The following is an 84,818-nucleotide window of genomic DNA, read 5'->3' as shown; positions in this document are numbered from 1 at the left end:
GCATCTTAAGGTGTGGGAGAGTAGGGCATCGCCAAACCTAATAAACGACTAAAGATCATATTCTCTCTACGATGATCATTTACTACCCCTGTCGCGGGATGGAGCAGCCCGGTAGCTCGTCAGGCTCATAACCTGAAGGTCGTAGGTTCAAATCCTACTCCCGCAACCAACACTAATTCTTCAATATTATCAATAGCTTGAGATTCTGATCTCGGGCCTTCTTTGCGTTTTGCACCCAAAGCAAGCGTGAGAAGCCCAGACAAGGCGCCCTCAAGAACGATGTCAAGTTTGCCGGTCTCAGGTGACGGCTGAAGAACAATATGGTCAACAAGCCCCCGCAACGCTTCCTGCGCTTCTTGCATCTCTCCCGCTTTGTTCAAACCTGAAATCAACGATCGGACACGTGTCTGATACGTCGCTGCCATCTTGGGGTGAATGCAGATGGGATCAGGGGTAGGCGCCTGGGCAAGCTGCGCCTTCAGGGCCTCGTGCCGCTCTGAGAGCGCCTGCATCTTATCCTTCACCTGATCAGCTGGAATGCCTGCTGATGGCATCTACGAGTTTACCGTGGTCGCGGACGGTGGTTGCCAGTTCCTTCTCGAGAGCGCTGCGTCCTTGCTCCGCTTGGGCATTCAGACGGTTCCGCTCTTTGGCGTATTCCCTACAGAAGACTTCAAGCAAGTCTTGATCCATAAGGTTGTCCTGCAGGGCATTTAGAACGCGTTCTTCCAGATCGGTCTGAGAAATCGTGAGGCGGTTGGTGCAGAGCGCTTCGCCCTTGTTACGCGCAGTGGAGCAGCCGAATTGGGTCTGAGACACCTTAGAAAACCCACCTCCGCAGCAGCCGCACTTCAACAAACCTGAAAACAATGTACGTGGGCGGCGTCGGTCCCAGATATTGTCGCCTGTGTTCTTTGTTTTAAGCGCGCCTTGGCGGTCCTTTGCAGCGTCCCAGAGCGATTGCTCGATGATACGCAACTCTGGGACATCGGAGATGACCCAGTCCTCTGCGGGGTTGAGGCGGGATACCCGTTTGCCCGTGTCTGGATCTTTTGCGTAGTTGAGGCGGTTCCAAATCTGGCGACCGATGTAGAGTTCGTTGTTCAAGATGCCCGTGCCACGTTCTCGGTTGCCGTGCAGGGTGGATGCGCCCCATCCGCGGCCAGAAGGGCCAGGGATGCCTTCGTTGTTCAATGCTTCTGCGATCTTCTTTGGTGAAATGCCGTTCGAGTAGTCGGTGAAAATGCGATTGATTGTAACGGCTTCAGTTGGGATGATGGTACGATCACCTTTGATGTGGTCACCTGCTTCGGTGAACTTTACGATGTTTTTGTACCCGTAGGCTTTACCTCCAGCACATTTGCCTGCGAGCGCACGCCCCATCAAACCACGGCGGGTTTTGTCACCAAGGTCTTTGATGAACATGGCATTCATTGACCCCTTCATGCCAATATGAAGTTCAGACAATAAGCCTTCGGAGAGTGTCTCAATCATCACGCGCTGAAATTGGCACCGTTCATAGATCAAGGCGATATCTGCTTGGCTACGCAACAAACGATCCATGGCCTCTGAGATTACCAGATCAAAGCGGCCGGTTTGCGAGTCTCGCAGCATCTTCTGCATGCCGCTACGCATCAGACTGGCGCCTGAGATCGCTCGGTCAGAGTATTCCTCGACGATCTCAATGCCTTGCTTTGCGGCGAAGGCGCGACATGCGCGCAGTTGGTCGGCGATTGGATCAAGGTGCATGTCCCTTGCATCCTCGCTCAAGGCCAGTTCTAGAATTTTTAGAACGGATGATCTGTCCGGGTTTGTGAGCTCAGTCTTGAGATTGAACAGCCCTGGTCTGAGCACTGCTGGATCGACCATGTCTGGGTGTTCGACGTCAGCGCCTATGGGGCCAAATAGGGGTATTTGCTAAGAGAGGGTTTGTTGCTCATCGCAGCCACTGAGGAGTGGACGATGAGAAAGACAACGAAGAGCCCGGGCGAGAAGATCGTCAAAGACATCAAGCGGGCTACCCGTAAACATTATTCATCCGAAGAGAAGATCCGGATCGTGCTGGATGGGCTGAGTGGCGAAGAGAGCATTGCTGAACTGTGTCGCCGTGAAGGGATATCACAGGGTATCTATTACAAATGGTCAAAGGACTTCATGGAAGCCGGAAAGAAGCGGCTTGCTGGGCGATTATTTGGGAAAGTGGGTAAGTTTCTGTAATTGGAATGCCAAGTTACTCTATCTTTGCGTGTGTGTGATTCAATTTTCGCGATCCGTTCTTATTCTGTTCCAATTGATCGTTGTCACCTTGATAGCAAAGCGCGTTTGGCACTATTTTTGCGCGGATTTTTGCGCTGATGGGGTGAGTTGAGCGTGCTTGTTGTAACGATTATCGTGCAATTACTTTACTGTTGAAATAGAGTTCTACGGTCAAGTTTCAGTGGAGTCTCAATACTCATTTTGATACTTAACATTCTGAAAGTAATCACTATTTATAAAGCAATGATGTAATTTTGCCGCACTCGCTAGGCGATTACACGTATTTCCTTTCTGATTTCAAACAAAAATATTTCCCTCTATTTTCAACGAGCTCATGAGTGTCATATCAAATCGTAGATTTTTTGATTTGAGGTGGCTGAAATTAAATTGCCTCAATATTTTTCAGTGGTGAGCGTTATGTGCTTTTTTTCATTTCCTAATAAATTGAAATTGCTTAGCGCACTGGCTTTTTTCTTGTTTGGGTTGTGTGTTCCGGCACATGCCACGCCCTTTACAACAACGGTCCCCGGAACAAACCTTCAATTGCCGAGCGATTATCCAGAAGCGGGCGGGGTCGCATTTGTTTTAGTGGGTAACAACGGCAACCTGTATTACCAATTTTCTAATCCAAATGGTGCATTCCGTGGGTTTCAAAACAACGGTAACCCAAGGCGGTTCCGCGGAAACCCCTTTACCATAAATGACCCGCTTACTTTAGATTGTGGCTTTTCGTCTTGCTCCGATTACTTCGGAGGTGGCCTTCAAGAAGTTCACATCCGCTTTACGGCGTTTGATGGGGATACGCAGCCAGGCGGTTTTGATGAAAACGACATTTCTCTGGTGTTGAATGGCTTCAACATTGGGAGCTGGTCCGGTCTTCCAACGGAAGCCACAGATACAACCGGCACCCAAAGCTTTGGGATGGGAACTGGTTTCGGGAACGGCACTTTTGACACAGGATGGTTTAGCTCGACGAATGCGTCTTTGCTCAACAACATTTTGACCACCGGGCAAACTACCACTCAGGTTTTTGACCGCGATCCCAATGATAACTATTGGGATTTTCGTCGCGGTAATTCGTTAACCAATCCTGAAATCATCACCGTTGCACCGGGTTACACCTTAGAAAAAACTGCAGACCGTCCAACATTTTCCGCTGTTGGCGAAGAAATCACATATAGCTTTGTGGTGACAAACATTGGTTCGGTTCCAATCCGTCAGCTGTCGGTTAATGATGATAAAATCGGCAGCGTATCCTGTGATAAGACAGTTATCTTTGACACGAGCCCGGGCGGTGTCGCTGAGTTTGCAACCTGTCAGGCAACGTACGAAGTCACGCAAGAAGATGTCAATGCTGGGCAAGTTACCAATATCGCGAGCGCAGTGGGAACGCCAGATTTCGGTGAACTTGGAGAGCTGACTGATACTGTGACAGTCACCGGCCCGGCCGCCAATCCAATTGTTGAGATCGAGAAAACCACAACGGCCACAAGCTTTGGGGCTGTTAATACGACAGTGCCATACCGGTTTGAAATCACAAACCGCGGCAACGTCACTTTGAGTGCAGTCTCTGTATCTGATCCGTTGATCCCAGGGCTGTATTGCCCCGTTCCTGATTTGGCACCGACAGACTCTTTTGTGTGTAATGGCACTTATACCGTTCAACAAAGTGACGTTGATGATTTTGCGGCCAATGTAGCAAATACACTGGATAACACAGCCTCTGTTTCCGCGCGTGCACCGAGTGGTGCAACTGTTACTGATACAAGTGATTTGGTTAGCCTGCCGGGTACGCCTACGCTGGATATGGAGTTGATCAAAACAGCGCTGACAGCCGACTACGATGCCGAAGATGATGTTCTGACCTACCAAATTGAAATTAGAAACACGGGTACGGTGACGTTCCCTGCACCGCCGACCGTTACGGATGTTTTGACAGGGGGGGCAACTTGTCCGACTGGGCCCGTGGCTCCGGGAAATTCAGTAATTTGTTCGGCTACCTATGATGTTATGCAATCAGACGTGGATGATGGTTCCGTTGAGAATACGGCTTCAGCAGAGATCACTGTTGGTGCGCTAACAGCTTCAGATTCTGACACCGCAACGGTAGAGGCGGTTCAAACAACGGGGCTGGAGTTGACTAAACGCCTCGCATTGGCTTCGCCCAGCAATTTTTCGGCTGTTAATGTTGGGCTGAGTTACGAATACGATCTGACTAACACCGGTAATGTAACCTTGTTGGCGCCAACCGTGACCGATGATAAAGTGGCAGTGTCTTGTACCGCCCCGAAGATTGCGCCCGATCAAACAGTTACCTGTACGTCGGCAACCTATCAGACTGATCAAGACGATTTGAACGCTGGAGGTGTAACAAACATCGCTAGCGCAGCGGCGACGCAGGCAGGTCCAACCCCAAATTCTATTGATTCAAATTCTGACAGCGTAACCGTTCCTGCACAGCAACAACCCGCACTTAGCCTTGTGAAAACAGCGCCAGTTCTGACAGCGGCTGAGTTCCAGCAAGGGGAAACGGTGACATATAGATTTGATGTCACAAACAGCGGCAACGTTGAGTTTTCATCGACAGTAAATGGTGTCACGGAAATTGAAATCACCGACGATAAAATTGGAACGTTTACGTGTTTTGCCACACCATTTGCGGTGGGCAGCACGCAAAGCTGTACCGCGAGTTACATCCTTTCTGCCGCAGATATCTTGGCTGGAACTGTATTGAATACAGCGACGGCATCCGGCGGTGCGACTACTTCGGCGCAAGTGTCTGCAACAATTGCGCCAGCTCTGAACCCCGCTATTTCATTGGAAAAAAGCGCGATAACTGCATCCGTCGCAGCAACCTCTGACAGCATCAACTATTCATTCCTTGTGACAAACTCGGGCAATACGCAGATTTTGCTGCCTGCTCAGCCGATTTCCATCAATGATGGATTGTTGGATTCTGCAGCTGATTGTTCTGCGCAGCCAAGCCCGTTTGACCCTGGTGATTCATTCGTTTGTACAGGTACGCGTACAGGCGTATCGCAGACTGAATTGGACGCCGGACAGGTTGATAACAGTGCGACGGCGAGTTTTTCATTCACCAATAACAGCACCACGATTTCTGTAACGTCTGACGCAAGTGAGGCCACTGTGCCAGTCGTTGCTTCACCGTCGATGGTTTTTACCAAGTCGGGTCCAGCGCAATTCAACGCTGTTAATCAAACGTTGAATTATACGTTTAATGTCGTGAATGATGGCAACGTAACGCTATCATCCGTCACGATCACTGATCCTTTGATCCCAGCGCTGTCATGTACATTGACAGATATTGCACCTGGTTTGAGCGACAGTTGTACTGGCTCATACTCTGTGCAGCAGAGCGATATTGATCTCGAGCAAATTTTGAACACCGCAACAGCAACGGCGCAGCCGACGCAGGGAGCCCAGTTTTCAGAAACAGACGGCGCGACGTCGAATGTCGATCCTGCAGTGCCCTCTCAGACCGCAACTTTAGAAAAAACAGCTTCTCGAAGCGAATTCACCACTGTTGGTGAGCAAATTACATATACAATGACCGTCGAAAATACGGGCACCCAAACATTGACGAACCTCACCGTGACCGATGCACTGGATGCAGGATATACTTGCAATATCGCGAGTTTAGCGCCGGGCCTCACAGACGAGACCTGTACGTTCGTTTACACCGTCGATCAGGGTGATATCGATGCGGGGCAGGTGGTGAACAATGCCAGCCTAACCTCAGCAGATATTGCCACTCAAACGGATTCTGTCATAGTGACCGGCCCAACCCGCAGCGCGACTTTCGATTTTGAAAAACGTGCAAGTGGTGACTACACCGCAGTAGGCGATTCAGTGGACTATGTTTTCGCGTTGGAAAACACAGGCAACGTCACACTCACAAATGTCACGGTCACAGACGCTTTCTTTGGAAGCCCGATCAACTGTGTGATTTCAAGTCTGGCGCCGGGCGTCACCGATACTACAAGCTGCACGGCCAGCTACACAATTCAGCAAGCAGACATAGATGCAGGATCTCTGAGCAATACTGCAACTGCAACTGTCACAGCGCCATCGGGTGTGACCGCACCTGTGTCGCAAGACAGCAGTGTCACGGTGAATGGCCCTACTGAAAGCGTTGTGCTGTCTGTGGTGAAGTCTTTTGATGATGGTGTCTTTACCACCGCCGCAGAAACAGAAGACTATACGTTTGTTGTTAGCAACAACGGTAACGTCACGTTGACGGGTTTGACGATCAACGATGCAGACCTTGGGTTTACTTGTCCTTTGCCAGACCTAGTTCCGGGAGCTTCGACGAGCCTGTGTGCCGATGGGATCACGTCTTTGGCTGCGACAAAATCTTTGACGCAAGCGGACGTTGACGTAAGCAGCTACACAAACACAGTTATTGTTACCGGTGAAAGTTCTGGCTTAAGTACTGCGGTTGAGGCTGAAGATGAGGTCACAATTGTAGGCCCAGCACCTGCTCCGATGATTTCCTTGAATAAGGTCGAGACCTTTGGCACGACTTTTGATGCGGTGGGTCAAATGCTGACCTATGATTACATCATCACCAACACCGGGAATATCACGATTACAGCTGATATTACGGTTACAGATGACAGAATTCCTGACATTGATTGCCCTGTTTTACCACTTGCGGGCATTCCGCCATTGGGCACCTATACATGTACAGGTGAATATGAAGTCACACAGCTTGATCTAGATGCTGGGCAAGTTGTGAACATTGCAAGCGCAACCGTAACACAGCCGATTGTACCACAAAACCCGGGGGATGACCCGTTTGTCGTTGTGGATTCTGGCAACGCCACTGAAACGATTTTGGCCTCTCAATTGCCTGCGTTGATGTTGGACAAACGCGTTAAGTCGACGTCTCCTGCAAGCTATTCAGATCCACTAAACGAAGTGGTGTTTGAGTATCTGGTGTCCAACTCAGGAAACGTGACGACCACTGCGGATATCACAATTGACGATGATAAAATTCCAGGCATACTAACGTGTACCACCGCACCACTTGCGCCGGGTGCCAGTGTTTTGTGTGAGCAGATCTTTGTCGCAACCCAAGATGATGTTGATGCTGGCTTTGTCACAAACATCGCCACTGCGGATACGGTCTTTGACAGCTCTGCAGTGCAATCCAATACAGACAGCGTAACGATCAATTCTATCCAGGCGCCTGAGTTGGGAATTGTGAAAACATTTGTTGCGACAGACTCGCCCAATAATTTCAACCCGGGTGACGAGTTGAGCTATACAATCGTGGTGACCAACACTGGTAACGTAACGATAGACGGCCCGATCACTTTGACCGACAATCTTTCGGTCCCAAGCTGCCCTGCTTTGGTTGATAACGAGTTGGTTCCAGGCGAGACGCTCAACTGTACCGCAACTCATTTTGTAACTGATGAAGACATTGATTTGGGGTCTGCGACAAACGTTGTTTTCGCAACGGGCTCGTTTGATGGAAACCCTGTTCAATCTCCAAGCGATAACGCTGTGTATCCAGCCGATAGCTCGCCTGCCTTGCAGCTGACTAAAGAAGCCCTTGCAACAAATGTGCCGTTTGACGATACAACAGACGTCATCACGTACCGCTATACTGTGACCAATACCGGTAACGTTGCACTGTCTGGGGCCATTTCGATTGAAGACGACGTTATGGGCACTTTGGCTTGTCGCCCAGCGGCGGGTGGAGGCTTTGCGTCACTTGCGACAATGGAATCGCATGTCTGCGAGCATGACTACACCATCACGCAATTGGACCTTGATCGTGGATTTGTTACCAACAACGCCACGGCGAATACTGTGTATGCTCCACGTGGACCAGCAACAGCGGTTGTTTCACCGAATGCGGCTGAGACCGTTCTTGCAACTGAAGATCCTGAGCTAACAGTTTCTAAGGCAATGACTACGCTTGGAATCGTGACAGCTTCAGCTGGGGATGATCTTGAATATACCATCGAAGCCGAAAATACGGGTAATCAGACGATTGCGGGCGTTAGTATTTCTGACCCGCTTGTGCCAAGCCTGACATGTAACGTTATTGCAGTGGGCGGTGCGAGCAGCTCTGCACCTGCGAATGTGGTTCTTGAGCCAGGTGAAACATTGCAATGTGTTGGGGATTATACTGTCACCCAAGATGACATTGATGCGCAGACATTGACGAATACAGCAACTGCAACAGGCACCGACCCTCAGGGTGTCACCATTTCTGACAGCGATACGATTGCCCAACCGCTCGATAATCCGGTAACAACCATGACGGTTTTGAAAGAACTGTTCCCCGCGCCAACAGGAGCGCAGGCCTTTACGGATCCGGGTCAGATTTTGACTTTTGTCATTTCAGTTGAGAACACCGGTAATATCACATTGCAGTCCGCCACAGTGACCGACGATCGTTTGGTGACACCGGCGAGCTGTACAATTGGCCCGATTGAGCCAGGTGAAATCGACGACAGCTGTGAGTTTGAATATGTCGTAACACAAGACGATGTCGACGAAACCAACACTGATGGTTCGAGCTTGTTTGGTGGCTTTACCAATACTGCCAATGTGACTGCTGTGCCTAACAATACTGATCTGGACCCAATTGATGGGTCTGATGATGTCTTTGTTCGGGGTCCACCCCAAGAACCACTGATTTCTTTGATCAAAGAATCTGAGACAACAGAGATTACGACGTGGAACCAACGGATTGTTTATACTTATACAATCGCGAACACGGGCAACACGACGCTATTCGAAGCCCCTGAAATTGATGACGATAAGATCGGAATTTTTACTTGCGAAGGTATTCCAGCGGCAGGGTTGAGCCCAACGGAATTCTATCAGTGTGAAGCCGAGTATTTTGTCACACATGAAGACTTGGATGCTGGGGGAGTCACCAATGTTGCCGTTGCAAGCTCAAGCGAACTTCCCGACGATGCGACAGACACGCTAACCATCGATGCGGAACGGTCGCCGAGTGTTTCGATCACAAAAACACCTTCGGTAACTGAGGACGTCGCAGAAGGCGAAACCGTTACTTATACCTACGTGGTGACAAATACCGGCAATGTGACTCTGTCCAACGTCGCGGTCAGTGACGCGCATGTTTCTGCGGGTGGCACTTCGGCTTTGACCATCGAAGGGGATAGCCTAAGCACAGATATAAACGAGATCGGCACATCCGTAGATAGTTCAGGCGATGGCATCTGGACAACATTGCGGGCAGGGGATGCAGTTACCTTTACAGCGGACTATGTGGTCACTCAGGATGACATAGATGAACAAATCACGTTGACGAACACGGCAACCGTTCAAGCAGACGCACCGGGTGGTGAAACGGCCAACGATGAGGCCGATGCATCGGTTACCGTTGAAGACAAAGCGCCTTCGCTTGAAGTTACCAAAACAGCAAATGCAACGGCTTTGACTGATCCAGCGGTTGTGGGGCAAACGGTCACCTTTACGATCAATGTCGAAAACTCCGGCAATCAGACACTTGATGAACCGACATTGACAGACACATTGACCGACGCGAATGGCGATGCGCTGACACTGACAGATGGACCTGATTACGCAAGCGGTGACACAAACAACAATGATTTGTTGGATGTAGATGAGACTTGGATTTATTCCGCAAGTTTTGATCTAGACCAGCAAGCCATTGATGCCGGCGGTGTTAATAATACAGTGACGGCGACAGCGCTTGATCCGCAAGATGAACAGGTTACGGATACGCTCGATACACCTGTTCAGGTGGCAATCGCTCGTGATCCACAAATTGCCGTTGTGAAAACATCGGTGGCAAATGATGGCGGGGATGGGCGTTTAGATGTCGATGACACGATCAACTATACCTATGTGGTGTCTAACGTCGGCAACACGACGTTGTTTGACATCGCCGTTTCAGAGACCAGCTTTAGCGGCTCAGGGGGCACCCCGACACCTGGTTCACCGAGTGGTGGTGCAGACATTGATGGTGAGGCAGATGGGAACGATCTAGAAGTTGGTTCGGGTACGATCACCCTTACGGCGTCTTATGCGATTACGCAGGACGATCTGGATGCGGGCTTAGTGACAAACCAAGCCACAGCAAGCGCGATTGATCCAGAGGGCGATACCGTTTCAGATTTGTCGGATGACAGTTCGACGGCAGATGGCGAAAATGACCCAACAGAGACACCGTTGGGATCGGATCCTGGGTTGGTATTGGAAAAACGCGGGGATACTTCTGCATTGTCCACGCCACCTGTGGCAGGTGAGACGCTGACTTTCTTGTTCACTGCTCGCAACACCGGGAATGTCACTCTGACAGCGCCAACTTTTGTTGACACGCTGACTGATGCGGATGGTGGGGCGTTGGCTTTGTCCACCCAGCCAGCTTTGACCGGTGGCGATACGAATAATGATGGCTTCCTAGATGTGGGGGAAACCTGGAGTTTCGAAGCGGCTTATGTGTTAGAGCAAGGCGCATTGGACACTGGCGGTGTTGAAAACACTGCGACGGCAACTTCACAAGATCCCGATGGGAACAACGTTTCTGATGTCTCTGATGATGATGCGGGGGCAAGTGACAGCAGCGGTGATTCAGATGCGACCAACGATCCTACAAGTGTTGAATTTAGCCAAACTTCAGCCATGGAAGTACGCAAACGAGCTGACCTGACAGATCCGGCTGTTGATGATGAAATTACATTTACGATTGAAGTCGAAAACACCGGTAACCAAACTTTAACCAACGTAACTGTGGCTGACTTGCAGACGTCTGCGGCAGGGCAAGTTGCCTTGACTACCTCTGATGAAACACTGTTGACGGATGCAGGTAACGCAACAGGGGACAGTGTTGATGCTGCGGATGATGGAAGCTGGGATACGCTAAGTCCGGGTGACGTCGTGACCTTTACAGCGACATATTTGGTCACGCAGGAGGATATAGACGGTCAAGTTGCGCTTGAAAACACTGCGACGGCGATAGCGACGCCATTGAATGGCGGTAGCGATATTACCGCTGAAGACACGCTGACTGTTGGCCTTGAAGATGCCAATGCTGCTTTGGAGGTTATTAAAACATTGGATGCCTCCGGGCTTTCATCGCCTCCTGCTGTTGGAGAGACTGTTCCGTTTACAATTACCGTTGAAAATAAGGGTAATCAGACACTGACGGATGTGGTTTTAACGGATGTGTTGCGCCGCGCAGATGGCACCGTTCTGACGGTGGACGCGCCCGTTCTTGAAGCTGGCGATGCGGGGGTATCTGGTACGCTAGAAGTGGATGAAACTTGGAGCTTTGCGGTCGAACATGTTCTGACACAAGAGGACATTGATTCCGGTGGTATTAACAACCAAGTTTTTGTAACGGCACAAAGCCCAGCGGATACCGCTGTTACAGATGTATCTGATGACGGTGACGACACGAACGGCAGTGCCTCACCAACGGCCTTACCGTTGCCTGCCGAACCCGGCATCGAGGCTGTTAAAACCGTTACTTCTGGTGTTGCCGAGTTGGGTGAAACCATCGAATTCTCGATCACTGTTGAAAACACAGGAAATGTCACGCTTTCGAATGTTGGGATCGCTTCTGATACTCTGACCCGCGCAGATGGCACAGTTTTGGCCCTGAACAATTCACCGGTCTTTATGGGTGCGAGCCTTGGGTCGGCCGCAGGCACTTTGGTCCCCGAAGAAATCGCGACCTATACAGCGACTTACACATTAGTTCAGGCTGATATTGATGCTGGTGGTATTCGCAACTCTGCGACAGCAACAGGCACTGTGCCGAGTGGCGGTGTGATCACTGATCAAAGTGATGATAACGATGATGCGGATGGTAACACGAGCAGTGACCCGACCAAATTTGACATCGAAGCCGCACCAGCCATTGCGTTGACCAAAGCATTGGCAGGAAGCGCGCCTGCAACCTTTGATACTGTTGGGCAGTCGTTGGAGTATGTCTTTACAGTTGAAAACACTGGGAACATTACACTGACGGATCAGGTGTTTGTGAGTGATCCATTGATCTCCGACGCCGGTGGTTTGATTGTTTGTGATGCGATGCCCGCCGGTGGCCTTTTGCCCGAGGCAGAACTGGTGTGCCGTGGCACATATGAGGTCACGCAAGAGGATATTGATAAGGGTCAGATTGAGAACTCTGCCACAGCCAACAGTGGTTTGGTTGAAACCACTGAACCGGCAACCGCGACGATTATGGCACAGCAAAATCCAGCGTTGGCATTTGAAAAGACTGCTCCAGAAGTGGCATCAGAAGCGTTCGTAACTGGTGCTGAGCTGAGCTTTACGTTCACTACGCGGAATGTCGGGAATACGACAATCACGGAACCAATCGTTGTAAACGATACATTGATCGCGGCAGAAGGTATTACTTGTCCTGTTTTCCCAGCCGAGGGCATCGCGCCAAATGGCAGTTATGTCTGTACTGGGATCTACGAAGTTTCGGCGACAGATGTTGACCTAGGATCAGTGACCAATATCGCGTCAGGTACATCTGATGATGTAACGTCTCCGATTGACAGTGCGACGATTCCAGACGACGGCACACCGCTGTTGTCCATTGAAAAGACTGCAGATGTAAGCAGCTTTGACTCTGTCGGAGACGAACTGACCTTTACATTCACTGTGACGAATGCCGGCACTCGTGCTTTCGCGCGAGATGTTGTGGTGACGGATACGTTATTGGGGGATGTTACTTGTTTCGCCCCCACGAGTTCTGACCCTGATTTCGCACCAGGTGAAATTGCAACGTGTGAGGCCGTTCTTACCGTTGATCAAGATCAATTGGACGCGGGCTTTGTCTTCAACGAGGCATACGCGAGCACTGAGTTCGGTGCAGATGATACACAGGTATTGTCACCGCCAGATAGCGTGCGGGTTGATGCAGAGCGATCACCGGAAATTTCACTCGAAAAATCTGTGGCGACCTTGCCAGTCACTTCTGTTGATCAGGTTTTGACCTATTCGTTGATTGCTACCAACGTTGGTAACCAAACACTTTCTAGCGTTGAGATTAAAGATGAAATGCTGTCAGGCTTTACATGTACCGCAGCTTCGCTTGCGCCAGATGAAAACCTGACATGCTCGGGGACCTACACCGTCACGCAGGGCGACATAGATGCAGGCTCTTTGGTCAACACTGCAATGACTTCAGCCATTACGCCACAGGGCCAAAGCATTGATGCAGAGGATAGTATAACCGTTGATATGCCAGCACCGGCACCTTTGATGGAATTGACCAAAACTGCTGTGCCTTCCACGTTTGGGCAAGTTGGGTCAACGCTGACTTATCTGTTCGCAGTAGAGAACCAGGGCAACGTTACGCTGTCCAACTTGGTTGTCACCGATGCGATGGACAGCACGTATAGCTGCCAAATCGCGAGTCTTGTTCCAGGTACAACCGATACGACCTGTGCGCTCTCGATTGAAGTAACACAAGACATGATGGACGCAGGGGAAGTAGTGAATACAGCCTTTGTCACCGGGTCTGACCCGTTTGATACGCAGGCCCAGGACAGCGATGAAATCACAACGCCTGGCCCTACTCAAATTGCGTCCATGGAGGCGACCAAAGTCGTACTACCTGGGGCCGCGGTTCTTGGGCAGCCAGTGGCTTTCCAACTGAGTGTGGAGAATACTGGCAACGTCACTCTGGATAGCGTTGGTGTCACCGACACGATGACCACCGCAACAGGAACCTCTGTGACCCTAGATGCGCCTTTTGCGTTGGTCGCAAGTTCGGATGCCGATCAGGACGGGGCACTCGATGTTGGCGAAACATGGGTCTATAACGCTCAGGTCACGTTGACCCAAGAAATGCTCAATGATGGTGGTCTGGAAAATACCGTCACCGTCAAGGCTGATGACCCGAATTTAGCGCTAGTCGTTGACACGTCTGACGATGGCTTGGACAATGACGGGAACAGTGCTGACGACGCAACTTTGTTTGATATTCCATCAGAGCCAGCGCTTGCGGTCACCAAACGTGTGACGTCAGAAAATACCCGCGTGGGCGATGAAGTTGTCTTTGTCATCGAAGCCTTAAACACAGGCAACGTTGATCTAAGCGATCTTTCCGTCAGTGATACGATGACAAGTGCAACTGGAACAGCGATTGCCGTGACACCAGCTGCGGTAGATGTACCAGATACTTTGTCACCGGGCGAAATCGCAACTTGGGAAGTGCGTCATGTCCTCACTCAAGATGACATTGATGCAGGCGGGTTAGTAAACCGGGCGATCGTCACGGGTACGCCTCCTGAAGGGGCCCCTGTCAGTGATATGTCGGCGGATGACGACCTTTCTGACGGCAATCTTGAGGATGACCCAACGCTTTTGTCGATTACGCCAACACCTATGCTGGAAGTGATCAAAACCGTTGAAGAAATTGGGACGGCTGTTGGTGAAACCGTGGCGTTCCAAGTTACAGTGGCAAACACTGGTAACGTGTCATTGACTGGGGTTTCTCTGTCGGATGAAACCATAAATCTAAATGGTGATAACCCACGCAACCCAACGCCGATTTTTGTCGAAGCTAGTGGTGAGCCAGCGTCGCCAGAGGGTGTATTGCAGCCCGGTGAAGTTGCCACTTACACGGTTTCGGTTGATCTAACGCTTGAGGATATTGATGCAGGTGGGGTGTCTAACTCTGTGACTGTAACGGCAACTACACCGACAGATGCATCCATTGTTGACCAATCTGATGATGATGGAAACGGAGACAGCGATCCAACGATTGCATCAGTTTCTGCGTTACCAAGTTTCGAGGTGACCAAGACGCTGGTTGAAACTTCTATTCTCTTCCCAACCATTGAACGTGCAGTCTTTGATGTCATGGTCACCAATACTGGGAACCTGACGCAAACTGGTATTTCGGTTGTCGATGATTTGGAAAGTTTCTTGGCGCCAGCGGAACTGCTGCATGATACCTATCCAATCGAACTTATGGTTACTGGATTTACAGCGGCTTCGGTGAACGCAAATTATGATGGCGCGGTTCAAACGCAAACCATTTTGGGTGATCCAACTTTGGCGCCGGGCGCTGTTGGTACGGTTCGCATCAGTTTCGTATACGCGTCAACCAACGGTTACCCGACTTCACCAAACGTTGGGTCTGTAACGTCTGACCAGCTATCAACACCGACAACCGCACAAGCTGACCTGACCAGCGAAGACACTGATCGTGATGGCGCTCCAGATCACCTTGAAAGTGCAACAGAGGATCGTGATGGGGATGGTATCCCTGATCGCGAAGACTATGATCCAACGGGTTATTTCTATTGCGAAGAAGACGGGCGCATCCTGTCTGGCGGCAATGTTACTGTAACTGGGGGTGGCTTTAGTCAGAGTGGTGTTGGTACCACAGGTCCAATCACGATTGTGCAGGGTGGTTCGTCTGGTTTCTACCAGTTCTTTGTAACGGCACCTGGGACCTATACTCTTGGTCTTTCGTATCCGAGCTCTGGGACGGCATCGACCGGACGCACCAGCTTGGGTGTGCTGGATGCAACAAGCTTGTTGCCGAGTAACCCGGCCTCCATCGGCTCTAGTGAATTTGGCAGTACAGGTGTTCTTGCGGATTCATCAGCTGGTGCAAACCTCTTTTATACCAGCTTCGATATCGAGGCCGGGGACCCATTTGTTTTGAACAACAATATCCCGTTGATGAACTGTTCGACCGCACGTGACGTTATTGCGACCAAAACAGCGGACCGTCGTACTGTGGTATTTGGGGACACGATTAATTATACGCTTACGTTCCAAAACAGTTCGCCCTTCGATTATTTGGGGGCCACAGTTTATGACCAGCTTCCAGCCGGATTGGTTTATACGCCGGGGTCCGCACTGGTTTCTGGCATTCCGATCGAACCGACGATTGTAGGCGGTCGTTTGTCGTGGCCAGTCGATTTGTTACCGAACGGGTCAGTCACAATTACAGTGGCAGCACGTGTTGTCAGTAGGGGGACCTTTGGGTCGTTGACCAACCAAACGTGGCTTGAAAACGCCTTTGGACGCGAAGTTTCAAATCGTGCGACTGCAACTGTGCGTATTCAGCCCGAAGCGATTTTCGATTGCTCTGATGTGATCGGTAAAGTCTTCGATGATCGCAACGGGAGTGGGTATCAAGACGACTTTAGTGATCCTTCAAAGCATGAACCGGGTATTGCTGGCGTTAAACTGGTCACAGTAGATGGCAAGATTATCACCACCGATGAGCACGGACGTTTCAGTGTGCCATGTGCTGCCTTGCCACGCAAAATCGGCTCGAACTTCCAGCTGAAACTCGACACGCGCAGTTTGCCGAGTGGCTATCGTGTGACCACTGAAAACCCACGTAATATCCGCGTAACAGCCGGTAAAGTCGCAAAGTTGAATTTCGGTGCCGCTATCAGCCAAGTGATTACCATTGATCTGACAGCTAAGGCGTTTGTTACAGGCAAAACCACAATATCGCAGGGGCTAGAGACGTCGATGACGCGTCTTCTTGAGAAAATCGCCGAGAAGCCAACCACGCTGCGTGTAAATTACGTTTTGACTAATGGTGAAACACCAGCCGAAGCGCAGGCGCGATTGCGCGTGCTTCAGAGAACCATTCAACGCAGATGGCGCAAAATTGGGACCTATCAATTGAAAATCGAACGTTCGATTAACCGGACGAAGTGAGGAACTTATTGATGACTTACAAATCAAACAACACTCGCTTTTTCTGTACTTCCAGCTTTGTGGTGCTTTCATTGGCGTTGATGACACAAATGACGTTGGCCCAAGGAACCGTTGTGGTGCCTGTTGGCCGTAATGTCGAACCGACTGCGGCCAATGTCTTGGACAGCGGTGTCGGCTTTGCTATTACGTTAGACACAGTACCAACCCCGACCACCAACGCTAAAGAGACTCGCCGCAGTGATATCGCTTTGGCACAAGCTGGGTTTGATGTGCGCTATGATGGTTTGGAGACCGACCGGCGTTTGGATCTTCAGATTCTGAATGAAGGGTCTGTTCGTGCAGGGGATCGGATACGATTGCAAGGTCAGGCGAACTATCTCGCTTTTGTAGAGCGTGCTGAGTTCAGGGTGATTGATTTGGCCGCCGAAGGTGGCCCAAGCACATTGCAAGTGGTGCAATCAGCACCAAATGGAACAGTACAGATTACTGTTCCCGAGGGAGAGAATATCGTAGTCGTACATCGCGTTTACGATGCCCAAGGGCGTTTTGACCAGACGGCAGGATTGCCTTTAAGTGTACGTGAAAATCGTCCAATCCTTGATGATGATGCTCAAGCAATCGAACTGGGCACAAGTACGTTGGTCAAACAGAGCATACCTATTTTTGGTGGCTCTGTAACGGTAAGCGGCACCAATGTAACACCTGGTGGACGCGTTCAGGTTTTAGGCGAAACAGTTACCGCTTCATCTGATGGATCTTTTGTGTTGCAGCGTATTCTGCCCCCGGGGGATCAAACCGTCACTATTCGTCCGGTAGGGCCCGTCCAAGGTGTTTACTTTGAGCGTGATCTAACCATTCCTAAAAATGAATGGTTCTATACTGGAACGGCCGATTTGACGTTTGGCCGCCGCTTGGGCGATCTAGAGACGACAACCGGCGCTACCTTGCCGCGAAATTATAACCATGGGCGTATTGCAGGATTTGCCACAGGGCGTACGCAGAATGGTTGGACAATTACTGCGAGCGCGGACACCGGCGAACGTGAACTTAAGAATTTGTTTCGTGATTTTGACGGTAAAGATCCGCAAGACTTGTTGTTGCGGCTGACGGCTGAAAACAGTTATCCCATGTTTGGGGATGACAGCACCATCGAAGACGCTGCACCAACACGGGGTAAATTCTATCTAAAGGCTGAAAAGAACGGCAATCATGTGCTGTGGGGCAACTACAAAAGCACGATTTCTGGGTCGCATTATCTGCGCAACGAACGCGACCTATATGGGGCGCAAGCTGTCTACAAAAGCCCTGAGCAAACTCAAAATGGCGACGCAAGATTTTCGGTAGAGGCCTATGCTGCTTCACCAGATCGCTTGCCAGCGCGTGATGCATTTCGTGGAACCGGCGGATCGATTTATTTCTTGAACCAACAAGATATTTCCGTTGCGTCCGAAACCCTAAGCATTGAACTGCGTGATGGTTTGAACGGCCGTCTTGTGGAAACCCGGACATTGGTCGAAGGGCGTGACTACGTTATTAACTATATCCAAGGTGTGATTACTCTGGTCGAGCCATTGAATAGCACATCCTCTACTGGAGCTATTGTGACAAGCCCGAACGCAGATTTGGATGTGTTTCTGGTAGCACAATATGAATTCACGCCGGTCGGAACGGATATAGATGGTCTAAGCTATGGCGCCCGTGCCGAAGGATGGGTGTCAGATCAGCTGCGCATTGGGGCTACAGGTATTGTCGAACAAACTGGCATTGCAGACCAATCTGCCGTGGGTGTGGATCTACGTTGGCAATATTCTGAACGCAGCTTTGCAGAGCTTGAATATGCTGAAACTTCTGGCCCAGGATTTGCTTCGACAGTGTCGTCCGATGGTGGCTTGATCGTAACAACCAATCCGACAACAGGAACGTCTGGGGGCACCGGTACAGCGCTTCGATTTAACACTCAGGTAGATTTGGAAGATCTGAGCGCGGCGGTACCGGGCACGATTGGGGCCTATTATGAAAACCGCACGGCAGGGTTTTCGACTTTGGACTACCAAGTTGCCAATGACCAAGAACTTTGGGGGCTCAGCTTTGATATCGAACCGAGCGAAGATTTAACATTCCGATTTGCGTATGATGATTATAGAGACACTACCGGTAAGTCTTTGAAAGAAGGTGAGCTATCGGTTGGTTACAAAGTTTCGGAAAAGATAAATTTGGACTTTGGTGTCGCTCATCTCGAAAAGGCCACACCACTTGGAGCAGCGACAGAAAACGGTATACGCACAGATGTTGCCGCGCGTGTTACAGTACAGCCGAGCGACGACTTTAAATACTATGTGTTTGGCCAGAAAACGGTTAAGAGAAGCGGAGGCTTGCGCAAGAATGATCGGTACGGTGTCGGCGCTGAATTAAAGTTCAACGACAACTGGTCTGTACAAGGTGAAGTTTCTGACGGCACTTTGGGTGTTGGAGGTGACGTTAAGCTAAGTTACCAATCTGGGCCCGACAGATCCGCTTATGTGGGCTACCGTCTCGAGCCAGGCCGCGATTTTGCCGGCGTAACCCTCTTGGGGCGGGATGCTGGAACATGGGTCGCAGGTGGTCGAAGAAAGGTTTCCGAGAGCGTCGATTTCTTTGGCGAGAACACCTTTGATAACTTTGGGCGTCATAAGTCATTAACCAGTGCTTATGGGGTAGAATACCGCGCGACTGAGGCGCTGACATTTAGTACGGCGATAGAGGTCGGGCAGGTTGACGACGGGCCAGAGCAATTTGATCGCCACGCGTTGTCTCTAGGCATTCGTTATAGCGAGGGCGAGAATATCGATGCGAATGTACGCATTGAATTGCGCCATGACGACGGCACAATTGGAGGGGTGAACCGCGACGCAGACTCTTACCTGTTGGCCGCCGCGGCACGTTACAAAATCGACGAGGATCAGCGTCTGCTATTCGATTTTGAATATTCTGACACCATCAGCAACAACGCGTCTTTTGCAAGCGGCACCTACGCCGATTTGGTTTTGGGTTATGCATACCGCCCCATCGACAATGATCGTCTTAACCTCTTGTTTCAGTATCGCTATTTGTACGACATGGTTGGTCAAGAACTTGACGGTGTTTCAACTCGTGGGCCACGTCAAGAAAGCCATATCGCCTCTGTTGATTTGAATTACGACATTTCAAATCAGTGGACATTGGGTGGTAAGCTAGGGGGACGTTGGTCTTATAGCTCTCCTAACAACACAACGCCATTGACGCGAAATGATGCATGGTTGGCGGTTCTTAATGCTCGGTATCATGCGACCCACAAATGGGACATCTTGTTAGAGGCACGTCATCTTGAGGCAAAACAAGCAGGTCTCTCTGAGACAGGGTTTGTGGGGGCCGCTTATCGGCATATTGGGAATAATGTGAAGTTGGGCATCGGTTACAATTTTGCGAGTTTTTCCGATGACCTTTCTGACCTGACGTTGGATGACAAAGGTATATTTGTGAACTTCGTCGCCAAGTTTTAAGTTGGATACACGCATGCGTCTTCCTCATTGGAGGACCAAGAGTGTACCTGTCACGCTTTAGTGCCGCCCCTTTGATAGCATTTAGTGCAACAAAGGAGATGAACTATGGGACTGAAACGGACGGATGAATTCCGCCAAGATGCTGTGCGTATCGCACTGACCAGCGGGCTTACACGCAGGCAGGTCGCTGACGATCTTGGTGTTGGGATGTCGACACTGAATAAATGGATTACAGCGCATCGAGACACAGATGTGGTTTCCAAAGAGGATTTGGACCTCGCGAAAGAGAATGAGCGGCTTCGACGTGAGGTCCGGCTTCTCAAGGAGGAGAGGGAAATCCTAAAAAAGCGGGCCTAAAGCAATGAGATTTAGGTTTGTCCAAGAGCATAGGGCCCACTTTCCAACCGACCGTTTGTGCGGTGTTGTCGGTGTCAGCACACGCGGGCTACGCGCATTCCGCAACCGTCCTGCCAGCCGAAGACAGCGGTCTGACTTGGTCACGCTTGCACATATCAAAGAGCAATCCCGTCTCAGCCTTGGCAGTTATGGTCGTCCGCGCATGACTGAAGAGTTGAAAGAGATCGGTCTGGATGTGGGCCACCGCCGGGTTGGCAGATTGATGCGTCAGAATGGTATATCCGTCGTCAGAACCCGTAAACACAAGGTCACCACAGACAGCGATCATAAGTTCAACATTGCGCCGAACCTGCTGGATCGTGACTTCACCGCCAACGCGCCGAACCAGAAATGGGCCGGTGACATCAGCTATGTTTGGACCCAAGAGGGTTGGCTTTATTTTGCGGTGATCCTGGACCTGCATTCACGTCGTGTCATTGGCTGGGCAGTCAGCAATCGGATGAAACGGGATTTGGCGATCCGGGCGTTGAACATGGCGATTGCATTCCGGCAACCGCCCAAAGGCTGCATCCATCATACGGATCGTGGGTCGCAATACTGTTCTCACGACTATCAGAAGATCCTGCGCCAGCACGGCTTCAAGGTGTCCATGAGCGGAAAGGGCAATTGTTACGATTGTGAGTATGGTATTGCGGCTTGATGGCCTGACCCATGCTACGATTGACTGCGTGTCATTGCGTTGACGTGTCGACATTCAGGTTGCGCAGACATCAGTTAATGGCGCGCTTTTGGTCTAAGAGGGCTTGGGTGCCGACGTGTCGACATCGTGGTCCACCATCAACCAGCCAGTTCCGCTACGTTTCTGAAAGTCGCTATATTCCGGACCAGGCAATTAGGCTGAAGTTATATTCAACCATTTCGTTGAATGCTGGAAATTTTGTGTATTGACTGTGTAGTTGACTTTTCGGTAGTGGGATTCGGATGTCAGAGTTGTGAAAATGTATGTTTTTCAATTGGTTATGATTGCCCTCGTCGATCTGTAGACTCTCGTTGACTCGGGCTGCCCATAGGCTTAGCAAGGCGCCAAGTTCAACCAGTGGAATTGTGCGTGACCGATCCTGATGACAAAGAGCGGCTTAAGCAGCTTGAAGCGCGGATCGAGGCGGCCAAACAGGCCCAGGCACCCAAAGATCACATGGAAGAACACCATTCTCAGGCGCAACTTGCTTGGCGGATGGTAGTTGAGTTGGTTACCGGTCTTTTGATCGGATTCGGCATCGGATTTGGGCTGGATAGCCTGTTTGGCACAATGCCAATCTTCATGGTGCTATTCATAATGCTGGGTTTCGCGGCCGGGGTGAATGTAATGCTCCGCAGCGCTAAGGAAATCCAAGAAAAGAAATTGGCTGAAGAAGCCGAGAGAGACGAGAGGGACTAGACGTGGCAAGCGAAGTACACGGCGCAGACGAAGGTGGTTTGGTTTTCCACCCAATGGATCAGTTCACTGTGAAGCCTCTGTTTGGCGGCGATCACATTGGCATGTTCACCATCACAAACGCGACCCTGTGGATGGCCCTAGCGGTTGTTGGCTTGGTGGCAATGATGGTTTTCGGCTCATCTCGCAGAGCAGTTATCCCAACGCGCGCTCAGTCTATTGCTGAGCTTGCTTACGGTTTCATCTTCAAAATGGTCGAAGACGTTGCAGGCAAAGACGCTGTGAGGTTCTTCCCATACATCATGACTCTGTTCATGTTCATCGTCTTCTCGAACTTCTTGGGCCTGATCCCAATGTCGTTCACTACAACATCACACTTTGCTGTCACTGTCGTGCTTGCTTTGCTGGTTTTTGTAACGGTAACTGCAGTTGGCTTCGCGAAGAACGGCGCTAAGTTCCTTGCATTGTTCTGGGTGTCTTCCGCTCCTATGGCGTTGCGTCCGGTTTTGGCAGTTATCGAACTGATCTCTTACTTCGTACGCCCTGTTAGCCACTCTATTCGTCTTGCGGGTAACGTTATGGCTGGCCACGCAGTTATCAAAGTTTTCGCAGCCTTCGCGGCGGCGCTGGTTGTCAACGAAATCCCAACAGCGGTTGGTATTATCGTGACCCCGCTGTCCATCTTGGGCATCACGGCACTCTATGCACTTGAGGTTCTGGTTGCCTTTATCCAGGCATACGTCTTTGCGATCCTCACATGCGTTTACCTTCGGGACGCATTGCATCCATCACACTAATGGGCAGCCGGGGCAACCTCGGCTCACCCAACAGTTCAAACGTTTCACATCTATTCTATAAACTTCCAACGTAAGGAGAATTCACCATGGAAGGTCAACTCGCACACATCGGCGCAGGTCTCGCAGGTCTAGGTACCGGTCTAGCAGCACTGGGCGTTGGTAACGTTGCAGCAAGCTACTTGGCTGGCGCACTTCGTAACCCATCCGCAGCAGCATCTCAAACAGCGACACTGTTCATCGGTATCGCGTTCGCAGAAGCACTGGGCATCTTCTCGTTCCTAGTTGCACTTCTGCTGATGTTCGCCGTCTAATCTAGCGGAACCATCCTTACGTGCGGGTGGACGTGCATTAGCCGTTCACCCGTAAGACTACGGAAGTTCCCAGGAGGACGTTATGGCGACAGATACACACGCCGCCGCAGGCCACGCAGCAGACGCTGCTTCGGCTCCAGGCATGCCACAGCTGGATTTCTCTAACTGGGGTAACCAGATTTTCTGGCTATTGGTCACGCTTGTCGTGATCTACTTCGTCCTTTCGCGCATCGCGCTTCCGCGCATTGCTGCGGTTCTGGCAGAGCGTCAGGGGACAATCACAAATGACATCGCCGCGGCTGAAGAGCTAAAGGCGAAAGCTGGCGAAGCTGAAGCAGCCTATAATCAGGCGCTTGTCGATGCACGTGCGGAAGCACAGCGCATTGTTGGTGAAGCCAAAGCAGAAATTCAGACCGATTTGGATGCGGCAATCGCGAAAGCGGACGCTGAGATCGCTGCCAAAGCTGCCGAATCCGAAAAGGCAATCGCCGAAATTCGGGCCGGTGCCGTGGACAGCATCCGCGACGTTGCAGCCGATACGGCTAAAGAAATCGTTGCAGCACTTGGTGGTAAGGCAGATGCCAAAGCCGTTAAAGCTGCTGTTGAAGCACGGATGAAGGGGTAAGAGATATGCGTAAACTGGCGACTCTTCTTGCTCTGACAATGGCCTCCCCAGCGTTTGCTGCATCTGGACCATTTCTTTCGCTGAAAAACACCGACTTTGTTGTGTTGTTGGCGTTCATCCTTTTCATTCTTGTTCTGCTAAAGTTCAAAGTGCCCTCAACACTAAGTGGCCTTTTGGATAAGCGCGCAGAGGGCATTCAGTCGGAACTCGACGAAGCTCGTGCGTTGCGTGAAGAGGCTCAGACAATTCTGGCGTCTTATGAGCGCAAGCAGAAAGAAGTTCAGGAGCAAGCAAATCGCATCGTGGCGCAAGCCAAAGAAGATGCGACTGCGGCGGCTGAACAAGCGAAGGTCGACTTGCAGGCCTCTATCGCGCGTCGTCTGACCGCGGCAGAAGAGCAAATCGTTTCTGCGCAAACCAAGGCTGTTAAAGAAGTTCGTGACCAAGCTGTTGTGATCGCTGTTGGCGCTGCCAATGAAGTGATTGCAAAAGGCATGACTGCTGCGGATGGTAACAAATTGATCGACGCTGCAATCGCAGATGTTGATGCGAAGTTGCACTAAGCAAATATTTAGGTTTCGACCTTGTTGAAGAATTAAGGAACCCGGCCCATGTGGCTGGGTTTTTTTAATTTTAGCCTCTATCCTGCTCGTGTTCGTACCTTTGCTGTGCGATCGATTCATTGCGTAGTGATTTACTATGATCAGCAAGTGATTGTTCAACGAACGACAGATGATCCTCGACGGCCTTGCGTGCTGCGATTGGATCACGTGATTGCAGTGCAATATTAATACGGCGATGTTGCTCCAATAGCTCGGAGCGGGTCGTGCGTTGTTTGAACATCATCGTGCGATTGTAAAAAACACCTTCGCGCAAAAGCTCATACATTGAACGCATCATGTGTAGCATTATGACGTTATGACTGGCCTCTATTATCGCTAGATGAAATTCAGCGTCTAACCGCGCTTCGTCAGCTGGATTCCGTTTCGGATGAGCGGCCTCCATCTTTTGGAAGACCGCGTCAATGACTTGCAGATCCGTGTCAGATGCGAATTTCGCAGCGCGTTCAGCTGCGAGGCCCTCCATGTCTTGGCGAAAGGAAATATAGTCAAATACGGCGTCATCGTGGGCTGCGAACAGCTTGATCAATGCTGGGCTAAAGGCGTTGCCTAATACATCGGCCACAAATACTCCTGCGCCTGCTTTCGCGTCCAGCAACCCGCGTTCCTGTAGCTCGGAAATTGCTTCGCGCAAGGATGGGCGAGAGACGCCAAGGCGCTCGGATAACTCTCGCTCAGAAGGGAGTCTCTCTCCTGGACGTAGGATGCCACGCAAGATCAGTAGTTCGATCTGTCGAATGACCGATGTCGACAGCTTTTCTGGTGTCACTTTTTGAAAGGGCATAGGGCCTCGGGCTAAATTGGTCACAACATATGACCATGGCTGACGGAAGGCTGCAAGTGACGCGAGGTGCAATTCCACACGTACGTCAGCGAGGTTGACATATTATAGGTCTGCAATACTGTCTCATTAAATTTGGGAGAGGAAGGCGATTCGATGGACTTTCAGAAAGTATTTGCGACGCGCGCATCCAGGATGAAGGCGTCTGAAATCCGCGAGCTATTGAAATTATTGGATCAACCTGGCGTCATTTCGTTCGCCGGGGGGATACCTGATGCGGCGCTTTTTCCAGCCGCTGCGTTCTCGGAAGGATACCAGAAGGCACTGTCTGCTGAATCTGCTGGTTCTGCTTTGCAGTATTCAATCAGCGAAGGGTTTTTACCATTGCGCGAATGGCTTGCGGGCCAGATGCAAAAGCTGGGCGTCACCTGTACGGTCGACAACATTATGATCACAAATGGGTCACAGCAGGCCTTGGACTATCTGGGGAAGGTGTTCCTGTCCCCCAATGATACTGCGTTGATCAACTGGCCGACCTACCTCGGAGCGCTTGGCGCGTTTAACGCTTATGAACCGCGTTATGATCGTTTGAATGTTCTAAGCAATCGGGCCCCTTCTGATTTCGCAGCAGAAGCAGAAGCCGCCGGAGGAAAAGTAAAGTTTGCCTATTTGTCTGCGGACTTTGCGAACCCAACGGGCGAGACTGTTGATCAGGTTGGTCGTGAGGCATTGCTTGATATGGCCGAGGAACTGGATTGTGCCGTTATTGAGGACGCGGCTTATCAATCCTTACGCTATGACGGCGATGCGATCCCACCAATTCTTGCGCTTGAGATTGCACGAAAGGGGTGCATCAATGACTGCCGTACCATCTACTGCGGTAGCTTCTCCAAAACACTCTCACCCGGTTTGCGCATTGGATGGGTCTGCGCTGCGGAGCCTCTCATCTCGCAAATGGTTCTATTGAAGCAAGCCGGTGATCTGCACAATTCGACCATCAACCAGATGGCTATGACACATGTTGCAGAAACAATGTTTGACGAGCACGTAGAGACATTGCGAAATGTCTATTCCGAGCGTCGCGATGCGATGCTGTCTGCTTTGAACGAACATATGCCAGACGGGGTAGAGTGGACGAAGCCAGAGGGGGGCATGTTTGTATGGATCAAGCTTCCAACTCAATTGGATGCTGCCGACATTTTCGCGACCTCTTTGAAAACGGAAAAGGTGGCCTTTGTTCCTGGCTCGGCATTCTTCGCTGACGGAACTGGTCACAATACCATGCGGTTGAGCTTTTCTTGTGCAGACGAAGCCACAATTCGTGAGGGTGTTGCGCGTTTGGCAAAGGTTATTCGCGCGGCGTTATAACCCGCTAACAAATTCTTAACTATGATGAGGCAGAGAAGGCGGATGGACCGTTTTCTATGCCTTTTATTCCTATTAGCTGCCTGTGACACGCCAAGCCCCGCATTTTGGAATGCACCAGTGCAAAAGGTGGAGGTTGATGGAAGTTATTTCGACATCCGCCATCAAGGTGAGGTGGCCGAGGCGATCCGGGTTAATGCCGAGAGCCGACCGATGATCGGGGTCATCGCGCGAAAAGCTGAATTGGCGATGGAACAAGCGACCGGATGTACGGTGGAAACAATGCACGGGGACGTGGCAATGCTAAAAGGGAGGCTGGATTGTAGTCAGCTACCAGTTCAGGAAGAGCGCGCAGTTTGGAAAAGGCCGCCAAAAAGCGGCATATCGTGTCTGGGTGTAAGGCTTTGCTGAAAGCCGCTTGTTCTCTAAGCTATCAAGTCAGCGATTTCATCATAAAGACAGAAGCAGGACTGGCAGTATAGTCGCCAAAAGGGCCGCAATCGGAAAATCCGAACCGATAGTACAGACGATGGGCCTCGTGAAGCGTGTCTCCGGTTTCCAGTTTAATTGCCACAAGGCCTTGCGCACGAGCCTCGGTTTCAAGTTGCTGCATGAGTGCTGCACCAATGCCAAGGCCTCGGGTGGCCGGGTCAACAAACATCGACTTCATCTCACCATAATGGCCCTTATTCGCAAGTGCGACGCAACCAAGATAGGTTTCGTCCTTTTTCGCTACGAAAAAGCTGATGTTGGCCGCGCAAAGTTCGGACACTTCGAGGTAGTGATTATCTTCTTCGGCAAAAAGCGATTGCATCAGCGCATGACTCCGATGAAGCAACGCAGTGGCGCGTGGATCTCTTGGGTCTGCGATTGCGACGGTAACCTGAGACATAACGATCCTTTGATTTAAGTGGCACGGCGTAATTGTTAGAATTTTTCAGGAGGTGTCCAGATTGAAACTGATTGGGCGGCTGGCTGAATGATAGCTTCGTTGAAACGCTTGGTGCTCACCCTTTATGGCCTATTTCTAGTGTTGAAACGGCGAACTGGCATCTAAGCAACCGCAATATTTTGTGGATAACTTTGCCGATCACCCCATATTCGGTGGAAAATCGTTGACTTGAGGGGCGCGACTTAAGCAGACTCAAAACACACGGAATCACAGGATATAGCTATTTGCGCTTTTCCAAACTCAGATTGACGGGCTTCAAAAGCTTTGTAGACCCGACGGACCTGATTATTGCTGACGGGCTGACCGGCGTTGTCGGACCAAATGGCTGTGGAAAATCAAACCTGCTTGAGGCACTGCGTTGGGTGATGGGTGAAAACCGTCCAACCGCTATGCGCGGTGGTGGCATGGAGGATGTGATTTTCGCAGGCGCCGCGACGCGCCCTGCTCGCAATTTTGCAGAGGTTGCTTTGCAGATCGACAATAGTGATCGCTTAGCGCCTGCGGGTTTCAACGACGATGACAATCTGGATATTACACGGCGCATTACCCGCGACGTTGGCTCTGCTTACAAAGTGAACACCAAAGACGTACGCGCGCGAGATGTGCAGATGCTGTTTGCGGATGCGTCAACAGGCGCGCACTCGCCAGCGCTTGTGCGTCAGGGGCAGATTGCTGAGCTGATTAACTCAAAACCCAAAGCACGGCGTCGGATTCTAGAAGAAGCCGCCGGGATTTCTGGGTTGTACCAACGGCGGCATGAAGCAGAATTGAAATTAAAGGGCGCGGAATCGAACCTGACGCGGGTTGATGACGTGGTGGAGCAGTTAGCCAGCCAATTAGCGTCTTTGGCGCGGCAAGCGCGGCAAGCGGCCCGATATAAAGCGATTGGCGCTGAGTTACGGCAGTCCGAAGGTATGCTGCTTTACCGGCGCTGGCGTGAGGCGGAGGAAACCCGTGCGAAGGCTGAAGAAGGTCTAAGAGCCTGCACAATGACGGCGGCACAATCTGAAACCGCCGCTCGTGAGGCTGCAAAGCGTCGCGAAGAATTGGATAAGGCGCTTCCTCCGTTACGTGAAGAAGAAGCCGTAGCAAGTGCGATCCTACAGCGCCTGCAAGTGCAGCGTGACAGTTTAAAGGATCAGGAAGATCACGCCCGCCAGATTATTTTGACGCTGACTAACCGGATTGATCAGTTAGCACGCGACATGGAGCGCGAGTCTGGCCTGAACCGTGACGCCGAAGACACGATTGAACGTCTGGAGTGGGAGCAACGCGAGCTGGCAAAAGCTTCGGAAGGGCACGATGAGCGAATTCAAGAAGCCGAAGACGCCTCACGTGAAGCGGCGTCGTTGCTCCAGGAGCGGGAAAGCGACCTTTCCGAACTGACGGAAGATGTCGCGCGATTAGCGGCGCGGCATCATTCAGCGCAACGACTGTTAAGTGATACACAGCGTCAGCAGGAAAAGAGCGAAGCTGAGGCCGAAAAGGCCGGGAATGTCGTTGCAGAGAGCAAAGCGGCGCTTGAGCGTTTTGAAGAAGAATTTGATCTGGCGAAGGAAGCTGAGGAGGAGGCTATAGAGCGCGCCTCATTGGCAGAAGAAGCGTTAGCCGAGGCTGAAGATGAACGGAACGAAACGCATTCGCGAGAAGCGGATGCGCGGGCGGAACGGTCTGAGGCTGAAGGTGAGCTGAATGCGTTGCGTGCTGAAGTCACCTCGCTCGCCAAGTTGCTAGAGCGTGATACAGCAGAGGGTGGTCAAATCTTGGACCGGCTCCAAGTTGAGCAAGGTTTTGAAAAGGCGCTGGGCGCTGCGATGGCAGATGACTTGCGTGCACCCGAAGTTGACGAAGATGGCCCCTCGGGTTGGCACACGCTGCCGCAATATGATGAAACTCAGGAATTGCCTAATGGTGTGACATCATTGGTCCAGCACGTGTCTGTGCCCGAAGTTTTAGAACGTCGGATGAACCAGATCGGACTAGTGGCACCCGAGGATGCACTAGCCTTGCAACCATTGTTGAAACCCGGGCAGCGCCTTGTGTCACTTGAAGGTGATCTGTGGCGCTGGGATGGATTCCGCTCTTGGGCCGAAGATGGACCAAGTGCGGCGGCACTGCGTTTGCAGCAATTGAACCGCCTAGAAGAACTAAAGCAAGAAATGGCCCGGGCAACTGCGCGGGCTGACGGTGCTGTTGATGCGCACGAAACACTACAGATGCGGCTGGTCGTGCTTGCCGAGGCAGACAAGCGTGCGCGCGAAGCCCGCAAAGACGCCGACCGGGCGGTTGCAGATGCGGCGCGCGCCCTGAGCCGAGCAGAAGCAGATCGCAACTTGGCGGAAGGTAAACTGGAATCGATGGGCCATGCGGTTCGTCGTCACGAAGAGGAAGCCCTAGAAGCACGGACCCGTTTGCAAGAAGCAGAGCGTGCGATGAGCGATTTGGGTGACTTAGATGTCGCTCGGGCTGCTGTTGAAGACATCAAAATGGCAGTGGAAGCGGCACGCATAACCATGATGTCCAAACGCTCTTCTCATGATGAGCTACGGCGCGAAGGCGAGGCTCGCTTGGGGCGGAGCCAGCAGGTTAAAAAAGAAATTTCTGGCTGGCGGCATCGGTTAGAAACCGCTGAGAAACGCAGTGGTGAATTGTCCGAACGCAAAGCGTCTTCTGAAGAAGAGCTGATCGAAGCACAAATGGCGCCAGAGGAGATTGCGGAAAAGCGTGAAGACCTGACAGTCGCAATTGAAGACGCGACCGAGCGTCGTAGCATTGCTGCGGACGCACTCTCTGAGGCCGAGACCGCTTTGCGCGCCGTTGAGCAAGCAGAGCGCGATGCAGAACGTTCAGCGTCTGAGGCGCGTGAAGCACGAGCGCGGGCTGAGGCGCTGACGGATGCAGCGCGGGAGACAGTTACAACCGCTGCCGAACGTATCAGTGATGAAATGGAGCAAACGCCAGATACATTGCTGGAAAGCTTGTCCGTTTCACCAGAGGACATGCCAAACAGCCAAACGATTGAGGCCGATGTAAATCGGCTGAAGCGCCAGCGGGATGCTCTGGGTGCGGTCAATCTGAGGGCTGAAGAAGACGCACGCGAAGTTCAAGAAGAGCACGCGACCTTGGTGACCGAGAAGCAAGACCTTGAAGAGGCGATCCGCACGTTACGGTCTGGAATTGCTAGCCTGAACTCTGAAGGGCGCGAGCGTCTACTGACAGCGTTTGAGCAAGTGAACAGCAACTTTACAATGCTGTTCAAGCACCTGTTTGGTGGTGGCGAAGCAAATCTGGTTTTGGTGGAAAGTGACGACCCGCTGGAAGCTGGCCTGGAAATCATGTGCCAACCTCCTGGCAAAAAGCTTTCGACTTTGTCTTTGTTGTCAGGTGGTGAACAAACTCTGACAGCGATGGCCTTGATCTTCGCGGTGTTCTTGGCGAACCCAGCCCCCATTTGCGTGTTGGACGAAGTTGATGCGCCGTTGGATGACGCGAATGTCACTCGTTTCTGTGATCTGTTGGACGAAATGTGCCGTCAAACAGAAACGCGGTTTTTAATTATTACGCACCACGCTGTGACGATGGGGCGAATGGACCGACTATTTGGAGTGACCATGCAAGAGCAAGGCGTGAGCCAGCTCGTGTCAGTTGACCTTAAAGCTGCCGAAACTCTTGTAGCATAATCACCTGAACGTGACGCACCTTTGGCATTTGATCCGCTAGGCTGGTCAAAACAAGGGGCCTATGAATGAGAAAATTCTGGATTGGTTTGATGTTGTTCGCTGGCGCGGCTTCTGCTCAAGATGACAGGTTACGTGACGGCGAGGATTGGTTGTCTTTGCCCGCCTTAGAGAAGCGATTGGTAGGACAAACTGTTACATTCTTTGATGATGGGCAGTCATATTATTACGAAGATGGCCGATATACCTACACCTATGGCAATGATGGAGGTTCGGCATACGGATATTATGAGCTGGGGGCAGATGGCACCGTTTGCATCGAATTCGTAAATGGCTTTTCGCGCTGTGATCAGTTCATCCAAGCAGAGGAACGATTGATGCTGCTGACCGAAAAAGGTGTTCGTTTCCCAATTCGGCCAGCTGAGTAATTGCTTACAGTTTGTTTAGTAACGCTGGTGTCGGCCATGCGTCAGCTGGCAGGCCAAGGCGTTGCTGCTCTGCCTGAACAGCATCACGGGTTTTAGCACCCAGAATGCCGTCGATTTTACCAACATCATAGCCGCGACGCTGCAGCTTCTTTTGCAGCGTTTTCATTTGTTGCCCTTGCAGGCCAGGTTCCGGGTTGCCAGCGTTGTAAGCTGGAGCACCTTCAAGGCGTGTGGCGAAATAGGCGGCGGTGGTTACATAGATAAAGCTTTGGTTCCATTCAAAGTAGACTTTGAAATTTGGGTAGGCCAAGAAAGCAGGCCCTTTACGGCCCTGCGGAACAATCAAAGAAGCCGGTAGGTTCGCGACAGTCCCTTGCCGAGGCTTCACACCCATTTTGGTCCAGTCGGATGCCGTCTTGGTGGTGTTCAAGCCGGTTTGTGACCAATCCAAGTTTGAAGGCACGGTCACTTCTTGCAGCCAAGGCTGGCCCTTTTGCCAACCAAGGTGTTGCAGCATTTTACCGCCAGACATCAGGGCATCGGTGGCTGATGTTTTTAAACTTACTTTTCCGTCACCATCGCCATCAACGCCGTTTTCAATGATGTCGGCAGGCAGCATTTGAACCATGCCGATTTCGCCCGCCCAAGCGCCAGTAGTTCTGGTTGGGGAGAAATCTCCGGTTTCGTATAGCTCAAGCGCTGCAAAAACTTGCGGGCGGAATAATTCTGGGCGGCGGCAATCATGTGCTAAAGTCACCAGCGAGTTCAGGGTGTTAAAGTCACCTTGGAAGCCACCAAAGTCCGTTTCGAACGCCCAAAATGCCAGAAGCACCCCGCGCGATACGCCATACTCCTGTTCAATTCGGTCAAATACAGCGTCTAGTTGTTTGCCTTTGGTCTTGCCGCCATTCAAGCGGTTTGAACTGATAAGCCGCTGAGAAAACTCTAGGAATGGTTTCTGAAACACGCCTTGGGCGCGGTCAGCCTTCAGAGTGCGGTTGTCTTGCGCGACACTTGAGAAGAATTTGTTAACCGTGTCTTGAGAATGGCCCAGGGCGACGGCTTCTGATTTGAGCCCTTTAACAAAGCCGGAAAATGAGCCGCCGCAGGGCGTATTTGCCAAGGCAGTTGTGGCGGACAGGCAAAGGCCTGCAAGTGTCAGGGCAAATCGCATGGGGAACCTCATTACTTTATTTGCGCGCACACTAACATCTGCGCATTGAACCGCAACTGTCAGAGCAGAGCGAATAGGCCAACGATTGCCAGCCCAAGCGCCCAGCTGCGCCATAGTGCGCTGGTTGCGGCGTCGATGTCGTTTGGGCCAATGTCTTTGCGACCAAAGTCATTCACGTATGGATACTCGCGCATCTCGCCTTCGTAGGAACGCGGGCCGCTGAGCGACACATCCAGCGACTGCGCCATTGCGGATTCTGGCCAGCCTGCATTGGGGGAACGGTGAAAGCCTGCGTCTTCTTTAATGTCGGGCCAGCGGCCTAGAGCGTTGTGAGTCGCAGCGATCAACAGGGCGGTTAGACGAGCAGGAACCCAGTTCAGCAAGTCATCTAGGCGGGCTGAGGCCCAGCCGAAATCCTCGTGCTTTTCCGTTCTATATCCGATCATTGAGTCCGCTGTATTGACGGCCTTGTACATCAATAGCCCAGGTAGGCCGCCGATTAGGAACCAAAAGGCAGGGGCAATGACGCCGTCTGATTGGTTTTCCGCGGCACTTTCAATGGCCGCTCGTGCAACTGCCGGTTCATCCATAGCGGCTGTGTCGCGACCCACGATTTTGGCAACGGCCTTGCGTCCGTCCCCAAGTGAGATACGCAGTGTATCACCAACATCCTTGACGTGGTCCACCAAAGAACGTTGTGCAAGCAGGATGGCCGCGACAATCAGGGTTGGTAGCCAACCAAACCAAGAGATGACGTTACCCATCGCCCAACTGGCTACGATCAAAGCTATCGCCAAGAGCGCACCATTTAAACGGCGTGAACCACCCTTATTGAAGCGTTCATCTGCCCAACCAATGGCTTTTCCGATCATAACTGCCGGATGTGTGAAATTGTCCCAAAGCCACTTTGGTTCCCCAAGGGCAGCGTCTAGCAAAAGGGCAAGGAACAGGATTGTCGCGATGTCCATGACTTAGTCCTTTAGGGCGTTTTCTAGCTGCGCCCAGCGATCCGGGGTAGGCAAGCCTAGGCGCAGGTATGTGTCAGAGTATGGGAAAATGCGGCTAAGAATGTGGTGTTGGCAGAGACGATCTTGCCATTCAGCCGCGTTCGTCACGTCATAAAGCCGGAACAGATCGCAGCCACCACTCACCTTAGCGCCAGCTTGGGTCATAAGCGCGTCTAGGCGGAGACAGTCAACTGATAGGCGGGCGCGGGTTTCGCTGGCCCAAGTATGATCTGCTAAGGCACGGATTCCGACCTCAAGGGCTGGACCGGAAACAGCCCACGGACCAATCACATCCTGCATTCTAGCAATGATATCAGGCGCGCCGATAAGGAAACCAAGGCGCAAACCTGCGAGCCCCCAGAACTTTCCAAAGCTCTTTAGGATAATCCGGTCCGGCTGATTTGAGTGGGCGATTAGAGACTGTTCCGGCGCAATGTCACAAAAACTTTCGTCAATGATCATGACAGGTGCGGTCAAATCAGCGGATGTCCAGATATGGCCGGTCGGATTGTTCGGGTGCACAAGAACACGTGTCTCTGCCTCATCCGAAATGTCCCAACCCTGAGCGCGGAAAGCAGCAACGTGCTCGTTGTAAGTCGGCTGAGGGATGTCGACTTGGCTTTGTGGATAGAGTGTGGGGATACGTGCAATCAGGCTAGACGCGCCGGGAGCCGCGAGGATTGCAGCGTCATCTGGTACATTCCAAAAGCTTCGTGCGGCGTCAGTAAGAGCAGATTGCGCTGCCTTGTCTGGTAGCGCTGTCCAGCTATGAGCTTGGAATTCGGGCAATGGATAAGGCACTGGGTTGATCCCCGTCGAGAGATCAAGCCACTGATCACGTGTTCCGCCCCATTGGGCGATTGCGGCATCCAAACCGCCGCCGTGATCTCTTGATTTTGTCTCTGCCATAAAGTTCCACCTGCTAACTTGATGCTGTGTTCGCGGAATTTAGGGCATTTGGCAAGAGAAGAGGCGGCGGGTTCACGGGCGCACTAACTGGATGCGACACTGCGCCCGCCGATTTTCAATTGATGTGTAGAGGCCATCAGGCGCGGCCATGGGGTTCCAGAAAGTTGATTTGGGGATTAATGGGGATGATCCGATGCGGATTTATGGATTCGTGGCTATAGTGATAGTGGCGCACAATATGCGGCATGTTCACCGTCTCTGCCACACCTGCCGTTTGGTAGAGATCCCGTGTGTACGCCCAGAGGTTCGGGTAATCTACAATTCGCTTTAAGTTACATTTGAAATGCAAATGGTAAACGGGGTCAAAACGGATCAATGTGGTGAACAAGCGCCAGTCCGCTTCAGTTTGCGTATCACCCATCAGATAACGGCTGTGTCCCAGGCGTTCTTCGAGCCAATCCAGGGTTTCAAACAGGGGACGAACGGCTGCATCGTAGGCAACTTGTGTCGTGGCAAACCCCGATTTGTAGACGCCGTTGTTCACATTGCTGTAAATGCGCTCGTTGACGTCCTCAATCGCATCGCGCTGGGCCTCAGGCCAAAAATCGAGTGTGTTGCCTGTAAGGTTATTGAACGCGCTATTGAACATGCGGATGATTTCCGCGCTTTCATTCGAAACGATTGTGTTGCGCTGCTTATCCCAAAGAATTGGAACTGTGACGCGTCCAGAATATGTTGGATCAGCACGTGAATAAATCTGATGAGCAAAGTCATATCCAAATAGGTCGTCACCTGTCGCGCCATTCTCATCTTGCTCAAAAGTCCAACCATTGGACAACATGTCAGGGTGCACCACTGAAACCGTGATGTGGTTGGTCAATCCTTTCAGTTGGCGGAATATCAACGTGCGGTGCGCCCAAGGGCAAGCATTAGATACGTACAAATGGTAGCGTCCAGATTCTGCTGCAAAGCCGTTTGTGCCAGTTGGGCCAGCTTCACCATCTGGGGTGATCCAGTTTCGGAATTGGGATACCGAGCGTACAAACTTCCCGCCTGTACTTTTGGTGTCATACCATTGATCCGTCCATTTTCCGTCGACCAGCAGACCCATTGTCTTCTCCTTAAGTGGTTGGTGACAACCTAGAGAGTAGGCTGACTGCAACCAACCCTTCTGGGCGCAGAAGTGTTGCGCAATTGTGCACATAACTCGGGTGTCATATTGGTGCTACCTTGACGAAATATGCTTTTAGAGCGACCATTTAGGCAGAACGGAGCCAAAGAATGACTATGTTTCTTCCAAAAGATGTTCAGGCGGGCCTGGACGCTGCGCGCAAAGCGGATTTGAAGAAAAAGAATCGTTTGCGTGTGAAAACCGGCGACGAGGTTTTTCGTGTGTTGCGGTTTCAGGAAGACGGATTCACGTTGGACGTAGAAGATGCTCCGCATTTAAGAGGGTTTGTTGATCTGTATGATGGCGCACGGCATTTGTACCAATGTCTTGTCGTGGCATCGGTCGAAGATAATGGCGAGATGTTTTACGAGTTCAAGCGTGCGACGGCAGCGGCTGATAAGCCAGCCTTGGACTATGTCCGAAATGCCAACGCGCCTGTTGGATTGGTCACAGACCAAAGTAAGTAATTCGATTTCGAAGCATTGCGGCGAAGGCTATGATCGCGGCAAGGGTAATGCAACTTTCGCCTTCCCGGTTACAGGAAGGCGTAGAGCTGCGGACGACTGGATTACTTTAGATCCGAAAATGCGTTGGATAGGCGCTCTGCTGCTTCCGCAACAAGGCTGCGCCGCGTGCCTAGATTGAACCGCAAATATGTGGCGCCGCCATTTCCCAGGCCTTTGCCAGGTGTGGCCACGATCTCAGCCGTTTTATAGACTCGGTTGTTCACCTCTTCCATGCTCAGCCCGGTTTCCTCAAAGTTAGCCCAAGAGAGATAAGTCGATTCCATCGGCATTAATGAAACGCCAGGAATCTGATCGAGTACACCTTTAAAAAGATGATAGTTATCATGCAGATAGATGTTAAGCGCATCTACCCAAGCGGCACCCTCTGGTGAATAGGCGGCTTTGGTCAACTCCGTTCCCAGTAAGTTTGCGCTGATATCAAACCGATTGAAAAACGCTGCAAATTTCTGGCGTAGTTTCTCGTCTGGAATGATGACACAGCCTGTCCGAGCACCCGCGATGTTGAATGTTTTGGATGCAGCAGTGGTCACCACCAAACGGTCCAGAATTTCAGGGGCGGCAATTGCTGCCGTTAGGTGCTTGTGGCCGGGAAAGACGAGGTCGTGGTGGATTTCGTCGGAAACCAGATACAAATCATGGCGCATACAGAAGTCGGCTAATGCTGTCAGCTCGTCTTGTGTCCACACCCGCCCCGCAGGGTTATGCGGTGAACTGATAAGCATTACTTTTTCGTTGCCGGTCATTAAGGCGTCATAGGCCTCAAAATCCATGCGGTATTTGCCCGTTTCATCCACCTTCAAAGGTAGCTGAGTGTTCACTCTGCCTGCCTTTTCGATCTTTGATTGAAACTCGTGGTAAACCGGTGTGAACGTTGCGATACAATCACCCTCGTTTGTCAAAGCCTGCAAAGCTGTAGCAATACCGTGGCCAAGACCGAACGTGATAAATGTCCAATCGGCTTGAATTGTCCAGCCGTGACGCGTTTCCATCCACCAAGCGACGGAATCGTGAAACGATTCTAGGCCTGAAAAGTAGCCGTAGTTGGCTTTTTCAATCAAACCGCGAGCCGCGTTTTGCAGAAATTCAGGGGCTGCAAAATCCATGTCGGCAATCCACATGGCGATGCCATTCTCTGGGGAAACGCCGAATCCGCGTTCCATTTGATCCCATTTTGTTGAATCGGTGCCGACCCGGTTGATGACATCGTCAAAATTCATAAAACGTTCCTGTATTTCGGTATAAATGCGACATCCGCACGCTAGACAAAAGCGAGGTGAGCGCAAGACCCGTTGCAGAAAGTAGCGCCTTGGCCTATGTCAGCCGCATGCTAAAAACGATCCTTATTCATCCCGATCCTCGCCTTAAAAAGAAATGCGATGCTGTTGCTGACCTGAGCGACGAGCTACGCACATTGGCGGCAGATATGTTGGAAACCATGTACGAGGCGCCAGGCGTTGGCTTAGCGGCGCCCCAAATTGGTGTGCTATCTCGTTTGATCGTGATGGATTGCGTCAAAGAGGGCACCCCAGAGCCCACTGTGATGTTCAATCCTGAGGTGCTGTCTTCCTCGGATGAGACGAACGTTTACGAAGAAGGATGTTTGTCGATTCCGGATCAATTTGCCGAAGTTACGCGCCCGAAAGAAGTGCGCGTTGGATGGATTGATATGGATGGAAACCCGCAGGAAAAAGATTTTGACGGGCTTTGGTCGACATGTGTTCAACATGAGATTGATCATTTGAATGGCAAGCTATTCATTGATTACCTTGGCCCGATGAAGCGGCAGATGATAACGCGCAAATCACTAAAATTGAAACGCGAGTTAGCACGCTAATGGCCGTTCAATCTTGCTTGCCTTGGCCCGACAAGCGGCTTCGAACCGCGGCAGAGCCTGTCGTGGAAATTTCGGACGCAGATCGTCAGACTTGGCAGGATTTGATCGATACGATGGAAGCCATGCCCGGAGTGGGAATGGGGGCCAATCAGATCGGTGTCTTGCGCCGATTGATTGTCGTGGATGCGTCAAGCGAACGTGGGCAGGTTGTGAAAATGGCTAACCCCGAGGTTTTACATAAATCCATCGAGCTGCGCCCACACGAAGAGGCCAGCCCGAACTTGCCGGGCGTGTCTGCCGTCATCAAACGCCCACGGGCTGTGACAGTGCGCTATATGGATGAAAACGGTGACGCTGCAGAGAAAGACTTTGTTGGTCTCTGGGCAACGTCGGTTCAACATCAAATCGACCATATCAATGGGCGTATGTATTTCGATCACCTCAGCCGCACAAAGCGCGAGATGTTGATCAAGAAGGCTGGGAAGCTGCGATGAAAATTGTCTTTATGGGCACGCCGGACTTTTCGGTTCCGGTTCTGGACGCTTTGGTTAACGCCGGGTATGAGATCGTAGCAGTTTACAGCCAGCCACCCCGCCCAGCCGGACGCGGTAAGAAAGAGCGTCCATCGCCCGTTCAGGCACGTGCAGAAGAACTTGGGCTGACGGTTCGCCATCCAGTGTCCCTTAAGGGGGCAGATGAACAGGCGGAGTTTGCGGCGCTGGGCGCAGATGTTGCAGTGGTTGTCGCATATGGTCTGTTGCTCCCTCAGGCGATTTTGGATGCTCCTGCGCGTGGCTGTTTAAATATCCACGCAAGCCTTTTGCCACGCTGGCGCGGTGCTGCACCAATTCATCGTGCGATTATGGCTGGGGATACTGAAACGGGTGTTTGCATAATGCAGATGGAGGCCGGGCTTGATACTGGTCCAGTATTGATGCGGCAGACCACCTCGATTGGTGCCGAAGAAACCACACAACAGTTGCATGATCATCTAAGCCAGATTGGCGCAAAGGCGATAGTGGATGCTCTGGCTAATTTGGATAATTTGACCGCTGAGCCACAGCCAGAAGAGGGTGTGACCTACGCCAGCAAGATCGACAAGGCAGAAGCCAAAATCGACTGGTCTGAGCCCGCTTCCGTCGTCGACCGTAGGATCCGTGGTCTTTCGCCTTTCCCGGGTGCTTGGTGCGAGATTGAGGGGCAGCGCGTGAAGCTTTTGGCGTCGCGATTGGCGGAGGGTACAGGCGCGCCCGGCGAAATTCTTGATGACGCGCTAACAGTCGCCTGTGGCGAGAGTGCGGTGCAATTGCTGCGTTTACAGAGGGCCGGTAAGGGTGTTCAAGATTCCGAAGTTTTCTTGCGTGGCTTTGCTTTAGCGCCCGGCCAGACACTTTGATCTTCCTTCGATACACCGAAAATGTGCATGAAAGGTTGGGAAAACCTGACCTTTAATGTCTCAATATGACCTTTTTCTGGACCGAATTCTGCCGCCAGGCTAAGCTAACGTTAATAAATAATTAACCACAACTTAATGTTGAGCGAAGCAAATGGCAGGCACATCCACAACGAGCCTAGGAACTGGGCCGAAGATTACCGTTGTTACAACAATGAAGGACGAGGGACCTTATATCCTCGACTGGATCGCGCACTACAAAACACTTGGCGTGACAGACTTTGTGGTTTTCACAAATGACTGTTCAGATTCCACTGATCATATTTTGCGTTGCCTGAACCGCGCTGGCGTTGTGGAGCATCGCTTCAACCGTGTTATGCGCCGTGGTCCGCACAAAAGTGCGTTGATGTGGGCGCAGTACGAACAGACGGTACTAGAATCTGATTGGATCATGGTCATCGATGTGGATGAATATCTACAAATCAATTCCGGTGACGGCACGCTTCCCGGTCTGATTGACCAGTATCCAGAAGCTGATGCCATTTCGTTTGTCTGGCGTGTGTTCGGAAATGCCGGTGTGAAAGAAATCGAAGCAACACCTGTTCCACAGAATTTCACGCTAACGCAACATGAGCGTGGCGACATTAACGAGAACCGTTTCTTTAAAACCATGCACCGTAATACCAGCAAGTTTGAACGCTTGGGGGTGCATCGTCCGTTCCTTGCCGAAGACGCAAAGGACGTGCGCTGGATCTTGCCAAATGGCCAACGTTTGACCGAAGAGCAAATTGCAACGGCGTTGTTCGTTTACGAAGACTATGGCTATGAAGGTGCGCAGCTCAATCATTACGCTTTGCGTTCTCAAGACGCACTGTTGAATAAGAAAGCGCGTGGTCGTGCAAACCACCATACGCAGGGCATTGCGCCTGGGTATTGGAAGAAATTCGATAAGAACGATGTCCAAGACGCAACATTGGCTGAAAACTTTGGTGCGGCCATGAACGTCAAAGCGCGTTTGCTTCGCGACGCAACGCTTCGCAAGTATCACGAGGAAGCGCTGGTTTGGCACCGAGATCAGGCAGCACGCCTGCGTAAGAAGCAAGAGGTTAGGGCATTCTTGCAAACGATCGAAGGTGTCGAAGACGAAGGTCAGCAAGCCGCCTAAGTCTTATTGCTGAGGTGGCCGCGCTTTATAGACCGGTAGGCGCCAACCAAACAGCATGGAGCCTGCTCGTAGGCCCCATGTGACACCTGCGCAGATAGCCAGCAGCGCGAGCCCTTGCAGCCCAAGCCAACTGGCGACAACGGTTGCAGATGCGCCCAAGAAAGCTGCCGTCGCATAGATTTCGCCTTGCTTCAAAAGCAAGGGAACTTCGTTGCAGACGACGTCACGCATCAAACCGCCAAGACATCCCGTTGAAATGCCCATTAAAACGACGATGACCGGATCGTGGCCAAGGTCCATGGCTACACCAGTTCCCGCAGCCACCGCGACAGCCAGCGCAATGCTGTCGAGCCAAAGCAGAACTCGATAACGGCTTTCCAAGAAATGCGCAGTGAAAAACACAAGCAGGGCAGCGCTGCAGGCCAGCAAGATGTATCCGGGTTGCCCGACCCAAAAAACGGGATCACGGCCAAGCAGCAAGTCACGCAGTGTCCCGCCACCCACAGCAGTTAAACAAGCGACAAAGGCAAAACCCACAAGATCAAGTTGCGCACGGCTTGCGACCAACGCTCCGGTCAACGCGAAAACGAAGACAGAAGCAAAGTCGAGAAAACCGAGCGCCGTCATTATGATTTACCGGTCTTAAAGGGGGCCATGCCCGCGCGGGCCAGTTCGTCTGCTTTTTCGTTTTCCGGGTGGCCAGCGTGGCCTTTAACCCATTCCCAAGTCACGGTATGGCCTGCTTGAGCGGCATCAAGACGCTGCCACAGCTCTACATTCTTTACCGGCTTCTTGGCAGACGTTCTCCAGCCGTTACGCTTCCAGCCGTGAATCCAACCGGTTACACCATTTTTGACATAGGCGCTGTCAGTAACCACCGTGATCGTGCTGGCACGTTCAAGGGTTTCCAATGCCATGATGGCCGCCATAAGCTCCATCTGGTTGTTGGTTGTCAGAGCCTCGCCGCCAGAAAGCTCGCGTTCTTTGATGATTTCATCGCCATTCGTGGCGCGCATCAGAACGCCCCATCCGCCGGGGCCGGGATTTCCGGAGCATGCTCCGTCAGTGTATGCGTGTAATTGTGCCATAGGACGCCGATAGCCAATATTGGGCGGGCACGTCTAGCCCCAATGTGAAGCTAGTTCAATCTTCGGTCCAGAGTGGCGCCTATCAGGCGTTCAGTTCCACATCTCGCAAAACGCGTGGCACTTTGAAATTCACCGTTTCAACGGCGGTTTCAACGATGTCGACAGTCACATCGTATTTCTCGCGGAAAGCATCAATGACTTCGTTCACTAGTACCTCTGGGGCCGAGGCGCCAGCAGTGATGCCGACCGAGGTAAGATCACCCAAAGCGCGCCAATCAATGTCTGCACCGCGTTGCACCAGCTGGCTGTAGCTACAACCAGCCTTTGCGCCAACTTCGACCAAGCGGCGAGAGTTGGACGAGTTTGGTGCGCCGACGACCAGCATGGCATCCACTTTCTCGGCCATGGCTTTGACGGCCATCTGGCGATTGGTGGTGGCGTAGCAGATGTCTTCTTTGTGTGGGCCAACGATAGCTGGAAAGCGTTTTTGCAGCGCGGCCACAATGCCAACGGTATCGTCAACGGATAGGGTCGTTTGCGTCACAAAGGCCAATTGCGTCGGGTCGCGGACCTCTATGCTAGCAACGTCTTCTTCGGTTTCGACCAAAAGCACTTCGCCATCTGGCAGCTGGCCCATTGTGCCAATGGTTTCCGGGTGGCCCGCATGACCGATCATGATGATTTGCAGACCAGCGTCAGAGTGGCGTTCCGCTTCGATGTGCACCTTGGATACCAGGGGACAAGTTGCGTCGACATATACCATGTTGCGGCGCTCTGCTTCGGCCGGGACGACCTTGGCAACGCCATGTGCGGAAAAGATCACTGGTCGATCATCTGGGCAATCAGACAGCTCTTCAACAAAAATGGCACCTTTTTCGCGTAGCCCATCGACCACAAATTTGTTGTGTACGATCTCATGCCGTACATAGACCGGAGCGCCCCACTTTTGCAGTGCCATTTCAACGATCTTGATCGCACGATCCACGCCCGCGCAAAATCCGCGTGGTGCAGCCAAATAGATAGTCAGGGGGGCTTTGGTCATGTTGGATCCTCTGGTCAATTGGCACAGAGGTAATTCCTATGGCAGCGTCCGTAAAGGGAACCGTCCGTCGCAGGTAGAAAAAAACCGAGGCCTAAGCCTCGGTTTCATTATTTTTCTACAGAGTAATCCATTTCTGGCTCACCCGGCATTGGATCACGCGGCGGTCGGCCGATCACATCCTTCAAACCTTCAAGCTCGATGAAATTATCGGCTTGCCGGCGAAGTTCATCAGAAATCATCGGTGGTTGGCTGCGAATTGTTGAAACAACAGAAACGCGAACGCCCTGTCGTTGTACGCTTTCGATCAGAGGTCGGAAATCGCCATCGCCAGAGAATAGAACAATATGGTCCACGTGTGGGGCCAGTTCCATTGCATCAACAGCAAGTTCGATATCCATGTTGCCTTTTACCTTACGGCGGCCTTGGCTATCCGTATATTCCTTGGCCGGTTTAGTGACCATGGTGAAACCATTATAATTAAGCCAGTCAACCAAAGGTCGAATTGGCGAGTACTCGTCATTTTCCAGAAGTGCCGTATAATAAAAGGCGCGCAGCAATTTGCCACGACGCATAAACTCTGCTCGAAGGAGTTTGTAGTCGATGTCGAAACCAAGCGACTTCGCCGCCGCATAAAGGTTCGATCCATCAATGAACAGCGCAAGCCGTTCGTCCTTGTAAAACATCAAATGTCCTTCCAGTAAAAAACGCTGCGCCGTAATGTCCGTGAGTGTGAAATAAGGTAGGCGCAACTAGGCTATTAGGCTAAAGGTTTTTCCTTCTCCTGCAAGCCTATGAGTCGTAGGTCATGCGTATCAACATGTATTCTTTCGGTTAGGTTCTTTAAAAAGTGTTAAAAAACAGCATTTTAGCTTTTGGTGGGAACGCAGATTCACCTGTCGGAACGCCGCGCGAAACGTTGAATTTCGCGCTCAAGTCGTTGGAGGGTCACGATATTTTCCCTCTAAAGGTGAGCCGACCTTACGTCAACCCCGCATATCCGCGCGGTAGTGGCCCGGATTTTGTGAATGCAGTTGCGGTGATTCAGTCTCGACTTGATCCTGTCTCGCTGTTGCACGTGCTGCACGAAATAGAAGCAGAATGCGGACGTGTGCGTGAAAAACGGTGGGGGCCGCGAACGTTGGATATTGACTTGATTGCGTGTGGCGACATTGTACAGCCAGACATTAAGGGCTACCAAGCTTGGCGTGATATGTCGCCGGAAGATCAGCAATGCAAATCACCTTCTGAACTGATTCTCCCGCATCCCCGGATTCAGGACCGTGCATTCGTCTTGGTTCCCATGGCAGAAGTCGCTCCAGAGTGGATTCACCCCGTTTCAGGGCTCTCCGTTGTGCAAATGCTAGATAACTTGTCAGAAATTGATCGAAATGAGGTTGTCCCTTTGTGACAATCCGCTTGTAACTATGTCAGAACCATCTTAAATACTCGGTTTCTGATCCCATCCAGAGAGTGGAGTGCCCCGATGGCCCGCGTGACCGTTGAAGACTGCGTAGATAAGGTTCAAAACCGTTTCGAGCTTGTGATGCTTGCGGCGCACCGTGCGCGTGAAATCTCTGCCGGTTCGGCAATTACTGTAGAGCGTGACAACGACAAAAACCCTGTTGTGTCCCTGCGTGAAATTGCTGACGAGACACAAACAGCAGACGAGCTGCGTGAGCGTCTGATCGAAAGCAACCAGAACCAGATCGAGGTTGATGAGCCTGAAGAAGACTCAATGGCTCTGTTGATGGGTGCGGAAGCTGCAGACAAGCCATCTGACGACGATATGTCCGAAGAGAAGCTGCTGCGCGCTTTGATGGAAGCACAAGGCCAGGGCTAAACGCCCAGGGGAACGAGAAGGCACCATATGATTCCGGCTGACGATCTGGTCGAACTCGTCCGGGCCTACAACCCCAAGACAAATGAAAAACTCATCCGCGAGGCCTATGAATTTGGCCTCGAGATGCATGAGGGTCAGTACCGTCATTCGGGAGAGCCCTACTTTACCCACCCAATCGAAGTTGCCGCCATTCTGACGGAACAGCAGTTGGATGATGCCACCATCATCACAGCTCTGTTGCATGACACGATTGAGGACACAAAAGCCTCCTATCAAGAAGTTGCAAAGCGTTTCGGCAACGAAATTGCGATGCTTGTTGATGGCGTTACGAAGCTGACGAACCTTCAGCTGTCTTCGACAGAAACCAAGCAGGCCGAAAACTTTCGCAAGCTGTTTATGGCGATGTCCAAAGACCTGCGGGTTATCTTGGTGAAACTTGCCGACCGATTGCACAATATGCGCACGATCCGTGCCATGCGCCCGCAAAAACAGGTCGTTAAGGCACGCGAAACCATGGATATTTACGCGCCACTTGCAGGGCGCATGGGTATGCAGTGGATGCGCGAAGAGCTTGAAGACCTGGCGTTCAAGGTTTTGAACCCGGATGGCCGGGCCTCTATTATGCGGCGGTTTATTACGCTGCAAAAAGAAACCGGCGACGTCATCGAGCGGATTACAGCAGATATTGAGACGGAGCTTGAAAAAGCGGGTATCGAAGCGCAGATCTACGGTCGCGCCAAAAAACCTTATTCCATTTGGCGCAAGATGCAGACCAAAGATCAAGGGTTTTCAAGGCTTTCTGATATTTACGGGTTCCGCATTGTCAGCAACTCGGACGAGGACTGCTACCGCATTCTTGGGGTTATTCACCAGCGATGGCGGGCGGTTCCGGGGCGTTTCAAAGACTATATCAGTCAGCCGAAATCGAACGGCTATCGTTCTATTCACACAACGGTCTCTGGTCGCGACGGGCGGCGGGTCGAAGTACAAATCAGAACGCGGCAGATGCACGACGTTGCTGAAACCGGTGTTGCGGCACATTGGTCCTATCGGGACGGTGTGCGGGGGGAAAACCCGTTTGCTGTTGATCCAGCGCGCTGGATTCGTTCGTTAACAGAGCAATTTGATACCGAAGAAGATCACGAAGACTTCCTCGAGGCGGTGAAGCTTGAAATGTATCAGGACCAAGTGTTCTGCTTTACGCCGACTGGTGACGTGGTCAAGTTGCCGCGTGGTGCGACGCCGATTGACTTTGCTTATGCGATCCACACACGGATCGGGAACGCCTGTGTTGGTGCAAAGATCGACCATATGCGTGTGCCCCTGTGGACTCGGATCAAAAACGGCCAATCCGTTGAAATCATTACAGCTCATGGGCAGATGCCGCAGGCGACCTGGTTGGATGTGGCGACGACGGGTAAGGCAAAATCTGCTATTCGCCGCGCGTTGCGCGAGCTTGATCACGAACGTTTTGTAAAGCTTGGTTTCGAGTTGGCACGCGCCGCGTTTGTTCATGTTGGTAAAAAACCGACCGAGAAAGTTTTGGATATGGCTGCCAAGCAGCTGCGCCTTGAAGATCGCGACTCATTGTTGGCGCGTCTCGGGAGTGCAGAGTTGCGTGCAGACGAAGTCGTTCAGGCGGTGTATCCAGAGCTTGCTCAGGAAGAGGGTGATCTGGTTGCGGCGGATCGGGCGGTTATCGGTTTGTCGCCTGAGCAGAGCTTTCAGCGCGCGCCGTGTTGTGAGCCGTTGCCCGGTGAGCGGATTGTTGGGATTACCTATCGCGGCAAAGGCGTGGTCGTGCATGCGATTGACTGCGACACGCTTTTGAAATTTGAAGATCAGGCAGAGCGCTGGTTGGATTTGCATTGGCAAGTCGGCAAACATCAGCCTGTCTATGGCGCAACGCTGGATCTGACAATTGGTAATGATGCCGGGGTGTTAGGGCGAATTTGCTCTTTGATCGGCGAGCACAAAGCCAATATTTCTGATCTAGAATTTACCGACCGGAAACCCGATTTCTATCGCCTTTTGATTCACGTCGAGTTACGCGATATGGAGCACTTACATTCGCTGATGTTGGCTTTGCAGGCCGAGAGCGAAGTCGCCACCATCGAACGTCTTCGTGATCCCAGCAGGGCTTACCCGAGTTCGTCCAAGGAATAAGGAACGCCCACCGTGGTTTTTAAACGCCGGGACAAACGACCGATCCTGCAGATAGTGCAGGAATTCGTTTGGCCTCGCGGTGGCTGGGCTCGCGCATTTTACTATATGCGTCATAGGGTTAGACGTCTTCCGGGGTCTCCTGAACGCATTGCGCGCGGACTTTGGGCCGGCGTTTTTTCAACCTTTACGCCTTTTTACGGATTGCACTTTATTGTCGCGGCTCTGTTGTCGCGGGCGGTGCAGGGGAATTTGCTGGCAGCATTGTTGGGCACTTTCTTTGGCAATCCGCTAAGCTATTTGCCGATTGGCGTTATCTCCTTGAAAACGGGTCACTTTTTGCTGGGCACTGAGTTTGAGCAAGGACAAGAACGCTCTTTGGTTGGCAAGTTTGCGAATGCGGGTTCTGATCTGGTTCACAATTTTTGGGCGGCCTTTACCGATGCGACAATGGATTGGCATGGGCTTTCGATTTTCTGGGGAGAAGTGTTTTACCCTTATTTAATTGGGGGAATCCTTCCTGGAATCGTGGCGGCGACTGTGACGTATTACCTATCTGTGCCGGTGATCCGGGCCTATCAAAAGCGCCGGGCAAAGCAAATTCAAGCGAAATTTGAAGCACTTAAGATCAAAGCACAGCAAGCCAGCGCACATGCAGCTGAGCAGCAAGAGCCTAAGAAATAAGGGTTTTCTCTTTTGTTTTGCGGGATTAGGGTCTGCTCAGATAATTTCTGAGGAGTCTTCACCATGCTGCGTTTGGGTGTGAATATCGATCACGTTGCAACAGTGCGAAATGCTCGGGGTGGGGTGTACCCTGATCCCACGCGGGCGGCCTTGTTGGCAGAGGCCTCTGGGGCGGATGGGATCACGGCTCATTTGCGCGAAGATCGTCGCCACATCATGGATGAAGACATTGATAAGTTAATGGATTCATTGGAAATTCCGTTGAATTTCGAAATGGCTGCGACGGATGAAATGCAAGCGATTGCTTTGCGTCACAAGCCACATGCAGTGTGTTTGGTACCTGAGAAGCGCGAGGAAAAAACCACTGAGGGTGGTTTGGAAGTTGCGCGGGAAGAGAATCGGTTGGCGCATTACATTGCGCCTTTGCGTGAAGCTGGATGTCGGGTTTCGATCTTTATTGCGGCGGAAAAAAAGCAGATCGAGGCGGCACACCGGATCGGGGCAGAGGTGATTGAACTGCACACCGGGGCCTATTGCGACTATCATGCCGATGGCAAATTTGACAAGCGAGATCAAGAGCTTGAGCGTCTGACAGAGATGGCTAAGTTTGCGGATTCTTTGGGGTTGGAAGTGCATGCGGGCCACGGTCTAAGCTATGAAACCGTGAAGCCGATTGCTGCTTTGCCTGAGGTGAAAGAGCTGAATATTGGGCATTTCTTGATGGGGGAATCCATGTTTGTGGGCATGGATGCCTCGATTAAGGAAATGCGTCGGTTGATGGACGAGGCACGGGCCGTTTAGTTTCTGTTAATGTGAGTTTCGTGCGTTTCGCCGCGCGAAACGTACGATTCGTTTTCAAGATTGTCGCTCATAGGAGTTGATCTCATGTTCGGACCCGAAATTCTGTTGGTTGTTTTGGCATGGGGCATCGCCGGGGGAACGCCGGGACCGGCGACTTTGGCAATTTCTGGAACCGCGATGGGTGCCGGACGTGGGGCAGGGGTTTCTGTTGCATTAGGAATCGTTGCTGGGTCTGCCTGTTGGGGGACTGCGGCGGCATTGGGCATGAGCGCGGTGATGGTTGCGAATGCTTGGATGTTTGAAGTGATCCGATACGCCGGTGCAGCCTATTTGCTGTATCTGGCTTTGAAGTCGCTGAAGTCGGCCTTAAATCCGAAGCCTTTGGTGGTGAGACCGCAATCAAAGGAACGGTTGTTCCTGAAAGGCCTTTTGATCCACCTGACAAATCCAAAGGCGATTCTGGCTTGGGGCTCGATCTATGCGATTGCTTTGCCCAAAGGATCAGGGACTGTTGAGATTTGGCAGTTGTTTGGGATGTTGATCACTATGTCGACGTTTGTGTTTGTCGGCTACGGTATTTTGTTCGCCTTACCTGCGGTGGCAAAACGCTATGCTGCGATGAAGCGGTGGTTTGATGGGGCGTTTGCGGCACTGTTTGGTGCGGCGAGTTTGAAAATTCTAACAGCGCGTTTGGAGATGTGACTTTGATTAAACATGCTTTGATGGCATTGGCGGTTTTCGCGACTCCGGTTGCAGCCCAAGAGGTGATTGATTGCGATTGGCAGGCACGTGCTGATGCCATTGTGGAACCGTGGGAAGACAACACGCGGACCTTTGCGAATGGTGCTGTGCGTTTGGCTTTGCTGGACACGATTGAACCGGCCGCGGGTGCGTTTCATGTGTTGGTTTTATCGCCGCCTTATGACGAAGTGGGTGGCCGACAGTGCAAGACGATTGGCGTTGGCGGCGGGGCTGGGTTCTCTGGCGTTGGCTTCGAGGACATCACGGCGGAATACGATCCGGTTAAGGGGCTGAGTTTCTGGCTTGAGGTCGATTACTACGACGGAGAGCTGGCAGATTTTTCGGGCGGTAGCCTGAGTTTTTCGGTGAACCAGCAGACTGGCGCGGTAGAGGCGGTGTTGGAATGATCCTAGGGATCGGGACAGACCTTGCGAATATCGAACGCATCCAAGGCACGCTGGATCGGTTTGGTGACCGGTTCAAGAATCGCGTCTTTACCGAACGAGAGCAGATGAAGGCGGAGCGCCGCAAGGATGTGGCGGGCACCTATGCCAAACGCTGGGCGGCGAAAGAGGCCTGTTCCAAGGCGCTGGGCACCGGATTGGCGATGGGGATTGCGTGGAAGGACATGCATGTCACCAACCTGCACACGGGCCAACCGGTGATGGAGGTCACGGGATGGGCGAAAGAGCGGCTAGAGGCGATGACGCCAGCAGGCCATCGGGCCGTGATCCATGTGACGTTGACCGATGATCATCCATGGGCGCAGGCTTTTGTGGTGATTGAGGCATTGCCGGAGGGGTGAGTGGCTTCTGCTTGGGGTGAAGGGCGACTAGGCAGGTCACGCTGACTTTAGTGCAGTCGTGGCGAAAAGCTGCTTTGCCTACCAGTCAATTGCTCAAGCAACTTGTTGATCGACAAATTCTGGAAACGGGTCGTTATCGAAATCCAAAATTTCTGCAGCTGTAACCGGGTATGATATTTCGAGATTTTTGGAGACCCATTCTTGGGCCAAAATCGGTTTTGGCCACGGTTGTGAATTGTATCCTGAGAAATCTTCCTTCGGCGTTAACGATACTGTGTCTCGACCTTCAATGCTAAAGTAACCCATCGTCAACAATACAATAAAGTGACGTACATCATCTGCTACTTGAAAAGCCTCACCTTCCGACCCGAGAAAAACATATCGATCTTTTCGATCATTTTTCCATACCGCAAAATAGCTTCCGTCTGCCCCACATTTAACGATTGGAACAATCACGTTCTCAAGGCCTTTTTTACCAAACCAATGTCGCACAAGGTCAGGTTCGACCACAAAAGCAAGATGTGACCAAAGGGCATTGAAGTTAGCGACGGGCGTTGTAGGCACAAATAGATCTTGTGTGTTTCGGTACTTGAAGGTTTGCTTCTGACTTTCCAGCCACTGAATGTACCTCCAAAGCTGGGCCTCCAAGGTGAATCCCGTTGGCAGCGAAGATCGCAGGGCCATTTCAAATTCATTCTTTTTGCGAAAACTAAACATAAAGCTATACCAATCTAAAAAATTAATATCCAGTTTGGAAAACGCAAATCACTATTGCAAGAAGAAACGATGGGTTCTACGTCAAAAAGCCGTTCTTGGTGCATCTTGCGATATTTGTCTCAATGGCTCTAAATCAGACTCCGCAGCGTTGGGTTGACACCGCGCCCGTGCAATCGCATGTAACGCGCAACCCTATGCGGAGAGATATAATGGCGTCTGAGGCCACTGAAAAACCCAATGGTATCGTCGAAACGATCAAAACAGTTGTTTACGCCCTGCTGATTGCCGGGATTTTCCGGACACTGTTTTTTCAACCGTTCTGGATTCCGTCAGGATCAATGAAAGACACGCTGTTGATCGGTGACTTTTTGTTCGTGAACAAGATGGCTTATGGCTATTCCTACGCGTCTTGTCCTTCGGTCCCGATTATCGGCATTGATGCGACGGATGTTTGCGGCATGTTTGATGGCGAAAACAATCGCCTGTTCGGCTCTGAGCCTGAAATGGGCGATGTCGTTGTGTTCCGTCATCCGGTGAACGGCTCTGATTTCATTAAGCGCGTTGTTGGTCTGCCGGGTGATACGGTTCAGATGAAAGACGGCGTACTGCACATCAATGGCGAGGCTGTAAAGCTGGAGCATGGTGGGTTGTTTGAAGAGGTTTCCGAACCGCAGGGTCCGCAGGGCAATCTGCCACGCTGTGAAAACGGTCCTGTGGGCCATGGCGGCAACTGCGTAAAGACCCGCTTGATCGAAACATTGCCAAATGGCGTGAAGCATTCGATCCTGAACATCGACACGGCGTTCGTTGATAACACGGGTGTCTTTACGGTTCCGGCTGGGCATTTCTTCTTTATGGGCGACAACCGTGATAACTCTACGGACAGTCGTTTCCCGCAAAGCCGCAATGGTGTTGGCTTCGTTCCGTTAGAGAACCTGATTGGCCGCGCGGATCGCATTATGTTTAGCTCTGCTGGTCGGTCGATGTTTGCCTTCTGGACGTGGCGGAGTGATCGTTTCTTTAAGGGTGTCGAGTGAAGATATCTGCTGAACTAAAAGCATTAGAAAAACGGCTGGGGCATCAATTTGGTGCCCCTGAGCTATTGGTGCGTGCCGTGACGCATTCGTCGATTTCGACGGCAACACGGCAAGATAACCAGCGGTTGGAGTTCCTTGGTGACCGCGTGTTGGGGCTGGTGATGGCTGAAGCCTTGCTGGATCACGACACAGGCGCAAGCGAGGGGCTGTTGGCACCACGGTTTAATGCGCTGGTACGTAAAGAGACCTGTGCCGATGTCGCCCGCGAGATTGAGCTGGGCGAGGCGCTAAAGCTGGGCCGCTCTGAGATGCTGTCGGGTGGTCGTCGCAAACAAGCGCTGTTGGGCGATGCGATGGAAGCGGTGATTGCCGCAGTTTACAAAGACGCCGGGTTCGAAGTGGCCAAGGCGATGGTTGTGCGGCTGTGGGGCGCGCGGGTGACTTCTGTTGAGGAAGACGCGCGCGATCCAAAGACAAGCCTGCAAGAATGGGCGCAGGCCCGTGGCTACCAGCCGCCAAAGTATGAGTTGGTAAAGCGCGCGGGGCCAGATCACGCACCGGTCTTTACCATTGCTGCTCGCCTGGACAATGGCGACACAGAAGAAGCGACCGCAGGGTCAAAGCGTCAGGCGGAGCAAGCTGCTGCGAAGGCGCTCTTAGCAAGATTGGAGAGCGCATGAGCCGCGCCGGATTTGTCGCCTTGATTGGCGAACCGAACGCAGGGAAATCGACCCTGACAAACCGTATGGTTGGCGCGAAAGTGTCGATTGTTACCCACAAGGTGCAAACCACGCGGACCCGTATTCGCGGTGTGGCGCTGGAAGGTGACGCACAGATTGTGTTTGTCGATACGCCGGGCCTGTTCCGTCCGCGTCGCCGGTTGGACCGCGCGATGGTGGCTGCCGCTTGGGGCGGTGCTGCGGATGCGGATGTGGTTGTGTTGATGGTCGAGGCACACCGTGGTGTGACTGAGGGTGTTGAGACAATCCTTGAGGGTCTGGAAGAGGTCGGCCAAGGGCGCAAAGTGGCGTTGGCGATCAACAAGATCGATATGGTTCAGGCCGAGACACTGTTGGCTTTGTCCAAAGAGCTGAACGATCGCTACCCCTTTGAAGAGACATTCATGATCTCTGCTGAAAAGGGGCATGGTGCGAAGTATCTGAAGGAATGGTTGGCGAGTGAATTGCCAGAGGGGCCATGGCTCTATCCAGAGGATCAGATCGCTGATCTGCCAATGCGGATGATCGCGGCGGAAATGACGCGCGAAAAGCTGACGCTGCGCCTGCATCAGGAATTGCCGTATCAGTTGACTGTGGAAACCGAAAACTGGGAAGAGCGCAAAGACGGCTCTTGCCGTGTGGATCAGCTGATTTACGTGATGCGTGACGGCCACAAAGGCATCGTTCTAGGCAAAGGTGGGGAAACTATCAAAGCGATCTCTACTGCGTCGCGCCAAGAGCTATCAGAATTCTTGGGCCGCAAGGTGCATCTATTCTTACAGGTCAAAGTGCGCCCGAATTGGTTGGAAGAATCCGAGCGCTATTCCGAAATGGGCTTGGATTTCAAAGACGGCAATACATGACACGGCTGACCGCTGAATTCTGGGTGTCTGCCTATTTGGCGCGGTTGCGATTTCAGGAGATCCCGGCCTTTGTTGTGGCGCATGGCGACAACACGGCTGGGGCGGTTCTGGTGAAACTGAACACGCTGGATGGCCGCGCGCAGGCGTTGCAGCGGTCCTTTGATTTGATGTCTGGCGAGCGCACCTGGATTGTGCTGTCAGAGGGTGACGAGACCGAGGTTGACGCGGCCATTGCCAAACAACGCTCGTTTGATCCGGATCTTTGGGTGATCGAAGTAGAAGACCGCGCTGGGCGGCACTTACTGGATGAACCCGGTCTGGCTGATTAAAGCTTTCGGATTTTGAGTATTTTTGGAAAGATGAAGCGCGGACCCTGTGCTTTTTCTTGATCTAAATACCTAATTGCGACGGGGCAGGGTAACGCCTTAGGGTGCGGTATGGACTGGCGCGATCAAGGCATTGTTTTATCAACACGTAAACACGGTGAGAATTCCGTGATCCTTGAGGTGTTTACACCGGATCACGGAAAGCATGCCGGTGTGGTGCGTGGTGGGACCAGCCGCAAGATGACACCGATTTTGCAAGCTGGATCGCAGGTGGATGTGAGATGGCGGGCGCGGCTTGAGGCGCATATCGGGGCCTTTACGGTAGAACCTTTGCGCAGTCGGGCGGCGGTGTTGTCAGATCGGTTTGGTTTGGCGGGTTTGAATTCTGTGACCTCGTTACTGTCGTTCGTTTTGCCAGAGCGCGAGGCGCATTTGGCGCTGTATGACAAAACCGCGCCGTTGTTGGATTTGTTGGGGCAGACTGATCTGTGGCCCTTGGCCTATTTGCAGTGGGAATTGGCGCTGCTTGAGGATTTGGGTTTTGGGTTGGATTTGACCGGTTGCGCGGTGACAGGGGCGAACGATTGGTTGGCTTATATCTCGCCCAAGACCGGCCGCGCTGTTTCACAGAGTGCGGCGGGGGAATGGGCGGATCGGTTGTTGCCGTTGCCACCTGTGCTGCTGGGTGAAGGGGACGCCGGGGATGCCGATATTTTGGCTGCCTTGCAGGTGACCGGGTATTTTCTGGAAAACAAGGTGGCCCCAAGTTTGGGGTCAAAACCGCTGCCCGAGGCGCGGGCGCGATTTTTGGATCAATTGAGCCGCCGGATTACTGCGCAGGAACGGCGATGAATTCCATCGTTTGACCTGTGTCGTTTGACAGGATCAGAATGTTTCCGGAAACCTCTGACAAGGTCATGTTTTGCAGTGCTGTCAAAAACGCGCTTTCAGCAGAGAGGTCATTGCAGGCGCGTTTGGTTGCTCGGATGGGGGACAGTTCAAACCACGGGTAGGGCGCGGATTGTGTGGCGCCAAAGCTGTTGCACGGGGCACGGCCAGTGACAGTGCCGTCGTCATGGAAGGTGATCATCGCGGCGGCCGTAAAGGCGCTGCCGTTGATTTCCGTAAGCTGCCATTGGCCTAGAGCGCCGTGACCGGCGAGGGTTTCATCGGCTTGTTGGCAAGCCGCGAGCAAGAATAGGGCAGGGAGTATTTGTTTCATGAGTCTTCATATAGCGCGAGAATGAGATCAACCAAAGTGGCAAGCGCGTCGGCGTTGGAGGCACCGTCGCGGTGAGAGAGTTCCTGCATGCCAACAAGCGCGCCGTAGAGGATGCGGGCCAACTCTGGATTGCTAAGACCGATTTCTGCCATCAGTTCGTTGAGGTAGCCCATGCGCTTGGCATCGACCCGGTCGACGGCTTCGGTCACAAGGGCGTTGTCGCGGGCCCATGCGCGAATGGCGGGTTCTATTTTGGGGCCGCCAAAGTCTGCGGGGGCATCTTCGGCTGCAATAGAGCCGAGTTTGCGCAGGCGCTGGACAGGGTTACCTTCGCTTTCTAGTGACGCGATAACATCTGCGACGGCGCGTTCTTCCCATAGGTTCAGCATGGCGGCGTGAAAGGCGGGCACATCGGCGAAGTGCCAGTAGAACGACCCTTTGGTAGTTTCCAGAGCGCGGGCCAATGGTTCAGCCTTGAGAGCTTGTGGGCCCTTTTCAGCTAGGGCGCGAAAGCCTGCGGCGATCCATGCCTCGGGGGAGAGTCGATTCTTTGCCATATGAAAGGCGTAAGGGGCGCGGCGCTGTTGGGCAACCATGGATTTCGCAGGTGCAGCATTCTGAGGGGCGGGTGCGATGTTGCACCGCAGGTTGGGCTGAAATTGGCTTAGATATAGCGCAACGAGATAGAGGTCCGTGCGTTTCTGCACGGACCTCTTTGTTAGTGACGTTTTGGCGTCGCTTAGTCGAGCAAGCGGCGCGCGATGACTTGGGCTTGGATTTCTGCGGCACCTTCGAAGATGTTCAGAATACGCGCGTCGCAGAGGATGCGGCTGATGGAGTATTCTAGTGCAAAGCCGTTGCCGCCGTGGACCTGTAGGCCGTTGTCGGCGGCAGCCCATGCGACGCGGGCGCCGAGGAGTTTGGCCATACCTGCCTCGAGATCGCAGCGTTTGTCGTGGTCTTTTTGCCAAGCGGAGAAATAGGTCAGCTGGCGGGCGACCATGATTTCGACGGCCATCATTGCAAGTTTGCCAGAAACGCGTGGGAAGTCGATCAGGGACTTGCCAAATTGTTTGCGGTCGATGGCATATTGCATGGACACATCAAGTGCGGATTGCGCGACGCCGACGGCGCGAGCCGCGGTTTGGATACGCGCGCTTTCGAAGGTCTGCATCAGCTGTTTGAAGCCTTTGTTTTCTTCGCCGCCGAGGAGGTTTTCTTCTTTGACTTTGAAGCCATCAAAGCTGAGTTCGTATTCTTTCATGCCGCGGTAACCGAGGACTTCGATTTCGGTGCCGGTCATGCCTTCGGTTGGGAAGGGGTTTTCATCGGTGCCCGGTGTCTTTTCGGCGATGAACATCGACAGGCCTTTGTGGTTGTCGGTGTTTGGATCGGTGCGGGCCAGCAGGGTCATGATTTGGGTGCGGGCGGCGTGGGTGATCCAGGTTTTGTTGCCGGTGACTTCGTAGCCGTCGTCTGTTTTCACAGCGCGGGTGCGTAGGGCGCCGAGGTCAGAGCCGGTGTTTGGTTCGGTGAAGACTGCGGTTGGCAGTACCTCGCCGCTGGCGAGTTTGGGCAGCCATTTCTGTTTTTGCTCTTCGGTGCCGCCGCAAAGGATCAGCTCTGACGCGATTTCTGGGCGGGTGCCCAGAGAACCGACGCCGATGTAGCCGCGCGAGAGTTCTTCGGTGACCACAACCATCGACGCTTTGGACAGGCCGAAACCGCCGTATTCTTCGGGCAGTGTCAGACCAAAGACGCCCATTTCGGCGAGTTCTTCGATGACTTCTAGTGGGATCAGTTCGTCTTTGAGGTGCCAATCGTGGGCGTGCGGTAGAACTTTGTCGACGGTATAGCGGCGGAACTGCTCGCGGATCATTTCGAGTTCTTCGTCGAGGCCGGTTTTACCAACGGTGATGTTAGCGGCCTGTTCTTGCATCAGTTCGACAAGGCGTGTGCGGGCGTTTTGGGTGTTGCCACCGTCACAGAGGGTCATGACCTCTGGCTGCATAAGGCCGCGCATTTCGTCTTGGGTGATGCCGATGTCTTGTAGGCGCATGATTTCGCCTTGGCTCATCGGGATGCCGCCGTAGATCTGCCAGAGGTATTCGCCAAAGGCGATCTGGTGCAGCAGTTGTTCGATTTCGCCAAAGTTGCCTTCGGCGTTTAGGCCCTCGGCCCAGCTTTGCATTTGGCGTAGGGCTTGGCCGTAGGTCGCGAGCCAAGACAGGCCATGGGCGGCTGATTGGTTTTCTTCGATCTTGGCGCCAGAGACGCGGCCATCGACAGAGACCATCGCGCGAAGTTTTTCTGTTGCTGTGCTGATCAATGCATCCACCGGCGGCAGGGCCGCAGCAGTGAGTTTTAGTAGATCAGGCAGAATGGCAGTGTTGGTCATTGTCAGGTCCTGTCCGTCATGCGCCATGAATCACATCCTTGTATTGCTGCACTGCGGTATAATCACTTTGCAGTCGCAGCGCAACAAAAATACAAAAATAGACGCAACGAAACATATAATATTTCGTGTAGGATTTTGCCGTTTGTTTTACCGGGTTGTTTTGGTGCGCCAGAGGCGGAACGTCAGCATGAGCGCCATCATAAGGAAGAATAACCCGGCCACGTCGCCGATGAAGAAGGCAAAATAATCCAGTGGCGGGCTGCCAAAGGCGAGGTTGGTTAAAATGCCGCCGATGACTGCTGCGATTACGCCAAGGCCCATCACGCAGGGCCAGCATGGATCATGTCCGGGGCGCGAGCGCGCATCGTAGAAAAGTTTTGCCGCGATGTGAAAAACGAGGGGCGCAACCAAGACTGCGATGGAAATGCCCATTAACCGACTGAGCATGAAGGTCTTTTCACCTGCGAGGTAATAATAGGTAAAGAAGACGCCGGGAAGCAGGGCAGGAATGGAGCGCCAGCCGAGAAGCCAAGCTGATAATACGCGCACGCCATGCGGTAAGAACAGCAAGCTGGCGCTGCTGTGGAAATCCGGGAAAAACATGTTCTGAATGGGCATCAAGCCCGCAAATGTTATGAAAAACGCGAGGACATAGGCTGTCGACGCAAAAACGGTTTCTGTGGCAATCGACTTTAGACCCAATGGATACCTATGTGAGAAAAATTCTAGCTATTCGGTGAGTTAACCACATAAACGCCGCGACGCGAAGGGGCACTTTGGGAAAGGTAGCCCTTGTTCACAAGAGACTTAAGCGCGCGGAAAAATGTTGGGCGCGAAACGTCTTGAATTAATGCATGGGTCAATAGACCCGTTGTGCGAACGCCTTGCGCCTGTTTGGATAGATCGCTGGCCGCGTAATAAATATCACGCTCTACCGCAGACAAATCTTCGAGCCCGAGGGCGCGCTCCATGCCTAGGAGTAGTTTTCTTAGTTCAGCAAGTTTGGATATATCGTTCATTTTACTCGTACCTCACCGGGCAGACATTAAAATGGTTGGTCAATAAAATCATCAGAAAAATCACTAAAACTTGGTTTGTCGTCGCGGAACAGGCCAAAAATGCGCAATTTTTTAAAAGTCGGTATCAATAATGCGCCTTGGCGCAACGGTTAGCTGAAAATCCATTTGTTTGGACCGACATCAAGACGGTGAATATGAGATTCGCCATGTTGTGGAAACATGAGGCGCACGAGGGGATCGTGACCGGGAATGATTAACTGTGGTGCGCTGGCCAGACGGGTAAGTGTGTCAAACCCATCGAGCATGTTCTGCAGGTCCACGACGATTGGGAAGGGTTTGCGGGCCATGAAATTTTCGTAGTAGTGGGCCGCGTCAGAGGCGAGAACAAGCCAACCTGATTGGGTTTTGACGCGCACGCATTGCAGGCCACGGGAATGGCCACCGATGCAATGAACGGAGAGGCCCTCGGCAATCTCGGCTTCGCCATCGTAGAAGCGAATTTTGCCGGAATAGAGCCGCTTTACGGCTTCGCAGATGTGATTGGCGGAGAAGGGCGCGCGCAGGGTGTCGTGGCACATGCAAGGGCCAGTGGCGAAGGCCATTTCGGCGGCTTGCATGTGAAGCGTGGCGTTTGGAAACATATGAAGGCCACCGGCGTGATCGTAGTGCAGGTGAGTGACTATGACGTCGGTGATGGCTTCGGGGTGAATGCCGAGCGGTTTTAGTGCCTCGCGCGGGTCCATCAGGATGGGGCGGTCGCGTTGGGTGGCCTCGGCCTCGTCATAGCCGGTGTCGACTAAGATGGTTTTGTTGCCTTTGCGTAGAACCCAGACAAAGTAATCCATGTTGTGAGGGGCGTCGTGATTGTCGTCAAAGATAAAGCTGTCACGTCGGGTCCGTGTATTACGGTCCGCGTATTTGACGGAGAAGACTTGCCAGTCGGTCAACGGATTACCTCATGAAACAGGTTAATGGCCTTTTCGGCGATCATATCGGTGACGGCTGTATCGAAGGATTTGAAATGATCGCTTTTTAGGTGGGCGTGGAATGCGGCCTGATCGTCGTAGATTTCGTAGAGAAAGACAATGTTTGGATCGTCGCCTGTGCAGATGTCAAAGGTTTGGCATCCCGGTTCTAATTCACGAGACAGGCGGGCGTTTTCGATCATCAGGGGCATGAACGCCCCTGATGTTTCGGGATGAAGGCGGAAGGTGACTGTGACGGCGTACATTATGCAAATTTCCCTTTGATCCAGCGAAAGCCACGTTTGGTTGCGGGTACTTGGCTTAGGATAAGCAGGATGTTGACGGTTAGAAGGATGGCGGCACCTGGGCGGCTGATGAAATGCTCTAGGCTGCCATCAGAGATCAGAAGCGAGCGGCGGAAGGTTTCATCAAACAAACTGCCGAGGATCACGCCGATGACCAGTGGGGCAATCGGATACCGTAGGAGGTTCATGAAGAAGGCCACAAAGCCAACGCCCAGCATCAGGTAAAGATCGTTGATGCCGCCCCCGACCGAGAAGCTGCCGATGGTTGTAAGGACCATGACTATTGGCAGAAAGACGGTTTGTGGGATGCGTAGGATTTTGATGAAGATCTTGGCGGTGAAGAGACCCATGATGAACATGGTGAAGCTTGCCAGCACCAAGATGGCCACAACACGCAGGATGATCGCAGGGTCGATGGTTGGGCCGGGGATGATGTTGTTGATCTTGAATGCGCCCATCAAGGCAGCGGCTGGTGGGGAGCCGGGAATGCCGAGAACGAGCAGTGGGATGAGTGCACCGCCAATGCAGGCGTTGTTGGCGGTTTCTGAGCTAAGTAGACCTTCGACGCTGCCTTTTCCGAACTTTTCACCTTCTTTAGAGACTGTTTTGCCGACGCCGTAGCTGACCCAGCCTGCGACGTCTTCGCCAACGCCGGGCAGGGCGCCGACGCCGGTGCCGATTACACCCGAGCGGCCGATGGTGGGGAAGTAGCGGCGGATTGCGGCCCAGCTTGGGACAATGCTGCCTTTGAGTTCTAGGACTTTGCCAGCTTGGACGTGGCGCATGCCTTCGATGATTTGTGGGACTGCGAATGCGCCCATGAGGACGGGTACAACTTGGAAACCGGACAGCATGTAAGACCAGCCAAAGGTGTAGCGTGGTTCGGATAAGAGTGGGTCCATGCCGACCATGGCCATAGCGAGACCGATGAGGCCAGCGATCCAGCCTTTGATCACGAGGTCTTCGCTCATCAATGTGCCGGAGAGGAGGATGCCGAAGAGTGCCAGTAGCGCCTTTTCGGGGCTAGCGATGTTCTTGGATACCAGCAGTAGCACCCAAACAAAGATCAATAGTGCGAAAGTGCCGATCAGCGTGCCAATGAAGCTGGCGGTTGTTGTTAGGCCAAGGGCCTCGCCGCCACGGCCTGCTTTGGCGAGGGGATAGCCATCCATGGCGGTTGCTGCACTGGCGGCGGTGCCGGGGATGTTCAGTAAGATGGATGGATAAGAGCCGCCGTAGATCGCACCGACATAAGCGCCAAGTAGGGCAATCATCGAGTAATCGAGTGGGATTTTGTTGGAGAAAAAGCCGGTGAGGATCGTCACGGCTAGGGTTGCCGTGAGGCCAGGTAAGGCGCCGAATGTGATGCCGAGAAAGACGGATGTTATCAGATAGACATAGGTGAGAGGGTCAGTGACCAGATCGGTCATCGCTCCGCCGAAGCCAGCCAGTTGGGAGAGTACGAATTCCATTATTTCTGGCTCCACAGAGGTTTGAGTGTGACGTAGTATTGGTATTCGATCTGCTTAAAGATCAGTCCGCCTCGGGCTGGCACATTTTGGCGGAAGCCAAAGGCCATTGCGCAAACGAGGATGGTCGGCGCGAGTACGGCGATGATCGGGAGTTTGCGCGCGAATGCGTCGCCTTTGCCTTGGATCAGGACAATGGCGGTTAGGATGGCCCAAAGCGCCAATGCGACCCAATCGTCGTCATGTGCGTTCCATTCTGATTGCGGTGTGTGCGCGGTAAAGGCGTAAAGTCCTGCTGCAAATACGAAAATTGCAGAGGTGATCATGCGATTGGTGTGCCCGCCGCGGTAGCCATAGATCATGGCCGTGACGATCAATGCGCCGCCGATGATGAAGTCAACGCGGGGGACGAGGCCAACGATGTAGCCGATTAGGGTTAGTCCGATGGTGGTGAAGCGCAGGGCTTCGGCTTTGTCCCAGCCGATGCCGATCATGGACAGGGCGCGCTGGGCGCCGCCTGCTTTAATCGAGATGCCAAGCAGCACAAAGGATAGGATGAGCATACTGCTGAAAATGCCCAATGGGACTAGGGCCGCAGAGTTATACCAATCGACGCCGCTTACCCCGGCGCGGTTTTCGCCAAAGAGGGGGATGTCTGTTGTTTTCCAAAGGAAAAACAGCGACAGCACGATCAGTACAAGCGATGTCCAGAAATCTCGGGTGCGGAGCACCGCGATATTGTCAGGTTGATCCAAGGTCTTTTCTCCAAATAGAAAAAGGGCGCTTTGAAGCGCCCTTTCCTTATGTGCGCCTTAAGGCTTTGTGATGCCCAAAGACATTGGATCAACGGTAGTCGCGCCAAGATCTTTCAGAGTGTATGCGAAGGTTGCTTCGAGTGTTTCGAACAGTTTTTGGGCCTCTTCGCCGTACTGACCGCCAACGTCGTAGTTGTTGGCAGTTGCCCAGTCCGCCACCACGTCGGATGCGATTGCTTTTTCAAAAGCTGCACCCAGTTTCGCCTTGATGGCGTCGTCTGCTGAGTTGTGAACCGCGAATCCGATGGCTTGCTTCAAAGGCAGGTACTTGTCTAAGCCATCGAAGCTGTCGAATGCGGATGGCACGGTCATGCCAGCAATTTCAACGGAATCTGGTGTTAGCATGGCAAGTGGCTTTAGCTGGCCACCTTTGATCAGGGCTGCTTGTTCTGCGAGAGAGGTTACAACCAGTGCAACTTCGCCTGCCATTGCGGCCTCTTGGCCCGGAGCGGAGCCTTTATAGGGTACGAACTTGAAGGTCGCGTCTGCGCCTTGTTCGATGGCAAGCAGGTTCAGGTGGTGGATGGAACCAGCGCCTGATGCTGCTGCTGGAATTGTGCCTGGTGCGGCTTTTGCCGCTGCGACCAATTCTTCGATTGTGTTGTACGGGCTGTTTGCCGGGACAGAGATCAGATCGGGAGAGCCACCGACGATGAACGGATACCAGTAATCGAATTTCTGATCCCAGCCACCTTGAACGGCTGCGGTCACGTTTGATTCGGACAGGCCAACCAATGTGTAGCCGTCATTTGGCTGGTTCTGCACATAGACCATGCCGTTCGAGCCCGCGACGCCGCCGGTCTGGTTGATCACATTAATAGAGACCGGCAGGTGCTTTTCCATTTCGGCCATGATCATGCGGTTGATGCTGTCAGTCCCGCCACCGGCTCCCCAAACGACGGCAGTTGTGATGTCACGATACGGGTATTCTTGTGCCGCTGCGGCGGTACCGAGTCCGACGACCACGGCGGTCACGGCTGCGATATTGCTCAGTGCAAATTTCATTGTCTCATTCCTCCCAAAGATAATGTGTTTTGTATTGCATTTATTTGCGTATGCATTAATGAATGCATTGTCAACTTTTGGATTCAAAAATCCGAAATACTAACCACACAGAACCGGAAGGACGCAGGGCACCATGGCGAACACATTTGAAGTTGCGGTATTTGCAGGAGACGGCATTGGCCCAGAAATTACGGCCCCAACGGTAGAGATCCTGCGCCGTATGGCAGATGCGTCTGACGCCTATAGCCTAACGTTTACGGATGCGGCTGCTGGCGCGGCGCATTACGCTAAGACGGGAGAATCACTACCAGAATCGTCGATGGTTGCCGCAAAACGTGCTGATGCGATTTTGCTATCAGCGATGGGTTTGCCGGATGTGCGGTACCCTGACGGAACCGAGATTTCGCCGCAGATTGATTTGCGCAAAGCACTGACATTGTTCGCGGGTGTGCGTCCGGTCACCGTAAAGGCGGGGCAGCGGACTCCGTTGAATATGCCAGAGGGCAAAGAGATTGATTTCGTGTTGATTCGCGAAAGCACCGAGGGACTATTTCATACGCAGGGCTGTGGTGAAGTCACCGAAAATGAGGCGCGTGAGACGCTACTTATTACGCGGGAGATTTCGGAAAAGCTGTTCAAGTTCACATTCGAGCTTGCGCAGTCCCGCAAAAAGGCGGGACGTGGTAAAGGGCGTGTGACCTGTGTTGATAAGGCCAACGTCTTTCGTGCGTTTGCGTTCTTTCGTGATATGTTTGATGCCGAAGCAGCGAAACACCCAGAGCTGACGGCTGACCACGCTTATGTGGATGCGACCGCGCTTTGGATGGTGCAGAAGCCTTGGGATTTTGACGTGATGGTCACGGAAAACATGTTTGGTGATATTCTGTCTGATCTGGGCGCTGGTCTGATGGGTGGTTTGGGCTTGGCCCCATCCGCAGATATTGGATTAGAGAATGCTGTGTTCCAACCTTGTCACGGGTCGGCGCCTGATATCGCGGGACAGGGTGTGGCCAATCCGATGGCCATGATCTTGTCTGCGGCCATGATGTTGGATTGGTTGGGTATTAACAACGACAATGCGGGGATGATTGCAGACGGCAAGCGTTTGCGTGAGGCGGTTGAGGATGTGGTCGCAGAGGGCCGGGTTCTGACACGCGATTTGGGCGGGTCTGCTGGTACTGCCGAAGCGGCCTCTGCCGTTTTGGATGCGTTGTTTGTTTCATGAGTGAAGATGTGAATATCAAGGTTGCCTGTATTGGGGCTGGGTATTTTAGCCAGTTTCATTACGGCAGTTGGGAGCGGATGGAGGGCGTGACTCCGGTCGGGTCGTGCAATCGTGACATTGCTAAAGCTCAGGCTACTGGCTGGGATGCTTATGATGATCTGGCCAAGATGCTATCTGAGCAAAAGCCCGACCTGTTGGACGTTATTTTACCACCAGTTGCCCATGCAGAGACGATCCGTGTCGCCTTGGCGCAGGGTGTGAAATGGATGATCTGCCAGAAGCCATTCTGCAACGATTTGGAAGAGGCACGGGCCATCGTCGCTGAGGCAGATGCGGCTGGCGCTACGATCATTGTTCATGAGAATTTCCGTTTTCAGCCGTGGTATCGGGCGATCAAATCGGCTTTGAATGTGGGCTTGGTTGGGACGTTGCAGCAAGTGACGTTTCGATTGCGTCCCGGGGATGGTCAGGGGCCAGAGGCCTATCTGGATCGTCAGCCGTATTTTCAGCAGATGGGGCGGTTTCTGGTGCATGAGACCGCCGTGCATTGGGTGGATACGTTCCGCTATTTGTTGGGGAACCCGACTGCGATCTATGCGGATCTACGCAAGATGAACCCGGTGATTGCTGGTGAGGATTCTGGCTATATACTGTTTGATCATGCGGATGGGGTGCGTGCCTTGTTTGATGGAAACCGCCATTTAGATCATGCCGCAGATAATCATCGTCGCACGATGGGCGAAGCGCTGTTTGAAGGCACTGAGGGTACGATCAGCCTTTATGGTGACGGCCGCGTGGGTCTTCGTAAGTTTGGCGAGATAGATGAAGTGGCGCTTTTGGCCCCGGATACATGGGATGGTTTTGGCGGTGATTGCGTGCATGCCTTGCAAAGCCATGCCGTTTCAGGCTTTTTAGGGAAAGTACCCCTTGAGAATGTCGCCCGTGACTATTTAAAGGTTATCGAAATTGAAGAGGCGATTTATAGATCTGCTGAAACGGGTCAAAAAATCGCTCTGGAGGCCAATTGAACGACATCGCCAACAAAAGCCTTTCGAATTCGCAACGCGCGTTGCAAGAATTGCGGCGCATGATTTTTGCAGGTGAGCTGGCCGGTGGGACAGATCATTTGGAAAGCGAATTGGCCGAGCGGCTTGGGATGTCACGCACGCCTATCCGTGAAGCCGCTTTGACCTTGGAAAACCAAGGCTTGTTAGAGTTGCGCCCCCGAAAAGGGGTGCGGATTTTGCCGGTGTCTGCCGCGGATATGCGTGAGATATATGAAGTTTTGACGGCGTTAGAGAGCCAGGCGGCAGAGCAGGCGGCCTTGATGGGCTATGATGAAGAGGCGTTGCGCCATCTGGCGCAGGCGATTGGGGACATGGATCTGGCTATTGAAAGCGAAGATCTGGAGGCCTGGGCTGAAGCAGATAATAGGTTTCATGCGGAATTGGTGCGGTTGGGGAATAACAATCGGGTCAATGCGATTTTCAATATGATGAATGATCAAGTGCGTCGCGCCCGAATGACGACGCTGTTTATTCGACCCGTCCCGACGAAATCAAACGCAGATCATCGGGCTGTTTATGACGCCATTCGGCAAGGGGACGACGATACAGCGCGTCGTCGCCACAGAGAACATCGGCAACATGCCAAAGAGATTTTGATCGGTTTGTTGGAAAAACACCGGCTAAATCATCTATAACGCAGGCCAAAGTGGGCGCGATTGCCTCAATTGGGTCTCTAATTATCCAAAATTCCCATTTAAGAAATTTGAAAACCCGAGCTATGCTCAGGTATCGCAGTATGGTTTCAGGTGTATCAAGCGCCGGTTTGCGCCGCCGTAATTAATAAAGTTCAGGGGAACGTAAGATGGTCCAGAAAGTCACGAAAGCAATTTTCCCGGTGGCCGGATTAGGCACACGATTTTTGCCAGCGACCAAATCTGTCCCCAAAGAAATTATGACTTTGGTTGATCGCCCTCTCATTCAATATGCCATTGATGAGGCGCGCGCGGCGGGAATTACCGAATTTATCTTTGTCACGTCTCGCGGCAAAGGGGCCTTGGAAGATTATTTTGACCATGCTCCGCAGCTTGAGAGTGAGCTTGAAAGCAAAGGTAAAACTGAGCTTCTGAATATTCTACAGGACACGAACATGGATTCTGGTGCTGTAGCTTATGTGCGCCAGCATAAAGCAAAAGGTTTAGGTCATGCGGTTTGGTGTGCGCGGCGGTTGATTGGCGATGAACCTGTAGCGGTACTTTTGCCAGATGATGTTATTGCTGCGGATAAGCCGTGCCTTCAGCAAATGGTTGAAGCTTACGAAGAGACCGGTGGCAATATGGTTGCCGCGATGGAAGTGCCTTCAGAGAAGACTTCCTCATACGGTGTTCTGGATGTTGCGAATGACATGGGCAATATGGTTTCCGTCAAAGGCATGGTTGAGAAACCTGCGCCGGGTACCTCTCCCTCTAATCTAGCCGTGATCGGACGATATATTTTGACGCCGCAAGTTTTGAACCATCTGAACGATATGAAAGAAGGCGCTGGTGGGGAAATTCAGCTGACCGATGCGATTGCGCAAGAAGTGACTGAAAGCAATAACGTGTACGGTTTCCGCTTCCGCGGTCAGCGATTTGACTGTGGTTCAAAGGCAGGCTTTTTGCAGGCGACTGTATCGTTTGGTTTGCAGCGACCAGAGTTGAAAGATGAGCTAGAACAGTATCTGATTGAACTGGCAAGCGCGCGACAAGCGGCTCAGTAATTCTGAACTGAAAGTAATAAGAATGAACAAGAATGTTCTGGTAACAGGCGGCGCGGGCTATATTGGTTCGCACGCCTGTAAAGCGTTAAAGGCTGCGGGTTACGTGCCGGTGACGTTTGATAATTGCTCAACCGGATGGGCGGATGCCGTAAAGTTTGGCCCGCTTGCGCGGGGTGATCTTTTGGATCGCGCGCGTCTGGATGAGGTGTTTGCAGAATATCAGCCGATTGCCGCTATGCATTTTGCAGCCCTTAGCCAAGTTGGCGAAAGTATGCAGGAGCCGGGCCGGTATTGGCGTGAAAACGTGACCGGCGCGTTGAACTTGGCGGAAGCAGCAGTTGCGGCTGGCTGTTTGGACTTTGTTTTTAGTTCAACCTGCGCGACTTATGGCGATCAGGACAATGTTGTTTTGGATGAAAATTCAGCGCAATTGCCGATCAATGCCTACGGGGCGTCAAAGCGAGCGATTGAGGATATTCTGAAAGACTTCGGTGCGGCATACGGGCTACGCCACGTGATCTTTCGCTATTTCAACGTGGCCGGTGCCGATCCAGAGGCGGAGGTGGGTGAGTTTCACCAACCAGAGACGCATTTGATCCCGTTGATGCTGGATGCAATTGATGGCAAGCGTGACGCGCTAACTATTTTTGGCACGGACTACGAGACTCCGGATGGTACTTGTATTCGCGACTATGTGCATGTCTGCGATTTGGTGGATGCGCATGTTCTGGGGCTGGAATGGTTGAAGTCTGGCAAAGGGAACCGTGTCTTTAATTTGGGCACTGGTGATGGGTTTTCGGTGCGCGAAGTTATCCAACATAGTCATTCCGTGACCAATCGCGATGTGCCGTTTGTAGAGGGGGATCGTCGTCCCGGCGATTGCACAAAGCTTGTGTCAGGGTCGAGCCGAGCTGTGAACGAATTGGGTTGGAACCCGAAGCGTTCAAACCTTGAGGCGATGATCCGGGATGCTTGGCGCTGGCATCAAAATACGGACGGGCATTACGCCAAGTGACACGCGCAGAATGATTGGACTGTTAAAATCGCCCAGCGGGAAGCGCATGGGCGATTTTTTTTCCTAAAGGCGACAAGAAACTAATCTTGGATAATCCAAATGGCGAAACCGGCGCTTTTTTCGTCGCAATTGCTGCTTGCGGCGCGGAATGGATCAATTAGGCCTTAGGTCAAGCGGCAGACCGTTTAGAGTCTTAGCTCGCACCGGCTACATGAGATGAGAAACTGATGACAAAATATGTTCTGACTGTCGAATGCCAATCAATGAAGGGCATCGTTGCTGCAGTGTCAGGTTATTTGGCCAAGGCCGATTGCAACATTCTGGATGCGGCGCAGTTTGATGATCAGGAAACAGGAAAGTTTTTTGCGCGTCTCATGTTTGACGCACCTGAGAATGCTTCTTTGGAGACGTTGGAAACCGAGTTTGCGCCGATTGCCGACCAATATGGGATGAAGTTTTCATTTCACGACAGCGCGACGAAGATGAAAGTGATCATCATGGTGTCGCGGTTCGGGCATTGCTTGAATGACTTGTTGTATCGTTCGCGTATTGGCGCACTACCGATTGAGATTGTTGGCGTTATTTCCAACCATATGGATTATCAGAAAGTTGTCGTGAATGCCGACATCCCCTTCCATTGCATCAAAGTCACCAAAGAGAACAAGCCCGAAGCAGAAGCTGCACAAATGCGGATTATTCGCGAGTCTGGTGCGGAATTGGTTGTTTTGGCGCGGTATATGCAAGTGCTGTCAGATGAGATGTGTCAGACAATGTCTGGCCGGATCATCAACATTCACCACTCATTTCTGCCGTCATTTAAGGGGGCGAACCCTTATAAGCAGGCGTTTGAGCGTGGCGTGAAGCTAATCGGTGCGACCTCGCATTACGTGACCGCTGATCTGGACGAAGGTCCGATCATTGAACAAGACATCGTGCGTGTGACGCATGCACAGTCTTCTGCGGACTACGTGTCGTTGGGGCGTGATGTGGAAAGCCAGGTATTGGCGCGCGCAGTACACGCCCATGCGCGGCAGCGGTCTTTCATCAACGGCAACAAGACCGTTGTATTCCCGGCGAGCCCGGGTAGCTATGCTTCTGAACGGATGGGCTAAGGGCAAATCTGCCAGTTCGCGCTAGGCGTGTGCTGGCAAAATGCTTCTCCAATTTCCCGTAATATGTTAATAATTAATAACTAACGGGGACATATCATGAAAAAATTAATGGCAGCGGCGATCTTCGCCGCATCTACGCAAAGCGCTGTGGCTGGATTTGAAGCTGAAATTCCTTCCAGCTACGTTTATGAACCAACGTTTTTCCTTGGTTTGACATGGAGCTTTGGTGGCGGGAACATCAGCAGCGCCCTTCCGGGTAGCAGCAATGTTGGCGTCACGCTGAAATACCTTAGTACAAACGAGCCTGACACATTGGCGGCCGCGATTGGTTTGACTTATTTCCTTGATGGTTCGATTGGCTGTGACGCTGGTGTAGGCTTGAACCACAACAGCGCTAGCCTTGGGTTGAGCTATGATTTCTGCCGTCAGTTGCCGCAGATCAGCCTTGGTGGAATCAAGAAGCCGGAAATGTCCTCTGAGGCGATTCCAGATTAAACCATCGTGATTCTCCGAGAGGCTTGGGTTTATGAAGCGTCGTGAGGCGTTGGTTGCTATGGCTGCGCCGCTGCTGGTTGGGTTTCAGCCTGCGGCGGCTCAACCAACAGTAGCGCGCGGTATCTTGGCGCATTTCCTTGATTTGATCATACCGGCGGATGATGTGACGCCTTCGGCATCGGCTTTGGGTGTACACACAGAGCTGGAGGATGCTGTTCGTTCGCATGCCCTATTATCGCAGTTGTTTGACTATGGGCTGAGTTGGTTGGATCAGGCTGGGGGGCGATCGTTTCTGTCGCTGTCCCCTGAGACTCAGCAGGCGATATTGGTTCATGCCGCGCAGGCCGATTTCAATCAAATTCCCGGTCGGTTTTTTGCAGTGGCACGATTGTTGGCGACTGAAATCTATTTTAGCAAGTCAGAGGCGATTGCAGGGCTTCCTTTGAATAAAGCGCCGCAGCCAGACGGGTATTTGCCGCCGTGGAGTTAAGTCGAACCCCAGATGTCGTCGTGATTGGATCAGGAGCTGGTGGGGCGTCTGTGGCCTGGGGGCTGGTATCGCAAGGGGCTGAGGTCTTGTTGCTGGAGGCCGGACCGCGGTTCGACCCATCGGTGGATTACCCGCAGGACCGGCCGGATTGGGAACGGCGTGCCTTTCCGCAGAAACCGGGGAGCCGTACGCGGGTTTTGTATGGTGACTTGGGCATATTGAATGCTGACGACCGCGACTTGATGCGTTGGTCAAAGGTAGCGGGGCGTGATGTGCCGGTATTAGGCAGTGCGCGTGTGGCTTCGGGTGGTGGCTATAGTCATGTGATGGGTGTTGGTGGATCAACGCTACATTTTGTTGGGGAAGCGCATCGGTTACACCCGGACGCGTTTCGTTTGCATTCGTTGACTGATGCAGGTGTTGATTGGCCGATGTCGTATCAGGCGTTAGAGCCTTATTACAGCAAGATTGAACATGCCATTGGTATGGCTGGCACGGATGCCGGGCCGGGACGGGCGCAGAGTCGCGATTTTCCAATGCCTGCGCATCCGCTGAGTCCCGGGGCTAGGGTCTTGGCTGAGGCTGGGCGAAAGATTGGTCGGCCGTGGTCTGTGAACCCCAGAGCGGTGAATTCCCGGGTCTATGACGAGCGTCCTGCCTGCAACTATTGTGGTCAGTGTTCGCGCGGGTGTCCGTTGGGGGACAAGGCCTCTATGGATGTTAGTCTGTTGCGGCGAGCGATGGATAGTGGCCGCTTGACGATTGTGTCTGAGGCGCAGGTAACGCGGTTGCTTTTGGGCAAACAGGGTGTGATTTCGGCGGTCGAGGTGGTGTCGCAGGGGCAAAAGCACCGTGTCGAAACTCCGCAAGTGGTTTTGGCGGCAGGGGCGGTGAACTCGCCGCGCTTGTTGTTGGCGTCGGCCAATGCAGAGCAGCCGGATGGTATTGCAAATGGATCGGGGCAGGTCGGGCGGAATTTTATGGAGACGCTCTGGTGGAATAGTGCGGGGCTGCTGCCCGGGCTACGTAATAGCCATATGGGATTGCCAGCGGATGCAACTGATTGGGGTATGGCACACCCGGCTTCGGTGCCGGGTTTGGCGGGTGGCTATAAGCTGACGCATACGACGTTGGACACAGGGTTGAATGGCCCAATTGGCTATGCGGCGCGATTGCTTCCGGGGTTTGGGGCGGAATGGAAAGCACAGATGCGGGCGAGGTTTGGATCAGCGGTTTCTGTGGGGGCTGTTGGGCAAGTGATCGCAGATGAGCGATCAAAGGTCTCGCTGGATCCCGAGCAGGTGGATGCGTTTGGTATGGCGTTGCCGCGGATCGATTCTGTTTTGACCGACAATAGTTTGGCACTGTTGCGCGAAATGGCGCGTGGTTGTCGTGAGGTCTTGAGCCGCGCTGGCGTGGAGATTGCTGAAGAGACCAGCAATTGGGATGCGTTTCAGTCGACGCATGTCTTTGGAACAGCGCGGATGGGTTTGGATAGTGCCGAGGCAGTGGTTGATGGGCAGGGCCGTAGTTTTGATCACCCGAACCTTTGGATCGCTGACGCGAGTGTCTTTCCCAGCTCGGGTGCAGGTGAGGCCCCATCGTTGACGATCATGGCGTTGGCTGCGCGAACGGCGGATGCTATTTTGGCGGGATGACCCTGATTTACCGTACCGCGTGACGTTGGAGAAGTGGGGCTTTCCAATGGCGCATGTATGGGCGATAACGGCGGATGTTATGGCATCAAAAAACTCCAAATCTGTTCGCTTTAGTGATCGTCTCCAATTCGCTTTGATCCGTTCCATTTTGGGCGTCTTATTTGCTTTGCCTTATCGTCGGCGCGTGCGGTTTTTGGGCTGGGTGATGCAGCATGTGATCGCGCCCGTTGCGGGATACAATCGCCGCTCGAAAGAGAATTTGGAAATGATTGCCCCTGAGCTTTCGAGCGAAGAACGCAGCCGCATGGTTGGCCGGGTTGCCAACAATATTGGGCGGACTTTGGCAGAGCTGTTTTCGGCGCAAGATTTTGTGGATCATGTTGGCGGGACGGAACTGTCAGGCCCTGGATTGTCTCAAATGCAGGAGGCTAAGGCGGCTGGGCGTCCGATCATTGTGATTTCCGGACACTTTGGTAATTACGATGTCGTCAGGTCTGCATTGATCCGTCATGGGTATCATGTTGGTGGCTTGTATCGGCGGATGGATAACCCGCTGTTTCATGATTTCTACGTAGATAGGATTTCAGCGATTGGGACACCATTGTTTCAACGTGGCCGTCAGGGACTTGGCCAGATGGTGCGGCATTTGAAGTCAGGTGGTACGTTGGCCGCTTTGATTGATGTGCGCGCAGGCAATGGTGCGCCGTTGACGTATTTTGGTAAGCGCGCTTGGACTGCTTTGTCTATGGCAGAGTTGGCGTTGAAGTATGATGCGTTGGTTGTGCCGTGTTATGCCGTGCGGCAGCCGGATGGTTTGACTTTTAAGACATCCGTTGAGGAACCAATCCCACACACTGACCCCGAAACGATGACGCAGGCGTTGAATGACTCGTTAGAGGCGCAGGTGCGGGAGAATATGGAACAGTGGTTCTGGATTCACAGACGTTGGAAAGACGTTCCCAACGCTGTGGTTCAAGAGGAGGCTTAGCGCAGCTTATAGTTTGGTGCGCCGCCACATTCCCATGTTGTTAAAGCCATCACGGGCCGCTTCGTGATCATATTCCGTTTCGACCCATTCGCGAAATGGGATCGGGCTTTTAGCGACGCGGCGTGCGTACATGTCGATCACGTAATCCAAGATGCCTGTCTTTGTGAATTTAATATGCACAAAGTCAAATGACAGCATTTTACGTGCTTCTTCGACAGGCTTGCCTAAGATGTGCATCAGGTACATTGCAGAGACGATGCCGGTGCGATCTGCGCCAGATTTGCAATGCATCAACGTTGGGATGTCTACTAAGGTTTCGAGCGCATCCATTACCTCAATCAGCTTTTCAGGCGGGGGCGCTGACCGAGCGCTCATCGGTATGTCGATGAGGTCTAGGTTAAGCTTTTTACAGCTTTCGACTTCGAAGTAGTAAGGCGAATGGTTTGACGCGCCGCGCAGGTTCAGCACGGTTTTGATGCCTAGTTTTGCGTAGGCTTCGAAGCGTTCGTGATTTGGATGGTTCGAACGGTACATGTTCGGCGCGATCTGAGCGAAGTTGTGCCAGCGATAGCGCAATATGCCATGATCCACCCAGTCGGCGTAGTGCTGCGACTTTTTACGTTCTTCTGGGTCAATAAGGTCGTGGGAATACCGCTCTCGGTTTTTGCGCTCCCAATCTTTGAGCTTTCGCCAAACGGCACTCATCATTGTGACTCCTCATGTGTCGTTTGGTCAGAGAGTTGGTGACCTGAGGGGCCTATATAGGTCACAAATTATGCACCCGCTATAGGTTATGTTGTCATTGTTGATCATTGAGAATCCTATGTGGTACTGCAGTGCATTCGTGGTGCTCTCGACAGTGTTGATGCAGAGCGGTACAGCGCTGTTGAAATGAGGCAAAACAAGGTAGCAAAGAGCTATGAGCAAATCTGTTGTTCTTTCGTCATACCTTGGCCTGAGCTGGGTTTTGGGGCCGGTTTATCGGTTTGCGATCCGTCGTCGGTTGGCTGGGGGCAAAGAGGATAAAGCGCGTGTCGCAGAGCGTTTTGGTGGCACGACGCTGGCGCGGCCTGATGGCCCTTTGATTTGGATGCATGCGGCCAGTATTGGTGAAACCCAATCGTTGATGGGCTTGATCCCGGCGTTATTGGCAGCGCAGCCAGGGCTTTCCATTTTGGTGACGAGCACCACAGTCACCTCGGCACGGTTGTTGGAGCGCGATTTACCAGAGCGGGCTTTTCATCAGTTTTCGCCCATTGATACGCCACAGGTCATTCGCCAATTTTTAGACCATTGGCAGCCTGATGTTGCGGTTTGGGTCGAGAGTGAAATCTGGCCGCGGATGTTGGTCGATACGAAGGCGCGCGGCATTCCCATGATGCTGATCAATGCTCGGGTTTCTGCCAAAACGATTGAGCGGTGGTCTTGGGTCTCTAAAACCGCACGCTTGTTGTTTTCAAAGTTCGATACGATTTTGGCGCAGGATCAAAGCACACTGACGCTATTAGAGAAGCTTGAGTTAAACGACGTTGCTTTGCGTATGACTGGTTCGTTGAAGCAAGAATTAGCGCCACCTTTGCAAGACGTTGACGAGATTGATGCGCTGGAACAGACGCTACGTGGGCGCTCGGTTTGGGTCGCAGCCTCGACCCACCCGGGGGAAGAGGACGTTTTGCTTGAGGCGCATAAGCACTTAGCGACAGATGCCGTTATGATTCTGGTACCGCGTCATCCAGAGCGGGGTGACGCGTTAGCGGCGCAGGCGCGCGCGGCTGGTTGGGTGGTGGCCCAGCGTTCTAAGGGAGAGCCGCTAACCGCGGATACGCAGGTTTATTTAGCAGATACGATTGGCGAAATGGGGCTATGGTATCGGTTGTCAAAGGTTAGTTTTATCGCGGGGTCGCTAGAACCTATTGGCGGTCACAATCCGTTTGAACCAATTTTGCTGGAGTCTGCTGTGATTTCGGGATCGCAGGTTGGGAACTTTGCCGATGTGTATGCTCGGTTAAAGAACACCGAAGGTGCCGTTTTTGCCGATACGTCTACGGCGATTGCTGAGGCGGTAATCGCATTGTTCGATGAAGACACACGCGCCCAGCAAGCTGCGCGTGCGTTGGACTGTCTGGCAAGTAATGCATCCATCACAGCGCAAGTTCGGGACCATGTTTTGGCAGCGATAAAAGCTTAAGACGCGTTACTTGCGTCGCAGGTATTGGCCAATGCGGAAAGTGCCAGGGGCGATCGCTCGTGTGCGGTTGCGAAGAACCGGGGTGTTCTTGGACGTGCCGCTGAGAGATTCCCGGATGACGATATAGATGCCGCTTAGAATGATGACGCAGGCGCCTATGATTGTTTGGAGGTCCGGTGATTCATTGAAGAAAACTAGCCCGAAAATCGTTGCCCAGATAATTTGGCTGTATTGCATCGGTGCGACGACGGCTGCTTCGCCAGCGCGGTAGGCGCCCACTAAAAGAAACGACGCTAGGAACCCCAGAGCCGCAATAACGGTGACGGCGGCGAAATCTATAAGTGGCATGGGTTTGTAGACAAAGGCCAAGGCGATGCCCATCGTTACAAAGACCGCAGAGAATGGGTAGAGAAGCATGACTACCGGGCTTTCGTCGTTGCCGATCCGGCGGGCGATGACGGATTGGGTCGCAACGCAAACTGCGCCTGCCATAGCTGCCATGTGGCCCAATGTGATTTCAGTTGATCCGGGCCGAACGACAATAATCACGCCAATCAATCCCACGACCACAGCGCCTGAACGGTGAAGGCCGACGCGTTCGCCCAGAATCGGAATTGCGAGCAAAGTGATTAATAGCGGAACTGTGAATAGGATCGAGTAGACCTGCGCCAGTGGCAGGACAGAGAATGCATAAAAACCGCAGACGCCGCCGCCAACCATCGTAAGTGAACGCAGGCCGACCCACCAAGGATGAGTTGGGCGTAGATTGACGCTGCCGCCGTTGTTTACCATCATCAAGGTCAATAATGGGAAGGACAGTAAGCTCGCGAAAAACAGGATTTGCATTGGCGCATAGGTGGCACCCAGATAGCGCACGATGACGTCATGGGATGAGAATGTGCTGAATGCGGCGAGCGATAGAAGCGCGCCTTTTAGGTTGTTGTTCGGAGTCATGGCAATTCCAATGCGATGAGGCGAGCTCTTAACTTCAATTAGCACAAGTTTGGAGAGTCGCAAGAACCGCATCGCAATCGGGTTAGACGATTGCGGAATTGGGGTTGGTTGGCGCAAATTTTATGCGCCAACCAAATATGTCTTACAGAGATGCGTCCAGCGCTGCCAAGATCGCATCGCCCATTTGGGTTGTGCTGACTGGCTGTGCGTCAGAGGCTTGCATCAGGTCGCCTGTGCGAACGCCGTCAGAGAGAACTTTCTCAACCGCTTTTTCTAGACGTGTCGCTTCGTCGCCTTGGTCAAAGCTGTACCGCAGTGCCATCGCAAAGCTTAGGATACATGCGCAAGGGTTTGCTTTGCCTTGTCCTGTGATGTCTGGTGCAGAACCGTGAACCGGTTCGTACATGGCTTTTGGACGGCCATTTTCCATTGGTGCACCCAAAGAAGCAGACGGCAACATGCCCAAAGAGCCGGTCAGCATTGCTGCACAATCAGACAGGATGTCGCCGAACAGGTTATCCGTCAGGATGACGTCAAACTGCTTTGGTGCGCGGACTAGCTGCATGGCGCCGTTGTCGGCGTACATGTGAGACAGCTCTACGTCGGCGTAGGATTCTTTGTGAACTTTCTCGACAACTTCGCGCCACAGAATGCCAGATTCCATAACGTTGGCTTTTTCCATCGAGCAGACTTTGTTGCCACGACGACGTGCCAATTCGAATGCAGAACGTGCAACGCGATCGATTTCAGCTTCGGTGTAACGCTGGGTGTTGATGCCAACACGCTGGCCGTCTTCTTCGAAGATGCCGCGTGGTTCGCCGAAATAGGAACCGGATGTCAGCTCGCGAACGATCATGATGTCCAGGCCAGCGACGATGTCTTTTTTCAGCGACGAGAAGTCAGCAAGTGCGTCAAAGCACTGTGCCGGACGCAGGTTCGCGAAAAGGTCCATCTCTTTGCGCAAGCGCAGCAGGCCGCGCTCTGGCTTAACGGAGAAGTCTAGGTCGTCATAGGCAGGACCACCAACAGCGCCGAGCAGAACAGCGTCTACTTCTTGGGCTTTTGCCATGGTGTCGTCGTGCAATGGTGTGCCATGCGCGTCGAAAGCGGCGCCGCCAACCAGATCTTCGCTGACATCAAATTGCAGGCCGCGCTTGTCGCCGTACCAGTCGATAATGCGGCGCACTTCCGCCATGACTTCCTTGCCGATGCCGTCACCGGGCAAGATCAGAAGCGAGGGGTTGCTCATGTTCATAATCCTTCGTGAATTTGCTTGCTGCTGCCTAGCTTCTGTGGCGCGAAAGATCAAGAAACGAAGGTGTTTTGGTGGCATTTGTCAGAAGTCGATGTCGATCCAGATCAGATGGTGGCGGCTTGCGCTTGGCATTGGTCGGTTTCCGGTTGCTTTGACCGTGATGTTGGGGCTGGGCAATAGATAGCTGACCCGCATGCTGGATGATTGGGTTTCGTTCCATTGAACGGTTACGCGATTTGTGGGCGGCACTGTAACGAGCGGTTCGCGGAATTGCTGGCTTTGAAGAATGGACTGCATGGCGGAGCGATGTCCTTGCCCCTTGTTTGGATCGATATTCGTAAGAGCAGCAAGAATATAGGATTGAGGCAGCGCCTCGGTGAAGGTTCCATTTAGATAAGCCAGCCAAAACAAGTTTTCTGCAGCGTTTCGAAAGCCATTGCGATCCTCTGGGCCGTCAAACATGGGCGGCGTCGCGTGATGGGTCAGAATTGTGAGTAGACTTCCGTTGATCGAAAACGGGATCGCGACGTGGGCGGTTGATGACAGGCGAAATGTGTCGCGGGCGTCTATTGAAAGCATCTCAGGGGCGGGAATTACATCAGGAGCGGCAGCGGCGGCGTTTTGCCAAAGAATGTTCGAGAAGGATTGAACGCCTGCGGTGGCAATTGGGTGTTGCGATAGAATTGCTATTCCACGCTGACCGGGGAAGGTGCCATAGCCGTGCGCATCGCGCGGTCCGTTGGATATGCCATCTCCATCGATGTCTATGCCAGTCGGAATTCCGGTGTTTGGACGTGGGGCAAATAGGTGGGGATAGCTCGGGCCACCTTGGTTATTAATGAGCTCACGCAGGCCGGAAAGACCGTGGTTTTGGCTATCGAAGTCGATGTTTTGAAGAACAATGATGTCTGGTGCGGCATCTGCGATTTGTTTGGCAACCGCCATCGGTTCGGGATCTTTTCGCAGAATGTCGCGCAGCATTACGCCAGGACCGGTGCGATGCAGGTCCGTATTATAGGTTGCAATTCGAAGGGTGTCGGCTTGGGCCGTAGCGGCCCAAAGGATCAGACTGGCTGCAAGCCCTGCGCAACGGCATAAGCGCGCTTGCGGTTTTCGTCGATCATCGATGCGATGCGGATCATTGCGATGCCACGCATGATCATACCTGCCGGGAAGAATGCCCAAACGACCACCGTCCAGATCAAAGTCTGAGGGTTGGTCAGTTGCAGTGGGTTGGCCAACTCAGAGATTGCGTTGAAGAATGCTGGGAACATGAATGGCAGAAGAAAGCCTAATGCAATGTTAAGACGCCCGTCGCGGTTTAGGCGGGGAAGAACATCACCGCCGGCTGTTGGGTCAAACAAAGGCAGGTTCACCCAGACATTAAAGGCGCCATTGCGGGCAGGCCAATCGCGGGCGCGGACCATGAAGTAGAAGACACCAAGGCTGATCATTGAAAGGGCATAGGCAAGGCCCGCAGAGGTGCGAACAAAGCTAACATCTGCAATGGCTGCATCTGCAGGTAATGCGATGATGACCAAGCGAATTGGTGAGTAAGGAAAGTCGAGCGCATTGCCTGCTAATGTGCCAATCGCGCGCAGCAATCCGGTCAGCGCGTTTGGTTCTGTTAGCCCCCGTTCAATCGAAGCGAGAGTGAAGACCGTGATGAATACGACAATGAACCGCAAACGGTTGAACGGCGGTGCATAGCGGAATTCAATGATGCTGGGGTAAGTCGAGAAATATTCGATGAAGATCAAAGCTGCCGCAAAGAAGGACATCAAAAGCGCAATTTGACTGGCGTCCGAACTGACGTTCGGGAGTATCATCGCAGGTGTGGCTACCAGAATAGCCATCAGAATCGCGCGTGTTGCCGCGCTTATAAATTGTGTGAGCACTGCTCCGTTCCCTTCAAACTGGACCGCCGCGATACGTTGCCGCCTGCTGTTTCCAACTTGAACCATCCTCGTCCCCAAGGGTGGTCTGCCTCATTCTTGCCTTAATGTTGACGGGGATTGCCCGAATTCTCAAGGCTTTGTTTCTGATCCGTTAACTTTCTGACCAAAGCTGACAAAAAGTGGTGCGCCTTTGCACCATTCAACGGAAAAAAGACTGCGAATCCATCGTTCTAGATTGAGAAGCTCGTGCGATTTTTACGGCTTTCGCAGGTTGGGATGGGTTTGGAGTTGTTAATGCGGATCGGTTCTCCGGATCCGGTATGGAAGTGTAAGGCATTGTTACCGCGAAAATGTGGCGGAATTCGGGCAGGGTGTATTCGGATGAGTGTCACAAGATGGACGCGTTTTGATATTGCCTGTGTCTGAGCAAGCTTGAGCCTTTTTTTTGCCCTGACCATGGGCTAGGCAAGCCAAATGACACGTCGCCGTATTCTGATCCTCGCTGAGCAATGCAATCCCGAATGGCCCTCTTTGCCAATCGTTGGCTACAAGTACGCGCGTGCTTTGGCCAAGGTTGCGGATGTGACGGTTGTGACCCATGTGCGCAATCGCGAGAACATCGAAAAAGCAGGCGACATGGGCGCGCCAGTGCATTTCATTGATACTGAATGGCTGGCCGCGCCGATGGATAAAGTCGCGACATGGTTGCGTGGTGGCGATCAGGTGGCGTGGTCTACAAATATGATCATGTCTTATCCGCCCTATGTGGCGTTTGAAAAACAAGCCTGGCGTACGATGAAAGATCGTGTGAATGCCGGTGAGTTTGATGTGATCCATCGCATAACGCCGATGTCTCCAACCATGCCAAGTGCGATGGTGGCGAAAGGTGACGTGCCGTTTGTGATTGGCCCGTTGAATGGCAACCTAGATTGGCCAGCTGCCTTTTCGGGTGAGCAAAAGCGCGAGAAAGAACGCGCGCGTGGTTTGCGGGATCTGTACAAATTCTTGCCCTATGCGCGGCGTACTCAGACTAAAGCGGATTGTTTGCTGGCAGGTTTTCAGCACACCATTGATGATCTGAACTTGGCTGATCCGAACAAGATTATTTCATTCCCCGAGGTTGGGATTGATCCTGAGCTTTTCCATGCGGGTCGCGCGCGAGGACCGTTTGCAGGTGACGGCCCGTTTGAGTTTTTGTTTGCTGGGCGATTGGTTCCTTACAAAGTGCCCGAGGCGGCGGTGCGTGCATTCGCCAGCTCTGAAAAGCTGAAGGCGCATAAGATGACGATCATTGGCGACGGGCCGGAATTACCGCGTTTGCAAGCCATTGTGGCCGAGCATGATGCGCAGGATCGGGTGATATTTGAGGGTCGCAAGACGCAGTCCGAGGTTGCGGATGCGATGCGCCGGGCGGATGCCTTTGTGTTTCCGTCTATTCGCGAGCTTGGGGCTGGTGTTGTCGTCGAGGCGATGGCCTGTGGTACTTTGTTGATCGTAACGGATTACGGTGCGCCAGGGGCTTTGGTGTCTAAAGGGCGCGGGATTTCATTGCCGTTGTCCCCGATGGATGGGCTGGTGCGGAGTAATCAAAAGGCAATGGAAGCCTGCGTGGATGATCCAAAGACGCATGAGGCAATTGCTGGTGCGGGGTGTGAATATGCGCATCAAGCATTCACTTGGGAAGCCAAGGCGCAATACACTGCGGAGATTTACGAAGCGGTGGTGAATAAAGCACCGCTGCGCAGTTTCACGGCTTACGACTGATCAAATGAAAAAGCCGCCCACGTTGGGGCGGCTTTCTTTTTGCGTGGTGCTTGGGATTAGACCCAAGGACGCGATGCGTTTGCAGTTGCTTCGAACGCATCAATGGATGCTTCTTTTTGCATCGTTTGGCCGATGTCGTCCAAACCTTCGAGCAGGCAATGCTTGCGGTGTGGATCAACGTCGAACTTTATGACTTCGCCATCTGAAGTTGTGATCTCTTGTGCTTCAAGATCAACAGTCATCCGCGCGTTTTCACCTTTTTCCGCGTCTGACATCAGCAGATCAACAGTTTCCTGCGGCAATACGATTGGTAAAATGCCGTTCTTGAAGCAGTTGTTGAAGAAGATGTCAGCGAAAGATGTCGACACAACACATTTGATGCCGAAATCTGCAATCGCCCAAGGGGCGTGCTCGCGAGAGGAACCGCAACCAAAGTTATCGCCGGCCACCAGAATTTCGGTGTTGCGATATTGTGGTTTGTTTAGCACGAAGTCTTCGATTTCTGTGCCGTCGCGGTTGTAACGCATTTCGTCAAACAGGTTCACGCCAAAGCCAGTGCGCTGAATAGACTTCAGGAACACTTTTGGGATGATCATGTCTGTGTCGATGTTCACCAGCGGCATTGGTGCCGCGATACCGGTCAGTTTTTGAAACTTTTCCATTTTCGTGGTCCTTACAGCAAGTCGCGGATGTCGGTCAGTTTACCAGTCAGTGCAGCGGCGGCTGCCATGGCTGGAGACACGAGGTGTGTACGGCCCTTGTAGCCTTGGCGACCTTCGAAGTTCCGGTTTGAGGTTGCTGCGCAACGCTCGCCTTCGGACAACTGATCTGGGTTCATCGCAAGACACATAGAGCAACCTGCAAGGCGCCATTCAAAGCCAGCTTCTTTGAAGATGTCTGCAAGACCTTCTTCTTCAGCTTGTGCACGCACGAGGCCAGAACCCGGAACGATCATCGCACGCATTCCGTCTTTGATTTTCTTGCCTTTGACCACTTCGGCCACAGCGCGGAAATCTTCGATACGGCCGTTGGTGCAAGAGCCGATAAAGACAGTGTCGATTTCGATGTCAGTCAGTTTCTGACCCGGTGTCAGGCCCATATATTCAATCGAACGACGCGCGGCTTCTACTTTGCCACCTTCGAAATCTTCTGGATTTGGAACAACGCCAGTGATTGGCAGAACGTCCTCTGGAGAGGTACCCCAAGTCACAACTGGCTGAATGTCTTCGCCTTTGAGGGTGATGGTTTTGTCAAATACAGCACCTTCGTCAGTGAAGAGAGTCTTCCAGTATTCTAGCGCTTGCTCGAACTGACCGCCTTTAGGTGCGTGTGGGCGACCTTTGACGTAGTTGAATGTGGTTTCGTCAGGCGCGATCAGGCCTGCACGTGCGCCGCCTTCGATGGCCATGTTACAGACGGTCATGCGACCTTCCATAGACAGGCTACGGATGGCTTCGCCGGTGTATTCGATCACGTAACCGGTGCCACCGGCTGTGCCGGTTTCGCCGATAACAGCTAGCGTGATGTCCTTGGCGGTGACGCCCGGGTTCAGCTTGCCGGTGATTTCCACCTTCATGTTTTTGGATTTCTTCTGGATCAGCGTTTGCGTGGCCAGAACGTGCTCAACTTCAGATGTGCCGATGCCGTGCGCCAAAGCGCCGAATGCGCCGTGTGTCGCTGTGTGGGAGTCGCCACACACAACAGTCATGCCTGGCAAAGTCCAACCCTGTTCTGGGCCAACGATGTGCACGATGCCCTGACGGACGTCTGACACTGGGTAGTAGTGCACGCCGAATTCTTTGGCGTTTTTGTCCAGTGCTTCGACCTGAATGCGGGATTCTTTGTTTTCGATGCCCTTTGCACGATCCAAGGTTGTTGGAACGTTGTGATCAGGCACCGCAATGGTCTTTTCAGGTGCGCGCACCTTACGACCTGTCATGCGCAGACCTTCAAAGGCTTGCGGCGAGGTCACTTCGTGGACGAGGTGACGGTCGATGTACAAGAGGCAAGTGCCGTCTTCGGCTTCGTGGGCAACGTGAGCGTCCCAGATTTTATCATAAAGCGTTTTGGGAGACATAGGTCCCTCCGTATTGGTGAATTGGCGATTATGGCTGCAATACGGGCGTGCGAAAACACGCCGGGCCCTTATAGGGCGGCGATGACAGATTTAGATTGACCGAAAAACCGCCAAGGCAGGAAGGCACGGTCTGCAATGTCATAGATGCGTTTCATATGGGTTCAGATAGACGGAGTCGGCCCTAGCTGCAAGGGAAATGGCTTGTTTTCCATGGTGGGGCCGTGTCACGCTGGATGAAAGCAGAGGCACGGCATGACTGAACACACGACTACTCTTGAAAACGCAGACACCCAGCAAACGCCTGAGGCACCATCAACACCTGCGGTCGAACAAGATACGCAAGAGATCGCGCTGAGTTTGTGGGATCAGGGGATGGCGTTTGCCGAGGGGCTGTTGCGGCCTTGGAATGCCTATCAGGTCGGCATGATCGTTGGGCTATTGATTGCCTCGTTTGTAATATCGCGCATTGCTGGGCCACGTATCAAGAACTGGATGCGCAGCCGAGAAGGGTGGCCCAAGTGGCGCTATCGGTACATGTTGTTGCTGCAAAAGCGGTTGGCTTTGATCATTTTCGTTGTTCTGATCTGGTTGACCGTCCTTGTGATGCGCGAAGTAACTTGGCCAAGTCGTTCCTACCTATTGGGTGTTGTCGCGAATTTGGCGTCAGCATGGTTGGTGATCGCGCTTGTGACGCGGCTGATCCATAACTCCTTTTTGCGCAGTTTGTTGCGGTACGGCGCATGGGCTTGGGTGACATTTGCCTTGATCGGATTGGGCGAAGAGGCCCAGCAATTGCTGGATTCGGCGGCGTTGAATGTCGGGACCCTGCGGCTGTCGCTTTGGACCATCGTGCAAGCCGCTGTGATGTTGGGGCTGACCTTTGCTGTTGCTCGGTTTGTGGCTGGAACGACCTCTGATCGCATCAAGCGCAATGACGACATTAGCCCTTCTATGCAGGTTCTGGTGGTGAAGTGCCTGCAAGTGGTTTTGTACGGTGCTGCGTTTTTCATTGGGATGCGGATCGTGGGTGTCGATTTGACAGGCCTTGCTGTTTTGTCAGGGGCGATTGGTGTTGGTCTTGGTTTCGGTTTGCAGAAAGTTGTGTCGAACCTTGTGTCTGGTGTGATCATTCTGCTGGATAAATCGATTAAACCCGGCGATGTGATTTCACTGGGGGAAACCTTTGGCTGGATCAATTCATTGGGTGCCCGATACGTCAGTGTCGTCACGCGGGATGGCAAAGAATACCTAATTCCAAATGAGGATTTGATCACCGGGCAAGTTGTGAACTGGTCCCATTCAAACGATTTTGTACGGCTCGATATCTTCTTTGGTACGGCTTATGGCGATGATCCGCATCTGGTGCGAAAGGTGGCCATTGAAGCGGCTCAGACAGTAGAGCGTGTGCTATCGACTCCAAAGGCGCCTGTGTGCCACGTCGTCGGGTTTGGGGATAGCTCGGTTGATTATATCTTGAGGTTCTGGATTTCTGACCCAACCGGCGGCCTGACGAATATTCGCGGCAATGTGTATTTGGCCCTTTGGGATGCCTTCAAAGCGAATGAGATCAACTTCCCATTCCCGCAACGCGAAATTCGTATGCTACGCAATGGCGTAGACGTTCTAGACTAACGCATCTCTAAAACTATGAAAGACGGCCCTAGGGCCGCCTGTTTCGTCCATAATCCGCGCTACTGGGAGGTTGGTAGCGCGGATTAGTAGTTGTTCATTAGTTCAAGTGCTTAAGCAATGAACGAACTTGTGCTTGTTTCTGTACAAAGCTGTCATCGCGGTCGTCGTTGATTGTGTTCAGGATATGAGCGATTGCTGCGTCAGAGTATGCAGACAGGTCAGCTTCGGGAGCGAATTTTTGAACAGCTGCGTCGTTAGCAGAAGCAGAAGTCATTGCGGAAGCTGCG

The 84,818-nt window shown here is 52.6% G+C and carries 73 protein-coding genes, 1 tRNA gene and 2 pseudogenes; 45 read left to right on the top strand and 31 right to left on the bottom strand.

Translation table 11 applies throughout. The features are described from left to right. Positions 1-92 precede the first annotated feature (92 nt). Positions 93-169, top strand: a tRNA-Met gene (locus Q4544_RS13985). A 359-nt stretch (positions 170-528) separates the two neighbouring features. Here Q4544_RS13985 and Q4544_RS13980 read toward each other — a convergent pair. Then, positions 529-1,749 carry a recombinase family protein gene (locus Q4544_RS13980; RefSeq protein WP_303507280.1) on the bottom strand — a complete coding sequence of 407 codons (1,221 nt, stop codon included), beginning with the start codon at positions 1,747-1,749 and terminating at the stop codon, positions 529-531. A 213-nt stretch (positions 1,750-1,962) separates the two neighbouring features. Here Q4544_RS13980 and Q4544_RS13975 point away from each other — a divergent pair. The 9 genes and pseudogenes from Q4544_RS13975 to Q4544_RS13935 form a co-directional block, all read left to right on the top strand. After that, positions 1,963-2,184 (top strand): annotated as a pseudogene (locus Q4544_RS13975) (transposase); the annotation flags it as partial. Between the two features lie 489 nt (positions 2,185-2,673). Then, positions 2,674-16,947, top strand: coding sequence for a hypothetical protein (locus Q4544_RS13970; protein ID WP_303507279.1), 14,274 nt, complete (start codon positions 2,674-2,676; stop codon positions 16,945-16,947). Between the two features lie 11 nt (positions 16,948-16,958). After that, positions 16,959-20,465: a hypothetical protein gene (locus tag Q4544_RS13965; RefSeq protein ID WP_303507276.1), complete on the top strand. Its 3,507-nt coding sequence runs from the start codon at positions 16,959-16,961 to the stop codon at positions 20,463-20,465. A gap of 105 nt (positions 20,466-20,570) precedes the next feature. Next, positions 20,571-21,498: pseudogene (locus tag Q4544_RS13960) on the top strand (IS3 family transposase); the annotation flags it as partial. A gap of 432 nt (positions 21,499-21,930) precedes the next feature. Continuing rightward, positions 21,931-22,260 carry an AtpZ/AtpI family protein gene (locus tag Q4544_RS13955; RefSeq protein WP_303507274.1) on the top strand — a complete coding sequence of 110 codons (330 nt, stop codon included), beginning with the start codon at positions 21,931-21,933 and terminating at the stop codon, positions 22,258-22,260. A gap of 2 nt (positions 22,261-22,262) precedes the next feature. Beyond that, the gene (locus Q4544_RS13950) at positions 22,263-23,054 is read left to right on the top strand and encodes a F0F1 ATP synthase subunit A (protein ID WP_303507272.1); all 792 of its coding nucleotides are present in this window, start codon (positions 22,263-22,265) and stop codon (positions 23,052-23,054) included. Positions 23,055-23,140: 86 nt separating this feature from the next. Beyond that, entirely contained in the window at positions 23,141-23,365 is a 225-nt protein-coding gene (locus Q4544_RS13945) for a F0F1 ATP synthase subunit C (RefSeq protein ID WP_303507270.1), read from the top strand. A gap of 82 nt (positions 23,366-23,447) precedes the next feature. Continuing rightward, positions 23,448-23,990 carry a F0F1 ATP synthase subunit B' gene (locus Q4544_RS13940; protein ID WP_303507268.1) on the top strand — a complete coding sequence of 181 codons (543 nt, stop codon included), beginning with the start codon at positions 23,448-23,450 and terminating at the stop codon, positions 23,988-23,990. 5 nt (positions 23,991-23,995) lie between these two features. Then, the gene (locus Q4544_RS13935) at positions 23,996-24,553 is read left to right on the top strand and encodes a F0F1 ATP synthase subunit B (RefSeq protein WP_303507265.1); all 558 of its coding nucleotides are present in this window, start codon (positions 23,996-23,998) and stop codon (positions 24,551-24,553) included. 70 nt (positions 24,554-24,623) lie between these two features. Here the strand turns inward: Q4544_RS13935 and Q4544_RS13930 are convergent, their stop codons facing one another. Next, positions 24,624-25,394, bottom strand: coding sequence for a FadR/GntR family transcriptional regulator (locus Q4544_RS13930; RefSeq protein ID WP_303507263.1), 771 nt, complete (start codon positions 25,392-25,394; stop codon positions 24,624-24,626). A 153-nt stretch (positions 25,395-25,547) separates the two neighbouring features. Here Q4544_RS13930 and Q4544_RS13925 point away from each other — a divergent pair, with 153 nt between their 5' ends. Both Q4544_RS13925 and Q4544_RS13920 read left to right on the top strand, forming a co-directional pair. Then, on the top strand, positions 25,548-26,759 hold the full coding sequence (locus Q4544_RS13925; protein ID WP_303507261.1) for a PLP-dependent aminotransferase family protein: 1,212 nt from the start codon (positions 25,548-25,550) through the stop codon (positions 26,757-26,759). Positions 26,760-26,801: 42 nt separating this feature from the next. Next, positions 26,802-27,167: a hypothetical protein gene (locus tag Q4544_RS13920; RefSeq protein ID WP_303507259.1), complete on the top strand. Its 366-nt coding sequence runs from the start codon at positions 26,802-26,804 to the stop codon at positions 27,165-27,167. Between the two features lie 22 nt (positions 27,168-27,189). Here the strand turns inward: Q4544_RS13920 and Q4544_RS13915 are convergent, their stop codons facing one another. Further along, positions 27,190-27,648, bottom strand: a complete 459-nt coding sequence (locus Q4544_RS13915) for a GNAT family N-acetyltransferase (RefSeq protein WP_303507257.1) — start codon at positions 27,646-27,648, stop codon at positions 27,190-27,192. A gap of 284 nt (positions 27,649-27,932) precedes the next feature. Between Q4544_RS13915 and smc the strand changes: the two genes are divergently transcribed. Together smc and Q4544_RS13905 are read left to right on the top strand one after the other, a co-directional pair. Beyond that, on the top strand, positions 27,933-31,388 hold the full coding sequence (gene smc / locus Q4544_RS13910) for a chromosome segregation protein SMC (RefSeq protein ID WP_303507255.1): 3,456 nt from the start codon (positions 27,933-27,935) through the stop codon (positions 31,386-31,388). Between the two features lie 65 nt (positions 31,389-31,453). Beyond that, a complete protein-coding gene (locus Q4544_RS13905) occupies positions 31,454-31,813 on the top strand; it encodes a hypothetical protein (protein ID WP_303507253.1) in 360 nt (119 codons plus the stop codon). Between the two features lie 4 nt (positions 31,814-31,817). Here the strand turns inward: Q4544_RS13905 and Q4544_RS13900 are convergent, their stop codons facing one another. The 4 genes from Q4544_RS13900 to Q4544_RS13885 form a co-directional block, all read right to left on the bottom strand. Next, the gene (locus Q4544_RS13900; RefSeq protein ID WP_303507251.1) at positions 31,818-32,987 is read right to left on the bottom strand and encodes a lytic murein transglycosylase; all 1,170 of its coding nucleotides are present in this window, start codon (positions 32,985-32,987) and stop codon (positions 31,818-31,820) included. A gap of 59 nt (positions 32,988-33,046) precedes the next feature. After that, entirely contained in the window at positions 33,047-33,955 is a 909-nt protein-coding gene (cbiB, locus tag Q4544_RS13895; protein ID WP_303507249.1) for an adenosylcobinamide-phosphate synthase CbiB, read from the bottom strand. Positions 33,956-33,958: 3 nt separating this feature from the next. Beyond that, positions 33,959-34,903 carry a threonine-phosphate decarboxylase gene (locus Q4544_RS13890; protein ID WP_303507246.1) on the bottom strand — a complete coding sequence of 315 codons (945 nt, stop codon included), beginning with the start codon at positions 34,901-34,903 and terminating at the stop codon, positions 33,959-33,961. Between the two features lie 136 nt (positions 34,904-35,039). After that, positions 35,040-36,014: a glutathione S-transferase family protein gene (locus tag Q4544_RS13885; protein ID WP_303507244.1), complete on the bottom strand. Its 975-nt coding sequence runs from the start codon at positions 36,012-36,014 to the stop codon at positions 35,040-35,042. 170 nt (positions 36,015-36,184) lie between these two features. Here Q4544_RS13885 and Q4544_RS13880 point away from each other — a divergent pair, with 170 nt between their 5' ends. Continuing rightward, the gene (locus Q4544_RS13880; protein WP_303507242.1) at positions 36,185-36,541 is read left to right on the top strand and encodes a hypothetical protein; all 357 of its coding nucleotides are present in this window, start codon (positions 36,185-36,187) and stop codon (positions 36,539-36,541) included. A 101-nt stretch (positions 36,542-36,642) separates the two neighbouring features. On the opposite strand, the gene Q4544_RS13875 is transcribed toward Q4544_RS13880, so the two are convergent. Further along, positions 36,643-37,818 (bottom strand): MalY/PatB family protein, encoded by a 1,176-nt coding sequence (locus tag Q4544_RS13875; protein ID WP_303507240.1) that lies wholly within the window; start codon positions 37,816-37,818, stop codon positions 36,643-36,645. Between the two features lie 107 nt (positions 37,819-37,925). On the opposite strand from Q4544_RS13875, the gene def (Q4544_RS13870) reads away from it, so the two are divergent. From def (Q4544_RS13870) to Q4544_RS13855, 4 genes are all read left to right on the top strand, one after another. Beyond that, entirely contained in the window at positions 37,926-38,435 is a 510-nt protein-coding gene (gene def / locus Q4544_RS13870; protein ID WP_303507283.1) for a peptide deformylase, read from the top strand. Further along, on the top strand, positions 38,435-38,929 hold the full coding sequence (gene def, locus Q4544_RS13865) for a peptide deformylase (protein ID WP_303507238.1): 495 nt from the start codon (positions 38,435-38,437) through the stop codon (positions 38,927-38,929). Before def (Q4544_RS13870) ends, def (Q4544_RS13865) begins: the two co-directional genes overlap by 1 nt. Further along, positions 38,926-39,831, top strand: coding sequence for a methionyl-tRNA formyltransferase (gene fmt / locus Q4544_RS13860; RefSeq protein WP_303507237.1), 906 nt, complete (start codon positions 38,926-38,928; stop codon positions 39,829-39,831). Before def (Q4544_RS13865) ends, fmt begins: the two co-directional genes overlap by 4 nt. 151 nt (positions 39,832-39,982) lie before the next feature. After that, positions 39,983-40,993, top strand: coding sequence for a glycosyltransferase family 2 protein (locus Q4544_RS13855; protein ID WP_303507235.1), 1,011 nt, complete (start codon positions 39,983-39,985; stop codon positions 40,991-40,993). 3 nt (positions 40,994-40,996) lie between these two features. Here the strand turns inward: Q4544_RS13855 and Q4544_RS13850 are convergent, their stop codons facing one another. The 4 genes from Q4544_RS13850 to Q4544_RS13835 all read right to left on the bottom strand — a co-directional run bounded on the left by Q4544_RS13850 (position 40,997) and on the right by Q4544_RS13835 (position 43,806). Continuing rightward, entirely contained in the window at positions 40,997-41,620 is a 624-nt protein-coding gene (locus tag Q4544_RS13850) for a trimeric intracellular cation channel family protein (protein ID WP_303507233.1), read from the bottom strand. Beyond that, positions 41,620-42,081 carry a ribonuclease HI gene (rnhA, locus tag Q4544_RS13845; protein WP_303507230.1) on the bottom strand — a complete coding sequence of 154 codons (462 nt, stop codon included), beginning with the start codon at positions 42,079-42,081 and terminating at the stop codon, positions 41,620-41,622. The genes Q4544_RS13850 and rnhA overlap by 1 nt, the downstream gene beginning before the upstream one ends. A gap of 82 nt (positions 42,082-42,163) precedes the next feature. Beyond that, complete coding sequence (ispH, locus tag Q4544_RS13840; protein ID WP_303507228.1) at positions 42,164-43,123, bottom strand: 4-hydroxy-3-methylbut-2-enyl diphosphate reductase; 960 nt, start codon at positions 43,121-43,123, stop codon at positions 42,164-42,166. A 107-nt stretch (positions 43,124-43,230) separates the two neighbouring features. Then, positions 43,231-43,806 (bottom strand): NYN domain-containing protein, encoded by a 576-nt coding sequence (locus Q4544_RS13835; protein ID WP_303507226.1) that lies wholly within the window; start codon positions 43,804-43,806, stop codon positions 43,231-43,233. A gap of 164 nt (positions 43,807-43,970) precedes the next feature. On the opposite strand from Q4544_RS13835, the gene folK reads away from it, so the two are divergent. From folK to acpS, 8 genes are all read left to right on the top strand, one after another. Beyond that, positions 43,971-44,531: a 2-amino-4-hydroxy-6-hydroxymethyldihydropteridine diphosphokinase gene (folK, locus tag Q4544_RS13830; protein WP_303507224.1), complete on the top strand. Its 561-nt coding sequence runs from the start codon at positions 43,971-43,973 to the stop codon at positions 44,529-44,531. Positions 44,532-44,606: 75 nt separating this feature from the next. After that, complete coding sequence (rpoZ, locus tag Q4544_RS13825) at positions 44,607-44,963, top strand: DNA-directed RNA polymerase subunit omega (protein ID WP_303507222.1); 357 nt, start codon at positions 44,607-44,609, stop codon at positions 44,961-44,963. 27 nt (positions 44,964-44,990) lie between these two features. Beyond that, complete coding sequence (locus Q4544_RS13820; RefSeq protein WP_303507220.1) at positions 44,991-47,129, top strand: bifunctional (p)ppGpp synthetase/guanosine-3',5'-bis(diphosphate) 3'-pyrophosphohydrolase; 2,139 nt, start codon at positions 44,991-44,993, stop codon at positions 47,127-47,129. Between the two features lie 12 nt (positions 47,130-47,141). Further along, positions 47,142-47,810, top strand: a complete 669-nt coding sequence (locus Q4544_RS13815) for a DUF2062 domain-containing protein (RefSeq protein WP_303507219.1) — start codon at positions 47,142-47,144, stop codon at positions 47,808-47,810. Between the two features lie 63 nt (positions 47,811-47,873). Further along, a complete protein-coding gene (locus tag Q4544_RS13810; RefSeq protein ID WP_303507217.1) occupies positions 47,874-48,611 on the top strand; it encodes a pyridoxine 5'-phosphate synthase in 738 nt (245 codons plus the stop codon). A gap of 84 nt (positions 48,612-48,695) precedes the next feature. Continuing rightward, a complete protein-coding gene (locus tag Q4544_RS13805) occupies positions 48,696-49,313 on the top strand; it encodes a LysE family translocator (protein ID WP_303507215.1) in 618 nt (205 codons plus the stop codon). 2 nt (positions 49,314-49,315) lie between these two features. Continuing rightward, entirely contained in the window at positions 49,316-49,759 is a 444-nt protein-coding gene (locus Q4544_RS13800; RefSeq protein WP_303507213.1) for a hypothetical protein, read from the top strand. After that, positions 49,756-50,157 (top strand): holo-ACP synthase, encoded by a 402-nt coding sequence (gene acpS, locus Q4544_RS13795; protein WP_303507211.1) that lies wholly within the window; start codon positions 49,756-49,758, stop codon positions 50,155-50,157. The genes Q4544_RS13800 and acpS overlap by 4 nt, the downstream gene beginning before the upstream one ends. 93 nt (positions 50,158-50,250) lie before the next feature. On the opposite strand, the gene Q4544_RS13790 is transcribed toward acpS, so the two are convergent. Further along, positions 50,251-50,874 (bottom strand): hypothetical protein, encoded by a 624-nt coding sequence (locus tag Q4544_RS13790; protein WP_303507209.1) that lies wholly within the window; start codon positions 50,872-50,874, stop codon positions 50,251-50,253. Between the two features lie 209 nt (positions 50,875-51,083). Between Q4544_RS13790 and lepB the strand changes: the two genes are divergently transcribed. The 5 genes from lepB (at position 51,084) to recO (ending at position 54,671) form a co-directional block, all read left to right on the top strand. Continuing rightward, positions 51,084-51,911 carry a signal peptidase I gene (gene lepB, locus Q4544_RS13785; RefSeq protein WP_303507207.1) on the top strand — a complete coding sequence of 276 codons (828 nt, stop codon included), beginning with the start codon at positions 51,084-51,086 and terminating at the stop codon, positions 51,909-51,911. Continuing rightward, entirely contained in the window at positions 51,908-52,591 is a 684-nt protein-coding gene (gene rnc / locus Q4544_RS13780; RefSeq protein ID WP_303507205.1) for a ribonuclease III, read from the top strand. Before lepB ends, rnc begins: the two co-directional genes overlap by 4 nt. Continuing rightward, positions 52,588-53,493: a GTPase Era gene (gene era / locus Q4544_RS13775; RefSeq protein WP_303507203.1), complete on the top strand. Its 906-nt coding sequence runs from the start codon at positions 52,588-52,590 to the stop codon at positions 53,491-53,493. Before rnc ends, era begins: the two co-directional genes overlap by 4 nt. After that, on the top strand, positions 53,490-53,822 hold the full coding sequence (locus Q4544_RS13770) for a DUF1491 family protein (RefSeq protein WP_303507200.1): 333 nt from the start codon (positions 53,490-53,492) through the stop codon (positions 53,820-53,822). Before era ends, Q4544_RS13770 begins: the two co-directional genes overlap by 4 nt. A gap of 108 nt (positions 53,823-53,930) precedes the next feature. Beyond that, on the top strand, positions 53,931-54,671 hold the full coding sequence (gene recO / locus Q4544_RS13765) for a DNA repair protein RecO (protein ID WP_303507198.1): 741 nt from the start codon (positions 53,931-53,933) through the stop codon (positions 54,669-54,671). Here recO and Q4544_RS13760 read toward each other — a convergent pair. The 10 genes from Q4544_RS13760 to Q4544_RS13715 form a co-directional block, all read right to left on the bottom strand. Continuing rightward, complete coding sequence (locus Q4544_RS13760) at positions 54,649-55,041, bottom strand: META domain-containing protein (RefSeq protein WP_303507196.1); 393 nt, start codon at positions 55,039-55,041, stop codon at positions 54,649-54,651. The two genes, recO and Q4544_RS13760, sit on opposite strands and share 23 nt — an antisense overlap. Then, positions 55,038-55,748, bottom strand: a complete 711-nt coding sequence (locus Q4544_RS13755; protein ID WP_303507195.1) for a TetR/AcrR family transcriptional regulator — start codon at positions 55,746-55,748, stop codon at positions 55,038-55,040. Before Q4544_RS13755 ends, Q4544_RS13760 begins: the two co-directional genes overlap by 4 nt. 32 nt (positions 55,749-55,780) lie before the next feature. Continuing rightward, a complete protein-coding gene (locus Q4544_RS13750) occupies positions 55,781-57,466 on the bottom strand; it encodes an acyl-CoA dehydrogenase family protein (RefSeq protein ID WP_303507193.1) in 1,686 nt (561 codons plus the stop codon). Positions 57,467-57,586: 120 nt separating this feature from the next. Further along, positions 57,587-58,057, bottom strand: coding sequence for a hypothetical protein (locus tag Q4544_RS13745; protein WP_303507191.1), 471 nt, complete (start codon positions 58,055-58,057; stop codon positions 57,587-57,589). A gap of 107 nt (positions 58,058-58,164) precedes the next feature. Next, a complete protein-coding gene (locus tag Q4544_RS13740; protein WP_303507190.1) occupies positions 58,165-58,458 on the bottom strand; it encodes a hypothetical protein in 294 nt (97 codons plus the stop codon). A gap of 149 nt (positions 58,459-58,607) precedes the next feature. Continuing rightward, a complete protein-coding gene (locus Q4544_RS13735; protein ID WP_303507188.1) occupies positions 58,608-59,405 on the bottom strand; it encodes an N-acyl homoserine lactonase family protein in 798 nt (265 codons plus the stop codon). After that, positions 59,402-59,689: a putative quinol monooxygenase gene (locus Q4544_RS13730; protein WP_303507186.1), complete on the bottom strand. Its 288-nt coding sequence runs from the start codon at positions 59,687-59,689 to the stop codon at positions 59,402-59,404. The genes Q4544_RS13735 and Q4544_RS13730 overlap by 4 nt, the downstream gene beginning before the upstream one ends. Beyond that, on the bottom strand, positions 59,689-61,200 hold the full coding sequence (locus tag Q4544_RS13725) for a tripartite tricarboxylate transporter permease (RefSeq protein ID WP_303507184.1): 1,512 nt from the start codon (positions 61,198-61,200) through the stop codon (positions 59,689-59,691). Before Q4544_RS13725 ends, Q4544_RS13730 begins: the two co-directional genes overlap by 1 nt. Continuing rightward, a complete protein-coding gene (locus Q4544_RS13720) occupies positions 61,200-61,952 on the bottom strand; it encodes a hypothetical protein (protein ID WP_303507183.1) in 753 nt (250 codons plus the stop codon). Before Q4544_RS13720 ends, Q4544_RS13725 begins: the two co-directional genes overlap by 1 nt. 57 nt (positions 61,953-62,009) lie before the next feature. Continuing rightward, positions 62,010-63,017, bottom strand: a complete 1,008-nt coding sequence (locus Q4544_RS13715; RefSeq protein WP_303507182.1) for a tripartite tricarboxylate transporter substrate binding protein — start codon at positions 63,015-63,017, stop codon at positions 62,010-62,012. Between the two features lie 133 nt (positions 63,018-63,150). On the opposite strand from Q4544_RS13715, the gene Q4544_RS13710 reads away from it, so the two are divergent. The 10 genes from Q4544_RS13710 to Q4544_RS13665 all read left to right on the top strand — a co-directional run bounded on the left by Q4544_RS13710 (position 63,151) and on the right by Q4544_RS13665 (position 72,763). After that, positions 63,151-64,242: an isocitrate/isopropylmalate dehydrogenase family protein gene (locus tag Q4544_RS13710; RefSeq protein ID WP_303507180.1), complete on the top strand. Its 1,092-nt coding sequence runs from the start codon at positions 63,151-63,153 to the stop codon at positions 64,240-64,242. Positions 64,243-64,250: 8 nt separating this feature from the next. Then, the gene (locus Q4544_RS13705) at positions 64,251-65,270 is read left to right on the top strand and encodes a Gfo/Idh/MocA family protein (RefSeq protein WP_368411292.1); all 1,020 of its coding nucleotides are present in this window, start codon (positions 64,251-64,253) and stop codon (positions 65,268-65,270) included. Beyond that, on the top strand, positions 65,267-65,944 hold the full coding sequence (locus Q4544_RS13700; protein ID WP_303507175.1) for a GntR family transcriptional regulator: 678 nt from the start codon (positions 65,267-65,269) through the stop codon (positions 65,942-65,944). The genes Q4544_RS13705 and Q4544_RS13700 overlap by 4 nt, the downstream gene beginning before the upstream one ends. Before the next feature lie 167 nt (positions 65,945-66,111). Further along, on the top strand, positions 66,112-67,005 hold the full coding sequence (gene galU, locus Q4544_RS13695) for a UTP--glucose-1-phosphate uridylyltransferase GalU (protein ID WP_303507173.1): 894 nt from the start codon (positions 66,112-66,114) through the stop codon (positions 67,003-67,005). A gap of 22 nt (positions 67,006-67,027) precedes the next feature. Beyond that, the gene (gene galE / locus Q4544_RS13690) at positions 67,028-68,020 is read left to right on the top strand and encodes a UDP-glucose 4-epimerase GalE (RefSeq protein ID WP_303507170.1); all 993 of its coding nucleotides are present in this window, start codon (positions 67,028-67,030) and stop codon (positions 68,018-68,020) included. A 227-nt stretch (positions 68,021-68,247) separates the two neighbouring features. After that, complete coding sequence (gene purU / locus Q4544_RS13685) at positions 68,248-69,132, top strand: formyltetrahydrofolate deformylase (RefSeq protein ID WP_303507168.1); 885 nt, start codon at positions 68,248-68,250, stop codon at positions 69,130-69,132. 96 nt (positions 69,133-69,228) lie between these two features. Further along, positions 69,229-69,627 carry a hypothetical protein gene (locus Q4544_RS13680; RefSeq protein WP_303507166.1) on the top strand — a complete coding sequence of 133 codons (399 nt, stop codon included), beginning with the start codon at positions 69,229-69,231 and terminating at the stop codon, positions 69,625-69,627. Positions 69,628-69,658: 31 nt separating this feature from the next. Next, positions 69,659-70,117 (top strand): gluconate 2-dehydrogenase subunit 3 family protein, encoded by a 459-nt coding sequence (locus Q4544_RS13675; protein ID WP_303507164.1) that lies wholly within the window; start codon positions 69,659-69,661, stop codon positions 70,115-70,117. Positions 70,118-70,137: 20 nt separating this feature from the next. Beyond that, positions 70,138-71,775: a GMC family oxidoreductase gene (locus Q4544_RS13670; protein ID WP_303507162.1), complete on the top strand. Its 1,638-nt coding sequence runs from the start codon at positions 70,138-70,140 to the stop codon at positions 71,773-71,775. Between the two features lie 79 nt (positions 71,776-71,854). After that, positions 71,855-72,763 carry a lysophospholipid acyltransferase family protein gene (locus Q4544_RS13665; protein WP_303507160.1) on the top strand — a complete coding sequence of 303 codons (909 nt, stop codon included), beginning with the start codon at positions 71,855-71,857 and terminating at the stop codon, positions 72,761-72,763. A gap of 6 nt (positions 72,764-72,769) precedes the next feature. Here the strand turns inward: Q4544_RS13665 and Q4544_RS13660 are convergent, their stop codons facing one another. Beyond that, complete coding sequence (locus Q4544_RS13660; RefSeq protein WP_303507158.1) at positions 72,770-73,468, bottom strand: tyrosine-protein phosphatase; 699 nt, start codon at positions 73,466-73,468, stop codon at positions 72,770-72,772. Between the two features lie 214 nt (positions 73,469-73,682). Here Q4544_RS13660 and Q4544_RS13655 point away from each other — a divergent pair, with 214 nt between their 5' ends. Further along, positions 73,683-74,951 (top strand): 3-deoxy-D-manno-octulosonic acid transferase, encoded by a 1,269-nt coding sequence (locus Q4544_RS13655; protein ID WP_303507156.1) that lies wholly within the window; start codon positions 73,683-73,685, stop codon positions 74,949-74,951. 6 nt (positions 74,952-74,957) lie between these two features. Here the strand turns inward: Q4544_RS13655 and Q4544_RS13650 are convergent, their stop codons facing one another. From Q4544_RS13650 to Q4544_RS13635, 4 genes are all read right to left on the bottom strand, one after another. Next, the gene (locus Q4544_RS13650; RefSeq protein ID WP_303507154.1) at positions 74,958-75,905 is read right to left on the bottom strand and encodes a DMT family transporter; all 948 of its coding nucleotides are present in this window, start codon (positions 75,903-75,905) and stop codon (positions 74,958-74,960) included. Positions 75,906-76,047: 142 nt separating this feature from the next. Next, entirely contained in the window at positions 76,048-77,154 is a 1,107-nt protein-coding gene (gene leuB, locus Q4544_RS13645; RefSeq protein ID WP_303507152.1) for a 3-isopropylmalate dehydrogenase, read from the bottom strand. Between the two features lie 87 nt (positions 77,155-77,241). Then, entirely contained in the window at positions 77,242-78,141 is a 900-nt protein-coding gene (locus tag Q4544_RS13640) for an endonuclease/exonuclease/phosphatase family protein (protein ID WP_303507150.1), read from the bottom strand. 83 nt (positions 78,142-78,224) lie between these two features. Next, positions 78,225-79,016, bottom strand: coding sequence for a hypothetical protein (locus Q4544_RS13635; protein WP_303507147.1), 792 nt, complete (start codon positions 79,014-79,016; stop codon positions 78,225-78,227). Between the two features lie 516 nt (positions 79,017-79,532). On the opposite strand from Q4544_RS13635, the gene Q4544_RS13630 reads away from it, so the two are divergent. Then, positions 79,533-80,822, top strand: coding sequence for a glycosyltransferase family 4 protein (locus Q4544_RS13630; RefSeq protein ID WP_303507145.1), 1,290 nt, complete (start codon positions 79,533-79,535; stop codon positions 80,820-80,822). 56 nt (positions 80,823-80,878) lie between these two features. On the opposite strand, the gene leuD is transcribed toward Q4544_RS13630, so the two are convergent. Both leuD and leuC read right to left on the bottom strand, forming a co-directional pair. Beyond that, positions 80,879-81,484 (bottom strand): 3-isopropylmalate dehydratase small subunit, encoded by a 606-nt coding sequence (gene leuD / locus Q4544_RS13625; protein ID WP_303507143.1) that lies wholly within the window; start codon positions 81,482-81,484, stop codon positions 80,879-80,881. Between the two features lie 11 nt (positions 81,485-81,495). Then, entirely contained in the window at positions 81,496-82,899 is a 1,404-nt protein-coding gene (gene leuC / locus Q4544_RS13620) for a 3-isopropylmalate dehydratase large subunit (protein ID WP_303507141.1), read from the bottom strand. Positions 82,900-83,151: 252 nt separating this feature from the next. On the opposite strand from leuC, the gene Q4544_RS13615 reads away from it, so the two are divergent. After that, on the top strand, positions 83,152-84,531 hold the full coding sequence (locus Q4544_RS13615; RefSeq protein ID WP_407063049.1) for a mechanosensitive ion channel family protein: 1,380 nt from the start codon (positions 83,152-83,154) through the stop codon (positions 84,529-84,531). A 97-nt stretch (positions 84,532-84,628) separates the two neighbouring features. On the opposite strand, the gene Q4544_RS13610 is transcribed toward Q4544_RS13615, so the two are convergent. Further along, positions 84,629-84,818, bottom strand: a 190-nt coding sequence (locus Q4544_RS13610; protein ID WP_303507139.1) for a hypothetical protein, incomplete at its 5' end; no start/stop codon positions are given.

This window comes from Cognatishimia sp. 1_MG-2023 (assembly GCF_030548175.1).
Taxonomy (GTDB): domain Bacteria; phylum Pseudomonadota; class Alphaproteobacteria; order Rhodobacterales; family Rhodobacteraceae; genus Cognatishimia.
This window is presented reverse-complemented; position numbering and strand designations above follow the sequence as displayed.

Bases quoted from the DNA above. Each gene is read 5' to 3' on its own strand.
- Q4544_RS13980 (WP_303507280.1), bottom strand. From the start codon at position 1,749: ATGCACCTTGATCCAATCGCCGACCAACTGCGCGCATGTCGCGCCTTC.
- Q4544_RS13970 (WP_303507279.1), top strand. From the start codon at position 2,674: ATGTGCTTTTTTTCATTTCCTAATAAATTGAAATTGCTTAGCGCACTG.
- Q4544_RS13965 (WP_303507276.1), top strand. From the start codon at position 16,959: ATGACTTACAAATCAAACAACACTCGCTTTTTCTGTACTTCCAGCTTT.
- Q4544_RS13945 (WP_303507270.1), top strand. From the start codon at position 23,141: ATGGAAGGTCAACTCGCACACATCGGCGCAGGTCTCGCAGGTCTAGGT.
- Q4544_RS13940 (WP_303507268.1), top strand. From the start codon at position 23,448: ATGGCGACAGATACACACGCCGCCGCAGGCCACGCAGCAGACGCTGCT.
- Q4544_RS13935 (WP_303507265.1), top strand. From the start codon at position 23,996: ATGCGTAAACTGGCGACTCTTCTTGCTCTGACAATGGCCTCCCCAGCG.
- Q4544_RS13930 (WP_303507263.1), bottom strand. From the start codon at position 25,394: ATGCCCTTTCAAAAAGTGACACCAGAAAAGCTGTCGACATCGGTCATT.
- Q4544_RS13925 (WP_303507261.1), top strand. From the start codon at position 25,548: ATGGACTTTCAGAAAGTATTTGCGACGCGCGCATCCAGGATGAAGGCG.
- Q4544_RS13920 (WP_303507259.1), top strand. From the start codon at position 26,802: ATGGACCGTTTTCTATGCCTTTTATTCCTATTAGCTGCCTGTGACACG.
- Q4544_RS13915 (WP_303507257.1), bottom strand. From the start codon at position 27,648: ATGTCTCAGGTTACCGTCGCAATCGCAGACCCAAGAGATCCACGCGCC.
- Q4544_RS13905 (WP_303507253.1), top strand. From the start codon at position 31,454: ATGAGAAAATTCTGGATTGGTTTGATGTTGTTCGCTGGCGCGGCTTCT.
- Q4544_RS13900 (WP_303507251.1), bottom strand. From the start codon at position 32,987: ATGCGATTTGCCCTGACACTTGCAGGCCTTTGCCTGTCCGCCACAACT.
- cbiB (WP_303507249.1), bottom strand. From the start codon at position 33,955: ATGGACATCGCGACAATCCTGTTCCTTGCCCTTTTGCTAGACGCTGCC.
- Q4544_RS13890 (WP_303507246.1), bottom strand. From the start codon at position 34,903: ATGGCAGAGACAAAATCAAGAGATCACGGCGGCGGTTTGGATGCCGCA.
- Q4544_RS13885 (WP_303507244.1), bottom strand. From the start codon at position 36,014: ATGGGTCTGCTGGTCGACGGAAAATGGACGGATCAATGGTATGACACC.
- Q4544_RS13880 (WP_303507242.1), top strand. From the start codon at position 36,185: ATGACTATGTTTCTTCCAAAAGATGTTCAGGCGGGCCTGGACGCTGCG.
- Q4544_RS13875 (WP_303507240.1), bottom strand. From the start codon at position 37,818: ATGAATTTTGACGATGTCATCAACCGGGTCGGCACCGATTCAACAAAA.
- def (WP_303507283.1), top strand. From the start codon at position 37,926: ATGCTAAAAACGATCCTTATTCATCCCGATCCTCGCCTTAAAAAGAAA.
- def (WP_303507238.1), top strand. From the start codon at position 38,435: ATGGCCGTTCAATCTTGCTTGCCTTGGCCCGACAAGCGGCTTCGAACC.
- fmt (WP_303507237.1), top strand. From the start codon at position 38,926: ATGAAAATTGTCTTTATGGGCACGCCGGACTTTTCGGTTCCGGTTCTG.
- Q4544_RS13855 (WP_303507235.1), top strand. From the start codon at position 39,983: ATGGCAGGCACATCCACAACGAGCCTAGGAACTGGGCCGAAGATTACC.
- Q4544_RS13850 (WP_303507233.1), bottom strand. From the start codon at position 41,620: ATGACGGCGCTCGGTTTTCTCGACTTTGCTTCTGTCTTCGTTTTCGCG.
- rnhA (WP_303507230.1), bottom strand. From the start codon at position 42,081: ATGGCACAATTACACGCATACACTGACGGAGCATGCTCCGGAAATCCC.
- ispH (WP_303507228.1), bottom strand. From the start codon at position 43,123: ATGACCAAAGCCCCCCTGACTATCTATTTGGCTGCACCACGCGGATTT.
- Q4544_RS13835 (WP_303507226.1), bottom strand. From the start codon at position 43,806: ATGTTTTACAAGGACGAACGGCTTGCGCTGTTCATTGATGGATCGAAC.
- rpoZ (WP_303507222.1), top strand. From the start codon at position 44,607: ATGGCCCGCGTGACCGTTGAAGACTGCGTAGATAAGGTTCAAAACCGT.
- Q4544_RS13820 (WP_303507220.1), top strand. From the start codon at position 44,991: ATGATTCCGGCTGACGATCTGGTCGAACTCGTCCGGGCCTACAACCCC.
- Q4544_RS13810 (WP_303507217.1), top strand. From the start codon at position 47,874: ATGCTGCGTTTGGGTGTGAATATCGATCACGTTGCAACAGTGCGAAAT.
- Q4544_RS13805 (WP_303507215.1), top strand. From the start codon at position 48,696: ATGTTCGGACCCGAAATTCTGTTGGTTGTTTTGGCATGGGGCATCGCC.
- acpS (WP_303507211.1), top strand. From the start codon at position 49,756: ATGATCCTAGGGATCGGGACAGACCTTGCGAATATCGAACGCATCCAA.
- Q4544_RS13790 (WP_303507209.1), bottom strand. From the start codon at position 50,874: ATGTTTAGTTTTCGCAAAAAGAATGAATTTGAAATGGCCCTGCGATCT.
- lepB (WP_303507207.1), top strand. From the start codon at position 51,084: ATGGCGTCTGAGGCCACTGAAAAACCCAATGGTATCGTCGAAACGATC.
- era (WP_303507203.1), top strand. From the start codon at position 52,588: ATGAGCCGCGCCGGATTTGTCGCCTTGATTGGCGAACCGAACGCAGGG.
- Q4544_RS13770 (WP_303507200.1), top strand. From the start codon at position 53,490: ATGACACGGCTGACCGCTGAATTCTGGGTGTCTGCCTATTTGGCGCGG.
- recO (WP_303507198.1), top strand. From the start codon at position 53,931: ATGGACTGGCGCGATCAAGGCATTGTTTTATCAACACGTAAACACGGT.
- Q4544_RS13760 (WP_303507196.1), bottom strand. From the start codon at position 55,041: ATGAAACAAATACTCCCTGCCCTATTCTTGCTCGCGGCTTGCCAACAA.
- Q4544_RS13750 (WP_303507193.1), bottom strand. From the start codon at position 57,466: ATGGCGCATGACGGACAGGACCTGACAATGACCAACACTGCCATTCTG.
- Q4544_RS13745 (WP_303507191.1), bottom strand. From the start codon at position 58,057: ATGCCCATTCAGAACATGTTTTTCCCGGATTTCCACAGCAGCGCCAGC.
- Q4544_RS13740 (WP_303507190.1), bottom strand. From the start codon at position 58,458: ATGAACGATATATCCAAACTTGCTGAACTAAGAAAACTACTCCTAGGC.
- Q4544_RS13730 (WP_303507186.1), bottom strand. From the start codon at position 59,689: ATGTACGCCGTCACAGTCACCTTCCGCCTTCATCCCGAAACATCAGGG.
- Q4544_RS13725 (WP_303507184.1), bottom strand. From the start codon at position 61,200: ATGGAATTCGTACTCTCCCAACTGGCTGGCTTCGGCGGAGCGATGACC.
- Q4544_RS13715 (WP_303507182.1), bottom strand. From the start codon at position 63,017: ATGAAATTTGCACTGAGCAATATCGCAGCCGTGACCGCCGTGGTCGTC.
- Q4544_RS13710 (WP_303507180.1), top strand. From the start codon at position 63,151: ATGGCGAACACATTTGAAGTTGCGGTATTTGCAGGAGACGGCATTGGC.
- galU (WP_303507173.1), top strand. From the start codon at position 66,112: ATGGTCCAGAAAGTCACGAAAGCAATTTTCCCGGTGGCCGGATTAGGC.
- galE (WP_303507170.1), top strand. From the start codon at position 67,028: ATGAACAAGAATGTTCTGGTAACAGGCGGCGCGGGCTATATTGGTTCG.
- purU (WP_303507168.1), top strand. From the start codon at position 68,248: ATGACAAAATATGTTCTGACTGTCGAATGCCAATCAATGAAGGGCATC.
- Q4544_RS13680 (WP_303507166.1), top strand. From the start codon at position 69,229: ATGAAAAAATTAATGGCAGCGGCGATCTTCGCCGCATCTACGCAAAGC.
- Q4544_RS13675 (WP_303507164.1), top strand. From the start codon at position 69,659: ATGAAGCGTCGTGAGGCGTTGGTTGCTATGGCTGCGCCGCTGCTGGTT.
- Q4544_RS13665 (WP_303507160.1), top strand. From the start codon at position 71,855: ATGGCATCAAAAAACTCCAAATCTGTTCGCTTTAGTGATCGTCTCCAA.
- Q4544_RS13660 (WP_303507158.1), bottom strand. From the start codon at position 73,468: ATGAGTGCCGTTTGGCGAAAGCTCAAAGATTGGGAGCGCAAAAACCGA.
- Q4544_RS13655 (WP_303507156.1), top strand. From the start codon at position 73,683: ATGAGCAAATCTGTTGTTCTTTCGTCATACCTTGGCCTGAGCTGGGTT.
- Q4544_RS13650 (WP_303507154.1), bottom strand. From the start codon at position 75,905: ATGACTCCGAACAACAACCTAAAAGGCGCGCTTCTATCGCTCGCCGCA.
- leuB (WP_303507152.1), bottom strand. From the start codon at position 77,154: ATGAGCAACCCCTCGCTTCTGATCTTGCCCGGTGACGGCATCGGCAAG.
- Q4544_RS13640 (WP_303507150.1), bottom strand. From the start codon at position 78,141: ATGCTGCGCGACATTCTGCGAAAAGATCCCGAACCGATGGCGGTTGCC.
- Q4544_RS13635 (WP_303507147.1), bottom strand. From the start codon at position 79,016: ATGGCTATTCTGGTAGCCACACCTGCGATGATACTCCCGAACGTCAGT.
- Q4544_RS13630 (WP_303507145.1), top strand. From the start codon at position 79,533: ATGACACGTCGCCGTATTCTGATCCTCGCTGAGCAATGCAATCCCGAA.
- leuD (WP_303507143.1), bottom strand. From the start codon at position 81,484: ATGGAAAAGTTTCAAAAACTGACCGGTATCGCGGCACCAATGCCGCTG.
- leuC (WP_303507141.1), bottom strand. From the start codon at position 82,899: ATGTCTCCCAAAACGCTTTATGATAAAATCTGGGACGCTCACGTTGCC.
- Q4544_RS13615 (WP_407063049.1), top strand. From the start codon at position 83,152: ATGACTGAACACACGACTACTCTTGAAAACGCAGACACCCAGCAAACG.